This window comes from Gordonibacter massiliensis (ex Traore et al. 2017) (genome assembly GCF_019731765.1).
Classification (GTDB): domain Bacteria; phylum Actinomycetota; class Coriobacteriia; order Coriobacteriales; family Eggerthellaceae; genus Gordonibacter; species Gordonibacter massiliensis.
This window is the reverse complement of sequence record NZ_JAASIO010000002.1, coordinates 180,191-290,702: the sequence shown is the minus strand read 5'-3', so window position 1 is coordinate 290,702 and position 110,512 is coordinate 180,191. Positions and strand designations below refer to the sequence as shown.

The 110,512-nt window shown below is 68.0% G+C and carries 100 protein-coding genes and 3 tRNA genes; 85 read left to right on the top strand and 18 right to left on the bottom strand.

The annotated features are described in order from the left end of the window. From HCH03_RS05165 to HCH03_RS05135, 7 genes are all read right to left on the bottom strand, one after another. Positions 1-215: hypothetical protein (locus HCH03_RS05165; RefSeq protein WP_221688629.1), on the bottom strand; the 215-nt coding region annotated here is incomplete at its 3' end. Between the two features lie 139 nt (positions 216-354). Further along, positions 355-1,830 (bottom strand): MFS transporter, encoded by a 1,476-nt coding sequence (locus tag HCH03_RS05160; protein ID WP_080142802.1) that lies wholly within the window; start codon positions 1,828-1,830, stop codon positions 355-357. Positions 1,831-1,953: 123 nt separating this feature from the next. After that, on the bottom strand, positions 1,954-3,012 hold the full coding sequence (locus HCH03_RS05155; protein WP_221688628.1) for an amidohydrolase family protein: 1,059 nt from the start codon (positions 3,010-3,012) through the stop codon (positions 1,954-1,956). 136 nt (positions 3,013-3,148) lie between these two features. After that, positions 3,149-3,346 carry a hypothetical protein gene (locus tag HCH03_RS05150; protein WP_221688627.1) on the bottom strand — a complete coding sequence of 66 codons (198 nt, stop codon included), beginning with the start codon at positions 3,344-3,346 and terminating at the stop codon, positions 3,149-3,151. A gap of 74 nt (positions 3,347-3,420) precedes the next feature. Continuing rightward, on the bottom strand, positions 3,421-3,765 hold the full coding sequence (locus HCH03_RS05145) for a hypothetical protein (protein ID WP_080142805.1): 345 nt from the start codon (positions 3,763-3,765) through the stop codon (positions 3,421-3,423). Between the two features lie 22 nt (positions 3,766-3,787). Next, positions 3,788-6,190: a molybdopterin-containing oxidoreductase family protein gene (locus tag HCH03_RS05140; protein ID WP_221688626.1), complete on the bottom strand. Its 2,403-nt coding sequence runs from the start codon at positions 6,188-6,190 to the stop codon at positions 3,788-3,790. A gap of 391 nt (positions 6,191-6,581) precedes the next feature. After that, positions 6,582-7,553, bottom strand: coding sequence for a helix-turn-helix transcriptional regulator (locus HCH03_RS05135; RefSeq protein ID WP_221688625.1), 972 nt, complete (start codon positions 7,551-7,553; stop codon positions 6,582-6,584). Positions 7,554-8,267: 714 nt separating this feature from the next. On the opposite strand from HCH03_RS05135, the gene HCH03_RS05130 reads away from it, so the two are divergent. From HCH03_RS05130 to HCH03_RS05100, 7 genes are all read left to right on the top strand, one after another. Next, positions 8,268-9,362, top strand: coding sequence for an ABC transporter substrate-binding protein (locus HCH03_RS05130; RefSeq protein ID WP_221688624.1), 1,095 nt, complete (start codon positions 8,268-8,270; stop codon positions 9,360-9,362). Between the two features lie 3 nt (positions 9,363-9,365). Further along, on the top strand, positions 9,366-10,469 hold the full coding sequence (locus tag HCH03_RS05125) for a FecCD family ABC transporter permease (RefSeq protein WP_221688623.1): 1,104 nt from the start codon (positions 9,366-9,368) through the stop codon (positions 10,467-10,469). Then, positions 10,460-11,245 (top strand): ABC transporter ATP-binding protein, encoded by a 786-nt coding sequence (locus HCH03_RS05120; RefSeq protein WP_368042422.1) that lies wholly within the window; start codon positions 10,460-10,462, stop codon positions 11,243-11,245. The genes HCH03_RS05125 and HCH03_RS05120 overlap by 10 nt, the downstream gene beginning before the upstream one ends. Before the next feature lie 149 nt (positions 11,246-11,394). Further along, positions 11,395-11,469 (top strand) — tRNA-Asn (locus tag HCH03_RS05115). A 143-nt stretch (positions 11,470-11,612) separates the two neighbouring features. After that, on the top strand, positions 11,613-12,920 hold the full coding sequence (locus HCH03_RS05110; protein ID WP_221688622.1) for an MFS transporter: 1,308 nt from the start codon (positions 11,613-11,615) through the stop codon (positions 12,918-12,920). 291 nt (positions 12,921-13,211) lie between these two features. Next, a complete protein-coding gene (locus HCH03_RS05105) occupies positions 13,212-14,492 on the top strand; it encodes an MFS transporter (protein ID WP_221688621.1) in 1,281 nt (426 codons plus the stop codon). Positions 14,493-14,652: 160 nt separating this feature from the next. Continuing rightward, a tRNA-Ile gene (locus tag HCH03_RS05100) sits at positions 14,653-14,727 on the top strand. A gap of 68 nt (positions 14,728-14,795) precedes the next feature. On the opposite strand, the gene trpS is transcribed toward HCH03_RS05100, so the two are convergent. Then, the gene (gene trpS / locus HCH03_RS05095; RefSeq protein ID WP_080142812.1) at positions 14,796-15,842 is read right to left on the bottom strand and encodes a tryptophan--tRNA ligase; all 1,047 of its coding nucleotides are present in this window, start codon (positions 15,840-15,842) and stop codon (positions 14,796-14,798) included. Between the two features lie 253 nt (positions 15,843-16,095). Here trpS and HCH03_RS05090 point away from each other — a divergent pair, with 253 nt between their 5' ends. From HCH03_RS05090 to HCH03_RS05080, 3 genes are all read left to right on the top strand, one after another. After that, positions 16,096-16,437 (top strand): PadR family transcriptional regulator, encoded by a 342-nt coding sequence (locus tag HCH03_RS05090; protein WP_080142813.1) that lies wholly within the window; start codon positions 16,096-16,098, stop codon positions 16,435-16,437. Continuing rightward, on the top strand, positions 16,434-17,108 hold the full coding sequence (locus HCH03_RS05085) for an HAAS signaling domain-containing protein (protein WP_221688620.1): 675 nt from the start codon (positions 16,434-16,436) through the stop codon (positions 17,106-17,108). The genes HCH03_RS05090 and HCH03_RS05085 overlap by 4 nt, the downstream gene beginning before the upstream one ends. A 132-nt stretch (positions 17,109-17,240) precedes the next feature. Continuing rightward, complete coding sequence (locus HCH03_RS05080) at positions 17,241-17,753, top strand: DUF6125 family protein (RefSeq protein WP_221688619.1); 513 nt, start codon at positions 17,241-17,243, stop codon at positions 17,751-17,753. Positions 17,754-17,778: 25 nt separating this feature from the next. On the opposite strand, the gene HCH03_RS16760 is transcribed toward HCH03_RS05080, so the two are convergent. Next, the gene (locus HCH03_RS16760; RefSeq protein WP_221688618.1) at positions 17,779-19,119 is read right to left on the bottom strand and encodes a GGDEF domain-containing protein; all 1,341 of its coding nucleotides are present in this window, start codon (positions 19,117-19,119) and stop codon (positions 17,779-17,781) included. A gap of 314 nt (positions 19,120-19,433) precedes the next feature. Between HCH03_RS16760 and HCH03_RS05070 the strand changes: the two genes are divergently transcribed. Both HCH03_RS05070 and HCH03_RS05065 read left to right on the top strand, forming a co-directional pair. Further along, positions 19,434-21,203, top strand: coding sequence for a putative bifunctional diguanylate cyclase/phosphodiesterase (locus tag HCH03_RS05070; RefSeq protein ID WP_221688617.1), 1,770 nt, complete (start codon positions 19,434-19,436; stop codon positions 21,201-21,203). Between the two features lie 33 nt (positions 21,204-21,236). Next, the gene (locus tag HCH03_RS05065; RefSeq protein WP_221688616.1) at positions 21,237-21,542 is read left to right on the top strand and encodes a hypothetical protein; all 306 of its coding nucleotides are present in this window, start codon (positions 21,237-21,239) and stop codon (positions 21,540-21,542) included. 47 nt (positions 21,543-21,589) lie between these two features. On the opposite strand, the gene HCH03_RS05060 is transcribed toward HCH03_RS05065, so the two are convergent. Next, positions 21,590-21,664, bottom strand: a tRNA-Val gene (locus tag HCH03_RS05060). 136 nt (positions 21,665-21,800) lie between these two features. Beyond that, positions 21,801-22,178, bottom strand: a complete 378-nt coding sequence (locus HCH03_RS05055) for a MerR family transcriptional regulator (protein ID WP_080142822.1) — start codon at positions 22,176-22,178, stop codon at positions 21,801-21,803. A 336-nt stretch (positions 22,179-22,514) separates the two neighbouring features. On the opposite strand from HCH03_RS05055, the gene HCH03_RS05050 reads away from it, so the two are divergent. Continuing rightward, positions 22,515-24,611: an ABC-F family ATP-binding cassette domain-containing protein gene (locus HCH03_RS05050; RefSeq protein ID WP_221688615.1), complete on the top strand. Its 2,097-nt coding sequence runs from the start codon at positions 22,515-22,517 to the stop codon at positions 24,609-24,611. A 176-nt stretch (positions 24,612-24,787) separates the two neighbouring features. After that, complete coding sequence (locus HCH03_RS05045; RefSeq protein WP_221688638.1) at positions 24,788-25,252, top strand: tRNA (cytidine(34)-2'-O)-methyltransferase; 465 nt, start codon at positions 24,788-24,790, stop codon at positions 25,250-25,252. A gap of 96 nt (positions 25,253-25,348) precedes the next feature. On the opposite strand, the gene HCH03_RS05040 is transcribed toward HCH03_RS05045, so the two are convergent. Continuing rightward, a complete protein-coding gene (locus HCH03_RS05040; RefSeq protein ID WP_221688614.1) occupies positions 25,349-26,131 on the bottom strand; it encodes a glucose 1-dehydrogenase in 783 nt (260 codons plus the stop codon). Positions 26,132-26,474: 343 nt separating this feature from the next. On the opposite strand from HCH03_RS05040, the gene HCH03_RS05035 reads away from it, so the two are divergent. The 18 genes from HCH03_RS05035 to HCH03_RS04950 all read left to right on the top strand — a co-directional run bounded on the left by HCH03_RS05035 (position 26,475) and on the right by HCH03_RS04950 (position 44,841). Then, the gene (locus HCH03_RS05035) at positions 26,475-27,152 is read left to right on the top strand and encodes a site-2 protease family protein (protein ID WP_221688613.1); all 678 of its coding nucleotides are present in this window, start codon (positions 26,475-26,477) and stop codon (positions 27,150-27,152) included. Positions 27,153-27,164: 12 nt separating this feature from the next. Next, on the top strand, positions 27,165-27,956 hold the full coding sequence (locus HCH03_RS05030; RefSeq protein ID WP_080142827.1) for a segregation and condensation protein A: 792 nt from the start codon (positions 27,165-27,167) through the stop codon (positions 27,954-27,956). A gap of 9 nt (positions 27,957-27,965) precedes the next feature. Then, positions 27,966-28,847 carry an SMC-Scp complex subunit ScpB gene (scpB, locus tag HCH03_RS05025; protein WP_221688612.1) on the top strand — a complete coding sequence of 294 codons (882 nt, stop codon included), beginning with the start codon at positions 27,966-27,968 and terminating at the stop codon, positions 28,845-28,847. 152 nt (positions 28,848-28,999) lie between these two features. Further along, positions 29,000-29,857: a pseudouridine synthase gene (locus HCH03_RS05020; RefSeq protein WP_221688611.1), complete on the top strand. Its 858-nt coding sequence runs from the start codon at positions 29,000-29,002 to the stop codon at positions 29,855-29,857. Between the two features lie 106 nt (positions 29,858-29,963). Beyond that, positions 29,964-31,139 (top strand): prephenate dehydrogenase/arogenate dehydrogenase family protein, encoded by a 1,176-nt coding sequence (locus HCH03_RS05015; RefSeq protein ID WP_221688610.1) that lies wholly within the window; start codon positions 29,964-29,966, stop codon positions 31,137-31,139. Further along, positions 31,129-32,487, top strand: coding sequence for a 3-phosphoshikimate 1-carboxyvinyltransferase (gene aroA / locus HCH03_RS05010; RefSeq protein ID WP_221688609.1), 1,359 nt, complete (start codon positions 31,129-31,131; stop codon positions 32,485-32,487). The genes HCH03_RS05015 and aroA overlap by 11 nt, the downstream gene beginning before the upstream one ends. Then, positions 32,484-33,305 carry a (d)CMP kinase gene (cmk, locus tag HCH03_RS05005; protein WP_246599657.1) on the top strand — a complete coding sequence of 274 codons (822 nt, stop codon included), beginning with the start codon at positions 32,484-32,486 and terminating at the stop codon, positions 33,303-33,305. Before aroA ends, cmk begins: the two co-directional genes overlap by 4 nt. Further along, complete coding sequence (locus tag HCH03_RS05000; RefSeq protein ID WP_221688608.1) at positions 33,302-34,141, top strand: lysophospholipid acyltransferase family protein; 840 nt, start codon at positions 33,302-33,304, stop codon at positions 34,139-34,141. Before cmk ends, HCH03_RS05000 begins: the two co-directional genes overlap by 4 nt. Next, the gene (gene ispH, locus HCH03_RS04995; RefSeq protein ID WP_221688607.1) at positions 34,138-34,977 is read left to right on the top strand and encodes a 4-hydroxy-3-methylbut-2-enyl diphosphate reductase; all 840 of its coding nucleotides are present in this window, start codon (positions 34,138-34,140) and stop codon (positions 34,975-34,977) included. Before HCH03_RS05000 ends, ispH begins: the two co-directional genes overlap by 4 nt. A gap of 895 nt (positions 34,978-35,872) precedes the next feature. Beyond that, positions 35,873-36,124, top strand: coding sequence for a beta-ketoacyl synthase (locus tag HCH03_RS04990; RefSeq protein ID WP_221688606.1), 252 nt, complete (start codon positions 35,873-35,875; stop codon positions 36,122-36,124). Positions 36,125-36,386: 262 nt separating this feature from the next. After that, complete coding sequence (locus HCH03_RS04985) at positions 36,387-36,893, top strand: MarR family winged helix-turn-helix transcriptional regulator (protein ID WP_080142837.1); 507 nt, start codon at positions 36,387-36,389, stop codon at positions 36,891-36,893. 119 nt (positions 36,894-37,012) lie between these two features. Further along, on the top strand, positions 37,013-38,197 hold the full coding sequence (locus HCH03_RS04980; protein WP_221688605.1) for an ArsA family ATPase: 1,185 nt from the start codon (positions 37,013-37,015) through the stop codon (positions 38,195-38,197). Continuing rightward, positions 38,194-38,430, top strand: a complete 237-nt coding sequence (locus tag HCH03_RS04975) for a hypothetical protein (protein ID WP_221688604.1) — start codon at positions 38,194-38,196, stop codon at positions 38,428-38,430. Before HCH03_RS04980 ends, HCH03_RS04975 begins: the two co-directional genes overlap by 4 nt. Positions 38,431-38,442: 12 nt before the next feature. Continuing rightward, positions 38,443-39,621: an ArsA family ATPase gene (locus HCH03_RS04970; protein WP_221688603.1), complete on the top strand. Its 1,179-nt coding sequence runs from the start codon at positions 38,443-38,445 to the stop codon at positions 39,619-39,621. Positions 39,622-40,032: 411 nt separating this feature from the next. Then, positions 40,033-41,493, top strand: coding sequence for a DUF512 domain-containing protein (locus HCH03_RS04965; protein WP_221688602.1), 1,461 nt, complete (start codon positions 40,033-40,035; stop codon positions 41,491-41,493). 9 nt (positions 41,494-41,502) lie between these two features. Further along, on the top strand, positions 41,503-42,816 hold the full coding sequence (der, locus tag HCH03_RS04960; protein ID WP_221688601.1) for a ribosome biogenesis GTPase Der: 1,314 nt from the start codon (positions 41,503-41,505) through the stop codon (positions 42,814-42,816). 9 nt (positions 42,817-42,825) lie between these two features. After that, the gene (plsY, locus tag HCH03_RS04955) at positions 42,826-43,506 is read left to right on the top strand and encodes a glycerol-3-phosphate 1-O-acyltransferase PlsY (protein WP_221688600.1); all 681 of its coding nucleotides are present in this window, start codon (positions 42,826-42,828) and stop codon (positions 43,504-43,506) included. Between the two features lie 333 nt (positions 43,507-43,839). Further along, positions 43,840-44,841, top strand: a complete 1,002-nt coding sequence (locus HCH03_RS04950; RefSeq protein ID WP_221688599.1) for an NAD(P)H-dependent glycerol-3-phosphate dehydrogenase — start codon at positions 43,840-43,842, stop codon at positions 44,839-44,841. A 30-nt stretch (positions 44,842-44,871) separates the two neighbouring features. Here HCH03_RS04950 and HCH03_RS04945 read toward each other — a convergent pair whose 3' ends face one another. Further along, a complete protein-coding gene (locus HCH03_RS04945; protein WP_221688598.1) occupies positions 44,872-45,696 on the bottom strand; it encodes a class I SAM-dependent methyltransferase in 825 nt (274 codons plus the stop codon). Between the two features lie 328 nt (positions 45,697-46,024). On the opposite strand from HCH03_RS04945, the gene HCH03_RS04940 reads away from it, so the two are divergent. From HCH03_RS04940 to HCH03_RS04925, 4 genes are all read left to right on the top strand, one after another. Beyond that, positions 46,025-46,414, top strand: a complete 390-nt coding sequence (locus HCH03_RS04940; RefSeq protein ID WP_221688597.1) for a demethoxyubiquinone hydroxylase family protein — start codon at positions 46,025-46,027, stop codon at positions 46,412-46,414. Positions 46,415-46,709: 295 nt separating this feature from the next. Then, entirely contained in the window at positions 46,710-47,150 is a 441-nt protein-coding gene (locus HCH03_RS04935; protein ID WP_185906135.1) for a DUF3887 domain-containing protein, read from the top strand. 28 nt (positions 47,151-47,178) lie between these two features. Next, positions 47,179-47,619, top strand: coding sequence for a DUF3887 domain-containing protein (locus HCH03_RS04930; protein WP_221688596.1), 441 nt, complete (start codon positions 47,179-47,181; stop codon positions 47,617-47,619). Positions 47,620-47,730: 111 nt separating this feature from the next. Continuing rightward, complete coding sequence (locus HCH03_RS04925) at positions 47,731-48,240, top strand: helix-turn-helix domain-containing protein (RefSeq protein WP_221688595.1); 510 nt, start codon at positions 47,731-47,733, stop codon at positions 48,238-48,240. Positions 48,241-48,262: 22 nt separating this feature from the next. Here HCH03_RS04925 and HCH03_RS04920 read toward each other — a convergent pair whose 3' ends face one another. Together HCH03_RS04920 and HCH03_RS04915 are read right to left on the bottom strand one after the other, a co-directional pair. After that, positions 48,263-50,281, bottom strand: a complete 2,019-nt coding sequence (locus HCH03_RS04920; protein ID WP_221688637.1) for an NAD(P)H-hydrate epimerase — start codon at positions 50,279-50,281, stop codon at positions 48,263-48,265. Positions 50,282-50,419: 138 nt separating this feature from the next. Beyond that, positions 50,420-50,986: a methylated-DNA--[protein]-cysteine S-methyltransferase gene (locus HCH03_RS04915; protein ID WP_246599696.1), complete on the bottom strand. Its 567-nt coding sequence runs from the start codon at positions 50,984-50,986 to the stop codon at positions 50,420-50,422. 1,195 nt (positions 50,987-52,181) lie between these two features. Between HCH03_RS04915 and HCH03_RS04910 the strand changes: the two genes are divergently transcribed. The 10 genes from HCH03_RS04910 to queD all read left to right on the top strand — a co-directional run bounded on the left by HCH03_RS04910 (position 52,182) and on the right by queD (position 62,120). Then, positions 52,182-53,144, top strand: a complete 963-nt coding sequence (locus HCH03_RS04910) for a helix-turn-helix transcriptional regulator (protein WP_221688594.1) — start codon at positions 52,182-52,184, stop codon at positions 53,142-53,144. Between the two features lie 335 nt (positions 53,145-53,479). Beyond that, positions 53,480-54,214, top strand: a complete 735-nt coding sequence (locus tag HCH03_RS04905; protein ID WP_221688593.1) for an ABC transporter ATP-binding protein — start codon at positions 53,480-53,482, stop codon at positions 54,212-54,214. Next, positions 54,211-55,551, top strand: a complete 1,341-nt coding sequence (locus HCH03_RS04900) for an FtsX-like permease family protein (protein WP_221688592.1) — start codon at positions 54,211-54,213, stop codon at positions 55,549-55,551. Before HCH03_RS04905 ends, HCH03_RS04900 begins: the two co-directional genes overlap by 4 nt. Before the next feature lie 5 nt (positions 55,552-55,556). After that, positions 55,557-56,246 (top strand): putative ABC transporter permease, encoded by a 690-nt coding sequence (locus HCH03_RS04895; protein WP_368042421.1) that lies wholly within the window; start codon positions 55,557-55,559, stop codon positions 56,244-56,246. Between the two features lie 919 nt (positions 56,247-57,165). Continuing rightward, positions 57,166-57,873: a ribulose-phosphate 3-epimerase gene (gene rpe / locus HCH03_RS04890; protein WP_221688590.1), complete on the top strand. Its 708-nt coding sequence runs from the start codon at positions 57,166-57,168 to the stop codon at positions 57,871-57,873. 5 nt (positions 57,874-57,878) lie between these two features. Then, complete coding sequence (locus HCH03_RS04885; RefSeq protein WP_221688589.1) at positions 57,879-59,087, top strand: cysteine desulfurase family protein; 1,209 nt, start codon at positions 57,879-57,881, stop codon at positions 59,085-59,087. Between the two features lie 4 nt (positions 59,088-59,091). After that, positions 59,092-59,907: a histidinol-phosphatase HisJ family protein gene (locus tag HCH03_RS04880; RefSeq protein WP_221688588.1), complete on the top strand. Its 816-nt coding sequence runs from the start codon at positions 59,092-59,094 to the stop codon at positions 59,905-59,907. A 40-nt stretch (positions 59,908-59,947) separates the two neighbouring features. Further along, positions 59,948-60,844, top strand: a complete 897-nt coding sequence (locus HCH03_RS04875) for a Nif3-like dinuclear metal center hexameric protein (RefSeq protein ID WP_185906145.1) — start codon at positions 59,948-59,950, stop codon at positions 60,842-60,844. A 55-nt stretch (positions 60,845-60,899) separates the two neighbouring features. Beyond that, positions 60,900-61,619: a zinc ribbon domain-containing protein gene (locus tag HCH03_RS04870; protein WP_080142858.1), complete on the top strand. Its 720-nt coding sequence runs from the start codon at positions 60,900-60,902 to the stop codon at positions 61,617-61,619. 15 nt (positions 61,620-61,634) lie between these two features. Next, entirely contained in the window at positions 61,635-62,120 is a 486-nt protein-coding gene (gene queD / locus HCH03_RS04865) for a 6-carboxytetrahydropterin synthase QueD (RefSeq protein ID WP_221688587.1), read from the top strand. Between the two features lie 269 nt (positions 62,121-62,389). On the opposite strand, the gene rpmB is transcribed toward queD, so the two are convergent. Next, the gene (gene rpmB / locus HCH03_RS04860; protein WP_080145143.1) at positions 62,390-62,581 is read right to left on the bottom strand and encodes a 50S ribosomal protein L28; all 192 of its coding nucleotides are present in this window, start codon (positions 62,579-62,581) and stop codon (positions 62,390-62,392) included. A 229-nt stretch (positions 62,582-62,810) separates the two neighbouring features. Between rpmB and HCH03_RS04855 the strand changes: the two genes are divergently transcribed. The 12 genes from HCH03_RS04855 to HCH03_RS04800 all read left to right on the top strand — a co-directional run bounded on the left by HCH03_RS04855 (position 62,811) and on the right by HCH03_RS04800 (position 74,775). Then, positions 62,811-63,158, top strand: coding sequence for an Asp23/Gls24 family envelope stress response protein (locus tag HCH03_RS04855; RefSeq protein WP_080142859.1), 348 nt, complete (start codon positions 62,811-62,813; stop codon positions 63,156-63,158). A 105-nt stretch (positions 63,159-63,263) separates the two neighbouring features. Next, entirely contained in the window at positions 63,264-64,895 is a 1,632-nt protein-coding gene (locus HCH03_RS04850) for a DAK2 domain-containing protein (RefSeq protein ID WP_221688586.1), read from the top strand. Next, positions 64,888-67,083: an ATP-dependent DNA helicase RecG gene (locus tag HCH03_RS04845; protein WP_221688585.1), complete on the top strand. Its 2,196-nt coding sequence runs from the start codon at positions 64,888-64,890 to the stop codon at positions 67,081-67,083. The genes HCH03_RS04850 and HCH03_RS04845 overlap by 8 nt, the downstream gene beginning before the upstream one ends. A 1-nt stretch (position 67,084) precedes the next feature. Further along, on the top strand, positions 67,085-67,666 hold the full coding sequence (rsmD, locus tag HCH03_RS04840) for a 16S rRNA (guanine(966)-N(2))-methyltransferase RsmD (protein ID WP_221688584.1): 582 nt from the start codon (positions 67,085-67,087) through the stop codon (positions 67,664-67,666). Positions 67,667-67,672: 6 nt separating this feature from the next. Continuing rightward, on the top strand, positions 67,673-68,152 hold the full coding sequence (coaD, locus tag HCH03_RS04835; RefSeq protein WP_080142862.1) for a pantetheine-phosphate adenylyltransferase: 480 nt from the start codon (positions 67,673-67,675) through the stop codon (positions 68,150-68,152). Between the two features lie 206 nt (positions 68,153-68,358). Next, positions 68,359-68,832: an ATPase gene (locus HCH03_RS04830; protein ID WP_080142863.1), complete on the top strand. Its 474-nt coding sequence runs from the start codon at positions 68,359-68,361 to the stop codon at positions 68,830-68,832. An 86-nt stretch (positions 68,833-68,918) separates the two neighbouring features. Next, a complete protein-coding gene (locus tag HCH03_RS04825; protein ID WP_246599692.1) occupies positions 68,919-69,383 on the top strand; it encodes a YceD family protein in 465 nt (154 codons plus the stop codon). A 258-nt stretch (positions 69,384-69,641) separates the two neighbouring features. After that, entirely contained in the window at positions 69,642-70,013 is a 372-nt protein-coding gene (locus tag HCH03_RS04820) for a GntR family transcriptional regulator (protein ID WP_221688582.1), read from the top strand. Then, positions 70,006-70,863: an ATP-binding cassette domain-containing protein gene (locus HCH03_RS04815; RefSeq protein ID WP_221688581.1), complete on the top strand. Its 858-nt coding sequence runs from the start codon at positions 70,006-70,008 to the stop codon at positions 70,861-70,863. Before HCH03_RS04820 ends, HCH03_RS04815 begins: the two co-directional genes overlap by 8 nt. 4 nt (positions 70,864-70,867) lie before the next feature. Next, positions 70,868-71,542: a hypothetical protein gene (locus HCH03_RS04810; protein WP_221688580.1), complete on the top strand. Its 675-nt coding sequence runs from the start codon at positions 70,868-70,870 to the stop codon at positions 71,540-71,542. Positions 71,543-71,839: 297 nt separating this feature from the next. After that, the gene (locus tag HCH03_RS04805) at positions 71,840-72,718 is read left to right on the top strand and encodes a helix-turn-helix domain-containing protein (protein WP_221688579.1); all 879 of its coding nucleotides are present in this window, start codon (positions 71,840-71,842) and stop codon (positions 72,716-72,718) included. Then, positions 72,718-74,775: a HelD family protein gene (locus HCH03_RS04800; RefSeq protein WP_221688578.1), complete on the top strand. Its 2,058-nt coding sequence runs from the start codon at positions 72,718-72,720 to the stop codon at positions 74,773-74,775. The genes HCH03_RS04805 and HCH03_RS04800 overlap by 1 nt, the downstream gene beginning before the upstream one ends. 160 nt (positions 74,776-74,935) lie before the next feature. On the opposite strand, the gene HCH03_RS04795 is transcribed toward HCH03_RS04800, so the two are convergent. Further along, positions 74,936-76,219 (bottom strand): ATP-binding protein, encoded by a 1,284-nt coding sequence (locus HCH03_RS04795; RefSeq protein ID WP_221688577.1) that lies wholly within the window; start codon positions 76,217-76,219, stop codon positions 74,936-74,938. A 297-nt stretch (positions 76,220-76,516) separates the two neighbouring features. Between HCH03_RS04795 and HCH03_RS04790 the strand changes: the two genes are divergently transcribed. From HCH03_RS04790 to smc, 8 genes are all read left to right on the top strand, one after another. Further along, on the top strand, positions 76,517-77,806 hold the full coding sequence (locus HCH03_RS04790; RefSeq protein WP_221688576.1) for a chloride channel protein: 1,290 nt from the start codon (positions 76,517-76,519) through the stop codon (positions 77,804-77,806). After that, on the top strand, positions 77,803-79,146 hold the full coding sequence (locus tag HCH03_RS04785) for a chloride channel protein (RefSeq protein WP_368042420.1): 1,344 nt from the start codon (positions 77,803-77,805) through the stop codon (positions 79,144-79,146). Before HCH03_RS04790 ends, HCH03_RS04785 begins: the two co-directional genes overlap by 4 nt. A gap of 39 nt (positions 79,147-79,185) precedes the next feature. After that, positions 79,186-81,051: an ABC transporter ATP-binding protein gene (locus HCH03_RS04780; protein WP_246599654.1), complete on the top strand. Its 1,866-nt coding sequence runs from the start codon at positions 79,186-79,188 to the stop codon at positions 81,049-81,051. Positions 81,052-81,530: 479 nt separating this feature from the next. Further along, on the top strand, positions 81,531-82,859 hold the full coding sequence (locus tag HCH03_RS04775) for a serpin family protein (protein WP_221688574.1): 1,329 nt from the start codon (positions 81,531-81,533) through the stop codon (positions 82,857-82,859). Positions 82,860-83,064: 205 nt separating this feature from the next. Continuing rightward, positions 83,065-83,244 (top strand): 50S ribosomal protein L32, encoded by a 180-nt coding sequence (rpmF, locus tag HCH03_RS04770; protein ID WP_080142877.1) that lies wholly within the window; start codon positions 83,065-83,067, stop codon positions 83,242-83,244. 115 nt (positions 83,245-83,359) lie between these two features. Further along, complete coding sequence (gene plsX, locus HCH03_RS04765; RefSeq protein WP_080142878.1) at positions 83,360-84,373, top strand: phosphate acyltransferase PlsX; 1,014 nt, start codon at positions 83,360-83,362, stop codon at positions 84,371-84,373. 136 nt (positions 84,374-84,509) lie between these two features. Beyond that, on the top strand, positions 84,510-85,355 hold the full coding sequence (gene rnc / locus HCH03_RS04760; protein WP_080142879.1) for a ribonuclease III: 846 nt from the start codon (positions 84,510-84,512) through the stop codon (positions 85,353-85,355). A 3-nt stretch (positions 85,356-85,358) separates the two neighbouring features. Beyond that, the gene (smc, locus tag HCH03_RS04755) at positions 85,359-88,925 is read left to right on the top strand and encodes a chromosome segregation protein SMC (protein WP_221688573.1); all 3,567 of its coding nucleotides are present in this window, start codon (positions 85,359-85,361) and stop codon (positions 88,923-88,925) included. Between the two features lie 404 nt (positions 88,926-89,329). On the opposite strand, the gene HCH03_RS04750 is transcribed toward smc, so the two are convergent. After that, on the bottom strand, positions 89,330-89,683 hold the full coding sequence (locus tag HCH03_RS04750; protein ID WP_221688572.1) for a hypothetical protein: 354 nt from the start codon (positions 89,681-89,683) through the stop codon (positions 89,330-89,332). Positions 89,684-89,797: 114 nt separating this feature from the next. Between HCH03_RS04750 and HCH03_RS04745 the strand changes: the two genes are divergently transcribed. From HCH03_RS04745 to lepB, 19 genes are all read left to right on the top strand, one after another. Then, positions 89,798-90,139 carry a PadR family transcriptional regulator gene (locus HCH03_RS04745; protein WP_221688571.1) on the top strand — a complete coding sequence of 114 codons (342 nt, stop codon included), beginning with the start codon at positions 89,798-89,800 and terminating at the stop codon, positions 90,137-90,139. After that, positions 90,132-90,683: a DUF2812 domain-containing protein gene (locus HCH03_RS04740; RefSeq protein WP_221688570.1), complete on the top strand. Its 552-nt coding sequence runs from the start codon at positions 90,132-90,134 to the stop codon at positions 90,681-90,683. Before HCH03_RS04745 ends, HCH03_RS04740 begins: the two co-directional genes overlap by 8 nt. 53 nt (positions 90,684-90,736) lie before the next feature. After that, complete coding sequence (gene ftsY / locus HCH03_RS04735) at positions 90,737-91,657, top strand: signal recognition particle-docking protein FtsY (RefSeq protein WP_221688569.1); 921 nt, start codon at positions 90,737-90,739, stop codon at positions 91,655-91,657. 92 nt (positions 91,658-91,749) lie between these two features. Next, positions 91,750-92,739 carry an MBL fold metallo-hydrolase gene (locus tag HCH03_RS04730; protein WP_221688568.1) on the top strand — a complete coding sequence of 330 codons (990 nt, stop codon included), beginning with the start codon at positions 91,750-91,752 and terminating at the stop codon, positions 92,737-92,739. A gap of 75 nt (positions 92,740-92,814) precedes the next feature. Then, entirely contained in the window at positions 92,815-94,053 is a 1,239-nt protein-coding gene (locus HCH03_RS04725) for a HipA family kinase (protein WP_221688567.1), read from the top strand. A gap of 165 nt (positions 94,054-94,218) precedes the next feature. Beyond that, a complete protein-coding gene (gene ffh / locus HCH03_RS04720) occupies positions 94,219-95,631 on the top strand; it encodes a signal recognition particle protein (protein ID WP_185906379.1) in 1,413 nt (470 codons plus the stop codon). A 240-nt stretch (positions 95,632-95,871) separates the two neighbouring features. Next, positions 95,872-96,732, top strand: coding sequence for an ABC transporter ATP-binding protein (locus HCH03_RS04715; RefSeq protein WP_246599653.1), 861 nt, complete (start codon positions 95,872-95,874; stop codon positions 96,730-96,732). After that, positions 96,726-97,580: a hypothetical protein gene (locus tag HCH03_RS04710; RefSeq protein ID WP_221688566.1), complete on the top strand. Its 855-nt coding sequence runs from the start codon at positions 96,726-96,728 to the stop codon at positions 97,578-97,580. Before HCH03_RS04715 ends, HCH03_RS04710 begins: the two co-directional genes overlap by 7 nt. 441 nt (positions 97,581-98,021) lie before the next feature. Further along, positions 98,022-98,723, top strand: coding sequence for a response regulator transcription factor (locus HCH03_RS04705; protein WP_221688565.1), 702 nt, complete (start codon positions 98,022-98,024; stop codon positions 98,721-98,723). Then, positions 98,720-99,892, top strand: a complete 1,173-nt coding sequence (locus tag HCH03_RS16755; RefSeq protein WP_221688564.1) for a HAMP domain-containing sensor histidine kinase — start codon at positions 98,720-98,722, stop codon at positions 99,890-99,892. Before HCH03_RS04705 ends, HCH03_RS16755 begins: the two co-directional genes overlap by 4 nt. A 63-nt stretch (positions 99,893-99,955) precedes the next feature. Further along, positions 99,956-100,726 carry an ABC transporter ATP-binding protein gene (locus HCH03_RS04695; RefSeq protein ID WP_221688563.1) on the top strand — a complete coding sequence of 257 codons (771 nt, stop codon included), beginning with the start codon at positions 99,956-99,958 and terminating at the stop codon, positions 100,724-100,726. Positions 100,727-100,736: 10 nt separating this feature from the next. After that, positions 100,737-103,172 carry an FtsX-like permease family protein gene (locus HCH03_RS04690; protein ID WP_221688562.1) on the top strand — a complete coding sequence of 812 codons (2,436 nt, stop codon included), beginning with the start codon at positions 100,737-100,739 and terminating at the stop codon, positions 103,170-103,172. A 97-nt stretch (positions 103,173-103,269) separates the two neighbouring features. Next, positions 103,270-103,779: a GNAT family N-acetyltransferase gene (locus tag HCH03_RS04685; protein ID WP_185906392.1), complete on the top strand. Its 510-nt coding sequence runs from the start codon at positions 103,270-103,272 to the stop codon at positions 103,777-103,779. Positions 103,780-104,014: 235 nt separating this feature from the next. After that, on the top strand, positions 104,015-108,004 hold the full coding sequence (locus HCH03_RS04680) for a BadF/BadG/BcrA/BcrD ATPase family protein (RefSeq protein ID WP_221688561.1): 3,990 nt from the start codon (positions 104,015-104,017) through the stop codon (positions 108,002-108,004). Between the two features lie 208 nt (positions 108,005-108,212). Further along, on the top strand, positions 108,213-108,458 hold the full coding sequence (gene rpsP / locus HCH03_RS04675) for a 30S ribosomal protein S16 (protein WP_080142898.1): 246 nt from the start codon (positions 108,213-108,215) through the stop codon (positions 108,456-108,458). A gap of 5 nt (positions 108,459-108,463) precedes the next feature. Beyond that, positions 108,464-108,718, top strand: a complete 255-nt coding sequence (locus HCH03_RS04670) for a KH domain-containing protein (RefSeq protein WP_080142899.1) — start codon at positions 108,464-108,466, stop codon at positions 108,716-108,718. Beyond that, positions 108,719-109,240, top strand: a complete 522-nt coding sequence (locus HCH03_RS04665) for a ribosome maturation factor RimM (RefSeq protein WP_221688560.1) — start codon at positions 108,719-108,721, stop codon at positions 109,238-109,240. Positions 109,241-109,385: 145 nt separating this feature from the next. Further along, positions 109,386-110,141, top strand: a complete 756-nt coding sequence (gene trmD, locus HCH03_RS04660; protein ID WP_221688559.1) for a tRNA (guanosine(37)-N1)-methyltransferase TrmD — start codon at positions 109,386-109,388, stop codon at positions 110,139-110,141. A 30-nt stretch (positions 110,142-110,171) separates the two neighbouring features. After that, positions 110,172-110,512 (top strand): signal peptidase I (gene lepB, locus HCH03_RS04655; RefSeq protein WP_438821621.1); only part of this gene is annotated, 341 nt, incomplete at its 3' end.

Here is a 110,512-nt window from a genome sequence, read left to right as displayed (position 1 = left end):
ATGAACGTGGGAACCTTGAACTGGTTCATGATGACGATGATGCCGCAGAACAGCATGGCGAACAGCACGATCCAGCCCTTGCGCTGGCGATTCCTCGTCTCGTCGATGTCGGGGTTCGGGCCGTTGGGGGAGGGGGAGGGCCGTGCGGAGTCGGCCGAAGGATGTGCGGCGCCAACGCCCGCCGCATCGCGGGTTTGCTTGTTGTATTCGCTCATGATTAATCCCTTCTCCCCAGGGAAGCGGGGATACAGGCTTGGCGGAAAGGCCGCCCGCCTGCGCTCGAAGCGCTGCGCAGCGGCCTTGTCGAAAGGCCCGCCCCGAATCTGGGCCGGGGCGGGCCGATGAGGCGAGCGGCTAGTGCTGAGCGGCCGCGTCGCCCTCGGAGGGCTTGCCGGCGGGGGCGCCAGCAGCCTGCTTCTTGGAGGGCATGACGCCGAGGCTCAGGATGCAGCCGACGACGCCGATGGGCACGAGCGCCCAGAAGGCCAGCATCGGGTCGACATGGATGCCCTGGGCAACGGCCTCCTGCACAGCCTGGCCGATGGCCGGGCCGAAGTCGGCCGGGGTGCCGCCGGAGGCGAGCACGGCCTGCTTGGCGTTGATGGCCACGTTGGAGGCGGCGGTGAGGCCGTCGTTGAACGGGGCGAGCGCGTAGCTCGTGACGATCTGACCGGCGTACTGGCCGAGCGTCAGGAACGACAAGCCGAACGCCACGGCGGTGGCACCGCCCTTGAACACGAACGTCGGCACGAGCGGACGGCAGCAGGCGTTCAGCATCATGTTGCCGATGCAGAAGAAGATGACGTACGGGATGAAGAACTCGGCGTGGAAGGCCAGCGCGGAGCAGATGGTCAGGCCCAGGATGCCCACGACGACGCACAGGAACTTCTTCGACTTAGGCGTCTTGTCGAGGATCAGGCCGCCGAGCGGGGCCAGCGCGCCGCAGGCGACGATCAGGCCGCCCCAGAGGCCGGCGGTCGTGGCGTCCCAACCGAAGCCGCCCAGGGCCTCGGGGGTCTGCAGCCACGTCTTCAGGTACTGGCTGAACGCGTAGTTCATGTAGTTGAAGATGGCGAACATGATGATGAGGCACCACAGCTGGCGGCTCTTGAAGAACTTCAGGACGGCCTTGAGCGGCTTGCGCTCAGGCGACACCTGCGAGCGCTCTTCGGGCTTCGGATCGCGGAACACCACGGCGAACAGGATGCCGCACAGGGCGGCCACGGCGACCCACACCCACTGGAGGTTGCCCATGTCGGAGCCCACCACGTGGTACACGCCGTCGTTCACGAAGTTGGACAGGAAGATGCCCACGGGTGCCCAGCAGGACCAGATGGCCATGGCGCGGCCGCGCGTGGAATCCGGGAACCAGGTGGACACGCAGGTGGGACCGGCTACGACGGTGGTGGACAGGCCCAGGCCCAGGATGAAGCGGCCGGCCAGGAACACGTAGAAGTTGCCGCCCACGAACGCCGCGCTGATGGCGCCGCCCACGACCGCGCAGCCCACGCCGATGAGCGTGGTGGCCTTCGGGCCGAACTTGCGCACGAGGAACGTGGTGGGCAGAGCCATGATGAGGGCGCCGATGGGCACGAGGCCCATGACGTTGGACAGCAGGCCGAAGTTGGCGGGGTTCGCGAAGAACGAGTTGTTCTCGGCCAGCCAGTTCTTGAACACCGGGAACGTGATGCCCGGAAGCCACATCCAGGCGAACACGATGCCCACGGCCGCCAGCAGCGACACGATCAGGCACGGCCACGCGTACGACGGCGTCTTCTCCACGGGCTTGGCCGCGGGAGCGCCTGCGGTAGCAACAGCAGGATTACTCATAGTTTCCCCTCTTTCAGACGCCTCCTTGCAGGCGTCGATGAGTTTTCCGGCGGGGCGCCCGTTGCGCGCCCCGCCGCACGATACGCAACCTTGAGACGGTTGCGGCGGGAAGTCGTTTCCGCCTTACAGGTTGAACAGCTTCGCGGCGTTGCCGCCCAGCATGAGGTCCTTGTCCTCCTGCGGCACGTCCATGGCGTTGATGGACTCCACGGAGCGGGCCATCCACTCGTAGAACACCGGGAACGACGAGCCCAGCAGCAGGTGGTCGGCGCCGTTCACCTTCGCGGCGCATTCGAGCTGGTCCTTGCCCCAGCTCATGGGGTGCGTCATGTCGAAGTAGATGTTGTTCTTCAAGTAGCGGTCGTACGCCTCGTGGTCGACGTTGGTGGCCAGGCGGTTCATGGCCTCCTTCTTCTTGGTCGACTTGTGCGGGGCGAGGATGTTCTGCAGGCCGAACCAGTTGCCGCCGAACATCGTGTGGATGAACTTGAGGTTCGGGAACTCGTCGAACATGCCGGAGTAGATCTCGCGGCCCACGGCGGCGGCCTGCGCGTGGATACGGCCGAGCTCGCGGCGGAGCACCGTGTACTCGTCGAAGTTCGCGTAGGCGTTCTGGCCGGGCGTGTGGTGGATGACGGCCGGGATCTTCTTCTCGTTCAAGACCTTCAGATAGGGCTTGAACATGTCGTCGTCGAGGAAGCGGTCGCCGTAGCAGCAGGCCAGCTGCACGCCCACCATGCCCAGCTCGTCGATGCAGCGCTCGAGCTCGGCCACGTCCTCCTTGCGGCCCCACGGCGGCACGACGGCGTTGGCGTACAGGCGGCCGTTCGAGCGCTTGCACATCTCGGCGGCCTGGTCGTTCACGATCTTGCAGGTGTCGAGCGAGAGCCATTCCTGCCACACCGGCATGCGCAGAAGGGCGATGTCCACGCCGTTCTCGTCCATGGCCTGCAGCTTCGTCTCGAGCGTGTAGTCGCCTTCCACGTAGTTCAGGATCTGCTTGCCCTCGGGGTACTCGAGGATGAGCTGGTCCTTCGCGCCGTCCGGCGTCTTGTCGATGTATGCCTTCATGCCGAACGCGATGGGCGCCGAGTACAGGAACCCGTGCAGGACCTCTTCGTTGGTGAACAGGTCGGTCGGCAGGAAGTGCATGTTGATATCGATGACCTTGTTTTCCGCCATTGTTCCTCCTTCTTGTGGTTGACGGGGGCTCGTCCAAGATCGCGCTTGCGGAGCGCTCTCGCTTGCGGGCTCGCAAGCGTCATCTCGTACGGCCCGGATGCGTGCGGTGCCGCCGCAGGACGGCACCGGTTAAGCCTTACTGGTAGATCGGGGTGACTTCGCGCTCCGCGATCTTCTTCATGTTGGCGGAGTTGCGGTCCTTCCAGTCGATGCGGCCCTGCTCGCGCTCCAGCTGCGTGACTTCGCGCTTGTTCACGCCGGCTATGCGCACGTCGACGTGCATCAACTTTTCAGCGACCTGTCCGCCGAAGTCGTTCTCGAACTGTTGAGCCATGGTTGCCCTCCTTCCCCTGCTCGGTTTGCTTGGCTGGGCGCGCCCGCTCGGAGCGCGCCCAGCGATGTATGACCCTACGCCTCGTTGATGGCGACGATCATCTGCTTGGGGGCCTCGATCTTCTTCGCGAGATCCTCGACGTTGCCCCAGTCGAGGCACTGCGCCTGGCAGTGCTGCACGCAGGTGGGCTGCTTGCCCTTGCCCACGCGCTCGGCGCACATATCGCACCACTTGGTGAACTGGGGGATGAAGTCGTACTGGTAGTCCTTCTTGGCCTCGTCGATGTGCAGCGGGCCCAGCTTCGTGATCTTCAGGCCGAACTCCTTCTCGGAGTAGCCGTGCTCCTGCTGGCAGGCCAGCACGCAGGCCTCGCAGCCGGTGCAGTAGTCGACGTCGACCAAAATTCCCTGATAAGCCATGTCTCTCATTCCTTTCCGGCTGCTATTCGGCCTTGTAGATCTTGCACATCATGGCCTTGTAGTTCGAGCCGAAGCCCGAGACGCCGGCGTCGAAGGGCACGAGGTTGTTGATGTTGGACTCGAGCACGCCGAACAGGCCCTTCTGCTCGTCTTCCACGTTCTCCTCGGCGGCGTCCTTGCGCTCCGGGAACCACCAGCCGTGCTCCGCCTGCATGACGCGCGGGTCGTAGGTGTCGTTGAACGAGGCCTTGTACTTGCACTTGCCGTGCTTGTTCTCCAGCCAGATCCAATCGCCTTCCTCGATGCCGTTCTCGGCGGCCGTGTCGGGGTGGATGTACACGAGCGGGTCGGGGTGCAGGCTGCGCAGCTTCGTCACCTGGCGCTGCTCGGAGTGGAAGAAGTGCGGCACGCGGGCGCCGGAGGTCACGATGTAGGGGTACTCCTCGGTGTCCTCGGGGGCGCTGTAGGGGCTTTCGACCGGCTCGACGTAGCTCGGCAGCGGATCGAGGCCCGACCACGACGTGTGGTGGAACACCATGGAGTAGATCTCCGCGCGGCCCGTCTCGGTGCGGAAGCCCGGCTGGCCGTCGGGGCGCAAATCGCCCGTCTCGTACTTGCGGTACTTGAACTCGGGGTACTTCCACGTCGACTCGCGCAGCTCGCTCCAGTTGAAGCCGCCGTCCTCGAGCGCGTAGTCCCACATCTCCTGCACGTTGTCCCACGGCCAAGCGATGTCGGCGTTCTCCGGCTTGATGGCCTGCGTCAGGCGCTTGCCCAGCTCGAGGAAGATGGTGTTGTCGGGCTTGGAGTCGCCCACGGGCTCGATGGCCTTGTTGATGCAGCTGATGCGGTAGGCGTTCAACCCGCCGAAGCCGTCGCGCTCCTCGTAGGTGGCGGCGGGCAGCACGACGTCGGCCAGGGCCATCATCGTGGGGGTCATGAACAGGTCGGACACCACGATGAAGTCGATCTGCTTGTACCATTCCAGTTGCTGCTCGGCCTGGGCGCCCATGGTGGCCAGGAAGTTGTTGGTGACGATGTAGGCCGCGCGGATGGGGATCTCGCCGCGCTGCCACGCCTCGATGGTGGCGTTGGAGGACAGGTTCTTGAAGCCCACGGCAAACATAGGGTAGCGCTCCACGCCGATGCGCTTGGACTGCTCCTCCTCGGTCATGAGCTCGTCCCAGCCCCAGGTGCCCGTCCAGTTCGGCTGCTCGATGCCCCAGCACGCGTCGCCCATGACGTTGCCGCCGGGGATGTCCAGGTTGCCGGTGATGCACCACATGGCCGTGATGGCGTGCGCGGCCTGCTGGCCGCCCGTCTGCTGGTCGAGCGCCACGCCCCACTGGATGGCGGCGGGGTGCGAGGTGGCGTAGGTGCGGGCCACGCGCTGGACGTCGTCCTTGGACACCCAGGCCTTCTCGCACAGGTCGTCCAGGTCCATCTCCGCGACGCGCTCGCACACGGCTTCCAGGCCGTACACCCACTTGTCGCAGAAGTCCTGGTCGTAGAGCTTCTCGTCGCAGATGACCTTCAGCATGGCCATGGCCAGCGCGCCGTCGCCGCCGGGGCGCACGCGCAGCCAGTCCTCGCCGGCGCGGGCCGCGAGCCACGTGAGCTGCGGGTCCACCACGGCCACCTTCATGCCGCGCTTCATGAGGTCGGTGATCCAGTGGCCGTAGAAGCCGTCGGCGTTGCTGTAGAAGGGCTGGTGGCCCCACACGATGCAGTACTCGGGCACCGTGTAGCGAGGGTCGTCGTAGCGCTTGGGCAGGAACTGCGAGCAGTCCATGACGCAGGCGCCGCCCAGCATGCAGGCCATCGAGGCGATGCGCGGCAGGTAGCAGGAGTTGCCGGCGAAGTAGGGCACGCCCTCGTTCGGGGAGCCCACGCAGGCGTTCAGGCGCGTGACCTGGTGGATGTCGCGGCCCGTGCCCTGGCACATGGCGATCTTGTCGGCGCCGTAGGTGTCCACGACGCGCTTGAACTCGCGCGTGATGATCTCGTACGCCTCGTCCCAGCTGATCTCGACGAACTTGTCCTTGCCGCGATCGGCGCGGTCGCGCTTCATGGGATGCAGCAGGCGGTCTTCATGGTAGACGTAGTCGGGGATGCACAGGCAGCGGCTGCACAAACGCCCCTGGTTGTAGGGGTCCTCCGGGTCGCCTTCCACCTTCACCAGCTTGCCGTCCTTCACATAGGACAGGATGCCGCACACGTTGTGGCATCCCGGTGCGGAGCGCGCGGTGCCGCGGATGACGGTCATGCCGTCCTCTTCCCACGTCCAAGGCACCTTCGGCGTCTCGGCCGCGGGGACGGGCGGGCGCGTGTCGGTCTTCTTCGGCAGGCGCGAGCCGCGGCGGTACTTCTTTCCGTTGGTCTCGCTCCAATGCTCCTGCACGGAGGCCTCAGCAGAATCGGCCATACTTTCCTCCTTTTTCGTTGTTCTCTCGTCGAATCTCGTCTCGATACTCAGGTCGTCTCTGGCCGGCGGGCCGCCGCAGCTTGCGCGCGCGGTGCGGGCTCGATACCGAACGTGCCCAGAATAAGGAGGATTTGTGAAGCAACGTCCCCCACAGATAATGAGGGGCGCGTTTTCAGCATGCTGACCCGACGCCTCGGAGCGGTAATCCTATTGGTATGACGCGTTCATGTGGGGAAACGTCGAATGTCGAAGGGAAGGGCGGGCCACATGGGCCTTGCCGGACCGGGCGGGAGGTGCCGGGGAGGGAGGGGGCTCGCGCCGGAGGCGGGGCGTTTTGGTCGGCAGGCGGCGCCGAGACCGGTCGATCGGAGGGGCGTCCTGCCCGCAGCCCCTAGCGCAGTTGCGCGCGCACGAGGGAACGGAGCTCCTCGCGCGAGTGTACGCCGAGTTTGGCGTAGATGTGGCGCTGGTGGGTTTTGACGGTGTTCCTTGACACGAACAGGGCCTGATGGATGGAGGCGATGTCGGCTTCGCCTGCCAACATGGGCAGCAGCTCCCGCTCGCGGGGCGACAGGCCGTGCTCTTTCGCGACGTCGGCGCAAGCGAGCGCGACAAGGCGCTCGGGATCGATGCGGTCGGACGCGTCACCCGCCAAGCGCCCGAGTGCGACGACGCACCATACGAGGGCGGCGAGGAGCGCTACCGTCATGATAAGGAACGGCGTGCCTCGCAGTCCGCCGGCTTCGAGCGACGCCGTGCATGCCGTCCAGCCCAGCAGAAGCCCCAAGGCATCGGCCGCGAAGCCCGCGAGGGGCGTTTCGCCAGCGCGTTCGAGCTTCTCGGCCCTCGTGGCCGCGAGGGCCCCCGCGATAGGAGCGAACGCGGCCGCGGAACCGAGCAGCACGCTTTGCGCTGCGAGCCATTCGGGGTCGCCGGCAAGGTCGAACGACAGCAGCAAGGGCGCAACCGCCACGACCATGAGCGCTGCGATGCTCTGCAGCGTGCGCGCTCCGTTTCTCGTCGCGGCGCCGCGAAGGAGCCAGGCGGCACCGCCTGCCGCCGCGATAGGCGCGAACGCCCCCGCAGGGCCGACGAGCGCGGCGCACACCGCGGCTCCCAAAGCCGCGGCGAAGCCGAAGGACGCCCCGTGGCAGACCAGGGCGAAGGCCAGCGCGATGCGCGGTCGAACCTTGCGCGCCCGCTCGCCGTCTGCTCCGAAGGGGGGCTGTCCGGTCGACGGATCGTCCGTCGCCGCAGGCCGTTCGTCGGCCGCCTCTGCGCGATTGGAGCCCGAGAGCAGCAGCGCTGCCGGAACGAGCGCGAAGGCGACGGCGGCGACGGCGGCCGGAGGTGCGAAAGCCAATGCAAACCCGATTCCGGCGCTTGCAGCCAGGGAGGTCGCGAGATAGCTCGCGAGGGTTTTAGCGCTCAGGCGGACCAAGAAACGCGCGGTTGCTCGGGAGGCCTCGGCCGCTCCCAGCCCGAGCAGGGCCCAGAGGCCGCATGCCGCGATGGCGCGAAGGTCGACGCCCGTCGCCAACAGAGCGAGGGCGAAGACCCCCGGCAGAGCGGCGGGAGCCTGGATGCGACGGAAGGGTCGCGCTACCCTTCGATGCCGGGCCGCGGCGAAGCACGCGATGCCGCCGCACCAGCCGGCCAGGCATGCTGTACGACACGCTTGAGGCGGCAGCGCGCCCCCGAACGCCTCCGGGACCCCGTCTAGAAAAAGAACGGTCCAGAGGAATACGAGGATGAGCACGAAAGCCGTGCCGCCGCACAACTCATCCAAGCCCACCGTCTTTCTCGCGATGCTCTCTTGCTTGCTGCTTTCCCTTCCCGATTCCATACCTTTATTATATCTCATAAGAAAATAATATACATATAAGTACATATTCGAATGAATATAATTCAACGCTCATCCTGAAAGAGGGAGGCTCACCTTGCGAGGTGAGGCGTTCGTCACCTTTTTTTCACCTTGCCGAGCGACCGGTTTCGCCCTGCATGTTCGATGCGGGGCATGGTCGTTCGGGCGAACATGAATCTGTTTTGTTAGCCAATCGATGAGAACGGAGTTCCTATGAAAACGAAGCAGGCGGGTGCCGTCGCGATGGCGGCGCTCATGGTGGCCGGAACGCTCCTGACCGGTTGCGCCGGCGGCGGCGATCAGAGCGTCCCTTCCGACGACGTTCCGGCCGTAAGCGAGCCGACCACGCGTACGGTGCTCGACAGCAACGGCACGGAGGTTTCCATCCCGGCCGACGTCGAGCGCGTTGCACCGGGCATCGGGGCGTTCGCGCAGGTGACCGAAATGCTCACGCAGGGTTCGGGCAAGATAGCCGCCGCAGCCGTCAAGCAGATATCCGACGACTTCAAAAGCACTTTCCCCGACTACGCGCAGTCGAATCCCGACAACCGCGACGCCAGTTCGGTGGAGGACCTCGTGGCGGCGGAAGTTCAAGTGGTTTACGGGCCCGAGAGCCTGTATTCCGACGAGCAGCGCGCGCAGCTCGACGAAGCCGGCATAGCCTTCGTGGCGTTGAACAACATCGGCAGCGTGGACGGCATGTGCGAGAGCATCCTCACCATCGGCGAGATACTCGGCTCCGACGAGCAAGCCGTCGCGCAGCGCTTTGTGGATTACTATCGGGCCGGCTTGTCCGATGCCGAGAAGCGCACCGCCGGAATCGCCGATGCCGACAAGCGGGGGACGCTCCAGCTGAACATGGCGGGCGGCGCCTACACGTGCGCGACGAAAGACGACATCAGCAACGCGTACTACGTCGCCGCAGGGGCGAGAAACGTGGCGGCCGACTACACGGGGGCAAAGAGCGGCCAGTATCCCACGGTGGATGCCGAGCAGATCGTGGCGTGGAACCCGTCGCTCATCGTGGCCATGAACGCCGAGACGAAGGATGCCGTGATGGCCGATCCGGCGCTCGCGGAGATCGACGCCGTGAGGAACGGCAACGTGGTTACCTGCCCCACGGGTTTGTACCTGTGGTGCGTGCGCAGCGGCGAAGGCGCCCTCATGACGCCGTGGCTGGGAACGTCGCTCTACCCCGACCTGTTCTCCGACGTCGACATGGTTAACGTGCTCCAAGACTTTTACCAGAAGTTCTACCGCGCCGATTTGAGCGCAGGCGACGCTGAGACCATATTGGCGGGCGCGTAAACGATGGAAGACGTCCTTTCCGACGATGCGGCGGAGTCGGGCTCTTTCGAGCCGGTTTCCGCCGCGCGGCGGCGCAAGGGCGCTCGAACGGGAGCGGCGCGCGAGCGGGCGGTCATGGCCGGGCTCGCCGTCGCGCTCGTCGCCCTGGTTGCCGTCTCGCTTACGGTGGGCACCTACGACGTGTCGCTGCCCGAGATGGGCCGCGTGCTGTGGGACTGGCTGACGGGGTCGTCCACCGCCCATGACAAGGCGACCGTCGTGCTGCTCACCATCCGAGCTCCCCGTATCCTGCTCGCGGCGCTCGTGGGCGCCGCGCTCGCTGCTTCGGGCGCGGCCTACCAAGGCATGTTCCGCAACCCCATGGTTTCGCCTGACATCCTGGGCGTGTCGAACGGCGCCGCCGTGGGCGCCGCGCTCGCGTTGCTGCTGGGCTTGCCGTCGCTCGTTGTGCACGGCCTGTCTTTCGTCTGCGGCTTGGGGGCGGTGCTGCTCGTCATGGCAGTCGCGAGGGCCGTAGGCAAGGGCGGCAACACGCTCACCCTCATGATCTTGGCCGGCGTCGTCATGTCGTCCACGTTTTCGGCCTTGCTTTCGCTCGTCAAATACGTCGCCGACCCCGACGATGCGCTGCCTCAGATCACCTACTGGCTCATGGGAAGTTTCGCCCGTTCGGGCAACGACGTGAACGTGCTGGTTTTAGCGGCGATCCTCGTCGTCGGAGGAGGAGCTCTCCTGCTCATGCGCTGGCGTATCAACGCCTTGTCGTTCGGCGAGGAGGAGGCCCGCACGCTCGGCGTGGACGTGAAGCGCACGCGCACGGTGGTTATTCTGGCTGCCACGCTGCTCACGTCGGCCACGGTATGCCTGTGCGGCACGATCGGATGGGTGGGGCTCATCATCCCGCATATCGTTCGCCTTGTCGTGGGGCCGAACTTCCGGGCGTTGCTGCCGGTGTCTCTTTTGGGCGGCGCCTGCTTCATGCTGCTCGTGGACGACGTGGCGCGCATCATCGTGCCGGGCGAGTTGCCCGTGGGCGTGCTCACGGCACTCATCGGCGCGCCGCTGTTCATCTACATGCTGGTCAAAGGACGGAAGGAGTGGCTGTGACGCTGGAGGTGCGCGACCTTGCGTGCGGTTACGGCGGGCGGCGGGTCGTCGAGGGCTTCTCGATGCGCGTTGGGGCGGGCGACGTGCACTGCCTGCTCGGACCGAACGGGGTGGGGAAGACCACGCTGTTCAAGACCGTTTTGGGGCTGTTGCCGCGTTTGGCCGGCAGCGTGCTGCTCGACGGACGGGAGGTGGACGGCCTCTCCGCCCGCGAATTCGCCCGCGCTGTGGCCTACGTACCGCAGGCCCACACGCCGCCCTTCGCGTTCAACGTGCGCGACGTGGTGGTCATGGGCCGTCTGGCGCATCTAGGTCCGTTCGCGGCGCCGGGACGAGCCGACTACGAAGCGGCCGACGACGCCTTGGCGCAGTTGGGCATCGGCCGTTTGGCCGACCGGGTTTACACCGAGCTTTCGGGCGGCGAGCGGCAGATGGCGCTCATCGCCCGCGCGGTGGCGCAGAGCCCCCGTTACCTCATGATGGACGAGCCTACGGCAAACCTCGATTTCGGCAATCAGGCGGAGGTGCTGGGGGCTGCCAAACGGCTCGCCGCGGACGGTATGGGCGTCGTCATGACCACGCACGTCCCCGATCATCTGTTCCAGTGCGAGGCCGAGGGGACGCTCATGCTGCGGGACGGGCGCTATGTGAAGGGCGGCGCCGATGCCGTGCTCACGCCCGAAAACCTGCGCGACGCCTACGGTATCGAGGTCATGGTGCTCGATGCTTCGTGGCGAGGGCGCGGAGTGCGTTTCTGTCGTCCCGTGGTGGTTTGAGGCGACATCGATCGAATGTAACGTGGGACCGAACGATGCCGCTGGGAAAAGCCCGCCTGAAAAAGTCGCGAAATTCGGTCTTGCGCAAAGGCTGTGATCCGGTATAATCTTCACTTGCGCGTTCCGAGAAAAGGAAACGCACGGCTCATTCCTCGGTAGCTCAACGGCAGAGCATCCGGCTGTTAACCGGAGGGTTGTAGGTTCGAATCCTACCCGGGGAGCCATTTTTCAAACCTGGTCAGAGGCAACTGCTTCTGGCCTTTTCTTTTATCGGGCCCTAGCCGCGAGCGTGCGCCGCATCTGTTCCGAGCGGGTTGATAACGAGAACCAGGTTGAAAACCAACCGCTTGCAACAAGGAGGTCCGCCGTGAATGCGAGCAAAGGCGCGGCGCGGGGCACCGCGAAGGACAAAGGTCGTCTGGCGGTGCTGCTAGCCGCCTCGATGATGAACCTTATGGGAGGCGCCGCCGTCGCCCCGGCCCTTCCCCAGATGAGCGCGGCGTTTCCGGATGCGTCGGCCACGGAGGTGACGCTTGTCATCACCTTGCCCGCGCTGGCTATCGCCATCGTGGGGCTGGCCGTGGGCGCGCTCGCCGACCGGGTCGGCAAGGTCCGCACGCTGGCGCTGTCGTCGCTCGTGTTCACGGCGGCGGGGCTCTCGGGCGCGGTGCTCGGTTCGATCGAGGCCATCCTCGCCGGTCGCTTCTTGCTCGGCATCGGCATAGCGGGCATAACGGTGTCCACGACGGCGCTCATCTCCGAATGCTACGACGGCGCCGCGCGCTCGCGCGTGCTGGCGCTGCAGTCCGCCTCTATGGGCGCAGGCATCCTGCTGCTCGAGTTCGGCGGCGGGGTACTGGCCGAATTCGGCTGGCGCATGCCGTTCCTCGTTTACCTCGTGGGGGTCGTCATCTTCGCGGGCGTGCTGTTGTTTCTGCGCGAGGATGGCGGCGGGAAGGAGCGAGGAGAGACGGCGGGCGATCGCGCGGAGGCGCCGGGAGGGGCCGAGGGCGCGTCCGGCCGTTCGGCGGGAGGCGCGCCGGCTTTCCGGCGCGGCGACGTTCTGGCCGCCGTGGCGGGCGGTGCGCTCACCATCTTCCTGCTTGAGGTGCTGTCGTTCGCGTTTCCCGGCAAGCTGCCCTATTTTATCGAGGAGCTGGGAGCGACGTCGTCGACGAGCGGGCTGTTCTTGGGAATTCATGGCAGCTGCATGGCCGCGGCATCGCTTCTGCAAGGGCGCCTTGCTCCGCGCACCCGGCGCTCGACGTTGCTGGTAACGGGTTTCGCCCTGCTCGCGGCATGTTTCGCGGCGTTCTTCGCCCTTCCGAGCCTGCCGGCGGTGCTCGTGGCCGCTTGCGTGGGCGGGGCGGGCATCGGCATCGTCATGCCCACGGTGCTGCAATGGGTCTCGAGCGTGATGACGCCTGAGACGTCGGGCAAGATCATGGGCTGCTACACCGTCATGCTCAACCTGGGCCAGTTCGCCTGCTCGCTCGTGCTGGCGCCCGTGATGCTCGCCGTGGGCTCCACCGGCGCCCTGTTCGGCGTGTTCGCCTGCTTTGCGGCGGCGTGCTGCGTCGCGATCGTGCTGGCCCGGCGTGGCGTGGACGGGTCTGTTGTGGAAGGGTTCCTGCCGGAAGACGGCCTTCCTAGCGCCGAAAACCTCGGCCAATAACCCTGGAACCCCGAATCCTCGATATATGAATTCTGCCCACTACATGGCAGGTTGCAGCAGCTTCTGAGGGAGGGCCGATAGGCGGTATGAAAACGCCTGCTCGCGGTTGCGGAGCCAAGGCCGCCTGAAAAACTCATCGTAAGTTCCGATTCCGTTCCGCACTGCTTGCAACCAGGGGGCAGGTTCGTAGTGGGGACGGTGCTTTCGGCAAGCCCGGGGTTCGAATGCGGCCGCTGTGCGGCCGGAACGTATAGAATAGGGACAGTTGCTGGAAGGGGAACAGGGGACACGATGGGTGCTTCAGACGAAGGGGCGTCGCGCGGGGACGTGTCGGCCGGTCGCGTGCGAGCCACCGCTGCTCGCGGGGCGGGGCGTAAGGCGGCACGCGGGGGCTCGACGTTGATGGGCGTGCTGGCTATTGCGGCGGGCATCGTCATCGTCATGAACCTTTTCAAGGTGTCGGCGTCTATGAGCTTGCTGACGGCCGATCTGGGCATCGATCCGAGCGCGGGCAGCTGGCTCATCACCATCTGCACCGTGGTGGCGGTGGTGCTCGTGCTGCCGGCGGGAGGGCTGGCCGACCGTTTCGGGCCGAAGCGCATCGGGCTGCTTGGCCTGGTTTGCGCGGCGCTCGGCAGCGCGGCGGGGGCCCTGTGCTCCGACATCGGGCCGCTTTTGGCCACCCGCGCGCTCGAGGGCGTGGGTTACGGGCTCACGGGGGTCGTTTCGCCGGCCATCATCGCCGAGGCGTTCCCGCCCGAGAAGCGCGGGTTTCCCATGGCCGTGTGGTCGTGCTGGATGGACTTGGGAATGCTGGCCGTGCTCAACGTGGCGAACCTGTTCATCGACCCGTCTGTGGTGGGCAGCTGGACGAACCTCTGGTGGCTGTGCTCGGCGCTCATTGTTGTCGTGGCGGTGGTCTACGCGCTTGCGGTCAGGGAGGCGCCTCGGGTTCCGGCAGGGGAAGGCGCGCGCCGGCCCTCGTTGGCCCAAGGGCTGCGCACGCCTGCGACATGGGTGGTGGCGCTGGTGTTTCTGCTGTACAACATCGGCGTGCTCTCGCTGCTCACCTTGGCGCCGCTCTACTGCCAGACGCAGCTTGGCCTGGGCGTGGCGGAGGCCAATTCCTACACGAGCCTGCTCACCGTGGGCATGATAACGGGTGCGTTCGCCATGGGCTTCGTGCTCTCGCGGGTGCGGACGCTGCGAGCGCGCATTGTGCTGCTCGCGGCAAGCATGGTGCTCGCCGCGGCCGTTCTCGGCTGGGCCTACGTGTACACGCTCGACCAGATCGTTGCCTTCATGCTGCTGACCGGGCTCTGCTTGTCCATCATGCCGGCCGTAGGGTTCACCATCGTGCCCGAGACGGCGGCGTCGCCCGCGTTCGTCGGCGCGGCTATCGGCCTGTTCATGCTCATGGGAAATCTGGCCGGCTTCGGCACGCCGCTCGTAGGATCGCTGATGGAAGGCTCGGCCCCCGCGCTCTCGGCGGCCCTCGTCGGCGTCAACCTCGTCGGCGCGGCGCTGTCTTTGGTGCTGCTGAGGTTGATGAAGGCGCGCCGCGCCGCTTAGGGTTCGCCGAGCCGGCTGCGGCGGCCGAGCGGACGCCCGAGCGCTGGGGAACCGCCCCCTGCCGGCGCCGCTTGGGCGCGAAGGCGGGATTTTCTTGCGAGTCCGCCGTTTTCTTGGCAATGGGGCGCGTTTTGAGATAGAATAGCGAGGCGCTGTTCGAGGGCCTATAGCTCAATGGCGGAGCAGGGGACTCATAATCCCTTGGTTGCAGGTTCGAGTCCTGCTGGGCCCACCAGAAACGACAAGGCCGGATGCTTCCCGCACCCGGCCTTTTTCGTGTTGCACCTCGGCGCGCCTTGCCGCCTAGTACACCATGCCCATGGTCTCGCGCACCTCGTCGAGGGTGGCGTTCGCGATCTCGTTGGCCGCGCGGTTGCCCTCGTGCAGCACGTCCTCGATGTAGTCCATGTCGGCCAGCAGCTCCTCGCGGCGCGCGCGGATGGGGGCCAGGTAGGCGTTCACGCTCTCGGTGACGTACTTCTTGAGCGTGCCCGAGCCGCCGTCGCCGATCTCGGCGGCGATGTCGGCCTCGGTGCGGCCCGTGCAGAGCGCGGCCGTGGTCAGCAGCGCCGACACGCCGGGGCGCCCCTCGGGATCGTAGGTGATGTTCCGATCGGCGTCGGTCTGGGACTTCTTGATGAGCTTCGCCGTCTCGGCGTCGGTGGCGGACAGGCTGATGGCGTTGCCATAGCTCTTCGACATCTTGCGCCCGTCGAGGCCCGGGATGGCCGGGGCGTCGTTCAGCAGGCCGTCAGGCTCGGGGAACACGTGGCCGTAGCGCTCGTTGAAGCGGCGGGCTATCTGGCGCGTCTGCTCGATGTGGGGCATCTGGTCCTTGCCCACGGGCACGATGTTGCCCTTGCAGAACAGGATGTCGCACGCCTGGTGCACGGGATAGGTGAGCAGCAGGCCCGTGAGGGCGTGGCCCGAGGCGTCCTGCTCGGCCTTCACCGTGGGGTTGCGCAGAAGCTCGGACTCGGTCACGAGCGACAAGAACGGCAGCATGAGCTGGTTGAGCGCCGGCACGGCCGAGTGCGTGAAGATGATGGTCTTGGCCGGATCGATGCCGCAGGCCAGGTAGTCCACCACCATGTTGCGCACGTTGTCGGCGATGTTCGCGGTGGTGTCGCGGTCGGTGATGACCTGGTAGTCGGCGATGATGATGCGGGTGGAGATTCCCAGATCCTGCAGCGCCACGCGCTCGCGGATGGTACCGAAGTAGTGGCCCAGGTGCAGCCGCCCGGTGGGGCGGTCGCCGGTCAGCATGGTGTACTTCTCGGGATGCTCGGGCAGATCGGCGCGGATCTCGTCGGAGCGCTTGCGGCTGGCTTCGTAGCTGTCGATGCTCATGAGGTTCGTCTCTTTCGTGGTCTTAAGGGCAAAACGTCGCCCACCAGTATAGCGTTTCTTTTTCGCGCCGGCTCACGCGTTTGAGCGCGAACGCATGGTTTTTGCGTCCCGATCTCGCGTTGAAGGGTTGAGGGACCGTGCGCGCTGGAAACGCGGCCATGTTGGAGGCGCCGTTCGGCCTTTTCCCTTATTGCGCGGTAAGGCCAGATCACCTATACTTAGTATTGCTAAATAACAGAAACGAGGACGTTCGATGCAGCAAAGGTTCGCTCAGCAGATGAAGAAGGGCGCGCTTGACATGCTGGTTCTGAAGCTCTTGGAGCGCGAGGAGAAGTACGGCTACCAGCTTATCAGCGAGCTGCGCGAACGGTCGGGCGGCGCCGTGTCGCTCAAAGAGGGCACGCTGTACCCCTTGCTGTACCGGCTGGAGGACGGCGGCCTGGTGACCAGCCGCACGGCGGCCAAGACGGCGAAGGAGCCGGCGCGCAAGTACTACGCCATCACGGAGCAGGGCCGCACGGCCTTGGGCGAGATGTTCGAGGTTTGGAGCGAGTTCAACGGTTGTGTGGAGTCGATCATGGAGGAGGAGCGATGAATCAGCGGTCCTATGTGAAGGCGGTGGCGAAGCGCCTGACGTGCTCGAAGGCGCGCCGCGACGAGTTCGTGCGCGACCTGGAGTCGGACATCGCCGCCGCGCTCGCCGAGGGCGAGACGTGGGAGCAAGTCGAGCGCCGCATGGGCGACCCCCGCGACGTCGCGCGCGAGTTCAACGAGGACCTGTCCGACCGCGAGCTCGCCGCCGGCAAGAAGCGCAGGCGCAACAAGGTCGTCGGCATCGTGTCGGGCGCCGTGGTCGTGGTGCTGGTCGTGCTCGTCGTCGCCGCGTGGTGGGCAACGCCGAAGACCGCTCCGGCAGGCCAAAGCGTCGGGCTGAGCGAGCAGGAGGTCCTCGCGCAGGCGCAGAAGGTGGTCGCCCTTGTCGACGCAGGCGACTACGAGGCTATTTTCGCCTTGGCGCCCGAAAGCCTGCAGCAGACGATGACCAGCCAGGAATTCGCCGATGCGATTGAAGAGGCGCGCGCAACCGTTGGAGGCGGCGATTGGGGCTCCTTCACGTCGTTCGGCAACGCGTACGGGGTGGAGATCGTTCAGATGGGGCAGACGCAGGAGTTCACGGAGACGATGGTCGTCTACGAGAACGCCGTCATCACCTACACCATCACGTTCGATGGAAGCATGCAGTTGACGAACCTGTTCATGAAGTGAGCCGGATCCGTTTCGCGGTGGGTCGCTTCTCAAGGAGCTGCCCGTTGCGATCGATGCAGGGTTCCCCGAAACGGCTCCGCGCCTCCATTCCGCACCCTCGTTTATAATGGCGGGCGACGGAAGGGGCATTCTATGAACGAAACGTTGGAAAACCTGTCGCGCGAGCAGTTGGCGGCGCTGGTCGAGGCGTACGCCAAAAACGCCATCGCGCTCGACGGCGTGTGGTTCCAAGCGGCCGAGCGCGACGCCGGCATGGACGCGGCCATGCGCTACGACTGCGAGGCGTGGGAGCGTTTCGGCCTCACCGAGGCGCGGCGCTTGAAGAAGCTGCTGGGCCTGGGGGCGCGGCCGGGGCTCGACGGTTTGGCCGCGGCCCTGCCGCTGCGCTTCCAGTCGGTGGCGAACGAATGCACCGTGCGCCGCGAGGACGACGCCGTGATCTACCGTATCGAGACGTGCCGCGTGCAGCAGGCGCGCAAGGACAAAGGGCTCGCCTACCACCCCTGCAAGGAGGTGGGGGAGGTGGAGCACCCGTCGTTCGCCCGCGGCATCGACGAGCGCCTGGCCTGCACGTGCCTGAGCTGCCACCCCGACGTGAGCGACGACACCTGCAGCTGCGCCTGGCGGTTCACGCTGAAGGCGTAGACGGCCCCAAGCCCAGAGGGCGGCCCTAACGCGCGCGACGGCCTTCCAGACTCTCGCGGTACCTTCGTTTCTCGGCGTACATGAGCTTGTCGGCGCGGTTCACCAGGATGCTCGCCGCTTCGCCGGCGTCGCTCCATACCGCGCCGATCGAGGCGCTGGCCACGTCGTCGTTCGCCGCGCGCTCCCTGAGCGAGGCCGTGCGGGCTTCGAACTCGTCCCGCTCCAGGTTCGCGGCCAAAACGACGAACTCGTCGCCGCCTATGCGGTAGACGTCGTCGGGGAAAAGATCGCATACCAGGCCGCTCATGCGGCGTATCATGAGGTCGCCGTACGAGTGCCCCTGCGTGTCGTTTGCCAGCTTCAGGTCGTTGATGTCGACGAACACCACGCCGAACGAAGCGGGCGGGCGCTCGTCGAACTCGTCCAGCACCTCGAGGTACCGGTTGCGGTTCCCCACGCCGGTCAGGCTGTCCACGCGCGAAAGCTCGCCCAGCCTGTCCAGCAGCTTCCGCTTCTCCAGCTCGTTTTGGATGAAGTACGTCAGCGAGCGCAGCAGCATGAACTCCTCGGTGTTGCGCCGCGGGTTGTCCACGCCCAGAAAGGCGATCATCTCGCCCGCGGCGTCGTGCACGGGCACGGCTATCAGCGAGTCGATGCCCTGCGGAGCGAGCGTCTTGTACTCTTGGGAGTCGTGGTCGAGCGTGCGCTCCGCATCGATGATGTGCACCATGCCCACAGCGTCGAAGCTCTCCATCCAGCTTCCGAAGTCGTCGAGGGATATCTCCTGCAGGTTGTCGATCTCGGGCGAGACGCCTGCGGCGCACCACTCGTAGGTGTTGCTCACGTTGTTGCCGGTCGTCGATTCGAACAGGTAGGCGCGGTCGGCGTCGTAGAACTCGCCGAGCACGCAAAGCAGCTCGTCGACGCCCGTGCCGCCCTCCGTGTCGCCCGAAAGCGTCCGCGCGCAGCGCACGAGCGTGCGCTCCACGTCGAGGCGCGCCTGCAGGTTGCTGCGCTGCTCCATCTCCTCGGTCGAATCGCTTGCCACTTCGAGGCGCAGGGTCTCGCCCTCGACCTCGATGAGCTTGTCTTGGCAGGTGTAGTAGCGTCCGATTCTTTCGTTGTACGTTTCGAAGCGGCAGCGGCCCTCGCGCAGGAGCCGCCTGTTCGTGCAGCTGGGGCACGGTTTGTCCCGGCCCTGCAAAACGGCGTAGCACTTCTTTCCCAGGTACTCGCGCTCGGACACGCCCAAGACGGTGCGCCCGGCCTCGTTGAGGTACAGCAGCTCGTTCGTGTCGATGGTGCAGACGTATATGATGTTGTCGCTGGCTTCGGTGACGATGCCGGCGATGTTGGTTCTGTCCACGGCCGCGCTCCTTGTCGTTGCTCGATCGAACCATTATAGCCCCTTTCGACAGGAGGGCCCATCGGCACGACGTTCTCTTTCTGCAATTCGCCGACCAGCGCAAATAGCATATGGCAATCGAGCTTGCTGGGGATATAATGGTCGGTAATGTCGCGTTCGCCCGTCAGCGAAAGGGCGTGCGGGCGAGCGGCCGGCGCCGTTTTTCGGCCGCGGTCTTGGTTGCGCTCATGGAAGGAACGCCATGCGGGATGCTTCGGTGGGGGGGGGGGGTCTCTGAGAGGGGTCCCGGAGGTTCCGCGCGCTCGCGTGCGGGCGTGACGGCAGCCTGCGTCGTCGTCTGGGTCATCGGCGCGGCGCTGCTTATCTCGAGCCTCGCGCAGATGCAGAACTACGCGTCCATCATCAACAACGCCGGCGTGGTGCGCGGCGGCACGCAGATGACCGTCAAGCTCGAAATGGCCGGCGTCCATGCGGACGCCATCGCCGAGCGTGTCGACGGGCTGCTCGTGCAATTGATCGGCGACGAACGGACGCGCCTGTTCAAAACGCCCGCCTCCGACGCCGTCTTGGACGATTTGCAGGCCGTGCAGGACAAGTGGCGCGTCATTAGGGACGAGGTCGAGGACGTGCGGTCCGGCGCGCCAAGCGGGGCTCTGCTGCAAGCGAGCCAAGAGCACTGGGAGCTCGCCGACAAGGCCGTCAAGGCCGCCGAGGTGCGCGCGAACTCCGAATCCCGCCTCATGCTGCTCGTGAGCGCCTTCCTCGTGCTGTTCACCACCGCGATCATCGTGCTGCGCGAGCGCGACAGCATGAAAAGGCAGCGAAGGATCTTTTACACGGATCCTTTGACCGGCGGAAGCAACCTGGAGGGCTTCTGCCGTCAGGCCGCCAAGGAGATAGCCGCCGCCCCGCCCTCCATGTATTTGGTGGTCTACACCAACATCGTCCACTTCCGGTTCATCAACGACTCGTTCGGCCGCACCGCCGGCGACGAGCTCATCGTGCGCCTGTACGAGATATACCGCGAATCCTGCGACGGCCTGTGCGCCCGGGCGGATTCGGACCATTTCGCGTTGCTGATGAAAAACGATCCCGCGGCGCTCGAGGCGCTTTGCGCGAAGGTCGACGCCGACCTGCGCGCGGCGGAGGACCTGCATTTCACCGGCACGCTGTCGTGCAATTACGGCGCGTACGTGGCCGACGACCCGAACGTCGGCGTTGCGTCCATGGTGAGCGACGCCGCGCACGTGCTCAAGGCGGGCACCAAGGAACGGGGGATCGCCTACTACACCGAGGCGTTCCGCGCCAAGCTCAGCAGCGAGATGGAGATCGTGCAGGGCATGGCCGACGCGCTCGAACGCGAGGAGTTCCAGCTGTACTTCCAACCTCAGATCGACGTGCGCACAGGGATGCTGACGGGGGCCGAGTGCCTCTGCCGCTGGCAGTCGCGCGAGCTCGGCTTCATGCAGCCGAACGCGTTCATCCCCGCGTTCGAGCGCTCCGGGCTCATATCCGAGCTGGACTTCTACATGCTGGAGCGCGTGTGCCGGGCGTACCCTCTGCTCCTGCCGGGCGATCGGGGAGGGGCGCTGCCCGTGTCCATCAACTTCTCGCGGCCCACGGTGCTGCAGGACGGCTTCGTCGAGCGGTTCCTCGAGATCGTGCGGAGCCACGACCTTCCTTCCGAGGCCATCGAGGTGGAGATAACGGAAGGCGCGTTCATGGTCGACGAGGCCGTGGTCATCAACGCCATGGACACGCTGCGCGCAGAGGGCTTCCGCATAGCCATGGACGATTTCGGAACGGGGTTCTCGTCGCTCAACCTCCTGCGCAGGCTGCCGATCCAGGTGCTCAAGCTCGACAAGGAGTTCCTGCGCGAAGGCTACGAGACCGACCGCACCCAGTCCATCTTGAGCGACATCGTGGGCATGGCGCAGCATTTGGGCATCCGCACCGTTTGCGAAGGGGTCGAGACGCCCGAGCATCTGGAGCTGCTGCGCCGGATCGGCTGCGACACGGCCCAGGGCTTCTACTATTCCCGTCCCGTCGATTTGGAGTCGTTCAAGCGCACGTACCTGGGCTAGAATGGTGGGGAACGGAACCGGGGAGGTGCGAGCATGGTCGAGTGGATGGGGCTGGAGTTGGACGGCTTTTGGTTGTCGCTGCTGTTCGGGAGTCCGTTGGGGCTGTTCGTCTTCTCGTTCCCCATCATGTTCTTCCTCGCTTTCGTGGTCTCGGAATCGGCGGAGCCGCTGGAGCGCTTGGCCAGGAGAAGCGAGGGGCTTGGGCGGTTCATAGACAAGGCGCGGGAGAAGGGCCCCCGCGAGGGCTGGTCGGGCTACGTGATCGGCGCGATCACGGCGGCGTTCCTCTTCGCCTGCGCAGCCTGGGTGTACCTGAGCATAACCCGCATCGGTTCGTGACGCGTGCAAAGGAAAAGCCCTCGGGAATCCGAGGGCTTTGAAGTATCTGGTGGTCGCTACAGGATTTGAACCTGTGACCCCCGCCGTGTGAAGGCGATGCTCTCCCGCTGAGCCAAGCGACCGTATTTGCTGCTCCGTTGCAGCGTGTTTGGATATTCTAGCGGTAGTTTCCCTGTCGCGCAAGGGCCGATTTCGAGCTCGTTCGAGGAATCTTCAAAACTTGGCCGATTGAGCGTCGTATTTCTCGGCGGACGCGCGCTACTCGCCGCGTATCTCGCGCTCCGTGGCGAGGATGTCCTCGTAGTTGGCTATCTTGCCGTTCAGGCGGTCGAGGCCGGCCTGCATGTCGGCGATGCGCTTCTCCACCAGCTCGCGTTGCTCCTCCAGAAGCGCCTTGCGCGCGGCCGCCGTCTGCTCGCCCTGCTCGAACAACTGCATGTACTCGATGAGCGCCTCGATGGACACGCCGGCCCCGCGCATGCACTTCACGAACTGCACGCGCGCGCAGTCCTGCTCGCTGTAGTCGCGCACCCCGCTCGCGTTGCGCGTGACGCCCGGCAAAAGGCCGATGCGCTCGTAGTAGCGCAGCGTGTCGGCGCTCATCCCGTATTGCTTGCTCACTTCGGCTATCTTCATCGAAGGCTCCTTCCCGTGTATGCGTATTGAAGCACATGGAGCGCACTCCAAGTCAAGGGGTTCGACGATCCGCCAATACGCAGTGCGCATCGCGGGGCGCGGCGAAGCGCCGCCGCTCCCGCCAACGGCCGTTCGCGTTCGACCGGCGCCGCCGCAGCCGCATCATTGTAGTCGCTTTCTGGGATCGGCGAAGACGCTTCGCCGCAAGGGCGTTCTTCCGCTATCATAGACAAGTTGCGCCCGACCGGACGCCGCATGCCGTCGGATGACGGGCAGCGGCTCGTCCGATGCCGAGGGCGCCCCGGAAAACCCACGCACGGAAAGCGCGCACGCACTATGATCATGCAGCTCGAACATATCTCGAAGTCGTTCGGAGGGCGCCAGCTCTTCCACGACGTGACGTTCCGCCTCGAAGAGTACGAGCGCCTGGCCCTCGTGGGCCCGAACGGCGCCGGCAAAACCACCATGCTCAACATCATCTCGGGCCAGGAGGACGCCGACGAAGGGCGCGTGCTGTTCGCGAAGGGCGCCCGCGTGGGCTACCTGGAGCAGGAGGCCATCGAGATGGCCGACCAGCCCATCTTCGAGGAGGTCATGTCGTCGCAGGTGGAGGTGCTCGAAGCCGAGCGCCGCCTGTACAAGCTGGAGCACGAGCTGGGTGAGAACCCCACCGAGCAGCAGCTGGCCGCGGCCGGCCGCGCGCGCGACGCCTACGAGGTGCTGGGCGGCTACACCATCGAGGCCAAGGTGCGCAGCGTCATGTTCGGCCTCGGCTTCAAGGAGGGCGACCTGCGCCGCTCCACCACGGAGTTCTCGGGCGGCTGGCAGATGCGCATCGCGCTGGCGAAGCTGCTCATCCGCAACCCCGAGGTGCTGCTGCTCGACGAGCCCACCAACCACCTGGACCTGGAGAGCGTGAAGTGGCTCGAGGGCTTCTTGCGCGGCTACGGCGGCACCGTGGTTGTGGTGAGCCACGACCGCGCGTTCATGGACAACATGGTGGACCGCGTGGCCGAGGTGGACAACGGCCAGGTGAACCTGTACAAGGGCAACTACTCGGCCTATCTCAAGACGCGTGAGGAGCGCCTCGAGCGCCTGCGCGCCGAGGCGGCGAAGCAGGCCGAGGAGATCGCCCATATGGAGGCGTTCATCGAGAAGTTCCGCTACAAGCCCACGAAGGCCAAGCAGGTGCAGGACCGCGTGAAGAAGCTGGAGAAGATCAAGCGCATCGAGCTTCCCGAGGAGAAGAAGACGGTGCACTTCAACTTCAAGCAGCCGCCGCGCACCGGCGACGAGGTGGTGCGGGCGCGCGGCTTGGTGAAGCGCTTCGGCGAGAAGACGGTGTACGACGGCTTCGACTTCACCCTGTACCGCGGCGACAAGGTGGCCCTCGTGGGCCCGAATGGCGCGGGCAAGTCGACGTTGCTGAAGATGATCGCCGGGGCGATGGCCCCCGACGCGGGCAGCATCGATTACGGCGTGCACGTGACGAAGACCTACTACGCCCAGCACCAGCTGGAGGAACTGCATCCCGGCAACACCGTGTTCGAGGAGCTCGACCGCGTGGCGCCTGGCTGGACCATCAGCCAGGTGCGCACGCTCTTGGGCGCGTTCCTGTTCACGGGCGACGCGGTGGACAAGCGCGTGAGCGTGCTTTCCGGCGGCGAGAAGAGCCGCCTCGCGCTGGCGAAGATGCTCGTGGCGCCGCGCCCGCTGCTGTGCCTGGACGAGCCCACGAACCACCTGGACATCGCGAGCGCCGACATCCTCGAGCAGGCGCTCAAGACGTTCGAGGGCACGATCCTCTTCATCACGCACGACCGGCACCTCATCCGCGGCGTGGCGAACCGTATCGTTGAGGTGGAGCCGGGCCGCGTGACGAACTACGACGGCGACTACGACTACTACCTGTTCAAGAGCGGCCAGCTCGACGGCCCCGCGCCCGAGGAGCGCTCGCTCGTGGACGAGGTCATGGGGGAGGGCGCCGCCGGCAAGGCGGCCTCCGGCAAGGGTGCGAAGGCGCAGGCCGGATCCAAGACCGTGGTGAACGTGAACCGACGCGCGCGCGGCGAGGGCGGCTCCGCCAAGTCGACCGCGTCCGCGCAGATCACGGCCCCGCGCGAGAGCTCTCCGAAGACGAAGGAGCAGAAGCGCCGCGAGGCCGAGGCGCGCAACCGCGCCTACGCCGCGCTCAAGAACCACCGCAAGCGCATCGCCGAACTGGACAAGCAGATGGAGCGCGACAACGAGCGCCTGGCAGAGCTTTTGGAGCTCATGGCCGACCCGGACTTCTACATCAACGAGGACGCGAGCTCCGACGCCGTGGCCGAGCACGGCAAGCTGAAGGCGCGCCTGGCCGCCGCCGAGGAGGAGTGGTTCCTGCTCACCGAGGAGCTGGAGGAAGAGATGGCGAAGCAGGCGGAACAGGCGTGAGCGGCAACGGCCGTCATCTTGAGCGGAGCGCGAAGGTCGTGCCCTCCTCTTGTCATCCTGAGCGGAGCGCGAAGCGCGGAGTCGAAGGATCCCGTGCGGTGCCAACCGTAAACCTTGCTGCCGATGCCGAGCGGGATCCTTCGACTCCGGCGCCATGCGCCTGCGCTCAGAACGACATGAGGTTGAACGTCGTGCTGGTGGAGCCGGAGATCCCGCAGAACACCGGCAACATCGCGCGGACGTGCGCCTGCACGGGAGCGCGGCTGCACGTGGTGGAGCCCTTGGGGTTCCGCCTGACGCAGAAGCAGCTCGCCCGTGCGGGCTGCGATTATTGGGACGAGGTGGACCTCGTGCGCTGGCCGTGCGCCGATGCGTTCTTCGAGGCGCACGGAGCCGACGAGCTGCACCTGTTCACGGGGCGTGCCGAGCGCTCCTTCGCCGACGTGCGCTACGGTACGGGCTCCTTCCTCGTGTTCGGCCGCGAGAGCCGCGGGCTCGACGCCGCCGTCATCGGCCGCTTCGCCGAGCGCTGCGTGCGCATCCCCATGCGCGAGGGCCTGCGCAGCCTGAACCTCTCCAACGCCGTAGCCGTGGCCGCCTACGAGGCCCTGCGCCAACAGGGCTGGCCGGGGCTGGGGTAGCGCAACGTCGCACAGGGGCTTGAACGCGAAACGGCCGCCTGTTGGGGAGAGGCGGCCGTTTCGTTGGGATCGAGGCGAGGGCGCCGGGTCTGCGTCCTAGTACGCGCTCCAGCCGCCGTCGATGGTGAGCGTTTCGCCGTTGATGAAGCCGGCCTGGTCGGAGGCCAGGAACAGAGCGGCGGCCGATATCTCCTCGGGGGTGCCGGAACGGGTGGCGCCGGCGTAGCCGGTGGTGGCCTTCGCCATGCCGCGTTCGCTCGGCTGGCGCATGCCCACGCCGATGTTCGTCTGCGTGTTGCCGGGGCAGATGGCGTTGCAGCGGATGCCGGTGTCGGCGTACATGAACGCCACGTTCTTCGTCAGGCCCACGACGGCGAACTTCGAGGCGGTGTAGGCGCAGCCGCCGCGCCCGGCGCACAGGCCCGACAGCGAGGCCGTGTTGATGATGACGCCGGCGATCTCGTGTTCCAGGAAGTAGCGCACGGCCTTGCGCGTGCCGTACATGACGCTGTTCAGGTTCACCTTCATCAGACGCTCCCACACGTCGTCGTCCATCTCGGCGATGGGCAGCAGGTTGTCCATGATGCCGGCGTTGTTCACGATGATGTCCATCTGCCCGTACGTGTCCACGGCATGGTCGACCATAGCCTCCACATCCTCGCGCCTCGACACGTCCACCTTGACGGTGTCCAGCTTGTCGCCGTACTCGGCGAACTCCTGCTTGAGCGCGTCCAAGGCCTCCTCGTTGAGGTCGGCGGCCAGGCAGTTCGCGCCCGCCTCCAGGAAGCGTTGCACGATGCTCTTGCCGATGCCGGATGCGCCTCCGGTGATGACGGCGGTCTGGCCTGCGAGGATGGGGTTGGTTCGTGCGTCTGACATGGCGACGACTCCTTTTCTTCTTGCGTTGCTGGCCTGCTGGGACGGAGGATCGGGAAACGGGCCTCCGGGCTCTTCGCGGTTTTGGAACCGCACGCGAAGCGTATCATGGGGCCGATCCCGCCGATCGTCGTCGGCGGCGGAAGGCGCTCTGAGCACCCGCTGCGGAAAAGCCCCCGATGCGAGCGGCAGAAGAACGGTCTTCAGCGGCGAGGGCGGCGCTTTCGATGCAGCTCCCTACGGTTCCGACGAGGCGGTGCCTTTGATGCCCCCCCCTGCGGGAGTTTGTGAAGTTTCCCCGGCTGGGACGGCGCGTGCGGCCCGTTGCGCTAGACTGATTGGCATTATGATTTCGATACCCTACCTTGTCTGTTCCATACTCAGCTTCATTCCTGCCATCGTGTGCCACGAGGCGTGCCATGGTTTCGCCGCCTACAAGCTGGGCGACCCCACGGCCAAGCGCGCGGGGCGGTTGTCGTTCAACCCGCTCAAGCACATCGACCCGTTCGGCACCGTCATCATGCCGCTTCTGCTCATGGCCATGAACATGCCGGTGTTCGGCTACGCCAAGCCGGTGCCGTACAACCCGGCCTACTTCAAGGACCCGCGCAAGGGCGACCTCATCGTGGGGCTCGCCGGTCCGGCGGCCAACCTGGTGCTGGCCATAGCGGGCGCGGTCGTGTTCACCGTGGTCTCGCTTGTGCTGCCGGTGAACGTGCTGGCGCAAAACGACTTCTTCTACTATTTCTACGCCATGTTCCTACCCATGTTCTCGCTCATCAACCTGTACCTCATGTTCTTCAACCTGCTGCCCATCCCGCCGCTGGACGGCTCGTCCATCTTCGCGTTCTTTCTGCCGAAGAAGTACCTGCCCGCCTACTACAAGGTGCAGCGCTACGCGTTCCCCATCTTCATGATCGCCGTCATCCTGGTGCCCTACGTGCTGCACTTCAACCCCATCGGCATCTACTTGGACGTCACGGCCGGCACGGTGTTCGACGTGCTGTTCGCGTTCGGCGGATAGCGGGGCGCGGGCGTGTCGTACAAGGTTCGCATAGACAGCTTCGAAGGGCCGTTTGACCTGCTGCTCTACCTGGTCAGCCGCCAGAAGGTGGACATCGGCGCCATCTCCATCACCCAGATCGCCGACCAGTACCTGGCCGAGGTGAGCCGCATGGACAACCTCGACCTGGACGTGGCGAGCGACTTTTTGCTCGTGGCATCGACGCTTCTGGAGATCAAGGCGGAAAGCCTCATCCCGCGCGAGCGCGACGCCGTGGACGACGACATAGCCGAGCTCGCCCCCAGCGAGGCGCGCGACATGCTGGTGGAGCGCCTGCTCACGTACAAGCAGTTCAAGAACGCGGCCTCCACGCTGCTCGCGCGTTTCGTGTCCGAGGGTCGCATGCACGCGCGCCCGTTCGGGCCGGACGCGTGCTTTTTGAACCTCATGCCCGACTACCTGAAGGACGTGACGCTCGACGGCCTGGCGCTCTTGGCCGCGAACGCCTACGCGCGCCGCGAGGTGTTCCTGCTGGAATCGGAGCACATCGCCGCGAAGCCCATCCCCGTGGAAGTGCACGTGCGGGCCATCCACCAGCGCATCCAGAACAAGAAGCGGCTGCGGTTCTCGGAGCTCGTGGACGAGCGCACGCCGCTGCCGGTGGTGGTGGTGACGTTTCTGGCGGTGCTGGAGCTGTACAAGCGCGCCATGGTGAAGATCGAGCAGCAGGAGCAGTTCGGCGACATCGACATCCGCTACATCGAGGGGTCGGGCGAGCTCGTGCTCACGGGCGACGACGCCCTGACGTCGGTGGGAGAGGAATAGGAAGGTTCCATGTTCCAAGGTTTGCAGGAAAGCCAGTTGCCGGGCGCCCTCGAGGCGCTCCTGTTCGTGACCGACGAGCCGGTGGGCACCATCGCGCTCGCCGACATGTTGGAGGTGGAGCCTGCCGACGTGGAGCGGGCGCTCGTGGACTTGCGCGCGCGGTTCGAGGACGAGGAGCGCGGCGTGCAGCTGCGCGAGGTGGCCGGCGGGTGGCGGCTCTACACGCATCCGGTGTACCACGAGCTCGTGGAGAAGTACGTGCTGTCGTGGGACACGCGCAAGCTCTCGCAGGCGGCCATGGAGACGCTCGCCATCGTGGCGTACTCGCAGCCCGTCACGCGCGCCGGCGTGGCCAGCGTGCGCGGCGTGAACTCGGACAGCTCCATCAACTCGCTCGTGGAGAAGGGCCTGGTGCGCGAAGCGGGCACGGCCGACGCGCCGGGCAACCCGGTGCTCTACGCCACGACGCGCGCCTTCCTGGAGAAGTTCGGCCTGCGGTCGGTGGCCGACCTGCCCGACTTGGACCAGTTCGCCCCCGACGACGACACGCGCGCGTTCATCCGCGAGCGCCTGAGCGCCACGCGGGAGCCCGTGCACGTGGCGGACGAGGCGCGCATGGACGGCGCGGGCGCCGGCGAGGGCGATGGGTTCGACGGCGTGGAGTTCGACTTCGACGGCGAGGGCGAGGCGGCGGTGACGCTGGGAGAGCAGTTGGGCGGCGCGCAGGCCGACGGAGGCGAGCGGCCGCTGTTCGCCCGCGTGGACGAGGCGGCCGAGGACGCCGCGTCCACGTCAGCGCAGAGCCTGCTCGCCGAGGCCATGGCGTCGGGCCTCGGCCTGGTGGAGAAGATCGACTTCGACAGCCTGACGTTCGAGACGGACGATGAGTAGCGGCGGAGAGAGGCGAGGGCGGCACCCAGTCGCTCAAACAGTCCTCGCTGCGCTGCGGAACTCGCTTGGTGGGCACCGCCCTCGCCTCTCTCCGCCGCCGCGCGGTTGTCGTTTCTGCGGGAAGCGTCGATGCCCGAGAGGAGGGGGAGGGAATGGAGCCATCCCGAACAGCGCCGCAGCCTGAGCGCATCGTGCCCATGCGCCTGCAGAAGTTCTTGGCGCGGGCCGGGGCGGCCAGCCGCCGGGGGTCGGAGAACCTCATGACGGCCGGGCGCGTCACCGTGAACGGGATCGTGGTCACGGAGCTGGGCAGCAAGGTCGACCCGCTCGTGGACGAGGTGGCCGTGGACGGCAAGGTCGTGCGCCTGGCCGACGGCCCCGTCACGCTCATGCTGCACAAGCCGGCCGGCTACGTCACCACCATGTCCGACCCGCAGGGCCGACCCACGGTGGCCGAGCTCGTCCCCGCCGCCGACCATCCGGGGCTGTTCCCCATCGGGCGGCTCGACCGCGACACCACGGGGCTCTTGCTGTTCTCCACGGACGGCGAGCTGGGGCACGCGCTTTTGCGCCCCCGCGGCCATGTGGAGAAGGCGTACACGGCGCTCGTGGAGGGGCGTCCCTCCACCGGGCAGCTCGCTCACCTGCGCGAAGGCATCGAACTCGACGACGGCCCCACGCTGCCGGCTCGGGTGGAGCTTCTGGAGGGCGACGCCGCACGCGCGGCGCTGGCGGCGCTCGACGTGCCGCCGGAGGCGCCGGAGGGGGCCTCGCACCAGTACGCGCGCGCGTGCTCCGCGCGCGCCGCGCACCGCTCGGTCGTGCGCGTGGGCCTGCACGAAGGCAGGAAGAGGCAGGTCAGGCGCATGCTGGCCGCCATCGGGCATCCGGTGCTGGCGCTGCACCGCGACACGTTCGGCCCCGTGGGGCTGGACGGCCTGCCGCGCGGCGCGTGGCGCGAGCTGGAACCGGCCGAGGTGCGCGCGCTCGAACGCGCCGTGAACAGGTAAAGGGCCACTTCCGAACGGTCTGCCATTAATGCTAGAATGAAGCGGCCGGGAGGCGGCGCGGGTCGCGTCCCCGGCGCACGACACGACGAAAGGGAAGCATCGTCCCATGACTGAATCGCATACCGAACATTCCGGCCAGCCTGCGTTCGCGCGCATCGCCGTCGTGGGCTTGGGGCTGGTGGGCGCGTCGTTCGCCGCGGCCGCGCGCGCCGCGCAGCCGGATGTGGAGATCGCGGGCGTGGACGTCGACGCGCGCACGCGCGACATCGCGCGGGAGCGCGGTTGGGTCGACGCCGCGTGGACGCCGGACGACCCCGGCTTCGAGCGCTTCGTGCGCGAGGGCTGCGACCTGGTGGTGCTGGCCGCGCCCGTGGACGTGGTGGAGGGGTACTTCGAACTCCTGGCCGCCTGGGACTTCGGCGGCATCGTCACGGACACCGCCTCCACGAAAACGCGCATCGCGGCCGTCGCCGCGGCCGTGCTGCCGCACCCCGAGAACTACGTGCCCGGCCACCCCATGGCCGGCTCCGAGAAAAACGGCATCGACGGCGCGCGCGCCGACCTGTTCCAGGGCGCGCATTGGATCCTCTGCCCCGACGCGTCGACCCCGGCCGAGCACTTCCCGCGCCTGCACGAGCTGGTCACGTCGCTGGGCGCGCGCGTCATCGCGCTGCCGCGCGAGGACCACGACGAGGCGGTGGCCGTGGTGAGCCACGTGCCGCACATCGTGGCCTCGTCGCTCGTGCAGATGGCGTGCCGCCACGCCGACGACCAGCAGGCGCTCATGCGCCTGGCCGCCGGCGGCTTCAAGGACTCCACCCGCATCGCCGCCGGCTCCCCGGAGCTGTGGTGCGGCATCTCGTTCGACAACGCCGAGGCGCTGTCCGCCGGGCTCGCGGAGATGCAGGGCATCATCGGCTCGTTCGCCGACGCCCTCGCCGCCGGCGACCGCGCGCGCATGACCGCGCTTCTGGCCGAGGCCGCCGAGGCCCGCCGCGCGCTGCCGGCGGCATGGGTGCCCTCCACCGAGAAGCTCTTGGAGGTGCGCATCCCCATGGAGGACCGCACCGGCGTCGTGGCCGAGGTCACCACCATCGCCAGCTCCGTGGGCTGCAACATCCAGTCCATCGAGATCGACCACATCACGGCCGACAGCGCGGTCTTGAGCCTCGTGCTCACCGACGAGGGCGACGTCGGCCAGCTTTCCGCCCAGCTCATCAACGCCGGTTTCTCGGTATCGTTCAGTCCGCTTTCGGCCAAGGAGCACACCCATGTCGCATGAACCAGCCCCCGCATCCGCCCCGTCCGCCGCATCCGGCCATGCGGTGATCGAACCGCTGCCCGCGCCGTTGCACGGCGCCGCCACCGTGCCGGGCGACAAGTCCATCTCGCATCGGGCCGTGCTGTTCTCGGCCATGGCCGAGGGCACCTCGCGCGTGTCGGGCGTGCTCGATTCCGAGGACGTGCGCTCGTCCATCGCGGCCGTGAGCAAGCTGGGCGCGCACGTGTCGTTGGAGAAGCGGCCCGACGGCAGCCTGGCCGGCGGCATCACGGGCTGGGGGGCGGCCGGCCCGAAGCAGCCCGACGGCCCGATCGACTGCGGCAACTCGGGCACCACGGCGCGCCTGCTCATGGGCGTGCTCGCGCCGTGGGACATTCCCGTGGAGATCACGGGCGACGAGTCGCTGCAGCGCCGCCCCATGCGGCGCATCACCGCGCCGCTCATGAAGATGGGTGCGCGCTTCGAGCCGGGCGGCCGCGAGACGCTGCCCGTCACCGAGGTGGGCACGCGCGACCTGCGCGCCATCACCTACGATGCCCCTATGGCGTCGGCCCAGCTCAAAACGGCTGTTCTACTGGCCGGCGTCTACGCGCGCGGCACGACGACCTTAAACGAGCCCTCGCCGTCGCGCAACCACACCGAGCTCATGCTGCCCGAATTCGGCGTGCCCACCTTGTCCGCCGACCGCACGGCCAGCGTCACCGGCCCCCGCACGCTCCAGGCGGCCGAGGTGCGCGTGCCGGGCGACCCGTCCTCGGCGGCGTTCCTCGTGTGCGCCGCGGTGCTCAAGGCGGGCAGCTCCATCCAGGTGGAGAACGTGAGCCTGAACACGGCCCGCATCGGATTCACCCGCACGCTCGAGCGCATGGGCGCCGACGTGTCGGTGCGCCACGCGGGCGCGGCGGGCAAGGAGCCCTACGGGATCATCTCGGCGTGCCACACCTCGAACCTTCACGGCTGCGAGGTTCCGGCCGACAAGATAGCCACCATCGTCGACGAGGTGCCGGTGCTCGCGCTCGTGGCGGCGCACGCCCGCGGCGTGACGGTGTTTCGCGAGGTGGGAGAGCTGCGCGTCAAGGAAACCGACCGTCTGGCGGCCGTCGTCGAGGGTCTCGGGCTCATGGGGGTGGAAGCCTACATCGACGGCAACGACCTCTACGTGGAGGGGCAGCCCGGCCTGCGCGCGCCCCAGGGCGTGGCGTTCGACTCGAAGGGCGACCACCGCCTGGCCATGACGTGGGCGCTCGCGGGGCTCACCGGCTCCGTTCCCGTCACCGTGGAGAACTTCGACTCCGTCAAGATCAGCTATCCCCGTTTCCTGAACGACATCGAAAGGTTGGCTCGATGATCATCGCCATAGACGGCCCCTCCGGGGCCGGCAAGTCCACGGTCGCCAAGGCCGTGGCGAAGAAGCTCGGCTTCTCCTGCCTCGACACCGGGGCCATGTACCGCGCCGTGGCGTGGCGCGCGCTGCAAGACGGCGTGGCGCTCGACGACGACGCGGCCCTCGGGCGGCTGGCCCGCACCCACGACATCGCGTTCGGACACGAGCCGGGCGACCCCGCTCCCAAGCGCGTGTCCATAGGCGGCGAGGACGTCACGGACGCTATCCGCACGGCGGAGATCGACCGTGCGGTGAGCCCGGTGTCGGCCGCGCCCTCCGTACGCGAGGCGCTCGTCGCCCAGCAGCAGCGCATCGGGCGCGCGGGCGACTACGTGGTCGAGGGGCGCGACATCGGCACGGTGGTGTTCCCCGAGGCCGCGGTGAAGGTGTTCCTCACCGCGTCGGCCGAGGAGCGCGCGCATCGCCGCGTGCGGCAGAACGTGGACCGCAGCGTGGGCTCCATCGACTACGACGAGGTGCTCGCCGACATCCGCCGCCGCGACGACTACGACTCCTCGCGCGCCACGTCGCCCCTCAAGCCCGCCGACGACGCCGTGCATCTCGATTCCACGGGCCGCTACATCGAGGAGGTCATCGACGACATCTGCGCGATGGCGCGCGAACGCGGCGCGCAGGAACCTTCTTGCCCTTCCGAGCAAGCGGAAGCCCCCGCTTGTCATCCTGAGCGAGCGGAGGTCCCCTCTTGTCATCCTGAGCGGAGGCCGCAGGCCGGAGTCGAAGGATCCCCTGCGGCGCCAGCCGGAGGTGTCGAGTCCCGATGAGCCTGTTCCTTCCCTACGAGAAGATGTGGGACATGCCGCTCGGCGGGGTGTCCGAGGAGAAGCAGGTGCCGCACTGGGCCGGCAACCTCATCTGGGGCTTTCTCGTGTTCGTGTTCAAGATCTGCTTCCGCTACCGCGTTGACAACCGCCAGAGCATCCGCGGGTTCTACCGCAAGAGCGGCGTGGTGGTGGTGGCGAACCACACGTCGTTTCTCGACGTGGCGTTCATGTATCTGGTCACGCGCCCCCAGCAGTGGCTGCGCTTCATGGGGCGCGAGAGCCTGTTCGACAACGCGCACGGCCTGGTGGGCCAGATACTCTCGCGCGTGGGCGCGTTCCCCGTCAAGCGCGACGCGGCCGACCGCACGTCCATCAAGCGCGCGACGCGCATGCTGAAGAACGACGAGATCGTGGGCATCCTGCCCGAGGGCACGCGCCGCGGCAAGGGCACGAAGACCCCCGAGATCCACTCCGGCGCCGCGTTCGTGGCGAAGATGGGGAAGGCGCCCATCCTGCCCATGACCGTTCGCAACGCCGAGCTGGTGAAGCAGAAGGGCCAGCGCTTCCATTTCCCGAAGATCACCATCGAGTACGGCAACCCCATCCTGCTCGCCGACTTCGACTTCCTGCCGAAGGAGGACCGTCTGGACGGCTGCACGTGGTACGCCATGCGCGAGTGCTTCGCGCTGTCCCAGCGCGTGCCGCGCGACCAGGTGGACATGCGCGCGCTGTTCCCGGGGGGCCGCGACTTCACGGACGCGTTCGCAAAGCATCCCGTGCCCGAGCACACGACCGAGGAGGTCGTGGCCAGCATCGACGCGAAGGACGCCTCGTGAAGGTGGTCCGCGCCGCGTACGCCGGCGCCTGCTACGGGGTGCAACGGGCGCTCGACCTGGCGCTCAAGGCCGTCGAGGACGGCGGGTCCGCCTACACGCTGGGACCGCTCATCCACAACCCGCAGGTCGTGCGCCAGCTGGAGGAGCGCGGCGTGCGTGCCGTCGACGGCGCCGACGACGTGCGGGACGGCGACACGGTGATCATCCGCAGCCACGGCGTGACGCCCGAGGTCAAGCGCGTGGCGCAGGCCCGCAACCTGCCGCTCGTGGACGCCACGTGCCCGCACGTGGCCCGGGCGCAGAAGGCGGCGGCGCAGCTCGCCGAGCAGGGCCGCCACGTGGTCGTGGTGGGGGAGGCAGGCCACCCCGAGGTGGAGGGGCTGGTGGCGTACGCGCGCGAGGCCGGAGCCCCGGTGAGCGTAGCGGCCGGACCGGACGACCTGCCGGATGCGCTCGAAGGCCCCGTGGGCGTCGTCGTGCAAACGACGCAGACGTCCGAGGCTTTGGACGCCGTCGTGGCCGCGCTCGAGGAGCGCGGCGTGGAACCGCTGGTGAAGAACACCGTCTGCTTCGCCACGCGCCAGCGCCAGGAGGCGGCCGCCGCGCTTGCCGACGAGGTGGACGCCATCGTGGTCATCGGAGGGCGCAACTCGTCGAACACGACGCGCCTCGCGGACATCTGCGCCGCCGCCTGCCCGCGCACGCATCACGTGGAGACGCCCGGCGAGATCGACCCCGCCTGGTTCGAAGGTTGCGATACGGTGGGCGTCACCGCCGGAGCATCCACCCCCGAAGAGCAGATCGACGCCGTAACGTCCTTGCTTGAGGGGCTGTAGGGCAGTTCCTCGTGTCGGGCGAGCCTCGTCGTTTTCCGGACATCTTGCCGATCCCCGTCCCGGGCGCGCGCGATCGGCTCGCGCCGCTCATCGCTTCGCGATGCCTCCCTGCGCCCGCTCCGCGTGCTCGGGAGTGCAACAGTCCACTGGACTGTTGCATGTTCAAGATGACAACCAGGCCGGGTGCACGTCAATGCGGATTTGAAGCAGAAGCTAGTGTTTCTGCTTCAAAAAGACGTTTGTGCATGATCTTATAGGAGAACAATAGAAGGCATGATCTTCTCATCTGGACTTTTATATAATGATATTTATACTTATATAAAAACCAGTCGAAAAAATCGTTCACAAACGCCTTTTTGTAGCAAGAGCGACTGATTTTTAGAGAATTCTGCGAGCGGTCCGCGCTGTAGCAGAGCCGAGCGGCGACGAATATCTTCGAAAAAACGACCGCGACTCAACGTTTTATCGGCGCTGCCGGAGGGGCGCGGTCCGAGACGGGGCGGGGTGCGGAGCTCGGCGTTGTGCAGCGAGCCGATGGAACGACGCGCCCGTTTCGCCATTTCGCTATTGCTGGGCAGGCGACCTGCTATTTTCCGGACAGGCGACGGGATGGGAGCTTGCGGACGCTTGTTGCGGGCGCTCCCGTTTGATATGATCACCCTCGAGGCGATGGGCGCTTTGGCCGATCACGAACCCGGGTCCCGTCCCTCATGGCTCGGCACTCGACAGGATCCGCCTCTTTGCTTCCGGTTCCGAGCCTTTGGTTCCGTTGCCCATCACGCCACCGAGCTCGGTGGTATTGGTTTGGTCATCGACTCCGTGAAGGGAGTCGGCCGAAGACGCGCTTCGCACGACATGCATGTCGTCAAGCGCCCCCTCGTGGATCGGAGGATCTATGAAAGGCAGCGTCGGCAAAGTCATCGCAGCAACGGCGGCGGCATCATTGGTGTGCGAAGTGCCGCTTCCGGCACTGGCTCAAGAGTGCATCGCCGCAGATCGGGCGGATTCCATGACGCCCGAGGAGATCGCGCTCGAATCCGCTCTTAGAGATCTGCCTCAGACGTTCGTGAACGAAGGCTTTCTGCCCGAAACCGCAGACGCCCATGCGCAGGCGTATCGCCGCCCGGAACGCGAATACCCTCTCTAGCCGTCACATTCGACTTTCGAAACCGTAGGCGTTTGGGTGTGGAGCGGGCCTCTAAATCCCGAGTGCAGGCTCTAGATGGGAATCGAGGATAATCGAGAGAACGTTGTGCGGAAGCCGGGGGCTTCGAGTTGCCCTGTTCGTTCGGGATGGCGGGGAGCGAACGGCAGCCGCCTGTCCCCTGCAAGCGAAATAACGCTGCAGCTACTTGACAGCTCTTTACTTCGGTGGCAGAATTAAAATAGTTCGAGAAAGGAAGTAATTGATGGCGAAGCCCGAAGCTCCGGCTTTCGTTTTCGAGGATATGTTCTGGGAGTTCCTCGACGCCGCGAAGGACCTGCTCGCGGCGGAGCGGTGGCAGGGCGCTCTCATGGACTGCTCTAAAAACGAGCTGCTGGCCCTCGTGCACGTGTATCGCACGGGCGAGAGCACGATGTCGGCCTTGGCCGAGTACGTGGGCGTGCCGCTCAACACGGCCACGGGCATCGCGAACCGGCTTGAGCGCCGAGGCCTTGTGGAACGCTGGCGCAGCGAGCAGGACAAGCGCGTGGTGGAGGTCCGCATCACCGAGCAGGGGAGGACCCAGTTCGCCGATGTCGTGAAGAACGTCGGCGACATGGTGGAGGGCCTGGTGGGGGACCTCGACGCCGACGAGCGACGCGTGCTGCTGGGCATCGTGGGCAAGGCGCCCCGGCTGCTCGCGAACGCGGCGGCGCCCGAGCGGAACGAGGGCCGGCGGAAGGCGGGCATGCGCCGCATCGCCGTCGAATGAGCGCAGCGGCCTTGGGGGCCGAAAGAAAAGGCGTTGCCGGAACGCGGCCGCAGGGCCGCGTTCTTCTCACCAATAGTTCGAAAGAAGAACAATTCGAGACAAGAAGTAAAGGAGCGGAGATGACGCGCATACGGGTGTTCACGGGCAAGGGAGGCGTCGGCAAGACGAGCGTCGCGGCGGCCTGCGCCTGGAGGTTGGCGGAAGGCGGCGAGCGCACGATCCTCGCGAGCACCGACGCCGCGCACAGCATCGGCGACGTGCTCGACCGGCGCATCGGCCCCGACGTCGTGCGGGTGGCGGACAACCTGCACGCCGTGGAGCTCGACGCCGACCGCATCATGGAGAGGGAGTACGGAGGCCTGGTGCGCAGCGCGACGGCCATGATGGGCGGCATGGCGATGGGGAGCGACGCTTCGGGCGAAGGCGACGCGCCGCTTTCGATGCCGGGCTTCGACGGCCTGTTCTCGCTGCTCAAGCTGCTCGACTTCGCCGAGAGCGGCGACTACGACTCCGTCGTGGTGGACTGCGCGCCCACGGGCGAGACGCTCGCATTGCTCAAATTCCCCGAGCTTTTGGGCTGGTACGTGGAAAAGTGGCTGCCGCTGGGCAAGGCGGCCATGCGGGTGCTCTCGCCGGTGTCGAAGAAGGTGCTCAAGGTGGAGCTGCCCGACAAGCACGCGATGTCGGACGTCGAGCGCCTGTATGCGCGCCTCATCGACCTGCAGGAGCTGCTGAAGGACGGCGAGCGCACCACGGTGCGCATCGCCACGCTGCCGGAGAAGATGGTGGTGGAGGAGACGAAGCGCAACTACCTCTACCTCAACCTGTTCGGTTACCGCGTGGACGGCGTCGTCGTGAACCGCGTCCTGCCGAGCGAGGCGGCGCACGGCTTCTTCGCCGAATGGGCCGACGTCCAGCATCGCTGCATGGGCGAGCTCGAGGACGTGTTCGCCGACGTGCCGATGGCGCGCGTTCCCTGGTACGGCACCGACGTCTGCGGCGTCGAGGGCGTGCGACGTCTGGCGGACGCGCTGCCGGACGAGAAGGCGTTCGACGCCGCGCCGCGCGTCGAGCATGAGCGTTACACGAAAACGGAGGACGGCTGGAGGCTCGAATTGTTCCTGCCGCTCGCGCAGAAGGGGGCCTTGGAGCTGTTCCGCACGGGAGCCGATCTCGTGGTGCGCATAGGGGGGTTCGCCCGCTGCATCCCTTTGCCGAACGTGCTGGCCGGTCTGGAGGTGGGTCGGGCGAGGCTCGAAGACAGGCTGCTCGCCGTCGACTTCGAAAAGGAGGCTTCCGAATGAACGCTGAATTCATCCAGACGATGTTGCAGCGCCTCGAGGCGCAAGCGTTTGCGCTGCTCGTGCCAGTCGGCGCCCGGCAGGTCGTCGCAGGGGCCGTGCGCGCCTGCTCGGCGGCCGCGCTCGACGTGCTCGAGGAACCGCCGACGGCAACGGGCGAGGCAGGGGCCGGGAAGGCCCCCGTCGCGTCGCGGCCGGCGAAACGGTCGGGCATGCGTCCCATCGTCATCGAGTAGAAGGAGCTGGCAATGAGGGTTGTTCTCTACACGGGCAAGGGCGGCGTGGGCAAGACCTGCGTCGCCGCCGCCACGGCGCTCCGTTTGGCGGAGCAGGGCAGGCGCGTGCTTGTTGCGAGCACCGACGCCGCGCACAGCTTGGGCGACGCCTTCGACCGGGACATCGGCAGCGAGGCGCAGAAGGTCGCCGACAACCTGTGGGCGCTCGAGATCGACCCGGTGGTGGCCGGCCGGGCCGCGTGGGGCGGCCTGCAAGACTACCTGCGCACGCTCATGACGAGCCACGCCGAAAGCGGCATCGAGGCCGACGAGCTGCTGGTGTTTCCCGGCCTCGAGGAGCTGTTCGCGTTGCTGGCCCTGCTCGACATCGAGGAGGGCGGCGCCTACGACGTGCTCGTGGTGGACTGCGCTCCCACGGGCGAGACGCTCTCGCTGCTCAAGTATCCCGAGCGCTTCGGCGACTTCATCGAGCGCGCGCTGCCGTTCAAGCGCAAGGCCCTCAAGGTGGGCCGCCCCGTCATCGAGGGCGTCATGAGGATACCCCTGCCGCAAGACGCCCTGTTCGACGAGCTTTCGGGTTTGGTCGACCGCCTTGAGCGCCTGCGCGCCCTGCTCACGGACACCGAGCGCGTCAGCCTGCGCATCGTCACCACGGCGGAGCGCATCGTGGTGAAGGAGGCGAAGCGGGCCTACGCGTGGCTCGGCCTCTACGGCTACCATGTGGACGCGGTGATCGTGAACCGCCTGTATCCGGAAGACGCGCTGGCGGGGTACTTCGACCGTTGGACCGAGCTGCAGCGCACGTCGCTTTCCGAGATAGGCGACGCGTTCGCGGACACGGCCGTCCTGCGCCTCATGCTGCGCCAGGGCGAGCTGCACGGCGAGCCCGCCCTGCGCGAGGCCGCGGCGGAGCTGTACGTCGACGTCGACCCGGAGGCCGTGCTCTCGCCCGCAGGCGGGCTGGGGCTGCGCGCGTCGGCCGACGGCTGCGAGCTCTCGCTCGTCGCGCCGTTCTTCGACAAGCGAGACCTCGACCTGCGCCAGGACGGCGACGACCTCGTCGTGTCGCTTGCGAACCAGACCCGCCGCCTCCCGCTGCCCGAGCACCTGCGCGGCCGCGACGTGGTCGGCGCCCGCTACGAGGACGGCACGCTGGTGGTGACGTTCGAACCAGAACCGAGCGCGCGGTAGGGTTCGGGCGGCTTCGCGGTTTGCTTTCGGAAAACACCGTGCGGCATTCTGCGCTGTGCCTCGAGGACATGCTTCCTGCCGCGAATCCGGATTCGCATGCTCGAAAATCACCGCTGTGAAGCCCTTTGAGCGGGTTTGAGCGCCCTGTCGGAACGCGGCCCTCGGTTTCTGAAAGCGCTTGCTGTGTTCACCAGGGGTTTCCTTGGCGCTGAAAGAAAGGATTCGGGCGGCCCTAGTGAAAATCGCTTCACAGCGGTGATTTTCGTGATATGGGAGACCGTGATCGAGAATGAAGGCCTTCCGCGTTCCCCTTGAGTCAATCGCTCGATAGGCACGCTCGTGATACACTGAGTCGTCTGATCGGAGCTATGCGGCGCACGACGCCGCGCACGGCGAGCTTGGGAGGAATGCGTGGGCATCTACCCACCGGAAGACATAGACCGCGAGGCGGCGGCGAAGCAGCGGGGCGGATGCGCCCGCGGCGAGGCGCCGCGGGCTCTCGTGCGCGCCGTCGCGCCCGAGAGCCCGGCCGACGATGCGGGGTTCGAGCCCGGCTGCTACGTCACGACGGTGGACGGGCGTCCGGTGCGCGACGTCATCGACTGGCGCTGGCTTGCGGCCGACGACGTCATGGAGCTCGGCTACGTCGACCTCGACGGCGACGAGGGCGTCGTGGAACTCGAGCGCGAGCCGGGCGAGGACTGGGGCTTCGAGTTCGAGGGCGTGGTGTTCGACGGGGTGAGGCAGTGCCGCAACGCCTGCACGTTCTGCTTCATGCGCCAGCTGCCCGACGACATGCGCTCCTCGCTCACCTTGCGCGACGACGATTTCCGCCTGAGCTTTCTCGCGGGCACCTTCGTCACGTTCACCAACCTGAAGCCCGAAGACGAGCGGCGCATCGTCGAGCAGCGCATCTCGCCCTTGCGCCTGTCGCTGCACGCGGCCGACCCGGAGGTGCGCCGCCGCATGATCGGCCGCCATGCGCAGCACGGCATCGACGTGCTGGAGCGGCTGCTGGCGGCCGGCATCGAGTTCCACGCGCAGATCGTGCTCGTGCCCGACCAGAACGACGGCGACGTGCTGGAAGACACGCTGGCCTGGGCCTACGCGCGCCCCGGCATCTTGGACGTGTGCATCGTGCCGCTGGGGTTCACGAAGCACCAGAGCGCGTTCGACCGCAGCTTCAACAACCCCGAGGCCTCGCGCGCCGTCATGGACCTCGTTGTGCCGTTCCAGCGCCGCGCGCTGGCCGAGCGCGGGAGCATGTGGGCCTTCCCGGCCGACGAGTTCTACCACAACGCCTACGGGCCCGCGCTGCTGGAGAACCTGCCGCCGGCGGAGCATTACGGCGACTTCGGCATGTTCGAGGACGGCGTGGGCATCATCCGCTCGTTCGTGGACGACTGGCGTGCGGCCGAGCGCGCGGGCCTCGTCGAGCGGTGCGCCGCGGCCCTGCGCGCGGCCGACAGGCGAGCGTACTACGTGGCCGGCTGCGCCACGCGCCACTTCCTGGGCCCGCTCATCGAGAACGGCCCGCTGAACGGGCTGCTGGTGCCGCTGTTCGTGGAGAACGACTTCTTCGGCGGCAACGTGGACGTGACGGGCCTTCTGTGCGGCTGCGACATGGCCGACGCGGTGCGGGAGCTGCGTCGTCCTGATCGGATCGCGACGGACGGCGGTGACCTCTTCCTCATCCCGTGCGTCGTGTTCAACGACAACGCGGTAACGCTCGATGACATGAGTTTGGAGGATATGGAAAAGCGGGCGGGGGCGCGCATGTCCGTGGTATCCTGTAACGCGTCTGATTATCTCCCGGAGATCATCGACCTGGTCGGGCGCAGCGGCCCGACCCCTGACCAAACCAACCAGTGAGGTGCCATCATGCCCCTGCCACTCGTCGCGGTGGTCGGACGGCCGAACGTCGGCAAGTCCACCTTCGTGAACCGCATAGCACAGGCCGACGAGGCCATCGTCCACGAGATGCGCGGCGTCACGCGCGACCGCTCGTACCACGAAGCCGACTGGAACGGCGTCGAGTTCAAGCTCGTCGACACCGGCGGCATCGAGATGGGCGACGACGACGCCTTCCAAGGCTCCATCCGCGCGCAGGCCATCGCCGGCGCGAACGAGGCCGACGTCGTCGTCTTCTTGGTTGATGGCAAGACGGGCATCAACGCCGACGACGAGGCCGTGGCCCGCATCCTGCGCAAGACGAACAAGCCGGTGTTCTTGGTGGTGAACAAGATGGACACCCCGAACCGTACCGACGAGCTGTGGGAGTTCTACCAGCTGGGCCTGGGCGATCCGTGGCCCGTCTCGTCGCTGCACGGCCACGGCACGGGCGATTTGCTCGATGCGGTGGTGAACGAGCTGCGCACGGTCGAACTGCCCGAGGAAGACGACGAGCCCTCCATCAACGTGGCCATCATCGGCCGCCCGAACGCGGGCAAGTCGTCGCTCACGAACAAGATGACGAACAACGACCGCTCCATCGTGTCCGACGTGGCCGGCACCACGCGCGACGCCATCGACACCACCGTGGAGCACGACGGCACCCGCTACACCATCGTGGACACGGCGGGCCTGCGCCGCAAGAGCCAGATCGACCAGGACGTGGAGTACTACGGCTTCGTGCGCGCCATGCGCGCCATCGACCGCGCCGACGTGGCGCTGCTCGTCATCGACTCCACGCTCGGGCTCACCGACCAGGACCAGCGCGTGGCCGGCTACGCCGCCGAGCGCGGCTGCGCCATGGTCATCGTGCTGAACAAGTGGGACCTCGTGGAGGGCCCCGAGGCCAAGGCCGACATCCGCGAGCGCATCGCCGACCGCATGACGTTCGTGGGATACGCGCCGGTCATCGCCATCTCGGCGCTCACCGGCAAGAAGGTGGACCGCATCTGGGAGGCCATCGACAAGGCGTACGAGAACTTCAGCCAGACCATCCCCACGAACAAGCTGAACACGTGGCTTTCGGGTATCCGCGAGTCGGGCCACACGGTGAGCAACGGCAAGGCCGTGCTGCGCATGAAGTACGTCACGCAGACGGGCACGAAGCCGCCGTACTTCACGTTCTTCGTGAACCGCCCCGACGTGGTGACAGACAACTACGAGCGCTTTTTGGAGAACCGTCTGCGCGAGGCGTTCGATCTCGAGGGCACGCCGGTGAAGCTGAAGTTCAAGAAGAAAGACTAGGGAGAGGCGATGCAAGATCTGCTGGTTGCCGCCGGGCTGTTCGCGGCGGCGTTCCTCCTGGGCTCCGTGCCGTGGGGCCTCATCATCTCGAAGGTGTTCTACCACACCGACATCCGCGAGCACGGCTCGGGTAACATCGGCACCACGAACGCCATCCGCACGATGGGCAAGGTGGGCGGCTACGCCGTGTTCGTGCTCGACTTCGGCAAAGGCCTGCTGTCGGGTTTCCTCGCGTGGGTGTTCGCGTGGAACTTCCTGCCGGGCGGCGGGTTCGCGCCCGGCGCGCTCGTCAACTACGACACCATGCTCGCCGCCGCGTTCCTCGGCTGCGTGTGGGGGCACATCTTCAGCCCGTGGCTGAAGTTCAAGGGCGGCAAGGGCATCGCCGTGGCCGTGGGCTGCCTGTTCGTGACGTTCGGCTGGGTGGGCGCCTGCTTGGAGCTGCTCATATTCATCGTGCTCGTGGTCGCCACGAAGCGCGTGTCCATCGGCTCGATCGCCGCGGCGGTGGCGTGCCCGTTCTTCGCGGCCTACTACTTCCTCATCGTCACGTTCGCGCCGCTCGCCTGGCTGTTCTGCACGATCGCGGGCCTGACTGTGGTGTGGGCGCACCGCGAGAACATCAAGCGCCTGCGCGCCGGCACCGAGAACAGGATAGGCGACAAGAAGAAGAAAGAGCACGCTGGTTGACGCCCCGCCCGCCGGGATGGTGCGGGCAGGGGGTTTCGTAGGGGCGATCTCCTGATCGCCCGTTCCGGCGAAGCCGGAAAAGCAGCCGGGGCTCGCGTTCTCGCGCTGTGCGCGAGCGGGCGATCAGGAGATCGCCCCTACGGAGGCTGCCTTCGTTGCGACGGTGTTGGCGGGTGAGGAATTTCGTTTGCGTTGCGGTGACGTGCGGTGGGCGAAGGCCTCGCCCGCGATGCGGCGATGCAGGGCGGGTTCTTTCGGGTACCGCCACGACGTGGCGGAGCAAGGGTTTCGCACGTGCCCTGCGGGGCGATCGACGAGAAGGGACGTGGCGTTTTGAAGGTAGCGGTCATCGGAGCGGGATCGTGGGGCACCGCGCTTGCGCAGGTGCTCGCCGGCAACGGGCACGACGTGGGATTGTGGGCGCGCAAGCCGGAGGTGGCGGCCGCGATCAACGCCGAGCACCGCAACCCGCGCTATCTGAGCGACGTCGCGCTGTCCGAGGGCATCGCGGCCGCCTCGTCGTACGAGGACGTTTTGCGAGGCGCCCAGGCCGCCGTCATCGTCACCCCGTCGTCCGTCATGCGCGAGGTCGCCGCCACGCTGGCCGACGCGGTGGACGCGGACTTCCCGGTGATCGTCTGCTCGAAGGGCGTGGAGGAGGGAAGCGGCCTTCTGCCCGTGGAGGTGTTCGAGGCCGAGATGGGCAACGCCGCGCGCCTGGCCGTGCTGTCGGGGCCGAACTTCGCCTCCGAGGTGATCCGGGGCATCCCCACGGGCACCGTGGTGGCCAGCCCCGACGAGGGCACCGCGACGTTCTTCCAAGAGCTCTTCGCCACCGCGGCCTTCCGCACCTACGCGAGCGACGACGTGATCGGCGTGGAGCTGTGCGCGGCCTTCAAGAACGTCATCGCTATCGCGGTGGGCGTGTCCTACGGCATCGGGTACGGCGACAACACGGCGGCCATGCTCATGACGCGCGGCTTGGCCGAGATGAGCCGCCTCGTGGTGCGCTGCGGCGGTCAGGCCCTCACCTGCATGGGGTTGGCCGGCACGGGCGACCTCGTGGCCACCTGCACCTCCGAGCATTCGCGCAACCGGCGCTTCGGCAAGATGATCGCCGAGGGCGGCACGCTCGACGAGTTCGTCGAGCGGACGCACATGGTGGTGGAGGGGGCGCTCGCCTGCAGGACGCTCGAGACGCTCGCCGACGCCTACGGCGTGGAGCTGCCCATCACCGACGTGGTGCGCAGCGTGGTGTGGGAGGGCGCCGACCCGCGCGACGTGGCCAAGACGCTCACGAGCAGGCCCTTGACCACGGAGTTCTACGGGCTGTAGCGTTCTGCGCGCCTGCTCGGTCGCGGCCCGCTACGATCCCAGCACGCTCAGCTGGTCCATGCCGCCGGCGCCGCGGACGGAGCGCACCTTGCGGGCGGTGAAGCGCAGGCGGCGGTAGTCGGCGACCCAGCAGGCGGCCTCGGCGTCCCACAGGTCGGGCTCGCAGGCCTGCTCGAAATCGTCCAAGATGGCCGCGCGCTCGGCGTCGCGGTACAGGGCCAGGCTCTTCGCGAAGAACTGCTCCGCGAAGCGGCGCAAGCCGGCGCGCCCGCCCGCGAGCGGGGTGGGGCGGTCGAAGGCCTCCATCCGCTCGACTTCGAACCCGGCGATGCCCAACAGGCGGCGGTACGCCGGCTCCTTCGGGAAGCAGAAGCGTCCCGCGTAGTCGCCGCTGTGCTTGCGCAGCGCCTGCGCGTAGCCTTCCTCGATACGGGCGATGTTGCCGTGCGCGCCCATCTCCGCCACGAGCAGGCCGCCGTCGGCGAGCGCTCCGGCCACGCTCTTGAGCAGGGCGACCTGGTCGGGCACCCAGTGGAACACGGCGTTCGAGAACGCCACGTCGAACGCGCCCTCGAACGGCAGCGCGCAGGCGTCGGCCTCGACGAGCCGGGCGTCCGGGTGCGCGCGGCGGGCCTTCTCCAGCATGGCTGCCGAGGAGTCGGCTCCCGTGACGGCGCCTATCTCGCCGAGCGCGTCCAGATGCGCCCCCGTGCCGCAGCCCACGTCGAGGATGCGCAGCGGCTCGGCCCCCTCGCCGCGCGCGGCGGCCTCTTCGCGCACCAGCTGCACCAGCTCCTCGCCGTACGCTCCCACGTAGCCGTGCTGCCCGTCGTAGAGCTCCGCGTCCCATTCCATTGCCGTCCAACCCCTCTCGTCGCAGCTTCCCGTCTCCGCACCAGTATAGCGCAGGCGCCGGCTTCGGTCGCCGCCGCCGCGCTCCCCGACCTTCGCCCCGACCGCTTGCCGGCGGAGCCTTTTCGCCGGCAAGCGGGTGGCGCTGCCGACTCGCGCTGAAAGAAAGGCCTGCTCTCCAACGCCCCGGTGACAACGCGATGACCGGGGCCTTACCGAAACGGGAATCGCATTGCGCCGCGTCGCCGGGTGGCTTAAGGTACATCTCGTCCCGAAACGACGACCCCCTCCGCCCCGGATGCCGGCGGACCGCAACAGGAAGGAGCGCGCCATGCCCGAGCTAGCGAACCCGTTCGTCGCGAACGTTCCGCGCACGATGACGAAGCAGGAACTCGTGCAGGCCGTGCGCGTCGAGCTGACCGGCGAGCTGGAGGCCCAGATGCTCTACGAGGCGCATGCTGCGGCCACCGACGACGAAGTGGCGCGCAAGGTGTTCCTCGACATCGCCGACGAGGAGAAGGAGCACATGGGCGAGCTGCTCGCGCTGCTCCAGTACCTCGACCCGGCCGAGGCCGGGCACCTGGCGGAAGGCGTGGGCGAAGTCGAGGGCATGATGACCGAACTCGGCATCGACAAGCGCGTGGCCGACGACCTCATGGGGTCGTCCATCCGCAACGACACCGGCACCCAAGAGGAGCTGGAGTCGGGAAGGAACGGCTGACACCCTCCAACCTATTCGAGTGACCCGTCGTCTCGTCTCTCGTGTGAACCCCCCCCTCTCTCTCAAACCTTTCGACGGGCACGTGAGCATGCGCACCTTCCCCTTCTCCTCAGTGCGCACTGCATGGCCCCCCTTCGGACCCCCCATCCGAAGGGGGGCTCTTTTTGCGCGCCGCCCACCCCCGTGCGTCGCCGGAAGGCGTTTCTGATATCCTGTGCGAAGAGATCGGATGGAGAACGCGCACGGCGGGGGCGCGGTCGGCGAATCCGACAGGGCTCGGAGGAAGAGGGTGCTCATGAGGAAAAGGCTTTTGCTCGTCGCCATGCTGGCCGCGGCGGTGCTGGCGCTTTGCTTGGCAGGTTGCAGCTCGGGGGGTGCGGCGGATCGGGAGGCTCCGAAGGACGTCGAGGGCCTGCCCGCCTGGGCCGACGAGGCCGCCGTCACCGCGCAGGCGCGCGATGCGATCGACCTGTTCGTCGCGGGCGATTACGAGGGTTTGGCGGCGTTGTTCGGCGATCCCGTGCCGGCTGCCTCCGATTTCGAGAAAGCTGCTCGTGCGGCCCAGGATATCGGCGCGTTCGAGTCGTACGGCGACGTGTCCTTCGCGCACTACGACGGGGGAGCGAGCGGCGTGGCGGCCATCGTGGTTCAGTTGGCGCATTGCGAGAACGACGACCTGGTCTACTCCGTCGGCATCGCCGAGGACGGCAAGCTCGTCGGGTTCCGTATCAGCTAATGGTTCCGGTCAGAGAAGGAGCGGTTTCATGAGGAAGAGGATGCTTGCGGCGGTTGTGCTGGTGGCGGCGCTGGCGATGCTGGGCTTGGCGGGCTGCGGGTCGAGCTCGTCGGACGAGAATTTCCAGGAGGGCTTGCCCGCCTGGGCCGACGAGGCCGCCATCACCGAGCAGGCGCGCGAGATCGTCGACCTGGTGAACGCGCGCGATTTCGGCGAGGTGGCCGCTCGCTGGGACGAAGAGAACGTGAGCGCCGAGAAGCTGGAGCAGAGCCTGGGCGCCGCGCTCGACCAATTCGGCGCGTTCGAGGGCTTCGCGGACGCGAAGTACGGCCAGAGCGAGCCCGACGGGCGCTCGGCCGCCACCGTCATCCAGCGCGTGGACTACGAGAAGCAGAAAGCCCAGTTCAATGTAAGCTTCTACGAGGACGGCTCCCTTGCCGGCCTGTACGTGTACCGGCTGCAAGACTAAATGCTCCCGGTTCGCCACGACTGAACGTCCGGATGTTACTACGCGTTGCTTGCGGCAACGGGCAATTTCCTGCACCATGGCGGCAACGACCGAAGGAGGGAGCTTGCCCTGATGCTCAGCGAGAACATTAAAGCGATCAGAAAATCGAAAGGCCTTTCGCAAGAGGAGCTTGCCGTCAAGCTGAACGTGGTGCGGCAGACGGTCTCCAAATGGGAGCAGGGTTTGTCGGTTCCCGATTCCGACCTGCTGATCTCCCTATCGGAGGCGCTTGGAACACCCGCGAGCGCGCTGCTGGGAGAAACCGCAGCGCCCACGAAAGCCGACGACGTAAAAGCGATTGCCGAGAAACTGGAGACGGTGAGCTTGCAGCTTGCGCGAAGGAGGCTTGCGATGCGAAAGGCGCTTCGCTGGCTGCTGATCGCGTCGTGCGCGCTCGTCGTGGCGATGTTCGCGATCTTGGTTGTGTTGAACAGCCCTTACTTGGGTTGGAACTACCACGATCCTGAAACCGCCGTGGCGGGAGCGGCCTTCCACGCGTTCGAATGGCTGTTCGTGAGGTCGGCGCCGATCGCCCTCGCGGGGGCGATCGTTGGGATTATCCTGACGCGAAAAAGGGCATGAGGCCGTTCCGGGTCGTTCGCTTCTAGGACGCCTCGCCCTCGTGCAGCTCGCCGCGCAGCGCGGGAACGTCGACGCCGAGCTTCGCCAGCTTCACGGCGCCCGTCCAGCGTGCCGCCGCGGGAACCGTCAGTCCGGGCTTGAACGCCAGCATGGTCACGGTCATGTCCGCCGCGAACGTCGGCCGGGCCGCGACGCCGTCTTGGGCCGCAAGGCCGCTCGGCACGTCCACGGACACGGCGAAGGGGGCGCTTTTGACCTTCGGGGGCAGCGCGCGGCGTCCGCGCTCGTGCTCGCCGCGCTCGTGCGTGCGCTTGCGGTGCCGCCCGCGGCCCTTGCCCCGGGCTCCTTCGAAGCGGCGGCGGTTGGCGGCGCGGATCCAGCTCGCGTACGGCTCGCGCACCTCGTCGCCGGAAAAGCCGGTGCCTAGAAGCGCGTCCACCACGGCCTCCGCCTTGTCCACGGCGTCGGCGAGCACGTCGGCGTCGGGCGCGATGAGCACGGAGAGGGGCAGGTTCCGCACCGATGCGTCGGAGAACGCCTCCATCGCCGTGGAACGCGCCGGCTCGGCATGCAGCCGCTCGGCCAGATCGGGCGCCACGAGCGTGACGGGATAGCCCGCCTCGGCCAGCTTTCGCGCCACGACCCACCCGTCGCCTCCGTTGTTGCCCGATCCGGCGAGCACCACCACGGGCGCCGGATCGGGCACCCAGGCGCGCACCTCGTCGGCCACGGCCCCGCCCGCGCGCTCCATGAGCTCCGCAAGCGGCGTGCCGTCCTCGGCGATCCTGCGCTCGAGCGCGGCCACCTCTGCTACGTCGAGCACCGCCCGCCGCTCGCGCACCAGCCGGGCGCCCGCCTCCGTCATCACGCGGGTGTTCGACATCAGGCCGTTGAGCATGACGAACGGCTTCTTCTTCACGGCCGACCGCACGCCCCGCACGACGAGCGTGACGGCCCACGTCGCCATGAACGCGAGCCATGCCCAGATGATGCCCGCCTGGTGCTGCGCGGCGATGGCCGCGAGCGCGTTCGTCTCGCCCGCCTGGGAGGGGTCGAGGTCGACCACGCCCAACAGCAACGCGAACGGCGCCCAGGCCAGCAGGAACAACAGGCCGTAGCGGGCGGCTATCTGGTACCAGCGCGCGGGCGAGGCGTCCGGCCGCACGATGCGCAGCTTCAGCAGCCTCTGCCCGAGCGTCCGCCCGTGCGAGAGCGCGGGGATCACCGCGAAGAACACCGCGAGCGCGGCGAACTCCACCGCCTGCACCGCCAAGCCCCAGCCCGCGCCCGCGCTTTCGACGGCCGCCTGCGCGCCCAAGGCCTCCGCCACGTCGACCACAACGCCGGCCGCGATCTGCGCCGCGGCCAGGTCTATGAAGAACGACAGGCCGCGCCGGGTCGCGCTCGCGCGCACGCCGTCCTCGCGGGCCTCTTCGTTCACCAGGCGCATGTCGGGAAGCACGCGCAGGGCCGGCCCCATCATCCAGAAGCCCACCATGGCGCCCAGCGTGTTCAGCATGAGGTCGTCCACGTCGAACAGGCGGTACGGATGCTCGTAGACGCCCCAGAGGCCCGTGAGCTGCGACGTCTCGAAGAACAGCGTGACGCAGAACCCGATGATCAGCGTCTGCCACCAGGTGCGCCTGAAGTAGTAGCGCAGGTACATGCCGAGCGGCACCAGCAAGAGCACGTTGAAGAGGGCCTCGTAGACGTTCGGGTCGCGCACAAGGCCCGGCCAGGTGGACGGGTTGCCGAGCGACGCCGTCGTGTTGCCCAGGAACAGCTTCACGAAGTTGAACGGGACGAGCTGCGGGTGCGCCGCGTAGGGCACGACGGCCGTGCGATCTTCCGGCAACGGCAGGATGACCATGAAGTAGGCCACCAGCATGTAGAACACAAACGAGTAGACGATGAGCGTGCGCAACCAGGGGATGGAGCCGACCTTGCGGTATTGGTAGACCATGTAGGGTAGGGTGATGACGGCGGCGATCAGCGGGAACAGCAAAAGCCCGGTCACGATGTTCGAAGCGTACCCGCTCATGTTACCCACAGTGCCCGACCTTTCCTCGATTCCGTCATGGCGCGCCGCGCCGCGCCGCGCTGACGATTATAAGCGATGCGCGCCCGCGTGCGGCGCGCGGTTCGGCCTGCACTAAAGGTTCCGTTGAAGCGCGCTCGCTCAGCTTCGCCCTTCCGCGGCGCGGCGCTCCATGTCCAGCAGAAACGCCTTGGCCTTCGCGTCGTTGCCGCTTCCCGCAGGCGACCCGTTGGCCCCGACGATGCGGTGGCAGGGGATGAGGATGGGCAGGGGGTTCTTGTTGCTGGCGGCTCCGACGGCCCGGCACGACCGGGGGCTGCCGATGGCCGCCGCCACGTCGCTGTACGTGCGCGTCTCGCCGTAGGGCACGTCGGCGACGGCCTTCCACACGCGCTTCTGGAAATCCGTTCCGGCGGGGGCGAGCGGAAGGTCGAAGGCGCGGCGCTTGCCGGCGAAGTACTCCTGCAGCTGGTTCGCGGCGCGGTTCGTGAGCTCGGTGGCGCGCGCCGCTCCCGGCAGCGTCTGCTCCCCGAAGGCCAGTGCGGTGACGGCCTGTCCGTCCGAGGCGATGGTCACGCGCCCGAGCGGGGTGCGATAGGCGAAGTGCGTGGGAGTCGAGCCGGGCACGGTGCACCTTCTCTCGGTCGAGGACAGTGCCATTATAATGCGTCCGCTGCGCTCGCGGGCACCCTCCGCCCCTATCTGCATCAAGGCGTCACCTTTGGGCGGGCGGCGGTCGCGCGCACCCGGTGACCGGGCGGCTGCCCCCTGCAACGTTCCGCAGGGGCGATCTCGGGATCGCCCGTCTCGTCGCAGCCGGAAAAGCGGCCGATGGGGCTGTATCGAAAGTCGTCAAAATGCGCGTTTCTCGTAGTCGCCCCGTAGGGCAAGGGCTCTGCCCTTGCCGCCTACCCGCGGAAACGTGCCTTGTCGAGCGGCAAGGGCCGAGCCCTTGCCCTACACGACGAGCGAAAACGGCGCTTTTTATACAGCCCCATGCGCTCGCTTGGGCGCAGAGCCGGGAAGGCCGCATGGAAAGCCCTTTGCAATCGAATGCTCATGCGAGAACCGCCGCTTAACTAGGATCGGTGCGAGTCCGCCCAAAGCCGTGCGACGCTAGACCGCTATCAGCCGCTGTTGCAAGGGGCCGCGTCCGTCGACGGCGGTTTGATGCGGCGGATCGTTCCCGAAACGCACGGAAATCACCGCTGTGAAGCCCGTTTCCCGGGCAGCCGGCAAGCGCCCGTTTCGCGAGCTGGGGAAACAGGCGTGGCGTGCAGGACAGGGATGGACGAGGTCCCTTCGAGGGCGCCCCGGGGCCGCCGAATCGCTTCACAGCGGTGATTTCCGTGCGTTTCGGACGCCTGTTTCTGCCGCAAACCCGCCTTGGCATGCGTTCGCAGCCCACTTTGACAACCCGCTCGTCGGCGCGGTCGGAAAGGGAGCGTTGTTCCCCGGCTTGACGGCGGAGCGCGAGGAAGAGGGACCGGCGTCGCTTAAGGGGCGGTGGCTTTTTTGAGCGGCATAGCCGGAAAGCACTACCAACCTGCGTTTTCGCGCTGTGCGCGAACGGGCGCTCTGGAGAGCGCCCCTACGGCAGCTGTCGCTACATAGTCGCTGACGACCGAGAGCGACCGAGGACGACCGCATGTTTCCATCGGGCATCCAAAGACGCCCCACCTTCCCGGCCTTCGGGAACAATTCGTCTTCCTGCGATATACTGTGGCTCTGACCTGCGATTCGATACCGGAGGTTGCCGCGAGCCGCTCGAAAAAGAAACCGCAAGTTGGTTGCGCGGAGGCCGGCGCGCCCGCAGTATGGGGGCATCGGCGGTACGCTGGGCGAACGGAACCGGCGCACCGACCGTTCGAGCAACCGATCACGACGACCGAAGGACGAACGTATGAGCTTTCGCGACAACCTGCAGCACCTGCGCTCAACGCGCAACATGACGCAAGAGCAGCTGGCCATGCTGCTGGGAGTGAGCCGCCAGTCGGTTTCCAAGTGGGAGGCGGAGCGCGCCTATCCGGAGATGGACAAGCTGCTGCGCCTGTGCGATATGTTCGACTGCACGCTCGACGAGCTGGTGTGCGGAGACATGACCGACCGTGCGGCCGACGGGGCCGCGCGCATGCCGGATGCGTTGGCTCCGCAGGACGTGTGCGGCTACGACGAGGCCATGCGCTCTTTCGCGGGGAAAGCCTCCCTCGGGATGTTCGCGGTTTTGGCGGGGGCCGCGTTGGCGCTGCTGTTGTCGGACCCCTTCCTGGTGCACGAGGCCGCTTTGCGCACCTACATGGTCGCTTTGGTGTTCGTGGGCGTGGCGGTGGGGGCGGCCATCGTCGTTCCCGCGTTGTTCGAGCGCCGCGCGTTCCGCAAGGCCCATCCGTTCGTGGAGGATTTCTACACGCCCGAGCAGAAAAGCCAGGCCCGCACGACCATGGTGACGGGGCTCGTCGCGGGCGTCTGCCTTCTCATGGCCGCGCTCGTTGCGGCTATCGTGCTGCAGGGCGACGTCTGGCTTGCGAGCGCGCTCTACTTCGCGCTGCTCGCGATCGGCGCCCCCCTGGTCGTCCGTGGATGCCTGCTATCGTCGCGCTGCGACGTGGAGCGGTACAACTTGAAATCGCTCGGCCGCATGGACGAGGCGCAGATCGAGGCCTTGGATGACGAAGGGCTTGCGGTGCGCGCCCGTCGTGCCAAGCGCGACCGCAGCGTGTACACGGCCGTCATGTGCGCGGCGACGGCGGTGGGTCTGGTGATGCTGTTCACGCCCGCGAGCAGGTGGTTCTTTCTCGCATGGCCCGTCGGCGGCCTCGCCTGCGCCGCGTACAAGGCGCTTCGCACGGCGCGGAGCGACGACTAGCGGGGCGTTCTCTCGCCGATGAAACGAAGGCCCCTTCTCCCTGTCATCCTGAGCGACCGAAGGGAGTCGAAGGATCCCGCGCGGCGATAGCGGAAAAACGCCACGGCTGACGCCGCACGGGATCCTTCGACTACAGCGGCTTCGCCGCTTCCGCTCAGGATGACAATGGGTCGGGCGGCAGGGCAGGGCTTCTTTTGATGATGCCGCCTATCGTTAAAAGGCGCTTCTAGCGTCCCGCAGGATGACGAATATCGGCAAACAAACGATTCAAGCAAAAAGCAAAAAGCGCATCGGTTCGATGCGAAGGCGTCCCGTTGTCTTTTTTAGGAGGATCCATGGGTTCCACGATAGTCGCATGCGAGGTCAGGAAGTCGTTTGGCACGGGGAGGGGGAGCAAGCGGCGCACCGTCGACGTCCTGCGCGGCGTGAGCCTTGCCGTCGAGGCGGGCGAGATGGTGGGCATCGTGGGGCCGAGCGGTTCGGGCAAATCGACGCTTTTGCACTGTCTCTCCGGGTTGGAAGAGGCTGACTCCGGCTCCATCCAGCTGATGGGGCGGCAGCTGGTTCGCGCGCGCCGCAGCTCCCTGTTCAAGACGCGCCGCGAGCACGTGGGCTTCATCTTCCAGGCGTACAACCTCATCCCCTCGCTCTCCGCCGGGGAGAACGTGGCGCTGCCCGCGCGCCTGGCGGGCCGTCCGCTCACGAAGGCGCAGGTTGGCGAAGCGCTGGAAAGCGTCGGATTGGGCGGGCGCGAGAAGAGCCGTCCCGGCGATATGTCGGGCGGTGAGCAGCAGCGCGTGGCCGTGGCCCGTGTGCTCGCCAGCAGACCGGACATCGTGTTCGCCGACGAGCCCACCGGCGCGCTCGACTCCAAGAACGGCCGCGAGGTGCTGGGCATGCTGCGCGGGATCGCCGACGGTTCGCAGCGCTCGGTGGTGATGGTGACCCACGACTTGGAGGCCGCTTCGCTGGCCGACCGCGTGCTGGTGCTTCGCGACGGTCTGATCGCGCGGGAGTTGGGGCGCTCGACGGCGGCCCAGATCCTCGAGGCGTTGGGGGAGGCGGCATGATGCGCTTGGTGTTCTCGGATTTGCGCGACCATGCCGCCACGTGGATCGGGGCCCTCGCCGTGGCCGTGGCATGCGGCTGCATCGGCGGATGGGTGGTGTCGCTGCAGGCAACGGCGGGTTTCAGCACGGGTGCGCTGCAGAAGTTCTTGCAGAACGCGGCGTCCTCGGTGCTCCTGTTCTCGCTGATCGCGGCCGTGGCGGTGCTCGTGTCGGCCGCCAATCTGACGGTTTCCGCACAGCGGCGATCCTACGCGCTCTGGCAGCTGGCGAACGTAAGGCCGGCTCTGGTGAGCGCAGTGGTGCTCGTCCAGCTGGGGGTGGTCGCGGTGCTGGGCGCCGCGTGCGGCACGCTGCTCGCGGCGGCCACGTTCGAGCCCCTGTTTCCCTTGGTGCTCGGCTCGCGCGAGGCGCTCGCCCAGGCGGTGCCCGTTGCCGACATGGCGCGTATGCCTGCGGTCTGGGTCGTGACGGCGGCGGTGTTTTTGTGCGGGGGGCTGAAAGGCGCTCGCAGCGCGGGCAGGACGCCGCCTTTGACCGCGCTGCGCGAGCCGGAGCCAAAGCGCGCGAGGGTGACGTGGCTGCGCGCCCTGCTGTTCGCGGGGATGCTCGCCTGCACCTGCTGGGCGTCCTTGGCCCTGACCGAATCGCCGGACGTCGCCATGAGTTGGTCGGTGTTCGTGCCCATCCTCATGGTGGCGACGTTGGTCCCCCTCGCTCCTCTCGTCTTCCCGGCGCTGCTGGGCGCTTGGACGTCGATGGTCCCGCAGGGCCGTGGGAGCGCCTGGTACCTCGCGAGGCGCATTGCGCGCCATGCCCTTTCCTCGAGCACGTCGATCGAGACCCCTCTCATGGTGGGTTTCGGGTTGGTCGCGGGCCTGTTCTCGGCCATGGCCTGCTCGGTTGACTATTTGGAACGCCAAGGCGTTGCCGACATCAGCACGATCGGTTGGGCCGAGTCCTTCATCATGCTGGGCGGCCCGGTGCTCTTGTGCGCTGTCGGCGCGGCGGTGAGCGTGGTGATGTCGTCGAGGTCGCGCACGCGCGACGTCGCCCTCCTCGTCGCGGCCGGCGCCAGGCCCGCGACGCTCATGGCCGCAGCCGGATGCGAGGCGCTCGTCCATGCGGTCACGGCGACTTTAGCGGGCATGGCGTGCGCGGTCGCCTCGACCGCCGTCGTCGCCAACGCGTTCGGCGTGCCGCTGCTCGGCAACCTGGCGTTCGGCGAGGGCCTCGTCGTCTCGCTCGCGGGTTTCGTGCTCGTGCTGGCCGCCACCCTCGTGCCCACGTGGGCCGCCCTCAACCGAGAGGCCGCGGTCGTCCTCTCGGTGGGGGAGTGATCCCCGTGCAAGACACCCTCCCTTCGAGCATCGCCGCGAGCCAAGGTCGCTCCGCCGCCCTTTCGAGCGTTCGAGACACCCGCCCGCGAAGCCCCCTCGCCCTTCCAGGCGCGAGCGCGACGCGCCTCGGCCGTGCGGGCACATGGGCGTTCTGGCGCAACCTCGCCCTGTGCTTCTGCGTGTTCAGCGTGGTGGGACACTGGCTGGAGATAGGCTACTGCACGCTCGTGCGCCTCGGCCTCCTCCCCGGCACCTACGATCCCGCCTCGCAGGTGTGGGCCGGCTGGCTCGACCCCTTCTGCGTGTACGGCTTCGGCGCGGTGGCCTGCGTGCTGCTGCTCCGCCCCCTCAAGGCCCGCCTGCAACGGCGCCTTCCCGGCGGCATCGCGCCTTTGGCGGCGAGCTTTGGGGTGAACATGCTCGTATGCGTGGGCATCGAGCTTGCCAACGGGCTTTTGTTCAACCAGCCGCTCGCCGACGGCTCGCTGCCCCTGTGGGACTACCGCGATCTGCCCTGCAACTTCCAGGGGCAGGTCTGCTTGCAGACCGCGCTCGCGTTCGGCATCGTGTCCACGTTCTTGACCTGGGTTGTCTTTCCGCGCCTCGAGACGCTTTTTGCCCGCGTGCCGCGCCGCGCGCTGGATGCCGCCTTCGCGGTGGTCGTCGCGTGGTTCAGCCTCCTGCTCGCCCTGTAGCTCGTGCCAAAGGGGCTTCGGCTGGCGATGCGATCCGCCTCGTCCGAGAGCCAAGCGGTCGCCGCCCGCGTGCGCGTTTCCCGCGTTTCGCGCCGGGTTGGAACGTCTCGTGCCAGACGGGCGCTTGAAGTTGCGGAACCGCCGTCGCGCGGGACACCATGCGCCTATTCTTTAGACGCGACCTTGCTCGCCGCTCGCGCACTCGCCGCACTCGCTGCGCTCGCGGGTCTCGCCCTTGCGGGTCTTGCCCTTGCGTCCGCCTCCCGTGTCGCACCCGCAAATAGCATACACTAGGAGGAGGTATCCTGGCCCCGATCCACTGTCGTCGGGGCGCTTCCTTTTCGTGCGCTCCGCCTTGCGGCGCGGTGCACGAAAATCACCGATCTCCCCCTGCTTGGCCTCCCGAAGGCCGGGCTCCGCTTGTTTCCGATCGCTGCTGTTCGACGTTTTCCCAGGTCGCGCGTAAAGCGCGCGCCTGTTCGGCCTCGCTTGGGACCTGTCGGAGGGGGAGATCGGTGATTTTTGTGCAATCCAGCGTTCGGAGCGCGTTCTCGGCGGTTTGGGGCCACCCGGAAACGCGGCGTCGAGGCCCATACGCGCCGAGGTGTCGAAAACCCCCGGCCTCGGCGAAAGTGGGATGCCGGTTCGCTGCGGCATGCAGGCTTTTCGAAGCATGTGCCCAAGTCGGGATTCCGCGCACGCCCCTAGTCGTAGCCGTCGCATTTTTCCAAACGCGCGGATCGCGGGTTGAAGCAAGCGGCATCGAGCGCGAAGGGGGCCGTCTCCGCTCGCGCTTTCGCCGGCCGTCCGCGTGTGGTTTTCTTCGCCTCCCCGCGCCGGGCGGGCAGGGGCGCGGGGCGTTGCGCTAGAATGGAGGTCTACCCGTACGACCAGCAGTGCCCGGATAAGGAGTGCCCCCATGTTCGAACCGGTGAAGATAGCGCCGTCCATCCTGTCGGCCGATTTCATGAACCTCGGGCGCGACGTCGCCCTCATCGAGGAGGCGGGCGCCGGTTACGTGCACGTCGACGTCATGGACGGGCATTTCGTGCCGAACCTCACCATGGGCGTGCCCGTGGTGAAGCAGCTGAAGAAGACCACGTCGCTGCCGCTCGACGTGCATCTCATGATATCCAACCCGCTCGAGCAGCTCCCCTGGTTCCTGGACGCGGGGGCCGATTCCGTCACCGTGCACGCCGAGGTGTTGGATGCCGACGGGCTCGCCCGCGCCGTGGCCTGCATCCACGCGGCCGGCGCCAAGGCCGCCGTGAGCCTCAAGCCGCGCACGCCGGCCGGAGCGCTGGCGCCCGTCATCGCCGATGTCGACATGGTGCTGGTCATGAGCGTCGAACCCGGCTTCTCCGGGCAGAGCTATATCGAGGGCAGCGAGGACAAGGTGGCGCGCGTGGTTGCCATGGCGGCCTCCGTGGGCGCGTCTCCGCTCGTCCAGGTCGACGGCGGCATCGGCGCGGCCACGGCTCCGCTCGTGGCCGCGGCGGGCGCCGACGTGCTCGTGTGCGGCAACGCCGTGTTCGCGGCCGACGATCCCGCCCGCGCCCTCGCCGAGGTCGCCGCGGCGGCCGACGAGGCCCGGCTGGCCGCGCTCGCCGCGCGGAAGGAGGCGTAAAAGGCATGCCCGCTTCCGTCAGCGAAGACTACGTGTACTTGGACTGGGCCGCCACGGCGCCGCTCGCCGAAGAGGCGGCGCGCGCCATGGAACCCTACCAGGTTCCCGGCCGCGCCAACCTGGGCGTCGGAGGCAACGCGAACTCCCTGCACGCGCCCGGCAGGGCCGCGTTCGCCGCGCTCGAGGAAGCGCGCCGTTCCATCGCGCGCGATCTGGGCGCGTCGCGCCCCGACGAGATCGTGTTCACGTCGGGCGCGACCGAGGCCGACAACGAGGCGCTCTTCGGCATCGCGCACGCGGCCGCGGCCGAGCGCCGGCGGCGCGGCGCGGGCGACTTCGTCCCGCACGTCGTGACCACGGCCGTGGAGCACGACGCCGTGCTCGCGCCGGCCAAGCGTTTGGAGGCGCAGGGCTTCCGCGTGACCCGCCTGGCGCCGAACCGCCAGGGCTTCATCGAGGAGCGCGCGCTCGAGGACGTCGTGGGCCCGGATACGGTGCTCGTGTCGGTGCAGGCCGCGAACAGCGAGGTGGGGAGCGTCCAGCCCGTCGCCGAGCTCGCGCGCGTCGCGCACAGCGCGGGTGCGCTCTTCCACACCGATGCGGTGCAGGCGCTCGGCAAGGTGCCGATCGACCTGGGGGCGCTCGACGTGGACGCCGCGTCGTTCTCGGCCCACAAGGTGGGCGGCCCCAAGGGCGTAGGCGCGCTGTACCTGAAGGCGCGCACCCCCTACGAGGCCTACCTTCTGGGCGGCGGCCAGGAATCGGGGCGGCGCAGCGGCACGCAGAACGTGGCCGGCGCCGTGGGCTTCGCGGCCGCGTGCCATGCCGCGTGCGAAATGCGGGGGCTCGAGGCGGCGCGCCAGCGCGCGCTGCGCGACAGGCTTTACGCCGGGTTGGCGGCGTTCGACGCCGTCGAGGCCACGGTGCACGTGGAGGCTGGAAGCGAGGACTTCCTTCCGAACATCGTGCACGTCTTGGTGGGCGGGCTCGAGAGCGAGACGCTCATCCTGCGCTTCGACATGCGGGGTTTCGGCGTGTCGGGCGGTTCGGCCTGCTCGTCGCATTCGCTCGAGCCCAGCCACGTGCTGCACGCGTTGGGCATCGACGACGACCGCGCCCACGGCGCGCTGCGCATATCCATGGGGCGCTCTACGACCGAAGCCGACGTCGACGCCTTCCTCGAGGCCGTCGCCGGCGTGCTGGATTGGAGCTAGCAGTATGGAATTGGTAACCACGCACACGCACACCTCGTTTTGCGGGCACGGCGAGGGAACGGTGGAGGAGCTGGTGTGCGCCGCCGAGGCGGCCGGCGTCACCACCATCGCCGTGACCGAGCACTACCCGCTCTCGAAGGCGTTCGATCCGGTGGACTACCTGGCCATGCCGGCCGAGCGCGTGGGGGAGTACCTGGCCGCGCTCGACGAGGCGCGCGCGGGCCATCCCGGCATCGAGATCATCGCGGGATGCGAGCTGGATTGGCTCGGCGCCGACGAGGACCGCTCCATCGCCGACGCCGATCTGGAGCCGTTCAAGCTCGTGCTCGGCTCGGTGCACTTCGTGGACGCGTGGCCCTTCGACGATCCCGGGCAGCGCGACCGCTGGGACGAGCCGGGCGCCGCCGACGTCATTTGGACGCGCTACTTCGACCTGTGGTGCGACGCCGTGTCGTCGAGCCGCCCGTTCCACGTCATGTCCCATCCCGACCTGGCCAAGAAGTTCGCCTACTACCCGTCCTTCGACGTGCAGCCGCTCTACGAGCGCGCGGCCGAGGCGTGCGCCGCCTCGGGCCGCATGGTGGAGGTGAACACCTCGGGATCGTACTACGCGTGTCGGGAGATGTTCCCCGCGCCGGCGCTGCTGCGGGAGTTTTGCCGTGCGGGCGTGCCGTGCACCGTGGGCACCGACGCCCACACGCCCGCGCACGTCGTGCGCGACGTGGAGGCCGCGTACCGGCTCATGTACGAATGCGGTTATCGAACGGTAACGGTTCCGACGGCCGATGGCGGCCGCAGAGAGATTACCATCGAACCATAGGCGAAAAGCCCACCCGTTCGCAGGAAAGAGGTTGATCGACATGGCTGGAACGAAGAAAGAGAAAGCGAAGGGGGGCCTGGCGCAGCGCGCGTCGGGGCCGCTCTCCAAGCAGATAACCACCATCACCGTGGGCGCGCTGGAACGCGCGCTGCTCAAGGAGTTCCCGGCGGCCGACGCCGAGGCGTGGGACCGCACCGGCATGGTCGTGGGCGATCCGGCGCGCCTCGTGGAGGGCGTCGCCGTGGCGCTCGATCCCACGGTGGAGGCCGTGGAGGAGGCCGCGTCGATGGGCGCGAACGTGCTCGTCACGCACCATCCCGCCTTCCTCGAGCCGCCGGAGGCGTTCTCTCCGGCCTCGTCGGTGGCGGCGAACCCCGGCGCGCTCGTGTGGGCGGCCGTGGCGCGCGGCGTGGCGCTGCTGTCCTACCATACGGCGCTCGACGTGAGCGCGAGCGCCCAGCGGGTGCTGCCGGGCATGCTCAACCTGCAGTTCAAGAGCGTGGCGGTTCCGTTGGCTTCCTCGAAGCGCAAAGGCTACGGCCAGCTCTGCGCCGTGAAGGCCGGCGACGGGCCGCTCACGCTGGGGCAGCTGGCCGCGCGCTGCACGTCGGTGTTCGCGCGCCAGCCGCGCGTGTGGGGCGACTTCTCCCGCGAGCTCGACCGCGTGGTCACCGCCACGGGCTCGGCGGGCGACGTGGCCCAAGCGGCCCTGCGCGACCAGGCGGACTGCCTGGTGTGCGGCGAGATAAAGTACCACGACGCGTTGGCGCTGTCCCAAGCGGGGCTCGCCGTCGTGGAGTTGGGACACGATACGAGCGAGCTTCCGCTGGCGGCCGTGCTGGCCGCGGCGGTCGAGGGCGCGGGGGTGCCCGGAGAGCTCGTCACCATGCTCGACCAGGGAGACAACTGGTCGTATCCGGAGACGACGCGCGTCTAGGCGCGCGTCGAGGGGAAGGCGCGAAAGCGCGCGAGAGACTAAGAGAAGGAAGCACATGCGAGCAACTACCGATGACCTGACCAACCTGCTGAGGATGCAGCAGATCGACCTCGATCTCCTCAAAGCCAAGAAGAAGCTCGAGGAGCTGCCCCAGCGCGCGACCATCCTCGCCGCCCGCCAGAAGAAGCGCGCCATCGAGCAGAAGCGCGATCAGGTCGGCGAGTTGCGCGCGAAGGCCGAGGCTAAAGCGTCCAAGCTCGAGGGCGAGGACGCCGACCTGGCCGAGAAGCAGCGGCGCGTGCAAGAGGCCATCGACGGCTCCCGCGGCGACTACCGCAACGTGGAGGCCCACACCAAGGAGCTCAACGGCTTCGCCAAGCGACGCAACACGCTGGAGGAGGAGCTCACGAAGCTGGGCGAGGAGCTGGCGAAGATACAGGGCGTGCAGGACCAGGTGTCGCGCGCGCTGGCCGAGATCGAGAAGCAGGAGAAGGCGGCCATCGCGTCGTTCCAACAGGAGGGCGGCGCGCTGCAGGCCGATATCGGCCGCATGACCGCGAACCGCGAGACCCTGTCCGCCGAGCTGTCCGACGAGCTGCGCGACGCCTACGACCGCACGGCCGCGCGCACGGGCGGCGTGGCCGTGGGCCTTCTCACCGAGGGCCGCTGCGGCGTGTGCCGCACCGTCATCGACGGAGGCAGGCTCATCGACCTGAAGGCGGAGGCGCCGCTCGGCACGTGCCCGCATTGCAAGCGCCTGCTGGTGGTGATGTAGATGAAAGGATCTGCGGTGGAAGGCGGAATCATGGACGGCGAGGACGCGGCCGACGAGCGCGCCGTGCGCAAGAACGAGCCCTACGAGGGCCCCGGAAAGCTTTCGGGCAGCATGCACCTGCACGTGGGCGGCGGCCACTACGAGCTCACGGTGAAGGACCACTTCGACGCGGCCCACGCGCTGCCGGGCTACGACGGCCCGTGCCAGTACCTGCACGGACACACCTGGGACGTGGAGATCACCATCGCGGGCCAGCATCTGGACGAAGTGGGCATGCTCTACGACTTCAAGGACGTCAAGGGCGCCTTGCACGGCGTGCTGGAGAACTTCGACCACCGCTGCCTGAACGACGTGCCGCCCTTCGACGAGATCAACCCCACGGCCGAGCATCTGGCCCGCGTGGTGTTCTACGAGCTGGAGAAGACGTTTCCCGCGCATATCTCGCTGAAGGAAGTGGCGGTGTGGGAGAGCCCCATAGCGAAGGTGACGTACCGCCCGTAGGACCCCTTTTTGTCATCCTGAGCGGAGCGCCGAAGGCGCGGAGTCGAAGGATCTTCGACGACGAACGCCTTCCGTTTGCCGTCGAAGATCCTTCGACTCGGCTTCGCGGGAGCTTCCTGCGCCCGCCTCGCATGCTCGGAAGCTCGGCGGCCCAAAGGGCGCCGAGCGCTTCGTTTGCCCGCGCGCAAAAGACGGCTGACGCGCCGTCTCTCCAACGCAAAAAAGCCCGCGTTCGCGGGCTTTCGCTTGCAGGGTGGGAAACGAACCTGTTAGGCGCGCTCGACCTTGCCGGCCTTCATGCACTTCGTGCACACGTTGGCCTTGCGGACGTGGCCTTCCTTGTCCTTGATCGTGATCTTCTGCACGTTGGGACGGAACACGCGGTTCGTCACGCGGTGCGAGTGGCTGACGTTGCGCCCTGCGACCGGGTGCTTACCGCAAACTTCGCAAACTTTAGACATCGTTATCACTCCAGGTTCGTTTGTTTCCGCACGGCTGAAAAACCGTTGATGACAAAAAAGCCCTCATACTATAGCACATAAAACGAATGCCTTACAAGAATTTTTCGTGTAGTATGGACGGCGTTGCGAGCAGGTGCGACGCACACTGATTCGCCCTTGCGGTATACTTCGTCCATAGTCAGGCTCACATCCGCGCGAACCCGCGCTCGCGCTTCGAAAGGAAACAGCCATGAGCACTACGATTCCCGGCAACTTGCACGTTGCCAACGACGTACTGGCCGATCTGGTCGGCAACGCGGCGCTCGAATGCTACGGCGTCGTCGGCATGGCCGCGCCGTCCGCGGCGGACGGCATCGCGAAGATCCTGCCCGCCTCGCGCTTGCGTCGCGGCGTCGTGGTCGACACGACGGACGCGGGCGTGCACGTGCAGCTCTACGTGGTGATAGAGTACGGAACGAACATCAACACCGTGTCCCAGAACCTGGTGGACCAGGTGACGTTCGCCTTGAAGGAGTACGCGCGCGTTCCCATCGACGGGGTCGAGGTGCACGTGCAGGGCGTCAAGGTGCGCAAGTAGGCGCGAAGAGAAGCGAAAAAGACGAGCCCCGCGCTCCGCGGGCGGACCGCCAAGGCGGCGGCCGCGCGGCGCGGGGCTTACCGCCGAGAGAGAGACAGACCCACCATGCCAGAATCCTATACCGCGAACGACCTGCTCAACGCCATAGCCGCCGCGAGCAAGACGCTGAGCGAGCGCAAGGACGAGATCAACCGCCTGAACGTGTTCCCCGTGCCCGACGGCGACACGGGCACCAACATGTCGCTCACGTTGGAAACCGTCGTCGAGAACCTGGCGCAGCTGCCCATCGGCGCCGCCGGCGCCGACATCCGCCGCGCCATCACCACGGGTGCCCTCATGGGCGCGCGCGGCAACTCGGGCGTCATCACCTCGCAGATCCTGCGCGGATTGTGCGAGGGCAGCGTCGGGCACGAGGCCGTGGACGCCGACAGCATCGACTCCGCGTTCTCCCACGCCGTCGACGTGGCGTTCCAGGCCGTGCGCAAGCCGGTCGAGGGTACCATCCTCACCGTGCTCAAGGACAGCGCCGCCGCCGCGAAGCACGCGCGCAAGAAGAAGTTCTCCACCGACGAGGCGCTCGAGGCCGTGGTGGCCGAGGCCTACGCCTCGGTGCAGCGCACGCCCGATTTGCTGCCCGTGCTCAAGGACAACGGCGTGGTGGACGCGGGCGGTTACGGCCTGGCCATCTTCTTCGACGCGTTCGCCGCGGCGCTCACCGGCAAGGAGGGCCCGCTGGGAGACGAGCTGGCCTTCGCGCGCGGAGCGGCCCCGAAGGTGGAGATCGAGCAGATCAACGACTGGGAAGGCTCGGCCTTCCGCTACTGCACCGAGTTTTTGGTGAACTCCGACACGCTGGACGCGGAGGAGGGCCTGGACTTCCTGGGCACCATGGGCGACTGCGAGCTGCTCGTGGGCCAGAACCCCAACTTCAAGGTGCACGTGCACACGAACACGCCCGACAAGGTGCTGGCCTACATGCTGGAGCGCGGCCAGATAGCCGAGGTGCACATCCACAACATGCAGCTGCAGAGCGCCGCGCGCACCGACGCGCTGGCGGCCGAGGAGGAGGCGGCGCGCAAGCCCATCGGATTCGTGGCCGTGGCCGCGGGCGAGGGCAACGCGAAGATCCTCAAGAGCCTGGGCGTGGACGTGGTGGTGTCGGGCGGGCAGACCATGAACCCGTCGACGAAGGATCTGCTGGACGCCGCGAACGAGGTGAACGCGGACGCCGTCGTCATCCTGCCCAACAACAAGAACATCATCATGGCCGCGCAGAGCGCGTGCGAGCTGTCCGAGAAGCCGTGCGCCGTCGTGCCCACCACGAGCGTGCCGCAGGCGTTCTCCGCGCTGTTCGGATTCGACGAGGACGCGAGCCTCGAGGAGAACGTGGAGGCCATGACCGAGGCCTACGCCGACGTGCGCACCGGCGAGGTGACGCGCGCCATCAAGGACGCGAAGGACGCGCACGACAACCCCATACGCGAAGGCGACGTCATCGGCATCGCCGACGGATCCATCGAGGCCGTGGGGTCGGGCGTGGAAGACGTGGTCATGGACCTGCTCGCGCGCATGGACGCCGAGGACGCCGACACGCTCACGCTGCTGGCGGGCGAGGATCTGGACGACGCGGCCCTCGACGCCCTCGTGGCGCGCATCGAGGAGGCGTACGACGAGCTGGAGATCGACGCCCACCGCGGCGACCAGCCCCTGTACCCCGTGGTCATGTCGGTTGAATAGCGACGCACCTGACAGACTGGCAGCCACGCTCGCGCTCGACGAATCCGTCGGGCGCGTCCGTTTGGTGAGCCCGGCGCGGGCCCGCGCGCTCGAGGCGCTGGGCGTGCGCACGGTGCGCGACCTGGTGACGCACTTCCCGCGGCGCTACATCGACCTGTCGCGGCGCGAGACGGTGGCCTCGGCGGTCATCGGCGAGCAGTGCACCATCGAGGGCTCCGTGCACGAGATCAAGCTCAAGCGTCCCAAGCCGAAGCTGCCGCTCGTGGAGATCACGCTCGTGGACGGCACGGGCACGCTCATGGTCACGGCGTTTCGCCAACCATGGCTCATGGACCAGCTGAAGGCCGGCATGCGCGTGGCCGTGGCGGGGAAGCTGGAGTTCAACTACGGGTTCAAGCGCATGACGAACCCGTTCATCGAGGCGATCGACGGGGGAGACGGCCAAGCCGCCGGCATGGTCATACCCGTGCATCCCGCCACCGAGAAGCTCTCGTGCGCGTGGGTGCGCCGCCTCGTGGGCAACGGCCTGATCCACGTGGCGGGCCTGTACGATCCGCTGCCGCTCGAGCTGCGCGCGAAGTACCGCCTCATGAGCCGCGGGGCGGCGCTTTCCGCCATCCACTTCCCCCGCAGCATGGACGAGGCGGCCGAGGCGCGTCGGCGCCTGGTGTACGAGGAGCTGCTGTTTCTGGAACTCATGCTCATGGAGGAGGGGCGCGCGCGCGCGGAAGGGCGGGAGCCCGTGCGCCACGTGACGGACGGCCCCCACCTGGCCGCGTTCGCCGCGGCGCTGCCCTACGAGCTCACGGGCGAGCAGCAGGCGGCCCGCGACGACATCCTGGCGGCGCTGGCCGCCCCCTCCACGGCGAACCACCTGCTTCTGGGCGACGTGGGAACGGGCAAGACCGTCGTGGCCGCCCACGCGCTGGCCGCCGCCGCCGACTCGGGCGGCCAGGCGCTGCTCATGGCGCCCACCGAGGTTCTCGCGCGCCAGCACGGACAGAACCTGGGCCCCCTGTTCGACGCGGCCGGCGTCACCTGGGAGGTGCTCACCGGGTCCACGCCCGCGGCCGAGCGCGAGGCGGTGCTCGCGCGCGTGGCGGGCGGCACGGTGGACGTGCTCATCGGCACGCACGCGCTGCTCGAGGACGACGTGCGCCCGGCCCGCTGCACGCTCGTGGTCATCGACGAGCAGCAGCGCTTCGGCGTGGACCAACGCGCGAAGCTGCTGGCGAAGGGCGACGCCCCCGACGCGCTCTACCTCACGGCCACGCCCATTCCGCGCTCGCTGGCGTTGGCGCTGTTCGGCAACCTCACGCTCTCCTACATCAAGCATCGCCCGCACGACACGTCGGCGCGCACCACCAAGGTGCTGTCGAAGCAGGATCGCGGCCGCGCCTACGACGCCGCGCTCGCGGCGCTGGCGCGCGGCGAGCAGGTGTACGTGGTGTGCCCGCTCGTGGGCGCGAGCGCGGAGGATCGCGACGCGAAGGCGGGCAAGCGCGCGAGCCGCGAGGGCGACGAGGACGAGTACGTCTACGCCGCCATCAGCATCGAGGACGATGCCGACCTGGACGGCGACAACGTGGCCGCCGCCGAGCGGGAGGCCGCCTTCCTGCAGCAGAAGACGTTCGTCGATTATCGGGTGGAGCTGCTGCACGGCCGGTTGCCCTCCGCCGAGAAGCAGGACGTCATGCAGCGGTTCCGCGCGGGCGAGACGCAGGTGCTCGTGGCCACGACGGTCATCGAGGTGGGCGTGGACGTGCCGAACGCCACGGTCATGATCGTGGAGGACGCCGACCGCTTCGGCCTCTCGCAGCTCCACCAGCTGCGCGGGCGCGTGGGGCGCGGCGATAAGCCCGGCGAGGTGTATCTGGTGAGCGCGTCGAAGACCGACGCCGCGCTGCGCCGCCTGGCGGCCATGGAGACCACCGACGACGGCTACGAGCTGGCGGCCTACGACCTGTCGCTGCGCCGCGAGGGCGACATCCTGGGCAACCGCCAGCACGGCGCCTCGGCGCTCAAGCTAGTGAACGTGGTGCGCGACGGCAAGGTGATCGAGGCGGCGCACGCCGACGCGCGGGCGCTGCTGGAGGAGGACCCGCGGCTCGAGGCGCCCGCGCACCGCGCGCTCGCGCGGGAGGCGCGGCTCGCGTTCAAGCGCGCCGGAGAGGTGCAGGGAGGCTGACATGCGCATCATCGCCGGTGAGTTCAGGGGGCGCACCGTCAAGGCGCCGAAGGGGGAGGGCACGCGCCCCACGACCGACCGCGTGCGGGAGTCGCTCATGAGCGCGGTGAACAGCGCACGCGGCGGCTTCGAGGGCGCCGTGGCGCTCGACGCGTTCGCCGGGTCGGGCGCGCTCGGGCTCGAGGCGCTCTCGCGCGGGGCCGCGTGCGCGCACTTCTACGAGCGCGACGGCGCGGCGGCGCGCGTGGCGGACGGCAACGCGAAGGCGCTCGGCCTGGATGCGCGACGGGCCCGCGTCCATCGCGCCGACGTGCTCAAGGATCCGCCCGCCCGCGCCCGCCCGCCCTTCGACCTCGTGTTCTTGGACCCGCCCTACGCGCTCGAGGCGGCCGACGTGCTGGGCATGGTGGCCCGCCTCGCCGATGCCGGCGCGCTGGCTCCGGACGCGCTCGTGGTGTACGAGCACGGGGCCGCTGCGTGCTCGCAGGCGGACGACGCGGCGGCCGCCTGCGGGTTCGCGCTTGCCTCGCGCAAGAAGTACGGCGATACTGTCGTGGACATACTCAGACCGAAGGAGCTTTGACCCGTTATGAAACGTGCACTCACGCCCGGAACGTTCGATCCCATCACCAGCGGGCACCTCGACGTCATCACGCGCGCGGCGCAGCTGGTGGACGAGGTCGTGGTGGCGGTGGCCGCCTCGCCCAAGAAGAACCCGCTGTTCACGCTGGAGGAGCGCGCGGAGCTCGTGCGCCAGGCCACGAGCCACCTTCCCAACGTGCGCGTGGAGCCCTTCGACGAGCTGCTCGTGGACTTCGCCGCCCGCATGGAGGCCACCGTCGTGGTGAAGGGCCTGCGCGCCATCACCGACTTCGAGTACGAGTTCCAGATGACGGCGCTCAATTACCAGTTGAACCAGGAGCTCGAGACGCTGTTCATCATGTCGCCCCCGCAGTACATGTACCTGTCGTCGTCCATCGTACGCGAGATAGCCAGCCTGCGCGGCGACGTGAACGGCTTCGTGCCTGATTGCGTGAAGGGCGCGCTCGAGGCGAAATTCGCCCGATAGGGCCGGCGGTTCTACCCGCTTTAGATGTCGAAGCGGCAACGAAAAGCATCGGGAGGCTTCCGACCGGGTAAAATGTGCACGCTTTGTGCATTGGCGTTGGGGAATCCGATCAAACCTGTTAGAATACTTTGACGCATGCGCGCAGGAAGACGATCGCGAAGCGCCTACGCACTTGAAACGCAGCACGCTTGGGTGGAAGGACAATCATGGACGAAACAGGAGTCTTGGGGCTGCTTGAGGAGCTCTCGATTCTTCTCGAGGACTCGAAGCCGGTCTTCGGCAAAAGCAATTTGCGCCAAGTCGACATAGCCGCGGCGTTCGAGATCATGGACGAGATCCGCGACACGTTCCCGAGCGAGTTCGCGCAAGCGCGCCAGATCGTGCGCGAGCGCCAGAGCCTTCTCGACGATGCCGAGGCCGAGGCCAACCGCATGATCGAGGACGCGCGCAGCCAGGCCATGACCATCGCCAGCGAGCAGGAGATCGTCCGCATCTCCCAGCAGCAGGCCGATCAGATCCTGGCCGACGCCCGCGAGCTGGAACGCCAGACGCGCGCCGGTGCCGAGGACTACGCCGACGAGGTGTTCGGTCACGTGGAGACGAGCCTCGACACGCTGCTCAACAACGTGCGCCGCTGCCGCGACCGCCTCAACGCCAACTCCCTTGCCGCAGGTCGCTGATGGAAGCGACGCGCATCCATATACCTTCCGAGCTCTTCGCGCCTGCGGAGAGCTCTCATTTTGAGGGAACGTTCTCCGTGCCCGTCATGAAGGCGGGGCCCGACCTGTACGACTTCGAGGGCCCGCTGGCCTGGCAGGTCGACGTCACGAACACGGGCGACGCCCTGCTGGTGACCGGCACCGTGGAGGGGGAGGCGAAGACGTCCTGCGCCCGCTGCGTCGACGAGTTCTCGTTCTCCGTGACGGGCGAGATCGAGGGCTACTTCCTGATCGACTCCGAGAAGGAAGCCCCCGAGGACATGGACGACGACGAGTTCGACGTGCTGCCCGAGGACAACGTCATCGACCTGGAGCCGCTCATCCGCGCGGCGCTGCTGCTGGAGTTCCCGCTCGTGCCGCTGTGCGACGACGACTGCAAGGGCCTGTGCCCCACGTGCGGCGCGAACCTGAACGAGGGCCCCTGCGCCTGCGAGCCGGCCGCCGAGGCCGACGACGACGTGCCGCCCAACCCGTTCGCCGTGTTGAAGGACTTCCCGTTCGACCAGAACTGAGCGGCGAAACCGAGCGTAACCGCGCAGAGCACCGATTTCCGAGCCCGCCTATCACGGCGGGCTCTTCTGTTTCGTTGCCGCGTCGCTTTCCGAAGAGTTGCCAGGACGTTTTTTGACGAGCTGCGCTCTTTGGAGCTAATCGCACGATGAAACTGTCGTTTCCCGTTGACTTTCCCTCTTTGATTTCTTACAATGCTAGTTAGTTACTCAACTAACAAACTAGATAACAAAGCTGAATGAGAGGAGGGGCGTGGCCACATGAACATCGATCCTGCCAAGGACGTGCCCCTGTTCGTGCAGATCGCCGAGCAGATCGAGGAGGACGTTTTCACCGGCGTCTACGCCGAAGAGGACCGCATCCCCTCGACCAACGAGCTCTCGGCGCTGCTCGGCATCAACCCGCACACCGTCCTCAAGGGCATGAACATCCTCGTGGACGAGGGCATCATCTACAAGAGAAGGGGGATGGGCATGTACGTGCAGGCAGGAGCCGCCGAGAAGGTGCGCGCGAAGCGCCGAAGCGCCTTCGACGAGCGCTACGTGGCGGCCCTCGTGGCCGAGGCGAAGAAGCTCGGATTGACGAAGGACCAGGTTGTCAGCCTCATCGAGAAAGGGTACGACCATGTGTGAGCTGCGAGCCGAGCATCTGACGAAGCGCTTCGGCAAAACGACGGCGCTCGACGACGTGACGCTGTCCTTCGAATACGGCAAGATCCACGCGCTCTTGGGCCGCAACGGCGCGGGCAAGACCACGCTTCTGGGCGTCGCGTCGAACCGCCTGATCCCCACGAGCGGGCAGGCGCTGGTGGACGGCGAGCCCGTCACGGACAACCCCCGCGCGCTGGCGAAGGTGTTCTGCACGGGCGACGTGCGGATGATTCCCCCGTCCATGTGCGTGGACGACCTCGTCGGCCATATGGGCCGCTTCCACGAGGGGTTCGACGCGAAGCGCGCGCTGCGGCTCGCCAAGATGTTCGAGCTGGACGTGAAAGCGAAGACGGGCGCGCTCTCCACCGGCTACCGCTCCATCTGCCAGCTGGTGATGGCGCTCTCGCTCGACGTGGACTACCTGCTGCTCGACGAGCCGGTTCTGGGGCTTGACGCCGCCCACCGCGACCTGTTCTACCGGCTTCTGATGGAGGACTACCTCGAGCGCGGGCGCGCGGTGGTCGTGGCCACGCACCTCATCGAGGAGGTGGCGACTCTCGTGGAGCGCGTCGCCATCATCGACGAGGGGCGGCTGCTCATGGAGGCTTCGGCCGACGAGCTGCGCACGAGCGGCTACAGCGTGTCGGGGCGCGCAGAGGATGTGCGGGCGTACTGCGAGGGGCTCGAGGTGCTCGGCATCGACGAGCTGGGCAGCTTGGCGATGGCGTACGTGCAGGGCGAGCCCGTGCGCGAGCGCTTGACCGACCGGTTGGACGTGGCTCCCATGAGCCTGCAGAAACTGTTTGTCGAATTGACGGGGAAAGGGGAGTGACCTCATGAAACTCAAGGCGGGTATTCGCTACCAAGCGGTCGAGCTCGTGCAGAGCGCGGCGGCGTTCTGTTTGATCGTCGGCGCCATCATCGTTGCCTTCAACCTGCTCAGCTTTACGAAGATATCGCAGATGACGTTGCCGAGCTTGGGCTTTCTGCCCTACATCCTCATGCCGCTGCTCGCGCTGGCCACGTTCTCGGACGGCGTGCGGTTCCTCATGCGGATGGGACTCACGCGCTCCCAGACGATCGCGAGCACGGTGGCGTCGCTGGGGGCGGTGTGCCTGTTCCTGGCCGTCGTCGAGGCGGCGTGCGCTGCGTTCGTGCCGTTCTGGCCGTTCGCGCAGTCCCTGTTCCTGATGACGTACGGGCCCCAGAACGGCCCGCTGCTCGACTTCCTGTTCACGTTCCTGGGCTGCGCCGCGACCGCGGCGTTGGGCCTCGCGTTCGCGGCGCTGCAGATGCGCTTCGGAACGCGCCGTGTCGTGCTCGTGACCATCGCGGTCCTTGTCATCGCGGCGAGCCAGCTGAGTCCTTGGGCGATCGCCGACGGATGGACCTGGCTGTTCGCCCTTGCTCCGGGGGCGAGCTTGGCGAACCCCTTCGCGCTGTTCGTCGTGGTGATCGCGCTCGGCCTGCTGGCGGCTTGGGCGGCCTCGCGTCGCTACGAGGTGCGCTGAGGACGGGGGAAGCCCTGCCCCGCTCATCAGACGCTCACGAGGCTATCAAAAGTGCCGCTTCGCTGGACTGGTAGGGCAAGGGCTCTGCCCTTGCCGCTCAGCAAGCAACGTTTCCTCAGTTAGACGGCAAGGGTAGAGCCCTTGCCCTACAGGGCGGTCGCGAAGGGCGCGCGTTTGACGATTTTTGATGCTCCTTTCGCATTCCTTCCGATTTCGGCAACAGAGCAAGAAAAGTAGAGACGCGCCGCGGGCCGTTCTGGTTCAATGGAGCATCCGGGTCGAAACGGAAGGAGGGGCATGGAGTCGGCGAACCTGCGCGCGGTGGAGCGGGCCATAGAGCACATCGAAGCGCATTTGGGCGGGAAGCTCGATCTGGACGAGGTCGCGCGCGCCGCCGGATACTCGAAATTCCATCTGCATCGCCTGTTCGGCGAGGTGACGGGCATGACCGTCCACGATTACGTCTCGCGGCGGCGCCTGACGGAGGCCGCGTGCGCGCTCGCGCGCTCGGAGCGCCCCATCGTGGACATCGCCCGCGAGGCCGGCTACGACAGCCAGCAGACGTTCTCCGCGGCGTTCACGGCGCTCTACAAGGTTCCTCCCGCGCGGTTCCGGGCGCGCGGCTCGTTCTATCCGCTCCAGCTGCCGTTCAGCCTGCGCGCCTCGGCGCTGCGGGCGGGGAGGGGCGCGGACGACTGGACGGTCGAGCGCGCGACGCCCTCCGACGTGGCGGCGTGGATGGACCTCCTGCGCCTCGCCGTGGACAACTTCCCGTGCCTGGATGAGGGGCAGCACGAGGCGTGGCTGCGCCGCGCCATCGATAGCGGCTGCGCGCTCGTCGCGCGCGAGCCGGGCTCGGCGTCCCTCGCGGGGGCGGCGGCCTTCACGAGGGAGCGCGGCAGCATCGACTTTCTGGCGGTGCATCCGCAGCATCGCCGCGCCCCGGGCGTGGCGCGGGCGCTCGTCGACGCCGTCCGGGCCGCGGCGCCGGGGCGCGACCTGACCATAACGACATACCGGGCGGGCGATCGCGCCGACACGGGCCATCGCCGCCGCCTCGAGGAGATCGGCTTCGAGGAGGCCGAGGAAGCGGAGGAGTTCGGCTACCCTGTCCAGCGCTTCGTGCTTCGCGGCGGCGCGTACCGGGAAGAGGACCGCGAAGGAGGCGACGTCTGATGGGCGAAAGGTTCGAGAACGGGAGCATCGTGGACGAAGAGCGGGCGCGCCTCGCCGAGACGCTCGAGCTGCTGCGCGACGCCCTCGAGCGCGCCGAGGGGCTGCACGAGCGGATCGAGGGAGGGTACCGCGAGGCCAAGCGCTACCTGGCCGAGTACCGGGGCGAGATCGACCCGAGCGAGAGCTTCCAAAACGAGCTTGCGCTGAACGAGGAGGACCGCCGCGCGGCGCAGTCGCACTATGCCGCCGAGCGCCTGCGCAAGCTGCTCGACTCGCCGTACTTCGCGCGCGTCGATTTCGCGGCTGGCGAGGGAGCCGCCCCCGTGGCGAGCTACGTGGGAAGGTTCTCGTTCAGCTTCGGCGGGCGGGCCGTCGTGTCGGACTGGCGGTCGCCCGTGGCGGGCCTGTTCTACGACTTCGAGCCCGGGCCCGCGCATTTCGACGCGCCGTCGGGACGCGTCGAGGGCACGCTCGCGCTCAAGCGGCAGATCACGGTGGAGGAAGGACGGCTCGTCCACGCGGTGGACAGCGGCTCGAGCGTGCGCGACGACGTGCTGCAGTACGAGCTTTCCCGCACGTCGGACGGCGAGATGCGATCCATCGTAGCCTCCATCCAAAAGGAGCAGAACGCGCTCATCCGCGACGAGGCCCCCGGCGCGCTGGTCATCCAGGGCGTGGCCGGATCGGGCAAAACGTCCATCGCGCTGCATCGGGTGGCGTACCTGCTCTACCGCCAGCGCGGGCGCCTGACGTCGAAGTCGGTGGCCATCCTCTCGCCGAACCGGGTGTTTTCCGACTACGTGTCGCGCGTGCTGCCGGAGCTGGGGGAGGAGCCCATCGTCAACCTAAGCCTGCGCGAGGCGGTGGAAAAGGAGCTGGGAGGCGCGGTGTCCGTGGAGGCGCCCCGGCCGGCCGTGGACGACGGCGACGAGGACCACCGCCGCCGCGCGCGGCGCAAGGGCGAGGTCGCGTTCGCCCGGGAGCTCGAGGCCTTCCTCTCCCGCGCGGTCGACGACCTGTTCCAAGGGACCGACATCGCCTTCGGCCGCCGGGTGGTGGAGGGCGCTTGGCTGGAGGAGCGCTACCGGCGCTACGGCGGCCTGCCCGTATCCGAGCGGATCGCCCTCGTGGCCGGCGACGTGGCGCGGGACCTCGACGCCCGCGCGGTGGGGCGCGACCGGCTCGCCCTGCCTGCGAAAGGCGAGGTGCGCCGCAAGCTGGCGGGCATGCTGCGGGCGAAGGACGAGCTCGCGCTCTACCGCCTGTTCCTGCGCGAGCGCGGCGAGGCGGACCTGCTGAAGCTGTCGGCCGGGCGGAAGGTGGAATGGGAGGACGCCTGCCCCCTCGTGCTGTGCCGCGCCGCCTTCCGGGGCGTGGGGGCCTTCGCGGAGGTCAAGCACCTCGTGGTGGACGAGATGCAGGACCTGACCCCCGTGCAGCATCGCGCCGTGGCCCGGATGTTCCCCTGCGAGAAGACCGTGCTGGGCGACTTCCACCAGTCGGTCGACGACGGCAACCGCGCGGAGCTCGCGGACGTGGCGGCCGTCTACGGAGGGGCCCGCGTGGCGAAGCTCGTGCGCAGCTACCGGTCTACCTGCGAGATCATGGCGCTGGCGCGGCGGGTGAAGCCCGTGTCCGGCTTGGAGGCCGTGGAGCGCCACGGCGAGGAGCCGCGCATCGTGGGGTGCGCGAACACGGCCGAGGTGCTCGCGCGCACGGAGGAGGCGCTGGCGGCGTTCGAGGCGGGCGGCCGCAAGACGCTCGGCATCGTGTGCAAGACCGACGACCTGGCGCGCCGCTACCACGAGCTTCTGCGCGACCGATGGGACGTGCAGCTGCTCGCGCCCGAGAGCGGCGGGTACCTCGGCGGCGCGTCCATCGCCTCGGTGACCATGGCGAAGGGGCTCGAGTTCGACGAGGTGGTGGTGCTCGACGCCGATCGGCGCCTGTACGCCACCGACTTCGACCGCAACCTGCTCTACGTGGCCGTCACCCGCGCGCTGCACAAGCTCACGGTCCTCCACCGGGGCGACCCGCCCGCCTGGCTGACGGCGTGAGGGCCGACCGGGCGTGCGGCTGAAGGCCCACTGCAAGCTCTTCCTTCGCCTTGCATCATGCGCCGAAACGACGGCTTCCTCAACCAACTACCGGATGCTTTTCGCGTGCGCTCGATGCTAACCGGAAGTTGTCTTCGCAGGTCGAACGCACAAGCCGCCATCAGCCCAAAGAAGCGCCCATCAGAAAATCGACGATGTTCATGTGACGCACGCCCTCATGCGAGTAGTCGATTCGATCCATGCTCAAAACGTATTTCGGGTAGGCATCGGCCACGGCGAGCAAAGGCGAGAACTCGCGCCGTTCGACCTTCTCGTCGGCAAGCGTGCGACACACTTGCACGTACACGCGATCAGTATGATCCACGGCAACGAAATCGATTTCCGCATCGTCGATCTTGCCTACGGACACCTCGAAACCGCGACGCAGCAGCTCCATGAACACCACGTTTTCCAGCACATGACCCACGTCGCTGGGCCTTTCACCAAGAAACGCGTTGCGCAACCCCGTATCCACCACGTAGTACTTTCCGTTGGTGCGAAGCCGCTCCTTGCCGCGAATGTCGTAACGCTGGCAACGATAGAGCACGAACGCGTCGCACATGAGCTTCAAATAGCGATCCACGGTATTCGCCGTAATAGAATGACCCGCCGACTTGAGGGTATTTGCGATGCGATGCGCCGATACCTCCGAGCCAATCGTGTCGAACACGAACTGCGCGACCCGCATGAACAAAGCCTCGTTGTCGATGCGCCCACGCTGGACCACATCGCGCATGACAACCGAATCGATGAGGCTCGCAGTAAGCGCCTGTATTACCTGGGGATTCGTAGCAAGCGCCACCGCTGGGAACGACCCCTGCGAAAGGTAGTCGTCGAACACGGCCTCGGGCGATGTTGGATAGGTATCCGACCCCGGATACACATTCGATCCAGGAAACAACCCGCGGAAGGTGAAGAACTCCTGCAGCGAAAGGGGGTACATGCGAACCTCTACATACCTTCCAGCAAGGTAGGTGAGATCCTCTCCAGCGAACAGGCGGGAATTCGACCCCGTCACGTAGATGTCAACCGGAAACGTCGACCTCAAACTGTTGACTGTTTGCGCCCATCGCTCTATTTCTTGTGCTTCGTCGATCAGGACGTAATAGGGGCCCTCCTCCGCTCCGGCTTGCTCGATGCGCTCTTGCACGAAACGATGGAGCTCGGCCGGCTTGCGTAGATCTTCGGCCAGAAGGCTTTCGAAATTGACCGCGATAATACGGTCGCGAGAGACACCTTGCATGATAAGGTCCTCGGCAAAGAGTTTGAGCAACGTCGATTTTCCGCAGCGACGCACTCCGGTGATCACCTTCACGAAATCGGTGTCTTTGAAATCCAAAAGCTTTTTGAGATAGCGAGGACGTGGGACCATAAGAACCTCAATCTGATTGAGAATTTTCTTCATTTTAGCAAGTTTTCTCATTTGTTCTGAGAAAACTTTCCGATTTGCGGAAAATTCTCAACCGCTTTGACAATTTCCGGCGCTGATCGCTACCCTTCCTTTGCATCGATGCACGCAAAGGGGTCGATTCTGCGCAAAACCCGCCTCGTTTGATGTTCCGCAAGGCATGTTCCGCGCGCATGTCGGGCGCTCAAGGGGGCGGTGGCGGCGCGGTTACGCTGACCCCGCCGCGCGGCGCGCCTTCGTTCGGATCCCTATCATGGAGCGGATGAAACCAGGGCGGACGAAGGCGAGGCGGACATGGAGGAGCGCGGATCGGCGGGCGGCGGCGTCAACCTGCCGCAGGCTGCGCGCCACGTCCTGTTCGCGCTCGCGGTGGGCGTCGTGGGCGCCGCGGCCTCCATCGCGCTCTCGCTCTCCGTGGACCTGGCCGCGCGGCTCCAGGCGCGCTTCCCATGGCTCCTTCTGCTGCTGCCCGCGCTCGGCGCGGCTTCCGTGCTGCTGTACCGGGCGCTCAAGCTGCCCGCCCATCTGGCCACCGACACGATGGTCGACCGCCTGCGCCGAAACGACCGTGTGCCGCCCGCGCTGGCGCCGGGCATCCTCGCGGGCACGTTCCTCACGGTGCTCGGCGGCGGCTCGGTGGGCAAGGAGGCCGCGGCCCTGCAGATGGGCGCGTCGCTCGGCGCGCTCGTGGGTCGTCCGTTCAAGCTGGCCCCCATCCGCGCGGGACGGCCGGCCATCCCGCGCGGCTACGCGGCGGCCGCCGGCATGGCGGCGTGCTTCGGCGCGCTCTTCTTCGCGCCCCTCGGCTCCACGGCGTTCGTGCTGGAGCTCGCGCGCTTCGATAGGGCCGTGGCGCGCCACGTGCCCACGCTGCTGCTCGCATCCCTCGCCGCGTTCGCCCTCGCGCGGATCACGGGCATCGGCGACGTGATCCCCCGTGTAGACGTGCCCGCCTTCTCCTGGCCGCTCATGGCGCAGTGCGTGCTCGTGGGGCTCGCATGCGGGGCGGCCGGCACCGTGTTCGGGGTGGCGCTGCGCGGCGCGCGCCGCATCGTGCGCAGCCGCGTGGGGCGGCCTGTGCTGGCCGCCGTGGCGGGCGGGCTCCTGTTCGCTGGCGTGGTGCTGGCGTTCGGGTGGCAGGGCTTCGAGGGCACGGGCATGCCGCTTCTGCGCGGGGCGCTCGCGGGCCATGCGGGCGGCGTGGACTTCGCCGTGAAGGCGGGCCTCACCGTGCTCGCGCTCGGCTTCGGGCTCAAGGGCGGCGAGATCATGCCCATGTTCACGGTGGGCGCGCTTCTGGGCTGCGCGCTCGGCGGGCTCACGGGCGCCTCGGCACCGTTCTCGGCCGCGCTCGGGCTGGCGGCCTTCTTCGCGGCCGCGAGCCGCTGCCCGCTGGCGGCCCTCTTCATGGGCGCGGAGATATTCGGCCTGGCGGCCGCCCCGTACCTGGCGCTCGCGGTGGCCGTCGCCTTCGCGGGAAGCCGCGACGTGGGCGTGTTCGGCCGGGGCGCGGCGAGCGAGTTCGCGCGCCTGCGCGCCCGTGCGCGCGACGAGGGGCGCCGCCGGGAAGGCCGGAAGCGGTGAGGCGCGCCGCGAGCCGCCTGACCGGGCAGCTGGCAAGGCACGCCGTGTTCGCGCTCGCCGCCGGCGCGGCTGGGGCGCTCGCGGCCGCCTTGGCCACCCTTGCGCTGGCGGCGGCTTCCTCGCTCTCCGCGCGCTTCCCCTGGCTCGTCTTCGCCCTGCCGGCTCTGGGCGCGGCCTCCATCGGAATCTTCCGGCTGCTGCGGCTGCCGCTGGGCGCCCAGCCCGGGTCGGTGGTGGAGGACGTGCGCGACGACGACCCCGTGCCGCTTGCCCTCGCGCCCGCGGCGCTGGCTTGCACGTTCCTCACGGTGCTTGGCGGCGGGTCGGCGGGGGCCACGGCCACGGCGCTCGCCATGTCCTCCTCGGCCGCGTCGGGGCTGGGCAGGCTCGTGCGCGTGGAGCCGATCGCAGGGCGCGGGGCGAGGGAGGCCCGCCGCGGCTGGACGGCGGCGTGCGGCATGGCGGCGGCGTTCTCCGCCCTGTTCGCGGCCCCGCTCGCCGGCGTAGCGTTCGCGCTCGAGCTCGTGCGTTTCGACGGCGCCGTCGCGCGCCGCCTGCCGGCCGTGCTCGCTGCCTCCTTCGCTGCCTGGCTCGTCGCCCTGCCGCTCTCCGGGGGCTACGCGCTTCCCGAGGCGGCCATCCCGGATGCGTCGTGGAGCGCGGGTGCCCTCTGCGTGCTCGCGGGCGTGGCGAGCGCCGTGGCCGGAACCGCGTTCGGCTGGTCGCTGCGCGCGCTCCGCCGCGCGTTCCGCCGGACGCGCGCTCACCCCGCGCTCGTGGCGGCTGCGGGCGGCGCGCTTTTGTGCGCGCTCGTGCTCGCGTTCGGGTGGCAGCGCTTCGAGGGCTCGGGGCTCGCGCTTCTGGACGACGCCTTCTCCGGGAAGGCGGGAACCTTCGATTTCGCCGTGAAGGCGCTGCTCACGGCGCTCACCCTCGGTGTGGGCTTCAAGGGCGGCGAGGTGATGCCGGCGCTCAGCGTGGGCGCGCTTCTGGGAGCCTCGTGCGCGGGGCCCGTGGGCGCCGCTCCCTCGTTCGCCGCGGCCATGGGAGCCGCGGCGTTCTTCGCAGCCGCCGCGCGCTGCCCGCTGGCCGCGGTGCTGCTGTCGGCGGAGGCGTTCGGCTGGGCCGCCGCCCCGTGGGCCGCGCTCGCCGTGCTGCCCGCCTACCTGCTCAGCGCTGACGTGGGCATGTTCGGCCGCGGCATCACGGCCCTCAAGGACCGCAAGCGCCGCAAAGGTCGCCGCGCCGAGGATGGGGCGGCGGCGAAGGACGAACCGCCCGCCCGGCATGGCGCGCACAGCGAACACGGCGAGAACGACGAACCGTCGCGCCGAAGATGAAGTGCGCGGAAAGGGAAGGTAGGCGTTACAATGATGGGCATGGAAACGAAACGAACCCCCTCAACCCAAACCAGGGCTGCAACGGCCGCATCGGCCTTCTCGGCCGACGAGCCCCACGTGTCGGCGCGCGACGTGTTTGCGCGCTTCGTCACCTACTACAAGCCCTACAAGTTCCTGTTCTTCTTCGACCTCGTGTGCGCCTCGGTGCTCGCCGCGGTCGATCTGGCCTTCCCGCAGTTCCTGAGCTTCTTCACCAAGGAGTTCTTCCTGGAGGCGCCCGAGGTCATCCTCTCGACGCTCGGCTGGATAACGCTCGGGTTCGCGTTGCTGTACGCCCTGCGCACGGCCTGCCAGTACTTCATCACGGCGTGGGGCCACATCATGGGCGCGCGCATGGAGGCCGACATGCGCATGGACCTGTTCAAGCAGTACCAGCGCCTGAGCTTCTCCTACTACGACCGCAACAACACCGGCGAGATGATGAGCAAGCTCTTAACCGACCTGTTCGACATCTCGGAGCTGGCGCACCACGGGCCGGAGAACCTGTTCATCTGCATCCTGAAGATCGTGGGCTCCTTCGTGCTGCTGTTCATGATCAACGTGCCGCTCACGGCCATCATGCTGGCGGCCACGGCGGTCATGGCGGCCTACGCGTTCTGGCGCAACTACAAGAAGCGCGTCATCTTCACGGAGAACCGCAAGAAGATGGCCGACATCAACGCGCGCCTGCAGGACTCGCTTGGCGGCATCCGCGTGGTGAAGTCGTTCGGCAACGAGGGCGTGGAGATAGGGAAGTTCGGCCGCACGAACGAGCGCTTCGTGGACACCAAGGAGAGCTCGTATCGGTTCATGGGCGCGTTCCATGCGGTGAACTCGGTGTTCACGGGCGTGCTGTACACCGTGACCATCGTGGGCGGCGGCTACTTCGTGGCTACGGGCGGCCTGGCCGTCACCGAACTGGCCATCTACGCCCTGTACATCGGCATCTTCCTGTCGCCCATCGAGCAGCTCATCAACTTCACCGAGCAGTTCCAGAAGGGCTACGCGGGCTTCCGACGCTTTATGGAGGTGCTGGCCGTGCGGCCCGACGTGCGCAACCGCCCCGGCGCCCTGCCGCTGGCCGCGGCCGAGGTCGAGCGCGGGCAGGCGGACGGCCGCGTGCGCGGGGAGGTGCGCTACCGCGACGTGCGTTTCAGCTACGACGGGGAGCACGAGGTGCTGCGCGGCTTGGACCTGGCCATACCGGCGGGGATGACCGTGGCGCTCGTGGGGCCGTCGGGCGGCGGCAAGACCACTACCTGCTCGCTGCTGCCGCGTTTCTACGACCCGAGCTCGGGCGCGGTGGAGATCGACGGCATCGACGTGCGCGACGTGACGGTGGAAACGCTGCGCGAGGCCATCGGCATCGTGCAGCAGGACGTGTACCTGTTCGGCGGCACCGTGCGCGAGAACATCGCCTACGGCAAGCCCGACGCCGCGGACGCCGAGATCGTGGAGGCGGCGCGGACCGCGAACATCCACGAGTTCGTCATGGGGCTGCCGGACGGCTACGACACGTTCGTAGGCGAGCGCGGCGCGCGGCTGTCGGGCGGACAGAAGCAGCGCATCGCCATCGCGCGCGTGTTCCTGCGCAACCCGCGCATCCTCATCTTGGACGAGGCCACGAGCGCGCTCGACAACGAGAGCGAGCGGGCCATCCAGGCGTCGCTGGAGCGGCTCTCCGAAGGCCGCACCACGCTCGTCATCGCGCACCGCCTGTCCACCATCCGCAGCGCCGACCTCATCGCCGTGGTGGAGGACGGCGCCGTGGTTGAGCAGGGCACCCACGATGAGCTGCTGGAGCTGGGCGGCACGTACGCCCGCTACTACGAGATGCAGTTCGGATCGAGGGTTCCGTCGGCCTGACGGTCGACTGAACCTGCCGACGCTGCGGTCCGCCCTGGCCATCGCTAACTTACTGCGCCAACCTGTGCCGCTACCCGGGGGCAGGTCAAACGCACGGTTTTCACCGTAATGTTGCGTTTCGATGACTCCTTTCGGGTTTGGTTGCACTCGATGAGACGGTGTGCGCGTGTTTTCCCAGCACGCCTTCTAGTTGAAATAACAAGCGCGTGGCTGAACGCAACATTACGGCGGAAACCGTGCGTTTCGAACGGCCGTGGAGGAAGATCCGACGTGTTCGGTAGTCAGAGGGGGCGCGTCTTTGCTCAAACGCTCCGGAAGGCTGCGGCCTCATGCGCAGCGCCGTTTGCCGTGCGACCGCACGCTCGGCGCGCGGCCATCGCGCCGAGCGTCGGACGCGCGGGACTCCGCGTCCGATCTGTGCGATACTGGTGCGCGACGCCAAACGCGCGCGCGGCGCGCCGGTTGAACGGAGGGACGCCATGGGGCATCCGCTACGCAAGATCATCGTTTTTGTCGCCGTGGGGGCGCTCGCCTGCGGGCTCAGGCTCGCGGGGTGCTCCGCGTCGGGGGACGAGCTCGACGGCGCGACCCGCGTGACGCAGACGGGCTATCCGGCGAAGCCCGACCCCGACGACTTCGAGGCGCAGGAGAAGCTGCGCGAGGACAACCCGGTGGACGCCGCCTTCCTCGACGAGCTCTCCGGGTTCTCCTACCGCAGCGCCGCGGCGGTGCTGGCGGGCGACGGCGGCTCGGCGACTCCCGGCGAGGCCAACGAGAACTACTCGCCCATCAGCCTGTACTACGCGCTCGCCATGACGCGCCTCGGCGCGGCGGGCGACACGGCCGACGAGATCGGCGCCGTGCTCGGCGGGGGCGACGCGACGGCGACGGCCGAGCAGTGCGGGCATCTCCAAAACCTGCTCATGGCGGGCAGCAGCGCGGATATCAAGCTGGCGAACTCGGTGTGGCTGCGCGAGGGCGCGGAGTACCGGCAGGGCTTCATCGACGCGGTGGCCGGGAATTTCAGCGCCTCGCTCTACACGGCGCGGTTCGGCACGGCCGGCGCGAACGAGGCCATGGGCAACTGGATCGCCGAGGCCGCCGAAGGCACCATCGCGCCGCAGGTCGAAACCCAGGAGGGCATGTTGCTCTCCCTTATGAGCGCCCTCTATTTCAAAAGCGAATGGGCCTCGCCCTTCGAAACCGGCGCCACCGAGACGGGCACGTTTCACGCCGCTGATGGCGATGCGGACGCCTCCTTCATGGAACAGCGCCTCGACAAGCCGCGGGAGTACCGTGCCACGGACGCCTACACGCGTGCGAGCCTCGGGTTCGCCGACGGCAGCGAGATGACGTTCGTGCTGCCGGCCGAGGGGGTCGACGCGCGCGCCCTGCTGGCCGACGCGGCGGCGCTCGAGGAGGCGTTCACGGCCGGGGACACGGACGAGGCCTACATCACGTACCGCGTGCCCAAGTTCTCGTTCGATCGTTCGTACGGTCTGATCGCGGCTCTGCAGCGCATGGGCATGTCCGCGGCGTTCGACGATCGCGCCGACTTCTCGAACCTCTCCGACGTGGACGCCTACGTGTCGAGCGTGCTGCAGGAGAGCCATATCGGCCTGGACGAGAACGGCGTTGAGGCCGCCGCGTACACGAAGGTGGACATCATGGAGATGTCGGCGCTGCCCGACCCAACGCTCGTGGGCGAGCTGGAATTCAACCTCGACCGGCCGTTCCTCTACGAGGTGCGCTCCCCGCAGGGCGCCGTGCTGTTCGTGGGGATGTGCGGAAGCCCCGTCGCCGCGTAGCGCGCGGTTGCTGCGCGCATGCGAAGCGCCTGGAGCGTCCGGCGAATTCGCTGGGGAGAAATGAGTGAAATGCGTGAAATGAACGCTGAGCGCGCTGATGAGGCCTTGCGCGGCGGCGTAACCTTTGGTACTATACCGTTTCGCGTGTTTACTAAGCGAGAACGAGCGGCTGGGATTCGCTCGGCTTACAGAAGGAGCATAGATCATGGCAGTACCTAAGCGCAAGATGGGCCGCATCCGCACCCATAACCGCCGCAGCAGCAACGACAAAATCGGCGCGCCGGCCCGTTCCGTGTGCCCGCAGTGCGGCGAGGTCAAGCTTCCGCATCGCGTGTGCCCGAACTGCGGTTTCTACAAGAACCGCGAAGTCATCGAGACGGACTAGCTTTTCCACCTGCGCTGGGTGCGCCTGTCGCAGCGAAAACGAGCCTCCCGACGCGCCAGCGCTATCGCTGACGCGTCGGGAGGCTTTTTCCAGTTTACGGGGAAGGATGAGGAACATGGCCGATAAGGTTACGATCGCGGTGGACGCCATGGGGGGCGACGACGCTCCGGGCGTCGTGCTGGACGGCGTGGCCCAGGCGCTCGCCGCGGACGAGGGCCTGCATGTGGTGCTGTGCGGGCCGGCCGACGTGGCAGAGCCGTTCGCGGCGGCGCACGAGCGCTGCGAGGCGCGCGCGACCACCGAGGTCATCGGCATGGGCGAGCACCCGGCCGAGGCCGTGCGCAAGAAGAAGGACTCGTCCATCGTCGTGGGCTGCCGCCTGGTGAAGGAGGGGGAGGCCCAGGGCTTCTTCTCGGCCGGATCCACCGGCGCGTGCCTGGCGGCCGGCACCTTGGTCATGGGCCGCATCAAGGGCGTCGCGCGCCCGGCGCTGGCCACGGTCATCCCGTCGCCCGTGCGCCCCGTGGTCATGTGCGACGTGGGCGCCAACGCCGACTGCAAGCCCTCCTACTTGGTGCAGTTCGCCCAGATGGCCACCATCTACGCCGAGAAGATCGTCGGGATAGAACGCCCGCGCGCGGCGCTGCTGAACATCGGCGAGGAGGAGGCGAAGGGCTCCCAGTTCGCCCAGGAGGCCCATGCGCTTCTGCGCGAGCAGCTGCCGAACTTCGCCGGCAACGCCGAGGGTGGCGACATCCTGGCGGCCACGTACGACGTCATCGTCACGGACGGCTTCACGGGCAACGTGTGCCTGAAAACCATCGAGGGCACGTCCAAGACGCTGTTCAAAACGCTCAAGGGCATCATGATGAAGACGCCGCTCACGAAGCTGGGGGCGCTGGCCATCAAGGGCGGCTTGAAGGAGCTCATGGCGCAGGTGAGCCCCGACACGTACGGCGGCGCGCCCCTTCTGGGCGTGAAGGGCGCGTGCATCGTGGGGCACGGCTCGTCGAACGCCTACGCCGTGAAGAACGGCGTGCTCACCACCGCCGGGGTCGTGCGCGCGGGCGTTTCTGAAATAATCGCGCAGACCGTGGCGGCGGGCGCGTCCTCGGCTACAATGGAGTAAGCGGCCTGTTGGCCCCGGCGTCTGCGCCGGGGCTTTCCGTGCGTCCGGTTCCCGCTTCGAGGGGGAGGCGGAGGGCGCCGTCGCCGCATCGGACACGCAAACGCAAACGAAACAACCTATCGAGGGCCGAACCTTCATGACATTGACTGAAGAGCAGCAGCGCAAGATGGAAAGAGCGCAGGAGATACTCGACTACCGGTTCACCGGCGAGCACCTCCTGCTCTCTGCCATCACCCATCCCTCGGCCACCGAGGGCAAGTCCGTCAAGTACTCCTACGAGCGCCTGGAGTTTCTGGGCGACAGCATCCTGGGCGCCATCGTGGCGTCCATCGCGTTCCAACGCTTCCACGACCTGGACGAAGGGGGGCTCACGCGCATCAAGGTGGCCCTCGTGTCGGGCGCGAGCCTGTCGGACGTGGCCGAGCGGCTCGGGTTCGCCGACATCATCGTGTTCGGCTCGTCGGAGACGGGAACGGGCAAGCGCGGGCTGCACTCCGCGCTGGAGAACGTGTACGAGGCCGTGGTGGCGGCGCTCTACCTCGACGGCGGCATAGCGGCCGCGCAGGCGTTCGTGGAGCGCACGCTCATCCCGCGCATGTCCCTGGACATGGCGCGCGAGCCCGAGAACCCCAAGAGCGCCCTGCAGGAGAAGCTGCAGGAAGACGGCATCACGCCCACGTACAAGCTGGTGGAGACGCAGGGCCCGCCGCACGACCGCACGTTCGTGGCGCAGGTGTTCGCCGGCACGCAGGGCCTGGCCCGCGGCACGGGGCGCACGAAGAAGGAGGCCGAGAGCCAGGCGGCCAAGAGCACGCTCGCGCGCCTCGGCGAGTTCTTCGGTTTGGGCGTGGACGAGGAGACGCGCGCGGAGAAGGCGGAGGCGGCGAAGCTCGCCAAGGCCGAGAAGGCGGCGGCCCGCGCCGAGGAGAAGGCGCGCAAGAAAAGCGAGCGCGCCCAAGCCAAGCAGCGCAAGCAGGGGTAGGCCGTGTATCTGAAATCGCTGGTCCTCAAGGGCTTCAAATCGTTCGCCGACCGCAGCGCGCTCGCGCTCGAACCGGGCATCACGGCCGTCGTGGGCCCGAACGGGTCGGGGAAATCCAACATATCCGACGCCGTGCTGTGGGTGCTGGGCGAGCGCAACGCGAAGAACCTGCGCGGCCAGGCCATGGAGGACGTCATCTTCGCGGGGTCGTCGGCGCGCAAGCCGGTCGGCATCGCGGAGGTCGACCTGGTGCTGGACAACTCGGACGGCACGCTGCCCGTGGACTTCTCCGAGGTGGCCATCACGCGCCGCATGTACCGTTCCGGCGAGAGCGAGTACCTGATCAACGGCACGGTGGCGCGTCGCATGGACGTGCTCGACATCCTGCACGACACGGGGCTCGGCACCGGCACGCACTCCATCATCAGCCAGGGCAGCCTGGATTCCATCCTGCAGTCGAAGCCGGAGGACCGCCGCGCGCTCATCGAGGAGGCGGCGGGCGTTCTGAAGCACAAGCAGCGCAAGGCGAAGAGCGAGCGCAAGCTCGAGCACATGGACCAGCACCTCACGCGCGTGAAGGACGTGGCCGCCGAGGTGGAGCGCCAGTTGGGGCCCCTCGAGCGCAAGGCGAAGCGCGCGCTGGCCTACCAGGGCCTGTCCGCCGAGCTCTCCGAGCTCACGCTGGCCTTGGCCGTGGACGACCTGAGGGCGCTGCAGCGCGCCTGGGACGAGGCGGTGGCGCGCGAGCAGGCGATAGACGAGGAGCTGGCGCAGAAGAAAGCGGCCATCGCCGAGGCGGAGGCGCGCGCCGAGGAGCTGCAGGAGAAGATACGTCGCGACAGCGCTGACGCGGGGGAGTTGGCGAAGAGCCATCGTCGCGCGTCGTCGGCCGTGGAGCGCTTCGACGGGGCCACGCTGCTTCTGCACGAGAAGCGCCGCGCCGCGCAGGGACGCGAGTCCGAGCTGCGCGTGGAGCTGGAGGCGGGCAAGGCGCGGCGCGCGGCGGCCGAGGCCGAGCGCGCGCAGGCGGCCGCCCAGGTGGGCCAGGTGCGCGCCGACCGCGAGCGGGCCGACGCCGACGTGGAACGGCTCGCGACCGAGCACGCCGAGCTCACCGAGCGCCACCGCGCGCTCGATCGCGAGACCGCCTCGCTCACCGAGGCCCGGCGCGTCGCCGAGCGCGCGCAGGAGCAGGCGCGCCGCGAGCTGGCCGTCACGCAGGAGTCGCTGGCGAGCGGGCTCGCGCACGTGAAGCTCATCGAGGGCCACGGCAAGGAGCTCGAGCTGCAGCTCGAGCGCTCCCAGGCCGAGGCCGTGGCGCTCGCCGAGGCCGCCGCCGGCGGCGAGGCGGAGCTGTCGGCGCTCGTGGAGCGCGAGGCCGCCGCGCGCAACGCCGTGAGCGGGGCCTTCACGGGCCGCGAGGAGGCGCGCGCCGCGCTGGAGGAGGCGCGCGACGAGGCGTCGCTTCTGGCCTCCGAGATCAAGGGCCTCGAAGAGGTCGAGCGCGCGAGCGCCGCCGCCGGCCCGGCGCGCGCGTGGCTGCTCGACCACGCCGGCGACGTGTCCGGCGCGCTCGCGCCGCTTTCGCACGTGCTGCGGGCGGACGCGGGATCCGAGGCGCTCGTGGAGCGCTTGCTGGGAGGCGACGTGGCGGCGCTCTTGGTGGACGACCCCGCCCAGGCCTCGGCCGTGGCGGCCGCGCTCGCGTCCTGCGACGAGCAGGGCGAGGTCGTGCTCGTCGCCCGCGCGGACGGGCGCGCCGAGGGGGCGGAGCCGCTCTCCCGCGCCGCCGCTGCGCAGGGAGGGGGCCGCGCGCTTGTCGACGGGCTGTCCTATCCGCCCGAAGCCGCCCGCGCCGTGGAGGCGCTGCTGGGCGACGTGGTGGTGTGCGACGGCTTGGACGCCGCGCTCGCCGCCCATGCTCGCGACGCCCTCGGCGCGCGTTTCGTCACCGAGGACGGTTGCGTGGTGTGGCCGAACGGCAAGGTGACGCTCGGGGCGGCCGCGGCCGACGACGCCGAGGGCGTGCTCGCCCGCGCGCGGCGCCTCGACGGCCTGCGCGAGCGCCTGGCGTCGGCCGAGGCCGAGCGCGATCGCGCCCAGGAGGCGTCGACCGCGGCGGAGGAGGCCCTGCGGCGGGCCCAGGGCGAGAGCCTGCGCCTGTCCCAGGAGCTCGCCGAGCTGCGCGGCAAGACGGACGCGGCCCGCGCCGACGCCCGTCGCGCCGAAGAGAAGCTGGCCGCCGTGCGCCGCGAGTTCGAGGACATCGAGCGCCAGCGCGCCGAGGCGGAGCGCACCGTGGCCGAGGCGCGCCCGTCGGTCGAGGCCTTGGAGCAGCGCCTGGCCGCCCTCGCGCAGGAGCTGGAGGAAAGCGCCGCGCGCTTGGCGGAGGCGCAGGACTCCGTCGTTCCGCTGCGCAAGCAGGCCGCGCAGGTGCGCGACGCCCTGGCCGAGGCCAAGCTCAAGGCCGCCACGCTCGCCGAGCGCGAGACGTACACGGCCCGCGTGGTGGACGCCCGCCAGCGGGAGATCGAGCAAGCCGACGCCGCCGACGCCGAGGCCCGCGACGCCCTGGCGCGCAAGATGGTGGCGCAGGAGCGCATCGAGCCCTTGCTCGCGCTCATGGAGGAGCTCTCCGACAGCGCTCGGCGCCGCACGCGCGCGCTCGAGGACGCCGCGAACGCCGCGCAGGACGCCGCCGGCGGCATGCACCATGCCGCCAACGAGGCCCGCGCCGCCGCGCGCGCGGCCCACGACGCGTTCGACGAGGCCAACGCCCGCATGGGCCAGGCGCGCGTCGACAAGGGACGCTTGGAGGTGCAGGTGGAGGCCGCCGTGAACGCCATCGTCCACGACTGCAAGACGCCGCTCGACCACGCGCTCGCCCTGCCCGAGCTGGAGGACCGCGGGGCGTGCGAGGACCAGGCGTTCAAGCTGCGTCGCCGCATAGCCAACATGGGCACCATCAACCCCGACGCCGCCGACGAGTACGAGCGCCTGAAGACCCGCTACGACTACCTGGCCGCGCAGCTCGCCGACCTCGACGGAGCCCGGCGCGCCCTCGGCAAGATCGTGCGCGTCATCGACGCCCGCATGAAGGACGACTTCATCCGCACGTTCGACGCGGTCAACAAGAACTTCAGCGAGATATTCGCCGTGCTGTTCCCCGGCGGCTCCGCGGAGCTCTCGCTCGTGGATCCCGAGGACTTGGAGAACACGGGCGTGGAGGTGACGGCCCAGCCTCGCGGCAAGCGCATCACGAAGATGATGCTCATGTCCGGCGGCGAGAAGTCGCTCACGGCGCTCGCGCTCCTGTTCGCGGTGTACCGCATCCGCGCCACGCCGTTCTACATCCTCGACGAGGTGGAGGCCGCGCTCGACGATTCCAACCTGCGGCGCCTCACGGCCTACCTGGGAACGCTGCGCGACCGCACGCAGCTCATCATGATCACCCACCAGCGGCGCACCATGGAGATGGCCGACGTCCTGTTCGGCGTGTCCATGCAGGCCGACGGCGTGACGAAAGTGGTCAGCCAGAAGCTCGAACATGCGCTTATGCATGCTGAATAGGCTGTTCGACCTGCGGGAGGGGCCCGGCGGAGGGCGCGTCGCGCTCGGGCAGTCCTGAGGTCGCTCGAACAGCCCGCAGGGCTGTTCGGCTCGTGCGGAATCTGCGCGCGACGCGCCCTCCGCCGGGCCCATCTGGTTGAGGGCTGGTTCCACCTGCGGGGCGCATGCTCGAGCTTCTGACGCCTTGACGGGAATCGTCGTCCTGTGGGAGTTTTTGTGAGAAGGGGTGCCCCGGAAGCGGGGCCGTCCTCCCTTTGTCATCCTGAGCGGAGGCGGCGCAGCCGCCGGAGTCGAAGGATCTTCGAGGGCGTGAGGCAGCCTTCGCCAAGCGTCCTTCGCTCCTGCTTCGCGCTCGCTCCGCACGCTCAGGACAACAACCGGCGAAGCGCGAGACCGCTTTCTCGCTACTTCACCAGCACGTGGACGATGGTGGCGACGGCCCACAGGAACAGCAGCACGCAGTTGGCCTTCGCCAGGACGTTGAGCACCTTGTTCGGCAGCTTCTCGCCTTTGATCAGCACGTCCGCGTTCAGGAGCGAGAACATGAGTATCACGAGCGAATAGCTGGACATGTTGCCCTCGTTGCCCGTGAAAAGGGAGTGGAAGAAGCCGATCCACAGAAGGGGCAGGGCGACCAACGTGATGATGCGGAACGCCCTGTTGCCGCGTCCTTTGCCCCAAGGGGAGCTGTTCCCTTGCGGGTCCATTCCGATTGCGTGCTCGCTCGCAGCCGCCGTTTCCAAACGCTCTTCAGCCATGATGGGACGCTCCATTTCCAAGATAGAGTATAGTGGGAATCAGAAGATACAGTTCGCTTGCAAGCATCCTGATTGTAGCATACTATCCATCATTGATATACTAGAAGGAGCGAAATGGCGAAGAGGAGCCCGTACGAGACGGGGGAGCTTTCCGACAGCATCTTCCTGATCCTGCTGGCCACGCTCGAGCCGGTGTACGGGTATCGGATCATGCAGAGCATCGAGGAGTCTACGGACGGCGCGGTGAAGGTGGGCCCTGCCACCATGTACACGACGCTCAAGAAGCTTAAACAGGCGGGCTGGATCGTTGAAACCGCCGAGGACGACAAGCGCATCCTCTACGCGGCCACCGACGAGGGCCGCGCGGTGCTCGAGCGCGATTTCGCGCGGCGCAAGCGGCTGGTCGCCTTCGCGGAGGACCGGCTGAACGGGAGGGGCGAGGAGGACCATGGCTAAGTACCGGTTGTGCGGAGGGTTGGCCATCATGCCGGAGCACGACATGGCGATGCTCGCCGACATGAGCGCGCGGGGATGGCACCTGACCGGGTTCTCGTGCGGGATCCTGTACCGCTTCGAGGCGGGAGAGCCGCATGCGTACGACTACGCGGTGGACTTCCAGCGCGACTTCCCGGCGGAGGCGCGCGAGCTCTATCGCATCGCCGGCTGGGAGTGCGTGGCGCAGGGCTCCGCGTGGCAGATCGTGCGCGCCGAGGCCGGCACCGTCCCGCTGTACACCGACGATGACGCGCAGGAGGCGACGATCGCCGCGAGCCGGGCGGGCCTGGGCTGGGCCGCGCTCGTTTGCGCGCTCGCGGCCGCTCTGCTCTTCGCCCTGCAGGCCCGGCTCTCCGCCCAAGGCAACGAGCTGGGATCGTGGGCGAGCCTCGCGGCGTGCGTGGTGTTCGCCGCCGGGTTCGTGTTCTCGTTCTTCCCCTTCGTGGGCTACACGCGCACGTTGCGCAAGATACACGCCGAGCAGGAGGAGGATCTCCGGCGCTGACGAGCGGCCGCATTTGGGATACACTGTTCAGGCGAACAAGAAAGGAGCCCGTCATGGGATTTTTCGATAGGATCAGCGAGGGGCTCTCCCGCTCGCGCGACAAGTTCAAGGAGCAGATGAACGTTCTGCTCGATCGCGGCCCCGACCTCGATGAGGACTTCTGGGACGGCTTGGAGGAGACGCTCATCCTGGCCGACATCGGCGGCGCGGCGGCGAGCGACATCGTGGAGAACCTGCGCGACCAGGCCACCCGCAAAGCGCTGCCCGACGCCTATGCCGTGCTCGATATGCTGAACGACCAGATAGCCTCCACGTTCACGCCGGGGGGCGAGGAGGTGTTCGGCGGGGCTGAGGCCATCGTGCTGTTCGTGGGCATCAACGGCACGGGCAAGACCACCACGGTGGGCAAGCTGGCCAAGGAGGCGACCGACGCTGGGCGCAAGGTGCTGTTGGGCAGCGCCGACACGTTCCGCGCCGCCGCCATCGAGCAGCTGGAGGTGTGGGCGCGGCGAGCGGACGTGGAGATCTGCACGCGCGAGCGCGGCAGCGACCCGGCGAGCGTGTGTTACGACACCATCGAGCGCGCCGAGCAGGAGGGCGCCGACCTCGTGCTCGTGGACACGGCCGGGCGCCTGCACACGTCGGCAGATCTCATGCGCGAGCTGGAGAAAGTGGTGAACGTAGTGCGCAAGCGCGCGAACATGCCCGTGTACACGGTGCTCGTGACCGACGCCACCACCGGCCAGAACGGTTTGGCCCAGGCGCGCGAGTTCGACCGCGCGCTCGATCTGGACGGCGTCATCGTCACGAAGCTCGACGGCACGGCCAAGGGCGGCATCGCGCTGGCCGTGAGCCACGAGCTGGGGCTTCCCGTGCTCAAGATCGGCGTGGGCGAGGGCCTGGACGACCTCAAGGACTTCGACGCGCACGACTTCGCCCGCGCCCTCGTGGGCGACTTCGACGAGCGCGGATAGCGCGATCGTCCACCGGTTGTCATCCTGAGCGGAGGCGGCGAAGCCTCCGGAGTCGAAGGATCCCGCGCGGCGCCAGCAAGGAGAATGTCATTATGCATAGTATCCAAGTGCATGCGGCCCCCGACGTGTTCGAGGTCAAGGTTCCGTTCGAGAACGTGAGCACGAGCGCCACGAACTGCTTCGTCGTGGTCGACGGAGGCGAGGCGCTCGTGGTGGACACGGGGGCGCCCACCGACGAGGGGGCGGCCGTGCTGGAAGCCGCCTTGGACGAGCTGGGCGTCGATCGGCGGCGCGCGACCTTCTTCCTCACGCACCTGCATCTCGACCACGCCGGGCTCGTGGACGCCGTCGTGCCCGCCGGCGCGCGCGTCTGCGCGGGCGAGGTGGACTTCGCGGCCGTGCGCGCCACGCGCGCAGCGGCCTACTTCGAGGAGACGCGCCGCCTGTTCGAGCGAGAGGGCCTGTCGTTCACGGATGCGTCGGGCTTCGCCCGCTATGCCATCGAGCCGCAGCTGTTCGACCCCGTGCGGATCGACCTGGCCTTCGTGGGCGAGGGGGACGAGCTGCGCGTCGGCCGCTACGTTCTGCGCGTGGTGGAGACGCCCGGCCACACGCCCGGCCATCTGTCGCTGTTCGAGCCCTCCTCCGGCATCCTGTTCGGCGGCGACCACGTGCTCTTCGTCATCTCGCCCAGCATCGCGCTGTTCCCCGACGGGGTCGACGGCCTGCAGGCCTACCTCGACAGCCTGGACAAGGTGCGCGCTCTCGGCTGCAAGCGCCTGCTCGTGTCGCACGGGGAGCCGCGCGACGACTTCGCCGAGCGCGTGGATTGGCTGGCCGAGCACCACGTGGCGCGCCTGCGCGAGGCCGCCGCCATCGTGGCCGCCGAGCCGGGCCTCACCGGCGAGCAGGTCATCCGCCGCATCCGCTGGAACGTGCCGCACGACAGGTGGGAGGACATCTCGTTCGTGCAGCGCTGGTGCATCGTCACCGAGGGCATCGTCATCCTCGACCATCTGGCCGACCGCGCCCTCGTGCGCCGCGAGCTGGACGACCGGGGCGTGTGGCGGTACGCGACGTAGCGGCTTCGATGACGTTTGAGGGGCGAGGGGAGGGCGTTGCTTTGCAGGCTGGACGCAGATGGTAGAATGCTTCCCATGGAAGAAACCCGGACATACCTTTTGAAGCTCTACGACGACGACCTCGCCTCGTTCACGCTCGCGCGCGATGCTCGGGGTGTTGTCAGCTGCGTGGGGGCGGAATGCGACGAAGTGCGGCGAGGGCTGCTTCCGTTTCGCGTGACGGGCGACGCCGCGTCCTTCGAGAGGTGGATCCGCGCGCGCTCCCTTTCCAAGAACCGGACGTTCGCCTCGCGCATCGCGCGCCAGTACGGCATCCGGTTCGACGACACCATGCAGATGCTCGACGCCTGCTACGGCCTTTCGCTCAACGACGCGTACTGGGTTGTCCCCGAAGGCTCGACGGCGGCGTTTGCGGAAAAGAACCTGTACGAGAACCCGTTTGACGAGCTGGTCGCCACCGTGGCTTTCTCCGGCGTGCTCGATACGTCGAAGGTGCCGGAGGGGCTGTCTGGGGAGCTGACCACGAGCGGGCAGTTTCCGAAAGCGTGGCGCATCGTGGATGGCAAGCGCTACCTGTACAAGGCCGGTGCGCCCAACTCGAACGGGCTGGAGCCCCATGCGGAGCACTATGCCGCCCAGCTGGCCGAGGCGCTAGGTTTGCCGCATGCGGCGTACGACCTTGCCGAATGGCATGGCGAGCTGTGCAGCGCGAGCCCTCTGTTCACGAGCCGCGACATCGGCTTCGCGTCGTTCGCGGCCACGTTCGGCTCGATGTCTTTCGAGGATGCAGCCGCCGTGTACGGCGGTTTCGGGTCGGGCGCCCTAGAGTTTTTCGCCGGCATGGCGGTGTTCGACGCGCTCGTGGCAAACGACGACCGGCACTTCGGTAATTTCGGGTTCCTCTTCGACGGCCGCACGCGGCGCATTGTCTCGGCGGCGCCCATTTTCGACAACAACCTGTCGCTGTTCATCCGCGATATCGATGCGGGCTTGACGGCCGCCGACATGGCGCAGTCGGCCGCGTGGTACAAAAGCCCGTCCAACGTCCTGTTGGATTACCAGGCCGCTTATCTGGTGACCGATGAAATGCGGGATCGCTTGGCGGCCTTGCGAGGGTTCGAGTTCTCCCCGCATCCCGCCCATCCGCTCGAAGAACCCCTCACTGCTTTGCTGAACGAGTACGTGCGCTTGCGGATCGAGCATATGCTGGCTTTGCCGTCGACGGGCGCGGACGCTTTGGCCAAGAAGCTCCGCAAGGCTGCGGGAGCGCGGCTCGGCGATGACCTCGCTCCTGAAATCGGCCTTCTTCCGTAGAGCGCGACCTTTCTCCCAACGGGTGGCGAGCGGCGGGAGAACCGTTCTCCGCGCTGCGCCTTTTGGAGTATCGGGGCTTTAGGCGACGCTTCGCATCCCTCGCTCCGCCGCTGTCGTATAATGCATGACCAGCAAGCAACGAAGCCAGCAAGGAGCCGACCAACCATGCTCGAGAACCTCTCCGAACGCCTGCAGGGCATATTTTCCGGCCTGCGCGGCAAAGGCCGCCTGACCGAGGACGACATCAACGACGCCATGCGCGAGATCCGCATGGCGCTTCTGGAAGCCGACGTGAACTTCAAGGTGGTGAAGTCGTTCGTCGCGCGCACGAAAGAGCGCTGCCTGAACGCCGAGGTGCTCGACTCGCTCACGCCCGCGCAGAACGTGGTGAAGATCGTCATGGACGAGCTCACCGAGCTGCTGGGCCGCACGGACTCCAAGCTCGTGCTCACCAGCCGCATTCCCAACGTCATCATGCTCGTGGGCCTGCAGGGCTCCGGCAAGACGACGGCCGCCGCGAAGCTGGCTTACCGTCTGCAGCAGGAGAACCATTCGCCGCTGCTCGTGGCCTGCGACGTGTACCGACCCGCCGCCGCCGACCAGCTGCAGACCCTGGGCGGCGAGATAGGCGTGCGCGTGTACCGGGGCGACGGCCAGGACCCGGTGAAGATCGCCACCGAGGGCATCCAGGACGCCGTCGACAACCTGCGCGACGTGGTCATCATCGACACGGCGGGCCGTTTGCACGTCGACGACGAGATGATGGACGAGGCGGAGGCCATCAAGCGCGCCACGAAGCCCGACCAGATCCTCATGGTGGTGGACGCCATGACCGGCCAGGACGTGGTGAACGTGGCCAGCGCCTTCGCCGAGCGCGTGGACTTCGACGGCGTGATCATGTCGAAGATGGACGGCGACGCCCGCGGCGGCGGCGCGCTTTCCATCAAGCAGGTCACGGGCAAGCCCATCAAGTTCATCAGCTCGGGCGAGAAGCCCGACTCGCTCGAGGAGTTCCACCCCGACCGCATGGCCAAGCGCATCCTGGGGATGGGCGACGTGGTCAGCCTCATCGAGAGTGCTGTGAAGGTGCAGCAGGAGGAGATCGAGCAGGAGCAGACCGAGCGCATGATGCGCGCCCAGCTCAACCTGAACGACTTCGTGGACATGAACCGCCAGATCCGCAAGATGGGCGGCATATCGAAGCTGGTGAGCGCCCTGCCCGGCGGCGACAAGGCCATGGCCAAGGGCGAGGTCGACGAGGGCGCGCTCGATCACATGGAGGTCATCATCAACTCCATGACGAAGGCGGAGCGCGAGAAGCCCGACCTGCTGAACGGCAGCCGCCGCGCCCGCATCGCAGCCGGCGCCGGCGTGACCGTATCCGACGTGAACCAGCTGATCAAGAAGTTCAACGAGACGAAGAAGATGATGAAGAAGATGATGCCCGCCGCCGAGGAGATGGGCGGCAAGAAGGGCAAGAAGGGGAAGAAGGGCCGTCGCCGCCGCAGCCTGCCCGGCATGCCGGGCGGCATGAGCATGGCGGACCTGAAGAAGCTCCAGGACATGATGGGGGAGTAGGCGGGTTCCGCGGGCCTACGGCCCGCGGAACTTCTCGACGCTGCGGTCGGCCGTGGCACGCCATCTTCGCACGATCGCGGAGGCTCGCGTACCGAAGTACGCTACGCCTCCGCGATCCCGTGAATCTGGCGCACCACGGCCGACCTCGCTGGCTTACTAGCGCCAACCTGCGAAGCTAGGCTAACGGACCGGTGAGGCGAAGTTCGCGCTTTGCGCGAATCGGCTTGGAGGGAGATGCGCATGGACTATCCGACCTACCCGTACGGCCAGCAGGTGTCGTGGGGCGCGCCGCCCGTGCCGGGCGGACCCATGCCGGGCGCGTACCAGCCGGCGCCGGGCACGCCGGTGCCGTATCCGCCGCCTGCGAACGTGCGCCCGCTTCCGCCGATCGTCGAGCAGCCGTTCGAGCCGGTGCTCGAATGCCGGGCGCTCTCGAAGCGCTTCGGGGCGACGGTGGCCCTTGGCGCGGTGACCCTGACGGTTCCGCGCGGGCGCGTCGTGGGACTGCTGGGGCCGAACGGCAGCGGCAAGACCACCCTTATCAAGCTGGCGGCCGGTCTTCTGCAGCCTACCGACGGCAGCGTCCTCGTCCGCGGCGCCGTGCCGGGACGTTCGACGAAGGCGATCGTGTCCTATCTTCCCGAGCGCCCCTATTTCGCGCCCAGCATGAAGGTGAGCGAGACGCTGCGTTTCTTCGAGGACTTCTACGCCGACTTCGACCGAAGGCTCGCCGAGGACATGCTCGCGCGGCTTTCCGTGCCCGTCGACGCGCAGATGGCCTCGCTGTCGAAGGGCACGAAGGAGAAGGTGCAGCTCGTTCTGGTCATGGCGCGCCATGCGGCGCTCTACCTGCTCGACGAGCCTATCGGCGGCGTCGACCCCGCCACGCGCGACTACATTTTGGACACCATCATCGCGAACTACCACCGCGACTCCACCATCCTTCTCTCCACGCACCTCGTAGCCGACGTCGAGCGCGTGCTGGACGACTTCATCTTCCTGCAGTACGGCACGGTGGTGATGCATGCGCCCACCGAGCAGATGCGGGCGCAGTTCGGCATGAGCCTCGACGACTACTTCAGGGGGGCGTTCAGATGCTAGGGAAGCTGTTCAAATACGACATGAAGGCACTCTCCCGCGTGCTGGTGCCGCTGCACATCGCGGCGGCGGCGCTCGCGCTGGTGGCATGCGTGTGCGGGTTCGTCGGCTACAGCGCGGGCGAGATATGGACGGGGACGAGCGCGGCGGCGGGCGTTTCGGAGGCTGTCGCCGTGGCCATGCTCGTTGCCCTCGCGTTCAGCATGCTCGGCATCTTCTCGGCCACCATCGCCACGATCGTCGTGATCATACACCGGTTCTACAAGAACCTGTTCACCGACGAGGGCTACCTCACCCTCACGTTGCCGGTGACTGCGAACCAGATCATGCTGTCGAAGGTCCTGGCCGGTTTGCTGTGGCTGCTCATCGACGCCCTCGTCGTGCTCGGAAGCGCGCTGGCCGTGTCCCTGGCGGCGACCGGGTTCGTGAACGCGAGCATCAACGACACGCTGCCGTATTGGATGCTGCGGGCAGCCGGCGGCAGCGTGTTCGGCGGCTCGTCCGCATGGGCCTCCGCCTTGTCGGGCGCGGTGAGCGCCGCGACGCAGGGCGCGATGACGCTGCTCGTGGCGTACGCCGCGTTCACCTTGGGGGCGGTTCTGGCCTCGCGGCACAAGGTGGCCGCGGGCATCGGACTGTACCTGGCCATTTCCTGGGTGATCGGCCTGGCGGGCGCCGTCGTTAACGTGTCGGTTGCGAGCGGGATCGCGTTCGGAGGAACGGGGCCGTACGCCTCGACGGCGGCCGCGATGGCCACGACGGGCCTCGGCTGGGCGGGATCGCTCTGCGTCGCGGCGGCATGCTACGCGCTGTGCGTGTACCTGCTCGACCGCAAAGTGAACCTGGCGTGACGCTGGGGCGCAGCAAGGTTCGAATCGCCGACGCAACTCTTTGGCGGAGCCCATGAAAAAAAGGGGCGTGACGCGCATGCGCCCTGATCCGAGGAACTATTGGAAGGTTCTCAAGCATCGCTTGAAGGAGGAGGGAAGCCAGTTGGTTACGGAATGTAACCAACTGAAAATGCAGTCGCCGAAAGACGGCAAATACTATCGGACCGACGTCGGCAATACCGAGCAGGTGCTGCGTCTCGTCCAGTCCATTCCCTAGCCCAAGGCCGAGCCGTTCAAGCTCTGGTCGAGCTCGCTCAAGTGGAGGCCATCGAAGCGGACAGCGCCAACGGTCGGAGCGCTTGACGGCGGCGCTTCTCGGCGCAGCTGCTACAATGAGCTGGTGCGGATCGACTGGACGTCGACTCGCACGGCTTCGCGAACCAAGGGGAAGGGGCCGGCCGCATGCCGAGCATACTCATCGTGGACGACGACGCGGACCTCTCCGCCATCGTGGCGCGCTATCTCGAAAGCGAGGGGTTTGCGGTCGCGCGCGCGGTGAGCGCCGAGGAGGCCTACGACGTGCTGGGCGCGCAGGCGTTCGACCTGGTGCTGCTCGACATCAACCTGCCGGGCGACGACGGGTTCGCGGCATGCGCGGCGTTGCGCCGGGCAAGCGACGTTCCCGTCATCTTCGCCTCGGCGCGCACGAGCGAGACGGACCGCATCGAGGGCCTCGACACGGGAGGCGACGACTACCTGCCGAAACCCTACTCCCTGCGCGAGCTGCTGTCCCACGTGAACGCGCTGCTGCGGCGCGCGAAAGGACGTGCGGGCGGCGCGGCGTCGGCCGGAAGGTCGGCCGGTCCGTTCACGCTCGACGAAGGGGCGGGCATCCTTGCGAAGGAGGGCGTGCCCGTGCCCTTGTCCCCGAAGGAGCTGGCCTTGGCGGGCTACCTCATGGGGCACGAGGGCACGGCCGTGTCGAAGGAGCGGCTGCTGGCCGAGGTGTGGGGCGCGTTCTCCGAGGTGGAGCCGCAGACGGTCTCGGTGCATATGAGCTGGCTGCGCGCGAAGCTGGAGGACGACCCGGCCCATCCCGCCTATTTCAAAACCGTGCGGGGCAAGGGCTATCTGTTCGACGCGGGCGGCGGGGGCGCGGCGTGACGGCGGCAAGGTCGAGCGAGGCGCGGCGCGTCGCCCGCAGGCTGGCGGGGTTCGCCCTTGCCGTGACGGTCGCGCTTGCGGCCCTGGCCGCGGCGGCCACCGTGGCGCTCGGCGGCGATGATGCGGCCGCCGACCTGCGTGCGCAGGTCGTGGAGTTGAACGCGGCTCGGTCGGGGCTTTCCGGCGACGGGGCCGCGCAGGTCGACGCGGCGCTCGCCGACGCCCAGGACGCGCTTCGCGCCGCGGCCGATGCTCGCGGCGCGTCGGGCGTCGCAGGTGTTTGGGCGCTGTTCGCCGCAGGCGTCGCGGCGGTGTGGGCGATGGCCGGCTACCTGTACGCGAGCGTGGTGCGCCCCTTCCTGCGCCTCGAGGCGTTCGCCGACGACGTGGCGGGCGGCAACCTCGACGCGCCGCTCGCTTACGAGCGCGGCAACCCCTTCGGCAAGTTCGCCTGGGCGTTCGACAACATGCGCAAGGAGATCAAGCGCGCCCGCGACGCCGAGGCGGCCGCGATCGAGCAGAGCAGGACCACCGTGGCCGCGCTCTCGCACGACGTGAAGACGCCCATCGCCTCCATTCGCGCCTATTCCGAGGCGCTCGAGTTGGGTCTGGCCTGCGACGAGGCCGAGCGCACGGGCTTTGCGCGCACCATCGCGCGCAAGTGCGACGAGGTGACCTGTCTCACTGACGACCTGTTCCTCCATGTGCTCGCCGACCTCGACCGCATCGTCGTGACCTGCGAGGAGGCTCCCTTGCACGAGACCGTGCGCGCGGCCGTGTCCGATTTCGACGCGACGGGCGAGGTGGCGATAGGCCGTCTCGACCATGCCGTCGTGCGCCACGACCCGAAACGCCTGGCTCAGGTGCTCGAGAACCTCATCGCGAACGCGCGCAAGTACGCGCCCGGCTCGCCCGTGGAGGTTTCCGGGGCACGCGTCGAGGACGGTTATCGCATCGAGGTGCGCGACCGCGGTCCCGGCATGCCGCCCGAGGATCTGCCGTTCGCTTTCGAGCGCTTCTATCGCGGAGGCAATGCCGCAGGCGCGCCCGGTGCGGGGCTCGGCCTGTTCATCGTGCGCTACTTGGTCGGGCAGATGGGCGGCACGGCGCGCCTCGAGAACGCCGACCCCGGTTTGCGCGCGACGCTGGAATTTCCCTGCGAGCCTTAAAGACTCCTTAATGTCGACGCGGCTACGATGCCTTTCAGAGACGAACCGATTCGAAAGGCTGTCATGAAACCCATCATCATCCAAGCCGAAAGGCTTTCCAAGAGCTACGCGGCCGACGGCGTGCAGACGCATGTGCTGAGCAACGTCGACCTCGCGCTCTACGAAGGCGACTTCACCGCCGTCATGGGGCCGTCGGGCTCCGGCAAGTCCACGCTGCTCTACTGCCTGTCGGGCATGGACACGGTCACGGCGGGCGATGTGCTCTACCGCGGCTCGAGCATCACGAGCCTACGCGAGCAGGACATGGCCGAGCTGCGCGCGCAGCGCTTCGGCTTCGTGTTCCAGCAGGCGCACCTCGTGAGCAACCTCACGCTGTTCGAGAACATCGCCGTGCCCGGCTATCTGAAAGAGGGGCGGTCCGCCGCGGCCACGCGCGCCGTCGCGAGCGCGCTCGTCGATCGCATGGACCTTGCCGCCGACGCGCATCATCTGCCCAGCCAAACCTCGGGCGGGCAGCAGCAGCGCTGCGCCGTGGCGCGCAGCGTGGTGAACGGCCCGGACGTCGTGTTCGCCGACGAGCCCACCGGGGCGCTCAACCGCGCAAACACCTTGGAAGTTCTCTCGCTTCTGTGCGAGCTGAACGCCGCGGGCCAGTCCATCTGCATGGTCACGCACGACGTGCAGTGCGCCGTGCGCGCGAACCGCATTCTGTACCTGGAGGACGGCGTCATCAAAGGCGAGCTCGACCTGCCCGCGTACCGCGAAGGCGACGCGGCCTATCTGAAGGCCCGCGAGGCCCAGGTGAATGCCTGGCTGTCCTCGCTGTCTTGGTAGGGGGCGCGCCATGGCACTCATGCGCACGCTTGCGGTCGCGGGCATCAAGCGCTCCAAAGGCTCCTTTTTGGGCATCTTCTTCCTTATGGCGCTCACGGCGGCGGCCCTCACGTTCACCATCTGCATGTACGTCGACTTGAACGCCCGCGAGGCCGACGCGCTCGCCGAGGCGGGCGCGGGCGACGTGTACGCCTACGACCTCGCGTCGAGCCTCACCGACGAGGCGGTGGCGAGCGTCCAGGCGCTCGACGAGGTGGGGGAGGTGCGCACGAGCAGCGTGCTCGTCGTCCCCACCGCGTTTCACGGCGAAGACGGGCGGGACATCGACAAGAACCCGTCTTCCGCCGTGCAGTACCAGGCGTGGGGCACGGGGATATCCTGCCGGCTGTTCACGCCCGACGGCACCGGGTTCGCGGACGACCCCGAACCCCCGGCGCCCGGCGAGGTGTACGTTCCGCTCACGCTGAAGGTGTCGCCCGGAGTGGACGTCGGCGACACGGTGGAGCTCGCCATCGGCGACAGGTCGCGCACGCTCACCGTGTCCGGGTTCATCGAGGACCCCCAGATGGGCACCGCGTTCATGGAGCTCAAGCGCTACCAGGTGGCCCCTGGGACGTACGAGGAGCTCGCGCGCGACGTGGACGAGGCCGCCGTCGCGCAAGGGGAGCCCATCGACATCTACGCCACGGGCTCGTTCGCGTACCGCATCACGGAGATGAACGCGTTCCTTTCGGACGCCGCGCGGGCTCGCGGGGTCCAGCCGTCGGATCTGACCCGCGCCATCGCCGAGGGCACGGCGTGGGGCGCCTCCACCTCCGGCATGTTCAGCTCGACGACGCTTGCCGGCTACGCCATGATGGTGGTGATCATAGGGGCGGCGGTCATGGGCGTGTTCGCCTGCCTGTTGTTCGTGGTGGCGCTCGTCATCTGCACGCACGCCATCTCGTCGTCCATCGAGGAGCACTACGCCGACTACGGCACGCTCAAAGCCGTGGGCGTGGGCCGCCGCACCCTGGCCGCCGTGCTCGTCGTCGAGTACGGCGGAGCGAGCCTGGCGGGCTTCGCGGTGGGCTTCGCGCTCGCCATGGCGGCAGTGCCGGCAGCGCTTCCGTTCTTCGCCCAGCTCACCGGCGTTCTCGCCGACAACGACTCCGTGCCCGTGGCGGCGCTGTGCGTTTTGGGCGCGCTGCTGGCGCTCGTGGCGGCGGTGGTGGCGCACCGCGCGCGCAAGCTCGCGGCCATCTCCCCGCTCGTGGCGTTGCGCGGCGGCGCGGCGGACCACAGCTTCGCGAGCCGCGCGACGCGTCCCGTCACCGGCGTCCGGCTCAACCTGCAGCTGGCCCTGCGCGCGGTCGTCTCGGCGAAACGGCGCTACGTGGGCCTTGTCCTATGCGCTTTCCTGCTCTGCGCGTTCGTCGTGCTCGTGTACGGCATCTGCGGAACGCTGAACAAACCGGACGCCGCTTACGGCACGTTCGGCATGTGGAAGAGCGACGTGACCGCGGCGGCGGCGTCCCCCGACCTCGATTTCGACGAGGTGGAGCGCACCATCGCCGACGTGAGCCCCATCGAGCGGTCGTGGCAGGAGTCGTTCACGATGGTGAACCTGGGCGGCGAGAGCCGGTCGTTCGTGGGCCTCACCGACACCTCGCTGGTGACGGGCATGTCGGAGGGGCGGGCGCCGCTTTACGACAACGAGGTGCTCGTGGGGTCGAACCTCGCCTCGCTCGTAGGCCTCGAATTGGGAGACGAGTTCATGGTGCCCGGCAACGACGGCGTCGAGCGCCCCTTCATCGTGTGCGGAAAGCTGTCCAGCATGCTCAACGCGGGGTACGGTTGCGTGGTCACGTTCGACAGCGTGTGCGAGCTGGCGGGGATAGACCCCGACGCGTCGAGCGCCCCGCACCAGTACGCCCTCGCCGATCCCGGCAAGGCCGACGAGGCCCGCGCCGCGCTCGAGCGGCGTTTCGGCGGGGACGTCGACGCGCGGCCGAGCGGGCTGTTCTCCGACACGGGCGACATGGTGGCGCTCATCCAGAGCCTGTTCGTCACCATGGCCTACGTCATGGCGCTCGTCGCGGTCGCCCTCGTGTTCCTGGCCGTGTCGCTGATAATCGGCCGCCTGTTCTCGGCGGAGCGGCACGATCTGGGAGTGTACCGCGCGCTGGGGTTCACCTGCCGCGCGCTGCGCGTGCAGTTCGCGCTGCGCTTCTTCTGCGTCGCGCTCCTGGGATGCGCGCTCGGCGCCGCGGCCGCGATGCTCGGGGGAGGATGGCTGGTCAGCCAGCTGTTCGGCCTGTTCGGGCTCACCAGTTTCGCCCTCGACGCGAACCCTTTCGCGGTCGGCGGCCTCACGCTCGGCCTCGCGGCGGTGTTCTTGGCGGCGGCCTACGTGTCGTCTCGCAAGGTGAAGCGCGTGGACGTGCGCGAGCTGGTGGCCGAGTAAGGGCGATCGCCGAGGGGCACTGCGCGGGGCGCTGCGTGGCGCCCCGCTTGCGCTGATGCTATACTGGCGCAGTCTTTTTGCGATGAAAGGAAGCGCCATGGGTCTTGAGATTCGCCCGTACCGCGAGGAGGACCTTGCGGGCATGATGAAGGTGTGGAACGAGGTCGTGGAAGGCGGCGAGGCGTTTCCGCAGATCGAACCGCTCACGTTGGAAACGGCCGCGGAGTTCTTCGCCGAGCAGACGCTTTCCGTGGTGGCCGACCTCGACGGGAAGGTGTTCGGCCTGTACATCCTGCATCCGAACAACGTCGGACGCTGCGGGCACATCGCCAACGCGAGCTACGCCGTGGTGTCCGGCTCGCGCGGCGTGGGGCTGGGACGGGCGCTCGTGGAGGACTCGCTGGCTCAAGCCGCCCGCAAGGGCTTCCGCGGCCTGCAGTTCAACGCCGTGGTGGCCAGCAACGCGGCGGCCATCCACCTGTACGAGGACCTGGGATTCGTTCGCGTGGGCACCGTCCCCGGCGGCTTCATGACGTTCATGGGCGGCTACGAGGACGTCCACATCTACTATCGCGATTGCGTGGATACGGCGGCGGTCGGTCGTTGAGGCTAGGGAATCCGGCCCGGGCCGGTCGGATCGGAGCGTGGCGTCGCGCGATTGCGGTTCGACGGCGGAAATAAGGTTTTTCCCACGAGACGATCATGAAGATCGCCTGTTTCGGCGGCTTTCGTCGTGGCATCCGGCGTTCTTCACAAGTGCAGATTCTCGGTTCCGCGACGGCCCGATAAGCGTTATCCTTGCGAAAGATCAAAGAGCAGGGAAGGGCCGCCGGGAAGCATCCATGGACTACCGCATCGGCATAGACGCCGGGTCGAAGACCATCAAGGTCGTCGTCGTGGACGAGGACGGCGCCGTCGTGCACTCCGTCTACCGGCGGCATCGCTCCGACATCCGCACGACGCTTGCCGGCGTGCTGCACGACATGGCGTGGCGTTTCGGCAACCTGCGCGGACAGGTGGCCGTGACCGGTTCGGCCGGCATCGCGCTCGCCGAGATGCTGGGGCTTCCGTTCGTGCAGGAGGTGGTGGCCACCACGCGCGCCGTGAGCGACGCTTACCCCGAGGCCGACGCGTTCATCGAGCTGGGCGGCGAGGACGCGAAGGTGGTTTACCTCACCGGCGGCCTGGAGCAGCGCATGAACGCCACGTGCGCGGGCGGCACGGGCGGGTTCATCGACACCATCGCGTTCGTGATCGGCGCGCGCATGTCGGACATGAGCGGGCTCGCGCTGGGGGCGAGGCGCATCTACCCCATAGCGTCGAGGTGCGCCGTGTTCGCGCAAACCGACGTGCGCCCGTTGCTGAACGCCGGCGCCCGCACGGCCGACATCGCGGCGAGCGCGCTCGAGGCCGTCGTGCGCCAAACGCTCGCGGGCCTCGCCTGCGGCCGGCCCCTCAAGGGCACGATCGTGTTTCTGGGCGGGCCGCTCGAGTACATCCCCAACCTGGTGTTCCGCTTCCGCCGTGCGCTCGGCCTCACGCGCGAGACGGGCATCAAGCCGCCGAACGCCCATCTGTTCACGGCCCGCGGCGCCGCGCTCGTGGCGCGCGAGGCGGCCGACGACGGCACGCCGCCGCGCACGGCCTCGCTCACCGAGCTGGAGCGCCAGGTGAAGGGCGCCGCCGATCCGCTCGACGACCTGGACCACCTGCCCCCGCTGTTCGCCGACGCGGCCGAGCGCGCTGAGTTCGAAGAGCGGCACGCGGCCGAGCGCATGGTGCGCATGCGCCTGTTCGACTGCGAGGGCCAGCTCTACCTGGGCGTGGACGCCGGCTCCACCACGGTGAAGTGCGCTCTCGTGGACGATGCCGGGCGGCTCGTGCATTCCGATTACCGGCCGGTCGAGGGAGACGTGCTCAAAACGGCCGCCGTCATGCTGGGCGATATGTACCGCGTGCTGCCGCGGTCCTACGGCAAGGCCGAGGCCCTGGTCCACATCGCCCACGCCACGGTCACGGGTTACGGCGAGGACCTGCTGCGCGCCGCGCTCGGCATCGACTCGGGCGTGGTGGAGACCACGGCGCACGTGCGCGCCGCGTGCGCGTTTTGCCCGGAGGCGTCGTTCGTGCTCGACATCGGCGGGCAGGACATGAAGGCGATCTGGGTGCGCGACGGCCTCGTGTCCGACGCCGTGCTCAACGAGGCGTGCTCGAGCGGTTGCGGCTCGTTCGTCGAGGGCACGGCGCATACGCTGCATATGTCGCCCGTGCGGTTCTCCGAAGCCGCCCTCGGCGCCAAGAACCCCGTGGACCTGGGAACGAAATGCACCGTGTTCATGACCTCGCGCGTGCGCCACGCGCAGAAGATCGGCGCGATGCCGGCCGACATAGCGGCGGGCATCGCCTACTCCGTGGTGCAGAACGCGCTGTACCGCATCATCGGACGCGACAAGGTGGCGGGCCTGGGCGGCACGGTGGTGGTGCAAGGGGGCGCCTTCAAGTCCGACGCCGTGCTGCGCGCTTTCGAGCTCGTGGCCGGGGTGCGGGCCGTGCGCCCCGACACGGCGCACCTCATGGGGGCCATCGGCGCGGCGCTCGTCGCGCGCGACCGCGGTCGGCCGGCCGGCGGCCGGACGGGGCGCAGTTCGCTCGTCGACGCGGCGCGGCTGGGGGCCCTCGCGCCCAAGCGCTCGGCGGTGCGCTGCGGCGGATGCGGATGCGCCTGCGCGCTCACCGTGGTGGAGTTCGAGGGGTCGCGCCGCTTCGTGTCCGGCAACCGTTGCGAGCGGGCGCACGCCTTCCTCGACGGGGCGGCGGCCGGCGCGGGCTCCTCCGCAGACCGCCGGCAGGTCGTCCCGCGCCGCGATGCGGGGCGCGCCCCGAACGTCGTGGCGCTCGAGCGCAAGCTGCTGGCGCGCTTCGGCGACGTGGCGGGCGCGGGGCCGCGGGCCGAGGCGCGCGTGGGGCTCATGGACGCGCTCAACGCCTACGAGAACCTGCCGTTTTGGCACACGCTGCTCCGCGAGCTGGGCTTCTCGGTGCTGGTGCCGCGCCGGGACGAAGGCGCCGCGGCCGCGGAGGGCTTGGAGACCATCCCCTCCGAGAGCGTGTGCCAGCCGGCGAAGGTCGTGCACGCGCGCTTCTACGACCTCGCGGGGCGCGGGGCGCGGGCCGTGCTCATGCCCCGTTACGAGCGCGGAAGCCGCTGCCCGGTGTCGAGCTGCTACGCCGACGCCGTGCGCGACAGCGTCCCGCTCGTGCACGAGGGCGCGGTGCCCCTGGTCGCGCCGACGCTCGGCGCCGTGAGGCCGGAGGGGATCGCGCGCAGCGAGGCCGACCGTGCGGAGCTCCTGGCGTCTCTCGGCCGTATCGCGCCCGAGGGGGCGCCGCTGGGCGCGGACGAGCTCGAAGGGGCGCTCGAGGCGGGCCTCGCCGCGCAGCGCGCCTTCGAGGACGCGGTCGCCCGGGCGACGGAGCGGGCGCTCGCATGGGTGCACGCCGTCCCCGGCCGGCACGGCGCGGTGCTCGCGGGCCGCCCCTACCACGTGGACGCCGCGCTGTCCCACGAAGTGGACGGCGTGGTGGAGCGCCTGGGCCTCGCCGTGCTGCCGCCGTTGGGTTTGGCGGGGCGCCTGCGTGCGGCCCGCGAGGCGCGTTCCGGCGCGGCGTGGCCCGCCTCCTCGGCCGGGGATCTCGCCTCGCCGCCCTGGAAACCGGCGAAGCGCCTCGTGGGCCTGGCGCGCTTCGTGGCGGAGGACCCGTCGCTCGAGCTCGTGTGCCTGCGGTCGTTCGGATGCGGCTTCGACGCGCTCGGGGCCGACGAGGCGCGCGACGTGCTGGAGGCCGCGCACCGCTCGTTCACCGTCCTCAAGATCGACGACATCGTCGACACGGCCCACCTGCGCATCCGCCTGCGCACGCTCGCCGAGGCCGTGGAGGCGCGCGACCTGCGCGCCGCAGGGGAGGGTTTTTCGGACGCCGCCCCCGCACGGACGACGGGAGGGGAGCCGGCGGGCCTCGGAGGGTCGGCCGAAACCGCCGTTGCGGCCGGAGTCGAAGATCCTTCGACTCCGGCGCTGCGCGCCTCCGCTCAGGATGACAAGGGGGATCGGCCTTGCGCCTCCTCTCGGGATGGCGAGGGGGCCGTTCCGCTGCTCGGGCGCATCGGGCGCGCGGACCTCGAGCGGGCGCGCGTCGGCGTGAACCCCGACGTGTGCCATACCGCAGCCTCGCTCGCCGGACGCGCCGCCCGCCTGGTCGAAGCCGATCCGTCCGTCCGGCGTCTCTCGGTGCCGCGCGTGTGCGAGCGTTGCCTCTTGGACGCCCTTCCGCGCTTGGTGGAGCGCGCCTGCGGCCGCGCGGTCGAGATCGAGTGGGAGGATGCCTGGCCCTCCGGCCTCGACGCTCCCGCGCCGCTTCCCGCGCCGGCCGAGGACGACCGCCCGCGCATCGGCATCCTGGGAAACGCCCTGCTGTGCTTCGACGCGTACCTGAACGACGGCCTGGTCGCGTTCGTGGAGCGCCTGGGCTGCCGGGCCGTGCTGCCCGACCCTGCCAACCTGTTCGTCGACGACGTGCGCTACGGCGCCCAGCTCGACGCCTTCGAGGCCGCGGGCGTCGACCACGTGGTGTACCTGCAGAGCTTCGGCTGCCTGAAGGGGCACGTGCACGCGCGCGGAGCCCTGCACGAGGCGGCGCGCCGCCACCCGAACATGCCCGTCACCGTGGTGGACTACGACCCCGAGGCGTCGGCCTTGAACCGCGAGAACCGCATCCGCCTTGCCGTGGCCGCCGCCCGCCAAGCCAGGGCAAAGCGCCCGTCCGGCGCTTGAAACATGGGCTTTTCGAGGACGCGCGAGGTCGGGGATGCCGCATGAGCGGGGGTTCGCGTACAATGTGCGGGAAACACCGCTTGTCAAACGGGCGTTCACGCCGTAGAATAAGCAATTGCTGTTTTGCGGGCTTCGGCCAACGTGCCGAAACGTCCACGACGTCAACCCGCCCGGACCTGATGTAAGAAGCAAAAAGGAGTTCACCTTCATGGCAGTCAAAATTCGCCTTGCTCGCCACGGCGCCAAGAAGCGCCCGTACTACCGCATCGTCGTCGCCGACGCGCGCAGCCCGCGCGACGGCAAGTTCATCGAGGAAGTCGGCCGCTACAATCCCTGCGCCACCCCCGCGATGGTGAAGTTCGACCTGGAGAAGGTCGACCAGTGGATCAAGAACGGCGCCCAGCCCACCGACACGGTGGCGCGTCTGCTCAAGAACGCCCGCGAGAACGCGTAAGCGCCATGGCCGAGCAGACGGAAGACATCGTAGGTCTCGTCGAATCCGTCGTGCGCCCGCTCATCGAGTTTCCCGATGAGTTGCAAATCGAGGCGAGCGACGCCGAGGACGGTTCCATCCTCGTGGAGGTTCGCGTGAACGAAGAGGATGCCGGCAAGGTCATCGGCCGCCAAGGGCGGGTCATCAAGGCCATCCGCACGCTCGCCCGCGCCGCCGCGTCGCGCACGAACACCCATGTCGAAGTGGAGCTCATCGACTAGATGCGCGCTTGGACGGACGTCGCCGTACTGGCGAAAACGAAGAATCTGCAGGGAGGGTTCGTCGCGCAAGGCGCGGCGGGCCTTCCTTTTTTGCTGTTCGAGGGCTTGGAGGTGGCTTTCGTCCCGCCGGTGCTCGACGCCCCCCGCCGCGCGCGAGTGGCGTCCGTCGCCCCGATCGACGAGCGGACCGCCGTGGTGACGTTCGACGCCGTGGGAGGCATCGACGCCGCCGAAGCGCTCGTGGGATGCCACTGCCTCGCGCGCCGCGCCGACCTTCCGGACGGCGCGTTCGAAGCGCTCGAGGGCGCTTGGGACGGATGGGACGTGCACGACGCGCGCGCCGGGCTCGTGGGCGCCGTGGTCGGCGTTCGGGAGATGCCGGGGCAGGACCTCCTCGAAGTGGCGTCGGCCGAAGGGGGCCGCACGGTGCTCATACCGCTCGTGGACGCGTTCGTGGTCGACGTGGACGAGGACGCGCGCCGCATCGAGGTCGACCTGCCCGACGGGCTGCTGGAGCTGTAGGGCGAGGCCGCCGTTCAGCGCGCAAGGCGCCGTGCCAAAAGTTGCCGAAACGCATGTCGCCTACGGTCATACCGTAGGGCAAGCGAAACCCCACGTTTGATGCAGCCCCCTGCGAAGGCTCGGCAACGACGCGAAAGGACACGCCGTGATCATCGAGACGCTTTCCACGTTCCCCTCCATGTACGACTCCGTCATGGGGGCGTCCATGATGCGCATCGCCCAAGAGAAGGGCATCCTCACCTTCAAGGCTCACGACCTGCGCGACTGGACCCACGACCGCCACCGCACCACCGACGACGACCCCTACGGCGGCGGCGACGGCCTCGTCATGAAATGCGAGCCCATCTTCGAAGCCTACGAGGACATAGCCGGAAACCTACCCTCCGCCTCCGATCCCGTCAAGCGCCCGCATACGATCTTCCTAGCCCCCCATGGCGAGCCCTTCGACGACGCCCTCGCATGCGAGCTGGCGCGCGAGGAGCGGCTGCTGTTCGTGTGCGGCCACTACGAGGGGATCGACGAGCGCGCCTACGCGTTGGCCGACCGCACGATCTCGCTCGGCGACTACGTGCTCACGAGCGGCGAACTAGCCTCCATGGTGGTGATCGACGCGGTGGTGCGCAAGCTGCCCGGCGTGCTGGGCGCGCCCACCGGGGCCCTGGGCGAGAGCTTCGCCGACGGTTTGCTGGAATACCCCCAGTACACGCGCCCGGCAACGTATCGAGGGATGGACGTGCCCGCCGTGCTGCTGTCCGGCGACCACGGCGCCGTCGCGCGCTGGCGGCACGAGCGCAGCCTGGAGCGCACGGCGCGTTTGCGGCCGGACCTGTTGGAAAACGTCGACCTCTCGCATGCCGATCGGGAGTTTCTGCTAGACTTGTCGGAAGAGACGGCATCGTAGCCCTCGGGCGCTCGAAGGAAGGCGGAAACCTTGGATCACGGCCAACATGCCCGCGAGGGGGCTCGAAGCGCGCCGCGCATGATCGCCGGCGCGCTCTGGTGGGTTGTATTCGTCGTGGCGCTGGCGTGGTTCCAGATCACGTTCGTGCACCAGGCCTTCGCCGTACCGTCGGGCTCCATGGAGGGCACCATCATGACGGGCGACAGCGTGTACACGGAAAAGGTGAGCTACCTGTTCCGCGATCCCGCGCCCGGCGACATCGTGACGTTCCAGGACCCCGAGATCCCGGGCCGTGTGCTCATCAAGCGCTGCATCGCCGTGGGCGGCCAGACCGTCGACCTGGTGGACGGCCGCGTGGTGGTGGACGGGGT

Bases quoted from the DNA above. Each gene is read 5' to 3' on its own strand.
- HCH03_RS05160 (WP_080142802.1), bottom strand. From the start codon at position 1,830: ATGAGTAATCCTGCTGTTGCTACCGCAGGCGCTCCCGCGGCCAAGCCC.
- HCH03_RS05155 (WP_221688628.1), bottom strand. From the start codon at position 3,012: ATGGCGGAAAACAAGGTCATCGATATCAACATGCACTTCCTGCCGACC.
- HCH03_RS05150 (WP_221688627.1), bottom strand. From the start codon at position 3,346: ATGGCTCAACAGTTCGAGAACGACTTCGGCGGACAGGTCGCTGAAAAG.
- HCH03_RS05145 (WP_080142805.1), bottom strand. From the start codon at position 3,765: ATGGCTTATCAGGGAATTTTGGTCGACGTCGACTACTGCACCGGCTGC.
- HCH03_RS05140 (WP_221688626.1), bottom strand. From the start codon at position 6,190: ATGGCCGATTCTGCTGAGGCCTCCGTGCAGGAGCATTGGAGCGAGACC.
- HCH03_RS05130 (WP_221688624.1), top strand. From the start codon at position 8,268: ATGAAAACGAAGCAGGCGGGTGCCGTCGCGATGGCGGCGCTCATGGTG.
- HCH03_RS05125 (WP_221688623.1), top strand. From the start codon at position 9,366: ATGGAAGACGTCCTTTCCGACGATGCGGCGGAGTCGGGCTCTTTCGAG.
- HCH03_RS05105 (WP_221688621.1), top strand. From the start codon at position 13,212: ATGGGTGCTTCAGACGAAGGGGCGTCGCGCGGGGACGTGTCGGCCGGT.
- trpS (WP_080142812.1), bottom strand. From the start codon at position 15,842: ATGAGCATCGACAGCTACGAAGCCAGCCGCAAGCGCTCCGACGAGATC.
- HCH03_RS05090 (WP_080142813.1), top strand. From the start codon at position 16,096: ATGCAGCAAAGGTTCGCTCAGCAGATGAAGAAGGGCGCGCTTGACATG.
- HCH03_RS05085 (WP_221688620.1), top strand. From the start codon at position 16,434: ATGAATCAGCGGTCCTATGTGAAGGCGGTGGCGAAGCGCCTGACGTGC.
- HCH03_RS05080 (WP_221688619.1), top strand. From the start codon at position 17,241: ATGAACGAAACGTTGGAAAACCTGTCGCGCGAGCAGTTGGCGGCGCTG.
- HCH03_RS05065 (WP_221688616.1), top strand. From the start codon at position 21,237: ATGGTCGAGTGGATGGGGCTGGAGTTGGACGGCTTTTGGTTGTCGCTG.
- HCH03_RS05055 (WP_080142822.1), bottom strand. From the start codon at position 22,178: ATGAAGATAGCCGAAGTGAGCAAGCAATACGGGATGAGCGCCGACACG.
- HCH03_RS05050 (WP_221688615.1), top strand. From the start codon at position 22,515: ATGATCATGCAGCTCGAACATATCTCGAAGTCGTTCGGAGGGCGCCAG.
- HCH03_RS05045 (WP_221688638.1), top strand. From the start codon at position 24,788: ATGAGGTTGAACGTCGTGCTGGTGGAGCCGGAGATCCCGCAGAACACC.
- HCH03_RS05040 (WP_221688614.1), bottom strand. From the start codon at position 26,131: ATGTCAGACGCACGAACCAACCCCATCCTCGCAGGCCAGACCGCCGTC.
- HCH03_RS05035 (WP_221688613.1), top strand. From the start codon at position 26,475: ATGATTTCGATACCCTACCTTGTCTGTTCCATACTCAGCTTCATTCCT.
- scpB (WP_221688612.1), top strand. From the start codon at position 27,966: ATGTTCCAAGGTTTGCAGGAAAGCCAGTTGCCGGGCGCCCTCGAGGCG.
- HCH03_RS05020 (WP_221688611.1), top strand. From the start codon at position 29,000: ATGGAGCCATCCCGAACAGCGCCGCAGCCTGAGCGCATCGTGCCCATG.
- HCH03_RS05015 (WP_221688610.1), top strand. From the start codon at position 29,964: ATGACTGAATCGCATACCGAACATTCCGGCCAGCCTGCGTTCGCGCGC.
- aroA (WP_221688609.1), top strand. From the start codon at position 31,129: ATGTCGCATGAACCAGCCCCCGCATCCGCCCCGTCCGCCGCATCCGGC.
- cmk (WP_246599657.1), top strand. From the start codon at position 32,484: ATGATCATCGCCATAGACGGCCCCTCCGGGGCCGGCAAGTCCACGGTC.
- HCH03_RS05000 (WP_221688608.1), top strand. From the start codon at position 33,302: ATGAGCCTGTTCCTTCCCTACGAGAAGATGTGGGACATGCCGCTCGGC.
- HCH03_RS04990 (WP_221688606.1), top strand. From the start codon at position 35,873: ATGAAAGGCAGCGTCGGCAAAGTCATCGCAGCAACGGCGGCGGCATCA.
- HCH03_RS04985 (WP_080142837.1), top strand. From the start codon at position 36,387: ATGGCGAAGCCCGAAGCTCCGGCTTTCGTTTTCGAGGATATGTTCTGG.
- HCH03_RS04980 (WP_221688605.1), top strand. From the start codon at position 37,013: ATGACGCGCATACGGGTGTTCACGGGCAAGGGAGGCGTCGGCAAGACG.
- HCH03_RS04975 (WP_221688604.1), top strand. From the start codon at position 38,194: ATGAACGCTGAATTCATCCAGACGATGTTGCAGCGCCTCGAGGCGCAA.
- HCH03_RS04970 (WP_221688603.1), top strand. From the start codon at position 38,443: ATGAGGGTTGTTCTCTACACGGGCAAGGGCGGCGTGGGCAAGACCTGC.
- der (WP_221688601.1), top strand. From the start codon at position 41,503: ATGCCCCTGCCACTCGTCGCGGTGGTCGGACGGCCGAACGTCGGCAAG.
- plsY (WP_221688600.1), top strand. From the start codon at position 42,826: ATGCAAGATCTGCTGGTTGCCGCCGGGCTGTTCGCGGCGGCGTTCCTC.
- HCH03_RS04945 (WP_221688598.1), bottom strand. From the start codon at position 45,696: ATGGAATGGGACGCGGAGCTCTACGACGGGCAGCACGGCTACGTGGGA.
- HCH03_RS04940 (WP_221688597.1), top strand. From the start codon at position 46,025: ATGCCCGAGCTAGCGAACCCGTTCGTCGCGAACGTTCCGCGCACGATG.
- HCH03_RS04935 (WP_185906135.1), top strand. From the start codon at position 46,710: ATGAGGAAAAGGCTTTTGCTCGTCGCCATGCTGGCCGCGGCGGTGCTG.
- HCH03_RS04930 (WP_221688596.1), top strand. From the start codon at position 47,179: ATGAGGAAGAGGATGCTTGCGGCGGTTGTGCTGGTGGCGGCGCTGGCG.
- HCH03_RS04925 (WP_221688595.1), top strand. From the start codon at position 47,731: ATGCTCAGCGAGAACATTAAAGCGATCAGAAAATCGAAAGGCCTTTCG.
- HCH03_RS04920 (WP_221688637.1), bottom strand. From the start codon at position 50,281: ATGAGCGGGTACGCTTCGAACATCGTGACCGGGCTTTTGCTGTTCCCG.
- HCH03_RS04915 (WP_246599696.1), bottom strand. From the start codon at position 50,986: ATGCAGATAGGGGCGGAGGGTGCCCGCGAGCGCAGCGGACGCATTATA.
- HCH03_RS04910 (WP_221688594.1), top strand. From the start codon at position 52,182: ATGAGCTTTCGCGACAACCTGCAGCACCTGCGCTCAACGCGCAACATG.
- HCH03_RS04905 (WP_221688593.1), top strand. From the start codon at position 53,480: ATGGGTTCCACGATAGTCGCATGCGAGGTCAGGAAGTCGTTTGGCACG.
- HCH03_RS04900 (WP_221688592.1), top strand. From the start codon at position 54,211: ATGATGCGCTTGGTGTTCTCGGATTTGCGCGACCATGCCGCCACGTGG.
- rpe (WP_221688590.1), top strand. From the start codon at position 57,166: ATGTTCGAACCGGTGAAGATAGCGCCGTCCATCCTGTCGGCCGATTTC.
- HCH03_RS04885 (WP_221688589.1), top strand. From the start codon at position 57,879: ATGCCCGCTTCCGTCAGCGAAGACTACGTGTACTTGGACTGGGCCGCC.
- HCH03_RS04880 (WP_221688588.1), top strand. From the start codon at position 59,092: ATGGAATTGGTAACCACGCACACGCACACCTCGTTTTGCGGGCACGGC.
- HCH03_RS04875 (WP_185906145.1), top strand. From the start codon at position 59,948: ATGGCTGGAACGAAGAAAGAGAAAGCGAAGGGGGGCCTGGCGCAGCGC.
- HCH03_RS04870 (WP_080142858.1), top strand. From the start codon at position 60,900: ATGCGAGCAACTACCGATGACCTGACCAACCTGCTGAGGATGCAGCAG.
- rpmB (WP_080145143.1), bottom strand. From the start codon at position 62,581: ATGTCTAAAGTTTGCGAAGTTTGCGGTAAGCACCCGGTCGCAGGGCGC.
- HCH03_RS04855 (WP_080142859.1), top strand. From the start codon at position 62,811: ATGAGCACTACGATTCCCGGCAACTTGCACGTTGCCAACGACGTACTG.
- HCH03_RS04850 (WP_221688586.1), top strand. From the start codon at position 63,264: ATGCCAGAATCCTATACCGCGAACGACCTGCTCAACGCCATAGCCGCC.
- rsmD (WP_221688584.1), top strand. From the start codon at position 67,085: ATGCGCATCATCGCCGGTGAGTTCAGGGGGCGCACCGTCAAGGCGCCG.
- coaD (WP_080142862.1), top strand. From the start codon at position 67,673: ATGAAACGTGCACTCACGCCCGGAACGTTCGATCCCATCACCAGCGGG.
- HCH03_RS04830 (WP_080142863.1), top strand. From the start codon at position 68,359: ATGGACGAAACAGGAGTCTTGGGGCTGCTTGAGGAGCTCTCGATTCTT.
- HCH03_RS04825 (WP_246599692.1), top strand. From the start codon at position 68,919: ATGAAGGCGGGGCCCGACCTGTACGACTTCGAGGGCCCGCTGGCCTGG.
- HCH03_RS04820 (WP_221688582.1), top strand. From the start codon at position 69,642: ATGAACATCGATCCTGCCAAGGACGTGCCCCTGTTCGTGCAGATCGCC.
- HCH03_RS04815 (WP_221688581.1), top strand. From the start codon at position 70,006: ATGTGTGAGCTGCGAGCCGAGCATCTGACGAAGCGCTTCGGCAAAACG.
- HCH03_RS04810 (WP_221688580.1), top strand. From the start codon at position 70,868: ATGAAACTCAAGGCGGGTATTCGCTACCAAGCGGTCGAGCTCGTGCAG.
- HCH03_RS04805 (WP_221688579.1), top strand. From the start codon at position 71,840: ATGGAGTCGGCGAACCTGCGCGCGGTGGAGCGGGCCATAGAGCACATC.
- HCH03_RS04800 (WP_221688578.1), top strand. From the start codon at position 72,718: ATGGGCGAAAGGTTCGAGAACGGGAGCATCGTGGACGAAGAGCGGGCG.
- HCH03_RS04795 (WP_221688577.1), bottom strand. From the start codon at position 76,219: ATGAAGAAAATTCTCAATCAGATTGAGGTTCTTATGGTCCCACGTCCT.
- HCH03_RS04790 (WP_221688576.1), top strand. From the start codon at position 76,517: ATGGAGGAGCGCGGATCGGCGGGCGGCGGCGTCAACCTGCCGCAGGCT.
- HCH03_RS04780 (WP_246599654.1), top strand. From the start codon at position 79,186: ATGGAAACGAAACGAACCCCCTCAACCCAAACCAGGGCTGCAACGGCC.
- HCH03_RS04775 (WP_221688574.1), top strand. From the start codon at position 81,531: ATGGGGCATCCGCTACGCAAGATCATCGTTTTTGTCGCCGTGGGGGCG.
- rpmF (WP_080142877.1), top strand. From the start codon at position 83,065: ATGGCAGTACCTAAGCGCAAGATGGGCCGCATCCGCACCCATAACCGC.
- plsX (WP_080142878.1), top strand. From the start codon at position 83,360: ATGGCCGATAAGGTTACGATCGCGGTGGACGCCATGGGGGGCGACGAC.
- rnc (WP_080142879.1), top strand. From the start codon at position 84,510: ATGACATTGACTGAAGAGCAGCAGCGCAAGATGGAAAGAGCGCAGGAG.
- HCH03_RS04750 (WP_221688572.1), bottom strand. From the start codon at position 89,683: ATGGCTGAAGAGCGTTTGGAAACGGCGGCTGCGAGCGAGCACGCAATC.
- HCH03_RS04745 (WP_221688571.1), top strand. From the start codon at position 89,798: ATGGCGAAGAGGAGCCCGTACGAGACGGGGGAGCTTTCCGACAGCATC.
- HCH03_RS04740 (WP_221688570.1), top strand. From the start codon at position 90,132: ATGGCTAAGTACCGGTTGTGCGGAGGGTTGGCCATCATGCCGGAGCAC.
- ftsY (WP_221688569.1), top strand. From the start codon at position 90,737: ATGGGATTTTTCGATAGGATCAGCGAGGGGCTCTCCCGCTCGCGCGAC.
- HCH03_RS04730 (WP_221688568.1), top strand. From the start codon at position 91,750: ATGCATAGTATCCAAGTGCATGCGGCCCCCGACGTGTTCGAGGTCAAG.
- HCH03_RS04725 (WP_221688567.1), top strand. From the start codon at position 92,815: ATGGAAGAAACCCGGACATACCTTTTGAAGCTCTACGACGACGACCTC.
- ffh (WP_185906379.1), top strand. From the start codon at position 94,219: ATGCTCGAGAACCTCTCCGAACGCCTGCAGGGCATATTTTCCGGCCTG.
- HCH03_RS04715 (WP_246599653.1), top strand. From the start codon at position 95,872: ATGGACTATCCGACCTACCCGTACGGCCAGCAGGTGTCGTGGGGCGCG.
- HCH03_RS04710 (WP_221688566.1), top strand. From the start codon at position 96,726: ATGCTAGGGAAGCTGTTCAAATACGACATGAAGGCACTCTCCCGCGTG.
- HCH03_RS04705 (WP_221688565.1), top strand. From the start codon at position 98,022: ATGCCGAGCATACTCATCGTGGACGACGACGCGGACCTCTCCGCCATC.
- HCH03_RS04695 (WP_221688563.1), top strand. From the start codon at position 99,956: ATGAAACCCATCATCATCCAAGCCGAAAGGCTTTCCAAGAGCTACGCG.
- HCH03_RS04690 (WP_221688562.1), top strand. From the start codon at position 100,737: ATGGCACTCATGCGCACGCTTGCGGTCGCGGGCATCAAGCGCTCCAAA.
- HCH03_RS04685 (WP_185906392.1), top strand. From the start codon at position 103,270: ATGGGTCTTGAGATTCGCCCGTACCGCGAGGAGGACCTTGCGGGCATG.
- HCH03_RS04680 (WP_221688561.1), top strand. From the start codon at position 104,015: ATGGACTACCGCATCGGCATAGACGCCGGGTCGAAGACCATCAAGGTC.
- rpsP (WP_080142898.1), top strand. From the start codon at position 108,213: ATGGCAGTCAAAATTCGCCTTGCTCGCCACGGCGCCAAGAAGCGCCCG.
- HCH03_RS04670 (WP_080142899.1), top strand. From the start codon at position 108,464: ATGGCCGAGCAGACGGAAGACATCGTAGGTCTCGTCGAATCCGTCGTG.
- HCH03_RS04665 (WP_221688560.1), top strand. From the start codon at position 108,719: ATGCGCGCTTGGACGGACGTCGCCGTACTGGCGAAAACGAAGAATCTG.